Genomic DNA, 115,343 nt, shown 5'->3' on the forward strand with positions numbered 1-115,343 from the left:
TCTATCCGCTGCGCCCGCTCGAGCAGTGCCATCGCCTGCTCATAATCGCCGCTATTGGTGGCCTGATCCGCTTTCGCAAGTAGCGGCGTCCAGGCAGTGCTAGCGGAGGGTGTAGCGGAGCGAAACGGAACGTCCGGCACCCGAGCATCAGGAGTCACCACCGTATGCTGTGGCGCTTTTTTCACTGGCACAGACCCACTTTCCGGAAGCGTTGAGCAAGCGGGCACCACCGCAAAAAAACTCAGCGCTGCAATTCGAAACACTAATTGGAAAAACACGGCTAACCACCTCCTCCAAACAACGACTCGAACCAATTCTTAATGCCCGACCCGGGCTTCGGTCCGGATTGACGTGGCGAACAATTAGTACGCTGAGTCGGCTCAGAACCTATGATGAAAGGCAGCATACGAGAATTTGGACAACCGTCACCTGTCAGGTAACCGTTGCGGTTATCAATCCACTGGGGCTGAATGCCATCAGGCATACGATAGGCCAGCGGCTGTTTGCTGGCGCTAGCCATAAAATGAGCCCACACCTTTAACGCACCACTGCCACCGGTCAGCTTGGTAGCACCATTGTCATCGCGTCCTACCCAGCTGACAGCAAGTAGATCGCCAGAAAAACCCGCAAACCAGGAATCACGACCGTCATTGGTTGTGCCGGTCTTGCCAGCCACCGCAAAGTTCTCCGGCAAGTAGCGATAAACGCCGCGCCCGGTTCCCTCACGCACCACCGCCCGCAGCGCATAATGCAGCAAATGTACGGATTGGATGCTCGCAGTGCGGTCATATTCTAGCGCGTACCGTTTCAGAGATGTGCCATTAGCGTCAACGATATCCCGAATGCTACGCAGTGGCATGCGAAACCCGCCAGCCGCTATCGATTGGTACATCGCCGCCATGTCCATAGGCGAATATTCGCCCGCACCCAATAACAGTGCAGGTACTCGTGGAACACCTTGCTCAACTCCGAGCCGTGCCAGCATATCAATGACAGAATCTAGGCCCAACTCCATACCCAAACGTGCGCTGGCGAGGTTGTAGGATTTTGCCAGAGCCTGATAGAGCAGCACATCTCCATGGGGCTGAAGATCAAAGTTCTTCGGTTGCCACGACTTCGCTCCTCCGAGCTTAACGGTCAAAGGAGCATCTGACAGTCGTGTTGCCAACGAGTATTCGCTTGGACGTTCCAGTGCTACGAGGTAAGTCGCGGGCTTGAGTAGGGAGCCCGCTGGCCGTCGGACGTCCAGTGCGCGGTTAAAGCCAGCGAAACGTGGCTTACGACCCCCACTAAGAGCGGCCACTTCTCCCGTGTCAAAACGAGTAACAACCGTGGCGCTTTGCAATTCGTCGCGCGGATCAAGTTGATCCATCACCATCGTTGTGCTGCTTTCCAACTTGCGCTGCAGCAGTGGGTCAAAGCTGGTAAAGATACTGAGTCCCTGCGTGGTGAGATCTTCGTCTCTATAATCACGGCGCAGCTGCCGGCGCACCAAGTCCAGAAAAGCTGGAAACGAATCTCGAATCCGACGTTTTTTATTCAGCCCCAGTGGCATGGCGCGGGCCACTGTGGCCTGCTCCGGTGAAATCACGCCTTGAGCCGCCATGAGTTCCAGCACCAGATTCCGTCGCTCCAGAGCTCTCTTGGGGTTGCGCTGTGGATTATAAAGAGAGGGACCCTTAATCATTCCAATCATCAGGGCCTGCTCATGCAACCCCAGCCGTTCCAGTGGCTTGTCAAAATAATGTTGCGAGGCGAGTGCAAAGCCATGAACAGAGTGACGTCCTTCCTGACCCAGGTACACCTCGTTGATATAGCTTTCCAGTATCTGGTCTTTGTCGTAATGCAGTTCGAGGAGCACCGCCATCACAAGTTCTGTCAGCTTACGCACGATAGTGCGTTCGGACGTGAGGTAATAATTTTTCACCAGCTGCTGGGTGATGGTGCTCCCTCCAGCAACCACCTGACCCGAACGCAAGTTACTCAACGCTGCCCGCGAGATGCCCACAATTGAAAAACCCCAGTGCTGGTTGAAGTCGCGGTCTTCTACTGCCATCAGCCCCTGGCGCAGGCTCAGAGGAACATCATCCAAGCGTGCCAGAACCCGGTCTTCCCCATGCTGAGGATAAATCCCGCCGATTCTCACTGGCTCCAGCCGCATAAGGTCGATACCCCCGCCACTGGCTGACAAACTTTTAACCCGGTCGCCACTGAACTCAATCAGTACACGCCGGCCCGGTTCTCGCTCATCAGGAAAATCAAAGCCGCGCGTATAGATTTCAAAGCGATTCCGGAAACGTGACACCTCCCCACGATTGCGTGCTGACGTCACCGAGCGATACCCCAAAACGTCCAACTCGTAAGACAGATCGTCCGGCGACAGAGGAGCACCGGCAAACAATTCCAGCGGGCGGGCGTACACCTTAGCCGGCAGATCCCACATCTTGTCATTAAAGGTCGCCGTGATACGGGCGTCGAGATAAATCACAAATAGCCCCCCTACGACGAAGGAGACAAGAGCAAGTTTAAGCAATAGATGGCTGGTGCGAAGCATAGGGTTCGAGTTTACACCAGCTACTGGGGAAATCGGATTGTCTTTGCTATTGTTTTCATCGGCAACGCGCTAACGCTAATGAGCTGTATTGTGATCTAGCACTTTTATTCGACTGGCAAATCAGGATAATGGGACGATCTTTTAAACCTGACAGGCGAAGCGAATAATGAAGAAATATGTGGCATACGGCATCGGTGCAGCGCTGGTAGATACCGAGATCAAGGTGCAGGACGCCGAGCTAGCGCAGATGAATGTTGAGAAAGGTTTGATGACGCTGGTCGATGAAGATCGCCGACGCGAGCTACTCGACCATCTTAAGGGCCACCTCATTAAAGCCAACCACGCCAGCGGTGGCAGTGCCGGTAACTCGATGATTGCTACCGCACAATTCGGCGGACCCACTTTTATGTCCTGCAAAGTGGCCAATGACAGCGACGGTGATATCTACATTGCCGATCTGGAAGCTGCCGGTGTAGACCACTGCCTAAAAGGCGAGCGCACCGCCGGCACTACCGGTAAATGCTTGGTATTGATAACCCCCGATGCTGAACGCAGTATGAACACCTTCCTGGGCATCAGCGAAACTCTGTCGATCGAGCAGCTGGATGCCGGGGCAATTGCCGCCTCCGAATATGTGTATCTGGAAGGATATCTCGTGACATCTCCAACTGGCCGCGCAGCAGCAATCAAGGCGAGAGAAATCGCCGAGGCAGCCGGCGTGAAAACCGCTCTGAGCTTTTCCGATCCCGGTATGGTGGAATTTTTCCGTGATGGCATGACTGAAATAATTGGCGACCGCCTAAACCTGGTCTTCTGTAATGAAGACGAAGCCCTGGGCTGGGCCCAAAGCGATAGCCTGGATGTTGCGGTAGAGCGACTAAAAGCGATTGCCGATACCTTTGTCATCACACGGGGAAGTGACGGGGCGCTAACGTTTGATGGTACCGCACTGGTCGAAATCCCCGCACATAAAGTGCATGCCGTGGACACCAACGGTGCGGGCGACATGTTCGCAGGTGCATTCCTCTACGCGATAACCAAAGGGGAGGACTTTCCTACAGCAGGTCGCTTCGCCAGCTTGGCAGCGGGAAAGGTTGTCGCCAACTATGGCCCTCGACTGCCCGCAGAAGATTATCGGGCGCTGCGCAGCGAGTTTTTTGGCTAACACTGGAGTCCGGTCTGTTTTGATTACAATAGGCCGATTTATTTGTCCGTCAGGGCGCGAAAAGAACTCCCGACAAAGCCCAGAATACCATCCGCCACGGGCGCTAACTGTCTATCGACATAGTGTTGATAGTCCGGTCGTGCTGCGCGAGAAACCCTTCAAATGTCTGTGCCGTCACATTACACACTCAGTTTCAGTGTGATAGGGCTGGGCTTGCGCCTCGCGGTGGCTTAAGCTATCGACTGATAAAATAATATAGCCCATCGCTTGCGCGAGCAGGCATTCATCAACAAGGTAACCCCATGGACAAGCCCGTTATAAAAAAAGACCCGTTATACCAACTACTTCGGACTGAAGACATTAAGCGTTTCAATGAACAGCGCGACCAATTAGACACCAGCGAATTGAAAAACGGGGACTATCGCGGTCGCGACTTACGTAACATGGAGGCTCAGGGATTAGACTTCAGCAATTCCTACTTTCGTAATGCCGACATAAGCGGCATTGACTTTCGAAACACTAACTTAGAAGGTGCCAGTTTGCTCGATGCCAAGCTGTCTGGGACCTACTTTCCAGCGGCGCTAAGCGCGCAGGAGATCCGTCTGTCGCTGGACACCGGAACCCGTCTGCGCTACACCATGGACTGAGTGGTTAACCTTGAGACAGCAAGTCACGCAGGTCTACAATCGCTGCATTGGCACGGCTGAGATAGGATGCCATCACTAATGAGTGATTCGCCAATGGCCCAAACCCACTTCCGTTAAGTATCATTGGGCTCCACACGGTTCCCTGTGTGCCTTCGAGTTCGCGAATGATTTGCTGCAAACTCACCTGAGCATTCTTTTTGGCCAGTACGTCAGCGAAATCCACCTCCACCGCTTTTAGAAAAAGGATCAGTGCCCAGGCTGTCCCCCGAGCCTCGTAGAACACATCGTCAATCTCGCTCCAAGGTGTACGCACCTCTTGCTCTGCCGGAGTCTCAGTTGACTGAGCGGCCTCGGCATCACCCGCAAGATCGGTATTCAATCTCGACTTGCCCACACTGGCGCTAAGACGCTGAGAAAGACTGCCCAGCCGACTATCGACGGCGGACAAGTAATAGCGCAGGCTATCTGAGCGGGCATAAAACTGTGCGCCCGGCGCGCTTTTTTCAGACAAACGATCAAAATATTCACGCGCATATTCCAGTCCATCGCGATACTCGGACTCAGAAGAAGGCAGGATCCAGCTATCGGAATTAAAGTTAAAGCGCGGCTCCATCTCCACCAGATCTACGTCTTCTGTTGACTGCGATTGCGAGCGGCTGAACACCTCTCGCAGGGCACGGGACATATCGCGCACCTGAATCAGCACGCCGTACTCCCAGTTCGGCATATTGTCTAGCCAAACCCCCGGTGGAAACTTGTCATTGTGGGTATAGCCACCGGGCTTATCTAGCAGCGTCTGCACCACCCCGATCAGAGCGCCCGTGGTAACCGAGCCGGTGACCACAGTACCTCCGTCTTCAGCCGCCAACGCTTGCGCCTTAGCCCGCACGTCAAAAGGCTTGGGCTCAATACTCCAATACATACCCAGTAGGACCGCCCCCAACAAGTAAAGACAGATTACAATGACTATAGTTTTGCCTAGCCCTTCTTGCGGAAGATAATTATCGCGCCATCCGGCCAATTTTTCAGTGACTGTATTCATTAGATTACTCGATTAGTGGTGGTGTTGACTGTTTTGCGAATCCGACGCGTCACGACTTTTGCGCACGTCAGCCGAAGTACAGACCTCGCTCTGGGAGGACAGCTGCAAGCATAGCTGCACCGTGTCGCCCGTCACCGGCATTGTCTCCAACCCCAGCAGCATTAGGTGGGTGCCGCCGGGCGCCAGCGCCAAACGTTCTCCCGGTGCCACCTCTAGACTCTGTAACTGCTCCATGCGCATAAGCCCGTCAGCGCTGCGCGTGGTATGTATTTCTACCTTGTCTGCCACGTCTGCACTAGCACTTTCAACCACCACCACTACCTCGCCTCGGTTGACCAACGTAAGGTAGGCTGCTGTATTGGGCTGTCCAGAGGGCAGAGCCCTGACCCATGCATTCTCTATATCCAGCATGATATTTTGGTCTGCCTGTTCTTCCGCCACCGCTAACGACATAATACCGACCAGCAATACGGCTATTCCTATTTTAATCATCTTCAGACCCCCAGATTTGAAACTATCTCGCTGTCCCAGCGTCCAAGCATTGTATCACTGCTGATATGATTGATGCTCATACTCTGGGCTAACGTTATAAAGTCTTGGTACAATTCGTTTCTGATAAACACAGACAATGCCGCGGGTGGCACTGTTTCTATCCAGGAGTTGGTATGCGTGCCCTGCTCGCAAGTTTTCTAATACTCATCAGCGGTGCTTGTTACGCAGAAGACTTCGGTGCCGCGAATCAGGGCCTATCGGGCGCGAAGATGGCACCCGAATTCCTCCCGGTTGAGCAAGCGTATCAACTGGAAGTTGAGATAATCGATACGCAAAATATACGTGTTTACTGGCAAATCGCCCCCAATTACTACCTTTACCAGCACCGCTTCGACTTTAATCTGGAAAACGACCAAGGCGCTGTCGACCTTATCGCCGACATGCCAGCGGCCCTGAGCCGCAACGACGAGTACTTCGGCGAAGTACAGGTTTACTACCACAACGCCGATATCAACTTACAAGTACAGCAGGTCATCGAACGAGGCACCTTGTCGGTGACCTCACAGGGGTGTGCAGACGCCGGCCTGTGCTACCCACCCTACAACCAGAACTATGACCTGGACTTCAGCACCGGCACCGTAACGCCAGTGACGTTGCCCAACAAAGAGACGCAAACAGTGGGTGCCTCAACACTGGTCACCACAACGCAGGAATCCTCCACCGGCGACGGGCTGCTATACATGCTGCTGCTGGCCTTTGCGGGTGGTGCCATTCTCAATCTAATGCCCTGTGTGTTTCCTATACTGTCTCTAAAAGTATTGAGTTTCGCCCGCAGCACAGACCATGACCGGCACCTGCACAGCTGGATCTACACCGCAGGAGTGATTAGTAGCTTCGTTTTTGTAGCGGCATTGCTGCTTGCGCTGCAGCAGGCTGGAAGTGCAATCGGCTGGGGTTTCCAACTCCAATCACCGGCCTTTGTGATTGCTTTGGCATACCTATTCATCGCTATGGGCCTGTCCCTATCAGGTATGGTGGAAATGGGGAGCAACCTCATGAACACCGGCAGTGGGCTGGCGAATCGAGGCGGACTCAGCGGCAGCTTCTTTACCGGCGTGCTCGCTGTAATAGTAGCCAGCCCCTGCACCGCGCCGTTTATGGGGACAGCCCTGGGATTTGCCGTTAGTCAGCCGCCACAGATAGGCTTACTGGTCTTTGCCGCTCTAGGCGCCGGTATGGCGGCCCCTCTGCTACTTTTCAGCTACAGCGGAGCGGCACGTGCACTGATGCCGAAACCCGGAGCTTGGATGGATACACTCAAGCAGTTACTGGCTTTTCCACTCTACGCGACCGCTATTTGGTTGTTGTGGGTGGCGGGCAGACAAACCGGGGTAAACACCATGACAGCGGCGCTCAGTGGCGCACTCATGCTGGCCCTTGGACTTTGGCTGTGGCAGCACAGTTGGTGGCGCAAAGTGCTGGCGCTGGCCTGTCTGGCCGCCGCAGTCAGTCTGGGCTCAATGCGGGACCTGGATGTCCGCAGCAGTGATGCAGCGCAACTTTCGCAGGGAAAACTCGCCTGGTCAGAGCCGGCAGTGGCTGCGCAGCGTAATGCTGGGAATCCGGTATTCGTGGACGTTACAGCCGACTGGTGCATCACCTGCATTGCTAATGAGACGGCTGTCCTACTCACAGACGACATGGCGCAAGCCTTTGCTGACTACGGAGTGATCTATATGGTTGCCGACTGGACTAACCGGAACGCCGACATCGCCGCCCTGCTGAAAAAATATAAACGTAACGGCATTCCCTTGTACCTCATGTATGCCGCTGATATAACAGAAGCACCACTGATTCTGCCTCAAATATTGACCGAACAGACCGTACTGGACGCGTTACAAGCCGTATCAAAGAAGAACTCGGATATTAGCGTCGTTTTTTAAGATAATAGCGATATTTCTATTGCTTCAAACAGATAAACATTAGCACAGTAAATACCGCTCCAGTGCGAGGGACTGAAAGAGAAAAACCGTCTAACGTCTTCAATTCGGCAGCTAAAAGTAGACAAAAGTCGCATAAACAGGAAAACTCGTAGACAGTTTCGATAAATTACGCCAGACTTTAAACAAATCGAGCCCTCACTGGAGAGAGCCATCCAAATGGCGAGTATTCTAGTACTGCACGGCCCCAACCTGAACCTATTGGGAGGTCGTGAACCTGATATCTATGGGACCACCGCCCTGACCGACATCGATCTACGCCTCGAGCAACTCGCGCACGCGCGCGGCCATCGGCTATTGTCAATGCAAAGCAATGCCGAATACGAACTGGTCGAGCGGGTTCAGGCTGCACGTCAAGAGGGCGTCGACTTTATCCTAATCAACCCTGCCGCCTTCACCCACACTAGCGTTGCACTGCGGGACGCACTGGCAGCAGTGGATATCCCCTTTATTGAGATCCATCTATCCAACACCCACGCCAGGGAGACGTTTCGGCAGCATTCCTACTTTTCCGATATCGCACAAGGGGTGATCTGCGGATTAGGTGCTCAGGGCTATGAGCTCGGATTACAAGCCGCTTTAACACAGCTGGAACAACCCTAAATTTTATCGAAGAGATTGCACTATGGACATTCGCAAAGTCAAAAAACTGATCGAATTGCTGGAAGAGTCCAACATTGACGAGATCGAAATTAAAGAAGGCGAGGAGTCAGTGCGCATCAGCCGCAATGGCGCCAAAGCTCTGGCAATGGCAGCACAAGCGGCTCCAGCTTACGCTCCGCCAGTGTATGCTCCGCCAGTTTATGCTGCTCCAGCACCAGCCCAGCAGGCACCCGTTGCGCCACCAGCACCTGCACCTGCTGCCATCAGTGCCGGCCATATGCTCACATCACCGATGGTAGGCACCTTTTACCGCTCACCCTCACCCACCTCAGCGTCTTTTGTTGAAGTGGGTCAGACAGTCAAGGTCGGCGACATCGTTTGCATTGTCGAGGCAATGAAGATGATGAACCAGATCGAGGCGGACAAAGCGGGTACCGTCGAGGCTATTCTGGTTGAAAGCGGCGAACCGGTCGAGTTCGACCAGCCTCTGTTCTGCATCGTGTAAGTCCAGCTAGACCAGCGACAAGCAAAGGAACAAAGCATGCCCATATTGGAAAAAGTACTCATCGCAAACCGTGGTGAGATAGCGCTGCGCATCCTGCGAGCCTGTAAGGAACTGGAAATCCAGACAGTGGCCGTGCATTCCAAGGCGGACCGGGAGCTCAAGCACGTACTGCTGGCAGACGAAGCCGTCTGTATCGGGCCCGCATCGTCTGCCGAGAGCTACCTCAATGTCCCCGCGATTATTAGTGCTGCGGAGGTCACACGAGCAACCGCTATCCACCCTGGATACGGATTCCTGGCAGAAAATGCTGATTTTGCTGATCAAGTAGAGAAAAGTGGTTTCATATTTATTGGCCCTACGGCTGACACAATCAGACTCATGGGAGACAAAGTTTCCGCCATTCAGGCGATGAAACAGGCAGGAGTTCCCACCGTGCCTGGCTCTGATGGGCCACTGACAGAGGACACTGCACACAGTCTTGAGGTTGCGCAGCGCATAGGTTATCCGGTTATTATCAAAGCTGCCGCCGGCGGTGGCGGTCGCGGGATGCGTGTTGTGCACAGTGCAGAGGGGCTACTCAGCTCAATACAGCTCACTCAAGCCGAGGCGGCGGCGGCATTCGGCTCTGATGTCGTCTACCTAGAAAAATTTCTGCAAACACCGCGCCATGTTGAGATTCAAGTACTGGCCGATGGCCAGGGTAACGCCATCCATTTGGGTGACCGGGACTGCTCATTGCAGCGTCGGCACCAGAAAGTAATGGAGGAAGCGCCCGCGCCCGCAATCCCGCAGGACGCGCGCGATGCAGTGGCCCAGTCGTGCATTAAAGCCTGCATTGATATCGGCTACCGCGGTGCCGGCACCTTTGAATTTCTGTATGAAGGGGGGGACTTCTACTTTATTGAAATGAACACGCGGGTTCAGGTTGAGCACCCCGTTACGGAGATGATCACCGGCGTGGATATCGTTCAGGAACAACTGCGCATCGCCAGCGGCCTGCCGCTATCACTCAAGCAGAGCGAGGTTCAATTTCGTGGGCACGCCTTTGAGTGTCGCATCAATGCAGAAGACGCAAAGACCTTCATGCCATGCCCGGGTATGGTAACGACGTTTCATGCACCCGGCGGCCCCGGCGTGAGAGTGGACTCGCACCTTTACGATGGCTACACCGTGCCGCCTTATTATGACTCCCTGATTGCCAAGATAATTTCCTACGGTGAAAACCGAGACATTGCACTGGCTAGAATGCGCGTGGCACTAGACGAACTGGTGGTAGAGGGTATCCACACGAATACACCATTGCATAGAGACTTAGTGCGCGATGCAGCATTCAAGACAGGGGGAGTGAGCATTCACTACCTTGAAAGCAAGCTAGCACAGTAGATTATTTTATTTTTATCCTCTTCTTAGCCGCACAATGCTAGTGCTCACTCAGCCCCCCGCTATCGCTCGCGTCGGAGTGTCGTTTTGACGTGGCTGCAACTGCGGCTGGACATCGCGCGCGCGGATGTCGCTGAACTGGAAGACCTACTCCTGGAGGCGGGTGCTGTCGCGGTCACCTTGGAAGACAATGCCGATCAGCCACTGCTGGAACCCGGCGTGGGGGAAACCCCTCTATGGAACCAGACGCGCCTTACCGCACTCTATCCGGCGGACACAAAAATGGACCCTATATTGCAGGCACTCCCTGATAACTTGCTGCAAGGGGCCGGCCCACGGGTAGAAATCCTGGAAGACAAAGACTGGGAACGCGAGTGGATGCAACACTATCGACCTATACAGTTTGGACAACGTCTTTGGGTATGCCCTAGCTGGCTTGAACCCCCTAATCCGAACGCGGTGAACCTCCTACTGGATCCCGGCCTAGCCTTTGGCACAGGAACTCACCCCACTACTGCCATGTGTCTTGAGCAACTGGACAGCATGCCACTGACAGGACAAACCGTGGTGGATTACGGCTGCGGGTCTGGCATCCTTGCAGTGGCCGCGCTGAAATTAGGTGCCGCGCTGGCACTGGGAGTAGATAACGATCCACAGGCTCTGGCTGCCTGCCGAGATAACGCAGCACGCAATAGCATTGCCCCAGAAAACCTGCCGGTGGCATTTCCAAACGACGTAGACCACAAAGCCTGGAAGCAGCGAGCCGAGGTCGTCGTCGCCAACATTCTTGCCGGACCTCTCATCGACTTATCCGACACCTTGCTGGATTTTCTTCAACCCGCCGGCACGCTTCTGCTCTCCGGTCTATTGCAAAACCAAGCCGAGTCATTGTGCACACACTATGCAGACAGACTGCAATTGCGTATCGTCGGCGAAAAAGACGGCTGGGTCTGCCTGCAAGGAAAGCGCGCCGCTCACGAGTCGATCCGTTAAATCAAAACGTTAAAATCGCTGCTTTTTTGTGCATAATTTCTTTCCCGCGTCACACCTACCGAGTATCATGTCGAATCATTTTTGACACCCACTTTCAAACACCACTACATGATAGAAATCGGATCATACAGACTGCCTAATAACGTCGCGCTAGCACCCATGGCGGGCGTTACCGATTTGCCATTTCGACGTCTGTGTTCTCAGTTCGGTGCGGGTCTGGTTGTGTCGGAAATGATCAGCTCCAATCCCCGTTTGCGTCACTCGCCCAAGACCCAATGGCGCAGCCAACACGACCACGAGATCGCCCCCCGCTCAGTACAGATCGCCGGCAGCGAGCCCCTACAGATGGCGGCAGCTGCTCGCTATAACGTCGAACGTGGCGCGCAGATCATTGATATCAATATGGGCTGCCCGGCCAAAAAAGTGTGCCGTAAAGCGGCAGGGTCGGCTCTACTGGCCGATGAAGCACGGGTGAAATCTATTTTACTCGCGGTGATTGATGCCGTAGAGGTGCCCGTTACCCTCAAGATTCGCACGGGCTCCGCGCCCGGCGCTAGAAATGGCGTATCCATCGCTCACATTGCCGAAGATGCCGGCATTGCAGCCTTGGCAGTCCATGGTCGAACCCGTGCCTGTGCCTTCACCGGGCACGCAGAGTACGACACAATTGCTGCCATTGTCGCAGCGATAAATATCCCGGTGTTTGCCAATGGCGACATCAACTCCCCGCAGATGGCGGCCAAGGTCATTGCGCACACGGGTGCGGCCGGTGTCATGATTGGCAGAGCTGCCCAAGGTCGGCCATGGCTTTGCGGTCAGATAGCAACGTACCTCGACACAGGGGTGATGCACCCGCCCCCCTCGGCGACCCAGCAACTGTCGACTCTGCATCGCCACGTCACACAACTGCACCAGTTTTACGGTGACTTTATGGGCGTGCGTATCGCTCGCAAACACGTGGGCTGGTATTTGAACGCCGACCGCGACATGCGCGAACAACACAGACAATTTAATCGACTGACAGCTCCCGAGGAGCAGCTATATTACATACAGCAGCTGTCGGGATTCGCATTTAATAAGGAAATTGCAGCATGACAAGGGCTGAACATTTACCCGTTCCCGTAGCAAGCACATTGGGCGCCGCCAATGACAATGACCCGTTGGCAATAGAGGTCAGTAACCTGCGCGATTCAGTGACCGCATCGGTACGTAAATACCTGGCTGAACTGGATGGTCAACTCTCTACTGACGTTTATCAGATGGTATTGGCGGAAGTCGAAGCGCCGCTGCTGACAGAAATCATGGTGTATACCCGCAACAACCAGACCAAGGCCTCGCTGATGCTGGGCCTGAACCGAGGCACACTGCGCAAAAAACTCAAGCAGTACAACCTGATCAACGACAAAGACTAAGGAAGCGGTATACACATGAGTGATCTCGTCAAAGTCAGACGCGCCTTGATTAGCGTTTCCGACAAATCAGGTATTGGAGAATTTGCCAGCGCCCTGCGCGCACTTGGCGTAGAGCTGCTATCAACAGGTGGTACCTACCGCTTGCTCCGGGAACTGGGGCTGGATGTGACTGAAGTCGCAGACTACACGGGTTTCCCTGAAATGATGGATGGACGGGTCAAAACTCTACACCCCAAAGTACACGGTGGCATTTTGGGTCGTCGGGGGCAGGATGACGACGTGATGGCCGCGCATGGCATCGATCCTATTGACATGGTTGTGGTCAACCTCTACCCATTTTCTGCAACGGTTGCTAACCCTGACTGCACCGTCGAAGACGCCATCGAAAATATCGACATCGGTGGGCCCACCATGGTGCGCGCAGCGGCCAAGAACCACCCGTTTGTCAGCATCGTGGTGAATGCCTCCGATTACGGCGAAATCCTCAGCGAGATGCAGTCCAATGGCGGCAGCACCAGCCTGAAGAGTCGTTTTAATCTTGCGATCAAGGCCTATGAACACACCGCCGCTTACGATGGTGCGATTGCCAACCACTTTGGCACCCTGGTGCCAGACGGCTCGCCAAAATTCCCCCGCACCTTCAACGCCCAATTTCACAAAGTGCAGGAAATGCGCTACGGCGAAAACCCGCACCAGCGGGCGGCCTTCTATGTTGAGGCCAATCCCGCTGAAGCAGGCATTGCTACCGCGCGCCAAATCCAGGGCAAAGAACTGTCCTACAACAACGTGGCGGATACCGACGCCGCGCTGGAGTGCGTCAAAAACTTCCATCAGCCTGCCTGCGTGATCGTCAAACATGCCAACCCCTGTGGTGTCGCGATCGCTGGAAGTCTCAGTGAAGCCTATGACCTGGCCTTTGCGACAGACACCGAATCAGCCTTTGGCGGCATCATCGCCTTCAACCGTGAGCTGGACGCAAAGACAGCGGCAAGCATCGTGGAGCGGCAGTTTGTGGAAGTTATCATTGCACCCAGTGTCAGCGAAGAGGCGGCGGCACTGGTGGCGGACAAGAAAAACGTGCGCCTGCTTTCTTGTGGCGAATGGTCTGTACCCGGACCCGCTCTTGACTATAAGCGCGTCAATGGTGGCCTGCTGGTACAGGATCGCGACCTAGGAATGATTACCCGGGATGATCTGAGCGTCGTCAGTAAGTGTCAGCCGACTGAGCAACAGTTACAAGACTTAATGTTTGCTTGGATCGTTGCGAAGTTCGTCAAATCCAACGCCATTGTCTATGCCGCGAACGGCCAGACCATTGGCGTCGGCGCTGGGCAAATGAGCCGCATTAACTCTGCGCGCATCGCGGCCATCAAGGCCGAGCATGCGGGACTGTCTGTGCAAGGCTCAGTCATGGCGTCCGACGCATTCTTCCCCTTCCGTGATGGCATCGACAACGCCGGGCAGGCGGGTATTGCTGCCATCATTCAACCGGGTGGCTCCATTCGTGACGATGAGGTGATTGCCGCCGCCGATGAACACGGTATGGCAATGGTGTTTACCGGAATGCGTCACTTTAGACACTAGGGAACTGGCATGAATATTCTCGTCATAGGCAGCGGTGGTCGTGAGCACGCTCTCGCGTGGAAAGCTGCTCAGTCAGCGGGCGTAGAGACGGTCTATGTCGCTCCCGGCAATGCGGGTACCGGCAAGGAAGCGGGGCTTGAAAACGTCGCCATCGACACGATGGACTTTAGCGCCCTCGCCGATTTCGCCGAGAGCAACAATGTTGGTCTGACTATCGTAGGGCCCGAAACACCCTTAGTTGAAGGTATCGTAGACTACTTCCAGGCACTTAACCTGCGCTGCTTCGGTCCAAGCAAAGGCGCAGCCCAGCTGGAAGGCTCCAAGGCATTCACCAAAGATTTCCTAGCACGCCACAACATCCCTTCTGGCTCGTATGGCAACTTCACAGAACTGGAACCGGCTCTCGCCTACCTCCGAGAACAGGGCGCCCCAATTGTGGTAAAGGCAGATGGGCTAGCAGCAGGCAAGGGGGTCATTGTCGCGGAGACGCTGGCACAGGCAGAGGAAGCGGTCACAGACATGCTCTCTGGCAACGCGTTTGGTGAGGCTGGCTGCCGCGTGGTGATCGAGGAATTCCTACCCGGCGAAGAGGCCAGCTTTATTGTCATTGTTGACGGCCGCCATGTACTACCCATGGCCACCAGTCAGGACCATAAACGCATCGGCGAGGGCGACACAGGCCCCAATACTGGCGGCATGGGTGCCTACTCGCCCGCCCCGGTGGTGGATGCAGTGGTACACCAGCGGATCATGGATCGGGTGATTTTGCCCACGGTTGCAGGCATGGCTGCAGAAGGCAATGACTACACAGGATTCCTCTATGCGGGTCTAATGATTGACGCCGATGGTAACCCCCGGGTCATCGAATACAACTGCCGCTTTGGCGACCCTGAAACTCAGCCCATTATGATGCGCTTGCAATCGGACCTAGTGAAATTATGTGACGCCGCTCTGGACGGCACTCTGGAGAAAACCGACGCTCAGTGGGATGAACGGTGTGCCATAGGAGTCGTCCTCGCCGCCGGCGGCTACCCAGCGGACTATACTCAAGGAGCCCTGATCAATGGTCTCGATACCGTGCACAGTGATGATATTAAAGTGTTTCACGCAGGCACTGCACACAGTGAACAAGGGTTTGTTACCCGTGGCGGTCGCGTCCTATGCGTCACGGCACTGGGTGACGATATTGCCAGTGCACAACGCGCTTGCTATGCGGCGGCGGAAACTATTAGCTGGGACGGCATGACCCTGCGCACGGACATTGGTTGGCGCGCCATAGCGCGCTATAATAGCTAGCATAAACAGCCAGACAGAAATCTACCATGCAAGAACGACGCCTTTCCTTACTAGACAAACTCATCGGCGAAGCAGACTCGGTAATCAAAACCATCACCAGCCGTGGCAATCACGCCAGTCGGCCATCACCCTCGCAAGGTCACCTAGAATCAGAACTTTCAGAGCCAGCGCGCAAACACGTGGCGGGATTGATGCGGGTTAACCACACGGGAGAGGTCTGTGCTCAGGCACTGTATCAGGGGCAGGCACTAACCGCGAAATTGCCCACGGTACGCGATGAAATGCAGCAGGCTGCGCTAGAAGAAGTCGACCATCTAGTGTGGTGCGAAGAACGCTTGCGAGAACTGGATAGCCGCGCCAGTTATCTGAATCCAGCGTGGTACGGCATGTCCTTTGCGCTCGGCGCAATCGCGGGTGCAATCGGCGATAAGGTGAGCCTAGGATTTGTAGCTGCAACGGAAGAGCAAGTCTGTAGTCATCTGCGCGACCACCTCAAACAACTACCCGACGAGGATCGAAAATCCTCATTAATTCTGCAGCAGATGCTCGAGGATGAACAACGCCATGGTGATAATGCGCTGGAAGCCGGTGGTATGAATTTCCCCCGACCAATAAAACAAGCCATGAGTGCGTTATCGCTGCTGATGACCCGGACAAGCTACCGAATTTAACGGGCTTTTTTCGTGCCTCCAATATTCTATAAGGGTACTCGTTAACGACGTAGGCATTCTTTGAGGCTTGTTCTGAATATAGCCTATATTGCCGGAGCAAACTCCACGATCTCATAACTGTGGGTGATTTCCACGCCAGCAGCACCCAGCATGATAGAGGCAGAGCAATATTTCTCGGCAGAAAGCTCCACCGCCCGCTTTACGTGACTCTCTTTCAGCCCAACCCCGGTAACGACAAAATGCATATTGATCTGCGTAAAGACCGCGGGCACGGCATCAGCCCGCTGCGCGTCCAACTCCACGCGGCAGTCCAGCACCTGCTGACGCGATTTCTTCAGCATGGTCAACACATCATAGATCGAACAGCCCCCGGTCCCCAGAAGCAGCATTTCCATTGGACGAGCTGCAAGATTGCGACCGCCGAGGTCTTCCGGCCCATCCATCACAACGGTGTGTCCACTGCCGGACTCACCCACAAACATAGCACCGTCCGCCCACTTCACTGTCGCTTTCATTGAACACATCTTCCTATATTAAAAACGCGCAGGATCTTAGCATAACAAAGTGAATTTTACTGACCCGCGGTCATTGAAGCGGTGGGGCGTGTGTTCGAAACCCTAAAAATAAAGCGTCGATGCCTAGCCCGACACAAAACACAATTGCCGTAATTCCAAAGCGCTCAGAAAAACAACTCGCGCAATTTCTGACCAGGCTCTTCAGCCCGCATAAACGCCTCTCCCACCAGAAAAGACTGCACACCAGCATCGCGCATCAGAGCCACATCGACAGCCGTGTGAATGCCGCTCTCGGTAATCACCAATCGATCAGCAGGAATATACGGCAACAGGTCTAGGGTTGTTTCCAGACATGTTTCAAAGCTATGCAAATCGCGGTTATTAATGCCAATCAGTGGTGTTGCCAGCTCAAGGGCTCGCTCCAGCTCCGCGCGATCATGTACCTCTACCAACACATCCAGCCCCATCTCAGCGGCAACGTGCGCCAATTCGCGCATTTGCTCATCCGCGAGCGCAGCCACAATCAACAACACCGCATCTGCACCAAAGGCTCGGGCTTCTACCACCTGGTAGGGATCCACAGTGAAGTCCTTGCGCAATACCGGTAAATCGCAGGCAGATCGCGCCTGCTCGAGATACGTTTCGCTACCTTGGAAAAAGTCCCTGTCAGTCAGCACCGAAAGACAACAGGCGCCGCCCTCACGGTAGCTGTTGGCAATCTGTACGGGGTTAAAATCCTCGCGAATCACACCTTTACTGGGCGAGGCCTTCTTTACTTCGGCGATAACAGCGGGCCCACCCGCGGCTACCCGTTGCTGTAACGCGGCAGAAAATCCACGCAGCGCAGTCTGCTCTTGAATACGTCCTTCCAGACTAGCAAGGGAATGCTTGGATTTGCGTTCGGCCACCTCTTCCGCCTTACGCGCCAGAATCTTACGCAAAATAGTGGGCGCACTCTTCGCCACCACCTCAACCATGCCCGCGCATCAATTGCGTAAAATCAACAAACTGCTTGAGCTTTTCCGCCGCCAATCCACTGGCCAAGGCGTCTTCAGCCATCGCAACACCGTCCGCCAAGGTAGCGGCAATCCCGCTAACATAAATTGTCGCACCGGCGTTGAGGGCGAGCATAGCGCCAGCTTTTTTCGAGGCCTCGTCACTGGCACCCGATAAAGCGCTACGAATCAGGCTTGCAGAGGCCGCCGCACTATTGACAGACAAGCCGTCCAGACTCTGCAGTGGCAGTGAAAAATCCTGCGGGCTAATGTGGTAAGTCTCGATATTACCATCACACAATTCCGTTACCGATGTGCCCGCAGCAATTGAAATCTCGTCCAGACCATCATCCGAGTGCACAATCATTGCGTGTTCGGACCCAAGCAATTTGAGTACTTCTGCCATGGGCTGACATAAATCTGCAGCGAATACACCAATGAGCTGCCGCGTCACGCCGGCAGGGTTGGTCAAAGGCCCCAAAATATTAAAAACGGTGCGTATGCCCAACTCTTTACGCGGACCAATTGCATGACGCATGGCGGAGTGATGCGCCGGAGCAAACATGAATCCCACCCCAACATCTGTAATCACTCGCGCTACCTGATTGGGGTCAAGATCCAGAGGCATCCCCAATTTTTCCAACACATCAGAGCTACCACTGGTACTGGAGACTGAACGATTGCCATGCTTGGCAACTTTCGCTCCAGCCGCTGCGGCAACAAAACTTGCGCCCGTTGAAACGTTGAATAAATTAGCGCCGTCACCACCCGTCCCCACTAGGTCGACCAGATGGGGGTCGCTCACGATGACCGGTGTAGCGAGATCACGCATGACCTGCGCCGCGCCAGCAACCTCTTCGGTTGTCTCTCCTTTCATGCGCAAGGCAACGAGCAGTCCGCCGACCTGGGCATCAGTGGCGTCTCCAGACATTATCTGGCGCATCACAGCCTGCATTTCCTCGCGCTGAAGGTTATTGCCCTCCACTACTTTGGCCAAAGCCTGTTGAATATTCATTCTTAAATCCTCTACTGCTGCAGAAAATTGCGCAACAAATCGTGCCCGTGCGCTGTGAGTATCGATTCCGGATGAAACTGCACACCTTCAACAGCCAACTCCCGATGACGTAACCCCATGATTTCGTCGACCTCACCCGATTCAGTCTCGGTCCACGCGGTAATTTCCAGACAATCTGGCAGGCTTTCCCGCTGCACCACCAGACTGTGGTAGCGCGTCGCCTCAAACGGTTGACTGAGATCTCGAAATACGCCATCACCGCGATGGCATATCGGCGACGTTTTTCCGTGCATCACCCTGCGTGCACGCACCACTTTACCTCCGAAGACTTGCCCAATACTTTGATGACCTAGACAGATACCAAGCAAAGGCACCACCCCAGCATAGCGGCGAACAACTTCCATGGAGATACCCGCTTCGTTTGGCGTGCACGGCCCGGGAGAAATAACAATTTTCTCGGGTGCCAGTAAGGCGATATCATCCACCGTAATCTCATCGTTTCTGACCACTCGCACCTCAGCGCCAAGTTCGCCAAGATACTGCACCACGTTGTAGGTGAACGAATCATAGTTATCAATCATTAACAGCATGGTTACTCTCCCCTGCTAGCACCATGGACGCTGCACGAAACATAGCACGGGCCTTGTCATGGGTCTCCTTCCATTCCATTACCGGAATGGAGTCGGCAACAACACCGCCACCCGCCTGCACATACAATTTGCCATCCTTGATCACGGCTGTACGAATAGCGATTGCGGTATCCATATCTCCTGCCCAGGAAATATAACCCACCGCTCCGCCATAAACCCCACGCTTGACCGGCTCCAGTTCATCAATAATTTCCATGGCACGAATTTTAGGTGCCCCGCTCAGCGTCCCCGCAGGAAGCGTAGCGCGCAGCACATCAAAGGCCGACTTACCGGACTTCAGCGTAGCGCGAACGTTCGACACGATATGCATAACGTGAGAGTAGCGCTCCACCACCATTTTATCCGTCAACTCTACAGAACCGGTCTCCGCGATTCTTCCCACGTCGTTGCGCCCAAGATCGATCAGCATCAGATGCTCTGCGATCTCCTTCGGATCAGCCAACAACTCGGTTTCCATAGAATCGTCTTCATCCTCGGTAAGGCCGCGCCGCCGCGTCCCCGCAATAGGACGCACCGTCACCACGCCTTTTTCCAGCCGGGCCAAAATTTCCGGAGAGGAACCCACAATGTGGAAATCTTCCATGTCCAGATAATACATATACGGCGAAGGGTTGAGATTGCGCAGAGCCCGATAGAGGTTCAACGGCGGCGCGCTAAAAGGAATACTCATCCGCTGTGAGGGCACCACCTGCATGACGTCACCGGCCAACACGTATTCCTTGACCTTCTCAACACTGGCTTCGTAGGTCGCCTGGGTAAAGTCAGATTCGGCCTGCTGCTCTAGCGTCGAACTATCTGCTGCCTCTAACACCACCTCTGGCAAGGGCCGCATAGGCTCGCGCAAACGCGCCACCAAGGCTGACAAACGCTCCTGCGCCTTTTCCAGCGCATGATCAGCTGAGGGATCTGCATTGACTATCAGACGAATCGTGCCAGCGAGATTATCGAACACCAGCACCTCCTCAGACACCATCAGCAAAATGTCGGGCGTCCCCAAGCGGTCCGGTGGCATTCCGGCCTTCAGGCGCGGCTCAACATAGCGCACTGTATCGTAGCCAAAATATCCCACTAATCCGCCATGGAAAACAGGAAGGTCCATACGTGGAGCAGTGCGATAACGCTGCTGGAAGGCCTCCGCAAAAGCCAAGGGATCCGTCACTTCTTCTGTTTCGCTAAGGACGCCATCCACCCAGATCTCAACGCGATAGCCAAAGACCTTCAGTAGCGTTCGACACGGTAGCCCTATAATGGAATAACGGCCCCACTTTTCGCCGCCCTGCACAGACTCAAAGAAATAAGAGTAAGGCCCTTCCGCAAGTTTACGGTAGGCACTGAGTGGCGTTTCAAGATCGGCCAGCGCTTCACGGCTGACAGGGATTCGATTGTAATCTTGAGCTGCAAGCGCAGCAAAGTCTTGCTGTTTCATGGGGTGTCCTCGGAGAATAAAGGTGCGTAATCAGGTCGTCAAGAAACCTTGGCTACCATCGCCAGCAGGTGACCTCACGCATCGACAGCAAGCCGATACTTTTCCGCGTTGCCGTTTTCACAGCGCTCTCCAAGAAAGTACGAAGCCTATTGTACCTATAGGTTTGCGGTTGGCAAACGGGTTGACTGCGTCAATTCTGTGAAGAAAGTTTCATTTTAGCGAGCTTTGGCGGGCTTAGGTAGTGTAACGCACTGTGGCAGGGCACTGCCGGATGCGCTAGTGCCCTTGGGTCCTGCTCACTCAACAAGAGAACGCATTCACACAAGCCCCCAATGTGATGCGCAAACACCTGCAGACTAACCAGAGACCTTGCGCAACTCCGCCCGCATCTGCTCAATGACGCTTGCATAGTCAGGCTGACTAAAAATCGCAGAGCCAGCCACAAACGTATCAGCCCCTGCTGCCGCAATTTCAGCGATGTTCTTCGGTGTAACGCCACCGTCAACCTCCAGACGAATATCAAAGCCTGAAGCATCAATCATATCGCGCGCTTCACGCAGCTTGCACAGCGTCGAAGGGATAAACGATTGACCGCCAAAGCCTGGATTGACTGACATCAGCAGCACCATATCAACTTTGTCCAACACATAGCGCAGAACATCCAGACCCAGATGTGGGTTGAAGACCAGCCCTGACTTGCAGCCTGCATCACGGACAAGCTGCAGCGAACGATCAACATGCGTCGATGCATCCGGGTGAAAGGTGATATAGCTGGCGCCCGCCTCGGCAAAATCCCGAATCAACTGATCAACCGGGCTCACCATCAAATGCACATCGATATCGGCGGTGATGCCATACTTGCGTAGGGCGGTACAAACCATCGGCCCGATCGTGAGATTCGGCACATAGTGATTATCCATGACATCGAAGTGCACAATATCGGCTCCTGCATCGAGCACCGCGTCGACCTCTTCTCCTAGACGGGCGAAATCAGCAGAGAGAATAGAGGGGGCTATCTTGTAATCGGCCATTTTGGTCTCCAGTCTATATTCAGGCGCCCATTCTAACGACTAAATGATGACGATACGAAGGGATATCAGCAGCGTTATGCCAGGCAGATACAGCACTCGGCCTAGATGAGCCCTTTCACAATGTTATTCAGTTCCTGCAAACGATCAGGAGTACCCACATCCTGCCACTGTCCCCTATATCGCTCGCCACCCAATTGCCCCCTCCTTATTGCCGCATCCAGTAAAGGTCGAAGAGGCATTTTGCCCTCTGGCATTGCGGCAAAAAATGCCGTCGTATAAATGCCCAGCCCCGCATAGGTCCAACCATACGCGCCCGATTCTAGCGACCTGACCCAGCCCTCATCGTCTAGCTGGAAATCACCAAAGGTATGTTGCGGGGGGTTTTTTACCATAACCAGGTGAGCCACCTCATCGGCCCGCAGGCAATACGCCGCAAGCTTTTCAAACGGATAGTCGATCCATATATCACCGTTTACGACCAAGAAAGGCTTATCTCCCAGCAGCGGCAGCGCGTTGACAATACCGCCCGCTGTTTCCAATGGTGACCCCTCTGGCGAGTAGACAATAGTGACGCCCCACAGGCTGCCATCCATGCAGTAGTCCATTATTTGCTCGCCAAGGTGGGCAACATTGATCACGATCTCACTGAAACCCGCCGCCGCCAACCGCCGGATATGGTGCTCGATCAGGGGGGTATCAGCCACGCGCAACAGTGGCTTGGGGGTGTGCTCCGTCAACGGCCGCATCCGTTCGCCAACACCTGCTGCCAATATCATAGCCCTCACCGTATTTTACCCCAGTCCTGCGTCATAATCAGAGGTGCAAGGCGCTGCGAGAAAAAAGCGCTGAAGTCGGCGAAAACGGGCTCTTGCTCGGCATACTGATCCGCTATTTGGAGCACGTATTGAATCACCAGCGGCAGGTCATCAAGATAGACGGACTTTCCATCGCGAAGGTAAAGACGCGAAAAGGTGCCCAATACTTTGATATGTCGTTGTAGTCCCATCCAATCGAACCAGCGCAGGAATAGCGCTTCGTCCGCATCCGCTAATAGTCCCTGTGAACACAAACGATTACGATAGCTGCGTACCCAAGCCTGCACTCGCTCCACCGGCCATTGGATATAACAATCGCGCAACAGCGATACGAGATCATAAGTAACAGGCCCCACAACTGCATCCTGAAAATCGATCACTGCCAAACCCTCCGCACCAGCCAGCATCAGATTACGACTGTGAAAATCTCGGTGGACCAGCACGGTTGGTTGCTCTAACGCACTGCTGATCAACCGCTCAAACACTGTGTCCAAGAGGGCCTGCTCCGAGGGATTCGGGCTATATCCCAGTAGCCCCTGTACAAACCATTGCTGAAAACGGCCCAGCTCTTCACCTAGTAGAGAGCGGTCGTATGGATCGAGGCCAGTACCCCTAGTCTTTACTGCGGCCATTTTAGACAACACGTCGAAAGCTAGAGTGTAGTAGTTATCTACCGAAACGGTGTTCAGTGCAGGCCATAACAGCTGATCGCCAAGGTCTTCCAGCAACAGAAACCCACGGTCCAAGTCTGCGCCTAGAACAGCGGGAACTTTGACTCCGGCAATATCCAACAAAGCGTCCACGCGCAAAAATGCTTCGTTCTTCTCGGTGGAAGGGGGAGACTCCACCAGCACATAGGTCTGTGATGCGACTTCAAAACGAAAATAACGCCGATTACTGGCATCCCCGGCCACCACGGCCAGATGCGGCACTAGGTCGCCATCAGACAGTCCCAAAACAGACATGGCCCACGGTAAAAGTGCTTTAGGTACATGGCGCGATGACACAATTCTCTCCTGCTTAAAAATTTGACGGACAACGCGCAGGGGATGCTTTAGACTCTTACTTATCCCCAAAATATACTCTGACCTTGATGACGCCTGTCTGCACTAACCTCTATCGTTCTCTCGCTTTTGCAACTACGTGGTTGGCAGTTATGGCGCTAGGCCTTGGCCTATCACATGCGGCCCCGGCACAGGATAACAATATGGGGGACTGTGCCGCCAATGAAAATGCAAACTCAGAGCGCTGTTCTGTGACTGCAGAGTCCACCACCGAGACTCCGCCCTTTGCGCTGGACTGGGTACCTTTGGAAGCTGTGCCAGAATCTTTACAGGATCGCCAGTGTTTAAATTGCAAGGGGGCTTATGTAGACCCGCTGGCACAGGAAAACACCAGTGCGCCATTAGAAAAAGAAAATATCCGCGCCCTTGCCAATAGCACACAGATGCAGGGCAATGAGATCATAATGACCGGTGAAGCGAACGCAGTGCAAGGCTATCGTCATATGCGCAGCGATGAGGTGTTAATTAATCGCACAGATGAGTCCTCTATCCTCACAGGCAACATCACCCTTCGCGAACCCAATCTATTGCTGTTAGGTGATAGTGCCGAAGTCTATTCCAAAACAGGTGAAGCTGTCGTGCATAACAGCCAATTCGTGTTCCATCGTGAGCATATGCGCGGCACCGCTGATATCCTTGAGCGCGACTTTGACGGGTTGATCCACGTCCATAACGGCACTCTGACGTATTGCCCACCAGGCGAAAATGACTGGGTCGTGCTTGCAAAAGACATGGAGTTTAATCTTGAGGAGGGTTTGGCCACGCTCCACCACGCCAAGGTCGAGGTGGAGGGGGTGCCCGTTTTTTACAGCCCCTGGCTGCGACTACCCCTTGATGATCGACGCCGCACAGGCGTTTTGTGGCCGGATTTTGGCAATGACAGCAGCGGGGGACTGGATATCAGTGCGCCCCTCTATATTAACCTAGCTCCCAACTACGATGCACTTTACGCACCCCGCTATATCGAAGAGCGTGGCTTGAATAACGAGCTACAGTTACGCTACCTGAACCCCCTCTTCGGTCAATGGTTGGTCGCAGGAGCCTATATAGAGAAAGATAAAAAATACAGTGACCAGACATCGGCGCAGGGCAGCAGTGACCGCTGGCTCGGCGTGGTAAAGCAAAACGGTCTGTTTCAGCAACGCTGGCGGTCGAGGGTGGATTACAGCAAAGCCAGCGATGTCGATTATATGAAAGACCTAGAAACGAGCAGCATCGACGCCCAACGCAGAACCAGCCTGCTGCAGATGGCCTCTCTGGATTATCTGGGCGACAGCTGGTTGACGAGCCTGCGGACCCAACAGTTCCAGTCACTGGCAGACGATATCAATAAGGGCTATGAAGAGATGCCGCAGCTCACCAGCGTCTACCGCGGCCGCGGCACACCTTTTACGGTGGAACCCATACTCCTCGCGCAGTACTCGAATTTCGACGCCCAGCGCGATGTTGTGACGGGTCAACGTTTCTATGGCGAGGCAGGACTTAGCTATCCCATGTTGTGGTCCTTTGGACATCTCAAGCCAACACTAAAATACCGGCAAGTGAACTACGAGTTGAGCGACGCGACGTTATTTAAAGACAACAGCCCATCGGCCGGCGCACCGTTGGCCAACCTAGATGCCGGCTTGATTTTCGACCGCCAGACCCGTTTTGCTGGTAGAAGTCTTTTGCAGACACTAGAACCCCGTATTTACTACCTCTACAGCGAGTACGAGGACCAGACAGACCAGCCAATTTTCGACACGGCTGAGTTGACCTTCACCTACTACCAACTATTTCGAGAAACACGCTTTGCCGGACATGACCGGCTGGATGATGCCAACCAAGTCTCCGTGGGCCTGACCAGCCGGTTGATTGACGATGAGTCCGGTCGCAATTTACTCACAGCCAGCGTCGGTCAGATTTATTATTTCGACGACCGAGAGGTGCGACGAGGCTTAAATGCCGTCCCCCGGGAGGAATCGATGTCGGAAATTGCCGGGGAACTGGTGGCCAGGCCTACGGAACAGCTAGGCCTGCGCACAAGCCTAGTCTGGGACCCCGAGGAAGATAATTTGAACTCAGGGTTTTTTGAAGGGAGCTACAAACCGGATAACGGCAGTATTTTCAATATTGGCTATTCTTATCGCCGTCTTAGCCCTGCATTTATTAACCAGCAGCTAACGAATGAGGTCAGCGTCTCCAGTTACCTGCCTTTGGATAACAACTGGAGCGTATTCGCGTCCATGAGCTACTCCTTGGAAGACGATATCAGCGTGGAAGATATGTTCGGTGTCGAATATGATAGCTGCTGCTGGACGGTGCGCCTGCTGCAATTGCGCTACTACAACAATGACTCGGGAGCCCAAACTGACTTTAGCAATCCCAACTTGGAACGCGAAAGTACGGTACAGTTTCAATTCCTGCTGAAGGGCATGGGTGGCTTCGGGAATAGAATAACCAATATTATGCAAACCATGATTAGAGGTTTTGACGAACGTGAATACTAAGACACTACTGTTATTTGTAGGCATAACCTACGCTGTCCTCACTGGGGCCATGGTGCAGGCTGCCACTGAAGTCATAGATCAGGTGGTAGCGATCGTCGATGACGACATTATCATGGCCAGTGAGTTGCGTGAGAGACTCGCCGCTGTGACCAATAATCTCGAGGCCAGAGGTATCGAACCACCACCGGAAAATGAACTGATTCAGGAAACCCTGGATCGCCTGATTCTCGAAAGCATCCAGTTACAAAAAGGCAGTCGTGCCGGCGTCCGTATCCCCGACGAGCAGCTTAATCAGGCTGTAAGCCGTATTGCGGCCCAAAATAATATGACTCTCGAGCAGTTCCAACAGGCCCTCGAGCAGCGCAACCAGTCTTACAACGCCATGCGGGAGCAGATTCGACGAGAAATGATCATTCAACGTGTGCAGGGTGGAAACGTCAATCAACGCATCCAGATCACAGATCAGGAAGTGGGCAACTTCATGGGGACGAAGGAAGGTCAATCCCTGACGCAGCCACAGTACCACGTGCTCCATGCACTACTCGCATTAAAGCCTGACCCCAGTGAGCGTGAAATTGCAGCAGCCCGCACACAGGTGGACCAAGCGATGCAGCGCATTCGCGGTGGTGAGCCCTTTAAGCAGGCCATTAGCGCCAGCAATCTGCCTTACCCCCTCACCGGCGGGGATCTCGGATGGCGCAAACTGGATGACCTGCCATCCATTTTCAGTACTATCGTTCCGCAATTGACGCCCGGTGAAACAGCCGACCCGATTCTCTCAGACAGTGGATTCCATTTGGTCTACTTAGAGGCGGTGCGCGGTGGAGAGCAGGTCGTGACCCAGACCAAGGCCCGACATATCCTGATAAAGCCTTCAGAGATACTGACAGATGAACAAGCGGGTGAGTTAGTGGCCCAACTCAGAGCACGCGCCCTCGCAGGAGAAGACTTCTCAGAGCTGGCCAGAGAGTACTCCGATGATATTGGCTCCGCCCAAGAAGGCGGCGAATTGGGCTGGACTAACCCCGGTCAAACGGTACCAGAATTCGAGGCCGCCATGGCCGGTGCGGCCCCAGGGCAGATATCCAAACCGGTGCGCACACAATTCGGCTGGCATATCGTGGCGGTAGAAGCACGCAGGCAGCAGGACGTTACCGATCAGGCCTCTCGCGCCAAAGCCATGGACTACGTACACCAGCGTAAATATGAAGAAGAGCTCGACGCGTGGCTGCAACAAATTCGCGATGAAGCTTTTGTCGACGTAAAGTAGGTCTCCAACATGTCGCTTCCCAGGATTGCCATCACTACGGGTGAGCCCGCAGGCATTGGGCCCGATATCGTGTTGATGGCTGCACAGTGCGCTTGGCCAGCGGAATTGGTTGTCATTGCCGACCCAAACATGCTGCAGCAACGGGCACAGGCACTGAAGCTGCCCATTGAGCTACAGACTTACAGGCCAGACTTGCCGCCTCAGGCACAGCAGCCAGGCACGCTGAAGATTCAGCCCATTGCGCTAGCCGTCCCCGCTATCGCTGGGACACTCAATACAGCGAATGCGGCTTATGTTTTAGAGACCCTCCGACACGCGATACAAGGCTGCGTCAGCCGCCACTATCAGGCGATGGTAACTGGACCCGTGCAGAAATCTGTCATCAACGACGCCGGCATTCCCTTCACAGGACATACGGAGTTTCTGGCACAGGAGACGGGCACCGACAAGGTCGTCATGATGCTAGCAACAAAGGAGCTGCGCGTTGCACTGGCCACTACTCACCTGGCACTAAGAGACGTACCTGGCGCCATCACGCCCGAACTTCTGCACCAGACTTTGAACATTTTATATCACGATCTACGCGATAAATTCGGCATAGACGCACCGCGCATTGCGGTACTGGGTTTGAACCCTCATGCCGGGGAAGACGGCCACATGGGGCGGGAAGAAGTCGAAATACTCGCTCCGGCACTAGAGAACTTGCGGGCGGGCGGCATGGATCTGCTTGGACCCCTGCCCGCCGATACGGCCTTCAACCCAAAAGTGCTAACCAATTGTGATGCCGTTTTTGCCATGTATCACGATCAAGGTCTGCCAGTACTGAAATACTCAGGTTTTGGCCGTGCGATTAATATCACGCTGGGCCTACCGATTATTCGAACATCGGTAGATCACGGTACGGCATTGGATCAGGCGGAAACGGGCGGGGCGGACTGGCACAGTCTAGAGCAGGCCATCACCATTGCCTGTCAACTGTGTGAGAATAACCGGCAAGCGGGAGATCACTAAGCCTGATGCTCTATGGCAGGCTTGCTCGCCACTGCAACACTTTCCGTGTAGGCACTCGTGACCTCCTTTGCGTCACCCTCGGCCACAATCTTGCCATTTTCCAGCCAAATTACGCGATCACACATTTTCTCAACCTGTTCAGCCATATGAGACACAAAAACGACCGTCTGGTCGCCGGTAATACGGCCCTGCATAGCGGCCAGCGCCTTCCCTCGAAAATGGGCATCGCCTACGCTTAGAATCTCATCAATCAACAACACATCCACATGGGTCATCAACGCTGTGGTAAAGGCAAGACGTGAGCGCATACCCGCCGAATAATTTTTCACCGGCTCATTAAAGGAATCACCCAACTCAGAAAAATCTTTAATGTCATCCAGGAATGATATGGCCTGTTTTTGTGTGGAGCCCTGCAACATGGCTGCAAGAAGCGCATTGTCCCGACCAGAAAGATCGGGTTTGAAGCCAAGACCTAGTGTCAGCAATGAAGCAGACTTTCCAGACTCCATCCTCACTCGGCCCTTGGTAGGCGCCAAAATGCCTGCCATCACTCGCAGCAGTGTGGTTTTGCCAACGCCGTTTCTACCAATTATACCGAGGGTTTCTTTCTCATAGAGCTTCATCGAGACGTCTTGCAACACGTGATGCCTGCCGTGATCGAAAGCCTTTCCTCCAGCATGATAGCTGAGGGACACCTCGTTCAACTCCAATACAATAGGCTTATGTTCACTCACGCGGTAAGCGCTCGCAGCGCTAGATATTGGCTGCGATGACGCATGAACAACACCATCACGCTCAGCAGTGCACCAAAACCAGCACCTATAGTCAGCAGATGAAACATATCCGGAGACGTGTTGTGCATCATTATTTGACGGTAGGCGTCCAACAAAAAAGCCATTGGATTCGCATCCAGAACCATTTTCATTTTCTCGGGGTCTAGCGTGCGAACGTCCCAAAAAATACCCGATGTGAACAGCAGAAAAAGCATTCCCAAGGAAATTAACTGCGCAAAGTCGCGTGCCAAACAGACCAGACAGGCAGCGAGAAAAGCACAGGCTACTATGACCACGTAATTCACGATCATCAGGGGCACCAAATACCACCAAGTCGCGGTCATACTATAGCCGTTACTGAGCAAAATAATGCTCAGCATGACGAACACTGCTGCCTGCCTGTAAATGCCCTCCTGCACAACAGCCATCGGAAATAGCGTCTTGGGGACATTGATTTTGCCAACCAAACCCTTGCCGCTGACGATACTGTTTGAAGCCTGTACAACAGATTTTGAAAACCACACAAACATCAATTTACCCGTCGCCAAAAACATCAGAAAGTCGGGTTCGCGCGTACCCATTATGGTAACGAAAACAACATAGAGGACGCCCACCCACAGAAGCGGCTCCAGAATCCACCAGACGTAACCGAGAAAAAATCGACTAGCATCAGCCCGCAATCCCATTCGCGCCATGATATCGATCAGGCGTATGTATTGTAATATTGGCATGAAGTGGTATTGGCCTACGATAGCTCGCTAAAAGAAATGATACTGTAGCAAAAACCGCAATGAATCAACTAACCTACGGTATAAATACCCAAGACACACGTTACAATGCCAACCATGAAACACCAGCCTCAACAACACCGCCCTCGAAAGCGCTTCGGACAAAACTTCCTGCAGGACGCCTCCGTCATCGATCGTATAACAGCATCGGTTTACCCAAAGCCTGGAGAGCATCTCGTAGAAATAGGTCCCGGACAAGGCGCGCTTACGGCATCTCTCATCGACAGCGGTTGTACCCTGGATGTAGTGGAGTTGGATCGAGATCTAATACCCGGATTATTAGCGTCGTTCAGCCTCAAGCCCGGCTTCACGTTACACAGCGCAGATGCACTCAACTTTGATTTTTCTAGCTTGATCAGCGGCACACCAGCAGAGCCAGGCGTTCAGGGTCAGCAACTGCGCGTGGTAGGCAACCTGCCTTACAACATCTCCACACCCCTTATTTTTAAGTTGCTGGACAATAGTGCCATCATTCAGGACATGCACTTTATGCTCCAACTGGAAGTGGTAGAACGCCTTGCTGCATCCCCGGGGAGCAAGAACTGGGGCCGTTTGGGGATCATGGCACAGTACCAGTGCCAGGTGGAGCATCTGTTTGATGTGCCTCCCCATGCTTTTAATCCGCAGCCCAAAGTACAGTCCGCGATCGTGAGGCTAACCCCCTGGACCCATTCGCCATGGCCCAATTGCAGCGAACCTCTATTGCGAAAACTGGTGAAGGCCGCCTTTGCTCATCGCCGTAAAACCTTGCGTAACAACCTGAAAGAGATTATAGATAGCACGCAATTAGAAGCGCTGGGAGTCGATCCCAGCGCCCGTGCTGAAACATTGGAACTTAACCAGTTTATTGAGATTACCAACGCCATCCATGTCTAGAACTGAGTTTAATCCGTCTCTGGTGAGGGTCACTGTGGCCGCTGTGTATTTACCCAGTCACTCCAGCCCAGACCGGAATCAATACACCTTCGCCTATACTATTACCATCAATAATGGGGCAACCCTGCCAGTGCAATTATTGTCGCGACACTGGATCATCACCGACGCCAACGATGACGCACAGGAAGTCCGGGGTGAAGGCGTAGTGGGAGAACAACCCGTCATACAACCGCAGGCTTCTTTTCGCTACACCAGCGGTGCTACGTTAACCACACCGATAGGGTATATGGAAGGAAGCTATTTCATGGTTGTGCGTGAAGCCATGGAGATAGACCCCGCCGATTTGCCGACCTTTGAGGTGCCCGTCGGGGCCTTTTCTCTGCACACTCCCACCGCGCTAAACTAGGGCGTTATTATGAGTACCTATGTTGTAGGCGATATTCAGGGTTGTCTGCAGCCACTCACGTGCCTGCTGGAAAATGTGCACTTCAACCCCGACAAGGATGTGCTGTGGTCAGTGGGTGACATCGTCAACCGCGGCCCTGAATCGTTAGAGTCCCTTCGCTTTCTCTACCGTATGCGAGACAACCTGATCGTGGTATTGGGCAATCACGATCTGCATCTACTGGCAATCGCGGCTGGCGTGCGCCGACCCAGCCGCTCAGATACCTTCGACGAGATTCTCAATGCGCCGGACCGACAGGAATTACTCGAATGGCTAGCGCAACAGCCGTTGATACACCACCAATATAACCATACTCTGGTGCATGCTGGCATCCCGCCCCAGTGGACCCTAACCCAGGCCATTGGTTACGCCAGTGAGGTTGAGGCGGCACTGCGTGGCGTCCACTCTGCAGAGTTTTTAGGCGCGATGTACGGCAACGAGCCGGCCGTATGGACGGAGGATCTTTCCGGCACGACACGCCTACGCGTCATTACTAACTACCTCACACGGATGCGCTACTGCACCAGCGCAGGCGGACTCGATCTACAGAGTAAGGGCTCCAGCCCTGCATTCGACACCGTCAACTCGGACAATCAGAAAGTGGACGCCTGGTTCAACCACCGTGAACGCAAGACCGCCACAGACCGCATCCTGTTTGGCCACTGGGCCAGCATTGCTGGACAGACCAACAACCCGAACGCCATCGGGCTTGATACAGGATGTGTCTGGAACGGGACTATGTCGCTCTACCATCTGGAAAGCGGCGAGGTCACATGCTGCGCGTGCCAAGACGGGATGTGCCAGGATCAGCCCGTTACCGCAGAGTCATGACGCGGCATCGTCGGCCCTGTACACTCAATTAATGGACATCTATTTAGTTGGCGGCGCGGTCCGCGATACACTGTTGAACTACCCCGTGGTGGAGCGCGACTGGGTGGTCGTTGGTGCGCAGCCCGACGAGCTGTTACGGCAAGGTTATCTGCAGGTGGGTAAAGACTTTCCCGTTTTCCTGCACCCGCAAACTAAAGACGAGTACGCCCTGGCGCGCACCGAGCGTAAGCAGGGGCATGGCTATACCGGCTTTGCCGTAGATTGCGATCCATCAATCACTCTCGAAGAAGACCTACTGCGCCGGGATCTCACTATCAATGCTATGGCTATGCACACGGATGGCAACATCATCGATCCGTATGGCGGTCAGGACGATCTGAAACATCGGGTATTACGCCATGTCTCTGATGCCTATGCAGAGGATCCTCTAAGAGTGCTGCGTACCGCTCGATTTGCCGCCCGTTATGCACATCTGCAATTTACTGTCGCGCCAGAGACCATCAATCTGATGGCCGACATCGTCAAGCAGGGTGAACTCGCCCACTTGCCCGCTGAACGCGTGTGGGTAGAACTGGAAAAAGCGCTAGGAGAACGCAATCCCGAGGTGTTTATCAAGGTACTGCGCGACTGTGGTGCACTGGAAAAACTACTTCCTGAAGTGGAGGCCCTGTTCGGTGTACCCCAGTCCGCAGAACATCACCCAGAGGTTGATACTGGCCTACACATTCTCATGGCAATACAACAGGCAGTCGCACTGTCCGCCGACACCGATGTCCGCTTTGCCGTGCTCCTGCACGATCTGGGCAAGGGCACCACACCGCAGACTGAGTGGCCCCGACATATCGCCCATGAGGAACGCGGTGGTAAGTTGGTCGAGCAGGTCTGCAACCGGCTGCGAGCTCCGCGCCGTCACACTGAACTGGCGCGCACAACATGCCAATACCACACCCTCTGTCACAGGGCGCTGGAACTGCGCGGCAAAACAGTGCTGACATTACTCAATGCCACTGATGCCCTGCGCCGCCCGGATCGATTCGAGGCCTTTTTGCTAGCGTGTGAAGCCGATGCTCGCGGCAGACTTGGGCTGGAAGACCGCGACTACCCCCAAGCGAACTACTTGCGCCAAGCGCTAGCGGCGGCCCAGGATGTCAGCGCAAAACAGTTCAAAGAGTCGGGGCTGACCGGCAAGCCCATGGGAGATGCCATCGCCGCAGAACGCATCAGGGTGCTGGAGCAGTTGCGCCCGAGCTAAGATTGAGGGGCGAGCGTTTATTCTGCGCGGGAAATCACCTGACCACGCCACCTAAAATCCACTTTTGACAATGCTTGGCTGGATTGATCATAGGCCTGCCACAGAGACAGGTAACTGCGTTTCGTTACCGGGTGCAGTGTGTCAGGAGAGAGCTCTGCCAATGGACAAAGCACAAAAGCATTCTCCAAAATTTCATCCCGCGGTAGTTGCACACCCTGCAAGATCCCCACTTCATTGTCGAAGGTCAGGATGTCGATATCGAGATGCCTGGCACTGAAGCGTGTGGCATTAGCGGGGCGCCCATGTTCCACCTCAATGTGGCGTAGTATTGCCGCCAGCTCTGCCACCGACAGTTCAGTGCTTACCGCTGCCACCAGATTTAAAAAAGGCTGCCCCTCAAAACCAACGGCGTCACTGTCGTAAACTGAAGACAGAGCTAACTCATCAAAGAGTCCACAGAGTGCATCCAGCCCAGCCGTAATGCAGCGCTCACGCTCTATATTGCTACCCATCCCCAGAAAAACCTGCGCCATTGTCAGGGCCGCTCGCCAACTTCGATAATAACACCCACGTCCTCAGCCGCAGCCACTGCGCCCGGCTTACTCAACCGCAGCCGCAGCCAGGACACACCAAAATCCTTCAAAACCATTTGGGCCACCTCTTCGGCCAATGATTCGATTAACTGGTACTCACTACCCTCGACCAAACTAATCACCTGACTGGAAATAGCCGCGTAATCCAGTGCGTCGGCAATCTGGTCGCTGGCGGCGGCGCGCGCGGTGTCGCTGGCCATCTCCAGATCCAGCACCAATGTCTGGCGAATTTCCCGCTCCCACGCATAAACACCGATGACCGATTGCGCCTGGAGACCCTTGATATACACAATATTCACTCAGACAACCTCCACGCCGGGTAAGGGCGGCAGTTCTTCCATAGGCCAACGCGGGCGCACGGGGGTATTCGCATCGTCCACCAGTCCGGCCTGCATGCGCTGCGCGCCCGCATAGGCAATCATCGCCCCATTGTCAGTGCAAAACATGGGCGCCGGGTAAAAGACTCGAGCGCCCTCCTTCGCCAAGGCTTGTTCAAGTGCAGACCTCAGGCGGGTATTGGCGCTCACTCCCCCAGCGATCACTAGGGTTTTAAGCGCCTCCTGACGCAGGGCCCTACGACATTTAATCACCAGCGTAGCCACCACCGCCTCCTCAAAAGCACAGGCTATATCACAACGGTCCTGCTCGCTGAGCTCTGCGCTGAGGCGGCAGTCGGCGATAGTATTGAGGGTATAGGTTTTGAGGCCGCTGAAACTGAAATCTAACCCTGGTCGATTCACCATCGGACGGGGGAAATCAAAACGCTGAGCATTGCCATTTTGCGCCATACGCGCAATATGGGGTCCTCCGGGGTAGGGTAACCCGAGCATTTTCGCTACTTTGTCGAATGCCTCGCCCGCCGCATCATCAAGAGACTCACCCAGCAGCCGATAGCGGCCAATGCCATCCACACGCACCAGCTGGGTATGACCACCGGACACTAAAAGTGCCACAAAGGGGAACTGCGGGACATCTGCCTCCAGCATGGGCGCCAGCAGATGACCTTCCATGTGATGAATACCCAGCGCCGGCACACCCCAACCCCAGGCCAGTGATCGGGCCAGCGTAGCGCCGACCATCAGCGCGCCGGCCAGTCCCGGGCCTGCCGTATAGGCCACACCGTCGATGTCTTGGGCAACAATACCCGCCTCTTCCAGCACCTGGTCTACCAATGGCAAAGTCTTTCGCACATGATCTCGGGAAGCCAGTTCCGGCACCACACCACCGTATTCCACGTGGATATCGACTTGGCTAAACAGAGCATGCGATAGCAGGCCAAGCTCGGTGTCGTAAAGCGCGACACCCGTCTCGTCGCACGAGGTTTCAAGACCCAAAATTAACATAGCAAGTACTCTATCGAAGCAGTGCCGCATAATACGGGCTGAATGTGCGCCAAACCAGCGCATGGCCCCAAATTACCACTTTGAGAAGCTTTGCAAAACACCCAGGTTCGGGATAGAATGCGCGCCCTTTAGTGATGCTGGAGGTCGTTCACGAGCCTGGCACCCAAATACAGCCCTAATGAGGTCAGAAATTAATGCCCCATATCAAAATCAAAGAAAACGAACCTTTTGACGTGGCTCTGCGTCGCTTCAAGCGTTCCTGCGAAAAAGCCGGTGTCCTTGCTGAAGTTCGCAAACGTGAACATTACGAGAAGCCCACTACCGTGCGCAAGCGCGCCGGAGCTGCTGCTGTTAAGCGCCACCTAAAGAAGCTTTCTCGCGAAAACCGCAAACACGTCCGTCTGTACTAAGACCCCCTCAGAATGAGCGAAGAAACTCTCGCGCAATCTATCAGGGCGGCCATGAAGGTCGCCATGAGAGCAAAAGACAAAAACCGTCTCTCCACCATTCGCCTTATCCTAGCAGAATTCAAACGCATAGAAGTCGATGAGCGCATAGAGGTCGATGACGATCGCGCCCTCGTCGTATTAGACAAAATGGTCAAACAACGCCGCGATTCCGCCGAGCAGTACACCAATGCAAGTCGTCAGGAACTCGCCGATCAAGAAAACGCCGAAATCAAGGTTATTCAAGCGTTTTTGCCCGCACAGCTTGGCGCAGAAGAGCTCAGCGCTATGGTTGATGCTGCAATTGCCGCAAGCGACGCTACGGGGATGTCTGCCATGGGCGCGGTAATGGGGCAGCTCAAACCCCAGCTGCAGGGCCGGGCAGATATAGGTGCGGTCAGTAGCATGGTCAAGCAACGCCTGACGGCCTAAGCCCTATCGGGTGATTCACTGCGTTAACACACTAAACTTTTTCCCGCTGGCGTGGTTCAATAGCTAGCTGTTTTATTGGCTCGACACCCCACATGGCTGGACGGATACCCCAAGCTTTCCTCGATGACTTGCTGGACCGCGTCGACATCGTCGAGGTGATAGACCGGCGTGTCAAACTCAAAAAGTCGGGCAAGAATTACTCGGCCCGCTGCCCGTTCCACGAGGAAAGAAGCCCTTCTTTCAGCGTCAATCCCGACAAACAATTCTATTATTGCTTTGGTTGCGGGGCCGGCGGCAACGCCCTCACCTTCCTCATGGAATATGAAAACCTGGAATTTCCCCAAGCGGTAGAAAATCTGGCCAGCAATGCCGGCATGACTATTCCGCGTGAACCGAGCCGCGGCGGCCACGACGCCGCACAGCAGGAAGTGAGTAATAAACCGCTCTATGCCCTAATGGAGCGGGTATCCACTTTTTACCAACAACAATTGCGTAACCATCCACAGGCCCATCGGGCAGTGGACTACCTCAAGGCGCGCGGACTCTCGGGTGAAATCGCCAAGCAATTCGGCCTAGGGTTCGCTCCGCCCGGCTGGGATAGCTTGCACAGCGGCTTGGGCGGCGGCGATGAATTGCGCGAATTGCTGATAAAGACCGGCATGCTGGTTAAAAACGAAAGCGGCAGGGTCTACGATCGCTTCAGAGATCGGGTGGTATTTCCCATTCACGACCGGCGCGGCCGGGTCATTGCCTTTGGTGGGCGTGTGCTTGGAGACGACAAGCCCAAGTATCTCAACTCACCGGAAACGGAGATTTTTCATAAGGGTCGTGAGCTATATGGCCTCTATCAGGCGCGGCAAAATACGCGCAAGCTGGATCGCATACTGGTGGTGGAAGGCTATATGGACGTGATTGCCCTGGCGCAGCACGGCATCTCCTATGCCACGGCGACACTGGGCACTGCTACCAGCAACACGCATCTAGACCGCGTCTATCGCCTGTGCCCGGAAGTTGTATTTTGCTTTGACGGTGATGAGGCCGGACGCAAAGCGGCCTTTCGGGCACTGGAGGCCGCACTACCGTGCATGGAAGACGGTCGTCAAGCCAAATTTTTGTTCCTACCCGAAGGGCAGGATCCCGATGATGCGGTACGCGGTGGTGGTCAGGCGCATTTCGAAGCACTGCTGGGCAAAGCGGTGCCACTGGAAACATTCTTATTTGATGCTGTAGCGCAGGGGCTTGACCTTGCTAGCCTGGATGGCCGTGCGCGCATGAGCAAACTGGCCCTGCCCTATGTCCGCCAGCTACCGGAAGGGGTCTACCGCCAGTTGATGTTCCAGGCACTGGCGCAGCGCACCGGGCTAGAACTAAGCAGCCTGATGCTGCTGGAGGCGCCATCGCCCGCACCCACAGACGCGCTGCCAGATTATGGCCCCGAATCCGACTATGAACCGCCAGCCGATTACGATGGGCCTCCTGGGCCAGATCAGGCGCAGCACGAGCCCCCGCAACCCGCGCGCTTCACACATCAGGCCCCAGCAAAGGGCTACTCCAACCTAGCGCAGGCCGCCATTGCCCTAGTGTTGCACCAGCCGGATATCGCCCAACTGGTTAGCCCCGATCTACAAGACGGGACAGACGAGGTGGGCGGAAACGATGGGCAGTTACTACGGGAATTACTGCAGTTACTGCACCGCCGGCCTGAGTCCAGCACCGCGATGCTACTGGGTCACTGGTATGGAACTGACGAGGGCAAACTGCTAAGCCGGCTGGCCGGGCAGGAGCGGCTAATACCGGCCACCGCCATCGAGCAGCAATTCGTGGACACCATGACTGCGCTGGCACACCTGCCGCACAAATCAAAATTGGCAGCGCAAGTCGACAAATTGAAGCTCACCAACTACGCTGAAATGAGTGAATTGGAAAAACAGCGACTTAAAGACTTACTGCAGGAGAAGCTGCAGCGGGACGCGCTGCGCAATAAGCCCAAGGGGTGAGCTGCAATTATTATCGTCTAGCAGCCAAGAACCTCTGTTTATTGATGCTCGGCCCGGTTGAAAACCGCGGAAATGCCCCCAATTCTATGCCGGGGAGCCTTTTGAGTTCATTGTAGGCCAAGCAGAGGCCACAATCGGCAAGTTTCCTGACTTTACTATAGGTAAGCTGCTATTTTCTGGTTATAATGCTCGGCTAATTTTTTGTCTACTTTTTAGGGTCTCCGATCAATGACAGACGTCGTAAAACAGCAGTCTCGCCTCAAAGACCTCATCGCCAAGGGTAAGGAGCAGGGCTACCTAACCTATGCCGAGGTCAATGATCATCTGCCGCAGGATATCTCCGACCCGGATCAGGTGGAAGATATCATCCAGATGATTAATGACATGGGGATTCAGGTATTTGAATCCGCACCGGATGCCGATGACCTAATAATGACCGAAGGAGATTCGGCGGCGGACGATATCGCCTCGGCAGAAGCCGCTGCTGCATTGGCGGCGGTAGAGACCGAGGTAGGACGCACCACAGACCCGGTGCGCATGTATATGCGCGAGATGGGGACCGTCGAGTTGCTTACTCGCGAAGGTGAAATCGTCATTGCCAAGCGCATTGAGGAAGGTATCCGTGAGATGCTGGCTGCCGTAGCCCTGTTTCCAGGATCAGTAAAGCATGTCTTAGATGAATACGATCTGGTGGCGAAAGAGGAAAAGCGGCTCTCCGATATCATGGTCGGTTACCTGGACCCGGCAGAGAATGTCCCTTCTGCTGCAGAAGTGGCCGAGCTTGCCGCCGCAGCCCCCCCGTCAGATAGTGACGATGACGAAGAAGTAGACACCGGACCAGATCCGGTAGAAGCCAAAAAACGTTTTAGCGCCCTCAAGCGCCAACATAATAAAACTGAAAAAATCTTGGCCGATAAGGGGCGTTTAGATAAGGCCTCCATCAAGGAAATGGAAAAACTGGGTGAGTTGTTCAAGTTCTTCAAGTTCACGCCGCGAATTTCCGATCCAATAACCGAGTCCCCGCGAATTGTTCTTCTAGCCATACGCGACCATGAGCGTCAGATCATGCGTTTAGTGGTCAAGGTCTGCGCCATGCCGCGCAAAGACTTTATCGTGTCATTCCAGGGTTTCGAGACAGACGCCAAATGGGTTTCTCGCTACAGCCGCAAAAAAGATTACGGCCCAAAGCTGGCAGCCAATAAAGATGAGATCCAACGCCTCCAGCGCCGCATCGCAATTTTAGAGAATAGAACCGGGCTGACCGTCACCGAGATCAAGGAAATCAACCGCAACATGTCTATGGGCGAAGCCCGTGCACGCCGTGCCAAGAAGGAAATGGTAGAGGCTAACTTGCGCCTTGTTATTTCCATCGCCAAAAAATATACCAACCGCGGCCTGCAATTCCTCGATCTCATACAGGAAGGTAACATCGGCCTGATGAAGGCTGTCGACAAGTTCGAATACCGCCGCGGATACAAGTTCTCCACCTACGCCACATGGTGGATTCGCCAGGCCATCACTCGATCCATCGCTGACCAGGCCCGCACCATTCGTATCCCTGTCCACATGATTGAAACCATTAACAAGCTCAACCGTATCTCCCGACAGATGTTGCAGGAGATGGGCCGCGAACCCACCCCCGAAGAGTTGGGTGAGCGCATGGAAATGCCAGAAGACAAAGTACGAAAAGTGTTGAAAATCGCTAAAGAGCCAATCTCCATGGAAACCCCCATTGGGGACGATGAAGATTCTCATCTGGGCGATTTCATCGAGGACCACACTATCCACTCCCCCGTGGACTCGGCCACCGGCCAAGGGTTGCAAGAAGCCACCAAGGATGTATTGGCGGGTCTCACCGCCAGGGAAGCCAAGGTACTGCGTATGCGCTTCGGTATCGACATGAACACAGACCACACCCTCGAGGAAGTGGGCAAGCAGTTCGATGTTACTCGAGAACGTATTCGCCAAATCGAGGCCAAAGCACTACGTAAACTACGCCACCCAACCCGCTCAGACTATCTGCGTAGCTTCCTGGACGAAAACTAATCCGGCAGCACGTCAAGCGGGGCCAGTTTGCGCGGAACCGCCCCAGAAGGCAGGGAGTTAGCTGGACGTGCAAAAACCCAAAGTAGTCATTATTGGCGGCGGTTTCGGCGGCATGTTTACTGCCAAAAAACTGCATAAGCTATCTCAGGGTGACCTGGATATCGAACTCATCAGTAAGATCAATTATTTCGTCTACCAACCACTGTTACCTGAAGTCGCCGCAGGGACCCTCAACCCGCAGGATGCAGTCACTCCGCTGCGCAATTTGCTCAAAGGTGTGCAGGTTCGCCTTGCCGAGGTGACCGACGTCGACTTCGACGCAAAGCAGGTTGTTCTGCTGCAAGGCCAAAGGAAAATTCTGCAGCGGGTCGACTACGATCACCTGGTGATTACCACAGGGCAAGTTGCCAACCTGTCGCTGTTCCCGGGCTTTGAGCATCACAGCCTGACCATGAAGGACTTATCCGACGCCTATCGGCTACGCAACCGTGTTATCGAATGCATGGAAATGGCCGATGTCACACGATTTCCTGACATCAAGCAGCGCGCTCTAACGTTCGTAGTGGGTGGGGCCGGATTTTCTGGCGTGGAAACCATGGGCGAACTGGCAGAAATGGTTGACCGTATTTTGCCCGAGTATCCCAATATCCAGCGCCATGAAATACGTCTGGTAATCATTCAAATCGGCCATCGTGTATTACCCGAACTACCCGAACACCTCAGCGAGTACGCGCTCAATCAGCTAGAGAAACGTGGCGTTGAAGTCTGGCTGAACACGGGCATTCACTCAGCGACGCAACATGCCGTCTACACCAACGATGGCCGATCTCTCCCTACTCGCACAATCGTCACCACAATCGGCAATGGCCCCTCGGAATTTGTGAAATCTCTACCCATAGCGTTGCAGCGCGGACGCATTGCCGTAAGCGCAGAATTGGAGGTGATCGGGCTTTCAAATGTATGGTCCATTGGCGATGCAGCACTGGTGCCCCTCAACACCGATCAGGAAAGCCCGCTCTACGCCCCCCCCACCGCCCAATTTGCCGTGGCACAGGCCGAAGTACTGGCTCACAATATTCTGCATCGCACACGTGGCCAGAATCTGGTCACCTTCACGCACAAGGCGGCAGGTATCATGGCGTCGCTCGGCGGAGGGCGCGGAGTGGCAGAAATTTACGGCCGACGTGTAACCGGCATTCCCGCCTGGCTTATTTGGCGAGCCGCCTATATAGGGATGCTCCCAGGGCTGGCCACGAAAATCAGAGTGGCACTCGATTGGTTCTTTGACCTTTTTATGCCACGCACCATTGTCTACATGGCAGAGAGTGATAGCCCCGCAACCCGCTACCTCGATTACTCCAAGGGTGAAGTCGTACAGCACGCGAATGAGGTGCCCGCCGGTTTCTATATCGTATTAAGCGGCAGTGCCACACAAGAGCTCGAAAGACCTGACGGCGAACCCGAGTATCATGAGTTACGTGTTGGCGATAGCTGGGGGTCACGAGCACTCAAGGAACACCGGCTGACACACGGAAAAATCACCGCACGAGAAGACACCAAACTGCTATTGGTCAACAGTGGGGACTTTCAGCGCTTACGCAATTCCTACGAGCCGTTCAACGAATTGCTGTCGGCGGGAGATAAATAAAGGTCGTGCATTTACGGAAATCGAAAGCACAAACTTCTGGTTAGCAGGTGAGAACCCGCACGGGGAATTTATGTTTCTCGACCCGCTTTCTATCGAATAATAAAAATTGGGCTGGGGTCTGTGCCACAGAGCCTTTCTTATCTATAATAGCGATCTCCTTATTCGGGCCCATAGCTCAGTTGGTTAGAGCATCCGACTCATAATCGGCAGGTCGAAAGTTCAAATCTTTCTGGGCCCACCATTTTTTATAGACATCATAGCGTTATGCATAGAGTGAGCATCCGACTCTGCCGGGCATAGGGGCGACTCTCCATGACCCGAGTCGGCAGGTCAGGGGTGACAGCATCATGAGTGCCAGCAACCGCTTTTATCGCTACTGCCTCAATCCGGTAATGCGCAGCCTGCTCCGCTCGCCTTTGCATGGCATTACCAGCCACAATATCGGTATCGTCCATTTCTCTGGACGCAAAAGCGGCCGTAAGCTCAGCACGCCACTGAGCTACACCCAGGAGGGCAATATTGTGCGCCTGCTGTCCAGCCGAAATACCCAGTGGTGGCTGAACTTCCGGGGGGAGGGAGTCGCGGTTGACATGGAAATTGCCCGGCAGCGTTATCCAGGCACCGCAGTATTACTGGAGGGTGATAGCGAGGCATTGCGGGAGGGGGTGCGCCGTTTCATCCACGCTCTACCCAGAGACGCGAAGGTCTACGGCCTGGCATTGGATGCTAATAAAGAGGTCGTCGAGACAAGCCTGGCAACCATCGCTGAACAGTTGATATTGGTGGAGATCCGCTTGGAGGCGTAAGTGGACTGCCCCGTGTTCACCCGGGACAATATCTAGCGTCGGACATCGGTATTCTCCACTGACTTGATCGTCGCAACATCCGTGTAATCAATGCCCGCGTCCCCGGTTTATAATGAAGAGCCGTCAATCATCCCAACTCACTGGAGACACCATGGTCATCATCCGCCTGATCCTCGGCAAACTGATATTGTTCTTCAACTGGGCCTTTCCCCCTAAGGGCATCAAGCGCGATCCCGAGCAGCAATCTCTGGTTGATCAACAGACGAACAGCCTGACGCTGTATCAGTACAAGGCCTGCCCTTTCTGTGTAAAGGTACGGCGGCAGATGAAGCGGCAATCGTTGAGCATTGAGACGCGGGACGTGAAACGGTCAGAGACTGCCCGGGGAGAATTATTGGCGGGCGGCGGGGATTTGAAGGTGCCCTGTCTGCGGGTTGAGGGTGGCGACGGGCAGGTTGAGTGGCTATATGAGTCGGGGCATATTATTGGGTATCTGGAGGACAGGTTTGTTGCGGGCTCGAATGTGATCGGTGCCTAGCGGGCCATGAACTACTCCGTGAAGATTTGGACAAAATTCGAGTTACGGAGTACGAGTGGGAATCGGGATTAGATTACCGTGCATTTCGCGAATTTCTCCAGCTCAGTCAGTAGTAACAGTGAGGCAACCTACTCTCAACAGGCCGTTTATTTGTCCTATACTTTGAACTTATTCCCCATATGTCAGTTCAGATGCAACACCATTTAAAGTGGCGAAAACACGAACTGCTTTTACATCGTCAAGCATTTCCTGTGGGAGAGTGATGCTAAAGCTAGACTGGCTTAATCGATTGTTATGCTTTCCTTTCCCCGAATCAGCTCTGTCTATCGTTGGTTTCCCAGCGTACACACTCTTCTCATCCAAGAAAATAATAACTTCATCTACAAGTTTTTCTCGCGTTACATCAACTGCCCAGCCTTCCGCTGAGGCTGTTTCGTTTCTTTCATTTATTTGAAAACCAGTCATGTGCCCACTGATTAACTGCGGCTGAATAAGTACGCTCTCCTCACTGGTCACGTTAAAGAGCTGCTCACCATCCAATCGATATACATTTTTCTTCTGGTTGGATTGAAGTAGTTGAATGTCTCCACTTTCTTCTATCGATAGCAGAAAGACTTCGATGCTATTCTTCCCGCCCTTAAGTGCAGATTTTGGAAGCATCGTAGCGAAATCGCCACTATCAGAAACCTCTGCCGTTGCTTCAATCTGTTGGTTCACTGCAACGGCGACGCCATCAGAAATAGCTGCATGGTCGCTTGCAATAATTTTTCCTGATAGAAAGGCCGGGTAGGAGTCGGCCTCGTTATCAACGGCCTGAAAGAAGACCTCTTGATCAAGTTTTACATGGAAAGGGAATGGTTGTGGAGAAAGGGTTTGACCAACCCTTTGGCCAATAAGTTTTCGCTTGGGGCCAATTTCCCATAGCCCATTGACGCGTGACGCCCCAGAACCGAACCAGGAAAGCATACGTTGTAACGACTGTACCTTTGAGGACTCAAGATCTGAATACTCAAACGAAAGGTTCTTTTTTTGAGACCAGTTGTTATTAACCAGAACTTTAGAGCGTTCTGGTGCGTCGGAGTCAAAGACCGAGTATCCATCTATCTGCCAGGGCAGGGTTATGCCCGTAACCTCCGCAATGGTGGGCAGTATGTCTATCGTACTAACCCTACGCTTGTTGATGACCCCCTTTTTTTGATGCGGTAGTTTTATGAAAAGGGGAACAGGCATCATGCCCCCCATAGTGTGCTCGTCAACGCTTCGGTGAGGATGACCTGGCCTGAAGCTCACGCCATGATCTGCGGTGATAATGATAAGAGACTTATCATAGAGACCCTCGATTCTGAGTTTTTCGACTAAATCTCCAATCAGCGTATCTGTATAGCCCAGTTGCAGTAAGTGGCGCTGAAATCCAATTTTGGCATGCCGCCCATCAGTATCCCATGCTCCATTCTTTAGTTTTGTCAGGTCAATTCTGTGATATCGCTGGCCGGAAGGAAGGTACTCATACGGAGTATGTGGAAATACCAAGTGAATGAAGTTCAAGGAAGGTTTTTCAGTATGATGGATTGAGGCGAGGAATTCTGTGAATGGGTTTATACGAAAACCCATTTTCTTGTCTTTTTCCCTGGCTTTTCCCGCTTCTTTTAGAAATGTTTTCACATCAACTTTTTCTGTCGATGGCTTATCTGCTAGAAAGTCTCTCCAATTCTGTGTCACATCTGGAAGATTTTTAGCTAGGTAGTCAGGCGATACAATATGGGAATAGACAATCGATGCATCACGTATTATGGACACGTTCTTCTGAAACCAACCTGTCTTATTACTACGTATCTGCTTCGGCAATAATTTGGTTATCGGTTCTCGAACGTTTAGCGTATATGCTCGATCGTACAAAGTGAACATGTTCAGAGGGTAATCTACTAGAGCAGGAATTTTTCCTCTTCCCTCGTCATCACGGTAGTATGTTCCTGTCAGAATGCTAGGCACTGATTTATGTGTGGCGTCGGCTACCATCGTCGCGTTAGGAAACCAATGTGAATCTTCGGCTAAAGCAGAAAAATTTGGGTAGCGAACTGCGTCGATATTTTCATTCTCATCCAACAAATGCGTGCCGGAAAACTCGTCGAAAACTACCATTACTATGGATATAGGGTCTTCGATGGTAATGTCTTGGTGTATCGCCTCTGTTCGAGGGTAAATGAGACTACTAATCGGGCTATAAAACAAAAAGAGTGACGGGAAAATAAAAATCGCTATCGAACAGATTGTACTAATTTCCCTCAACGTTTGCGAACGGGCATATCCGAACATACCAAAGCTGCCTAAAAACAGCGCGACAGTAATTAGTGTAGTACCAGATAATTGAGGTACTTCTTTAAGGGCAGGCAATATTATCAAAATAATTAGGATTAATATTAAGAAATAATGTAAGCCTCTGTATATAACTTGATTGAGAAATCCAACACATACGATCAGCAAAGCCAATATCGTTGGAAGGACAATGCTGCACAGTAGGGTAAAACCCAATATTTCCCTAACCCCGGCATCGTGTGCAATAAAGAAAGTTGGATATTGAGCTAATAAATCATATAAAGGTTGCGCGACAGCAAAACTCCACAAAGTTAATATGTGCAGCGCGTTAATCGACTTGTCTCCATGCGAGGCAGAACTGATCATTAGTTACATTTCTCGAGGGGTTCTGAATAGAATCGCTTGCTGTTGATGCGTGACAGGCAGTATACCTTTCAGGCAAGGCTATACCAACTTCCTCACGCCACCCTCCCGGGCACCACCGGGCCATTACCTCTTTTCGCAGGAAGCGAATCCGAACCACAACGCTCAACAAGAAACCACGCTACTGAAAAACGCCTAGTACGGACGGTTGCATGCTATCGTTCAGAAGTGGACGGATATGAATTGCGCGATCATTCGCATCGACAGACATTCAGTGAGGCAGACCGACTAGCCCTGCTATTTTTAGACGCGGTAACTCGTATTGGTGAGGTTATTTTTTCACGATAGCCCCTCCCATGGTACTGACAAGTTAACTTGAGGTGGTGGGTTGGGATTACACAAAATGGCCCCTGGCGCGATAGAATAGGTTGGCCAGCCCCACTCTGGCTCGATTGCGGGGCATAGAGCTGCTTTCAATTACCGCTTTTTCCGCGAAAATAAGTTAACTTGTCAGTACCTTCTGTATCGCAGTCGAACCTGTCTTGTGCGTGCCAGCGTGTATGATCAGCTTCTTGATAGAAAATTCTCGATTTGTGCTGGAGAAATCAAAGTGTACCCGCAAGGAAGCGGGCAGCGATTCTGGGCCCATATTGTTCGCTATCGACAAACTTAGGCACTTCCGCAGAAAGCCACTGCATCAATGACGGGTCTTTCCCTGCAAGAAATACAGCGATCGACGTAGCCTCTTCTGGTGACAGGACATTGTCTTGCCATGTGGTGCCAGGGTTAGGGGGCGGCTCAAGAAAGAGCTTTCCATCTGTACGGCCCAGATATGTCCTGGCGATGGCATTGTTTTGCTGCTCGTATCCGGCCAGTATCTCCAGCCGGATGGCGGCCGGCAACAGCGATTGCTTGTCGGCTGAGGTAGCCTCACGCACTTCGCAATATCCGGTTAACAGACGCTGTAGGCGCAGCAATTTTTCGCCATCGCTCACGATGTTGTTGAGCAGTCGCTTGTACTCCAGGATCGATGTATCAAGGCGCGGGTTGGCGTTGCCGCCGCCCAGTTGCAACTCGTCGTCGATTTCAACACCAAAGGCGTGATACAAAAAATCGAGCCGAATATCGTTGCCGTAGAACTGCTCGCGTTCGTAGGGACGAACGACAATATTTTCAGTTCCAATAGCGTCTACCCAGGGTTTGAGCGTTGCCTCAAAGTCGAACCTGCGAACCATGTTCTGATAGATCTCCGAGAGCTTGCGCCGCTGCTTGCCGGTTTTCACATGTTGGTTGTAGCTCGCCATGATGAGGTGGTCCTGGCGCCTGAGGTAAACCACTATCCTCAGCTTGAACCTCTCGCACACTGCAGTGCAGAACTCGGTAATGACATCGCTCTGGCCGGAGGAGATGAGCTCAGAAGAAAGAAGCGTTTGCGCGGCGCGCGACCGCGCTAGTTTCGGCGCCCATTCTTCAGCGGGCTTGAAGTTCCATGCATTCTTGAGGTAGGGCGGGATATGCGGCGAGAGCAGGTGGTGGGCACCTGCGACCACGCCGTAATCAGGGTAGGTAATTCCGTTTTTTTCCAGCAGCTTCCGGTTTTCCCAGAAAAACTCTTGTAAGACGGTTGTTCCTGTCTTACCCAGACCGATATGCAGTGTAAGTGCAGGCTTTGGCCGCCTAAAGATCAAGTCTCCAGTCCCAGGCTATACTCATTCAACACATTGACAGGACCGCCTCGGTCTATTTCTATCAAAGCAGCCATTTGCTCATCACGTGGACTAATTGCCATTTTCTTGTTCCTATTCAGTCGTTAAAGCCAGGTCTAGAGATAGCAGATATCGCTAGCTAAAACCCATGGTATTCCACAAAACGATATTGGCAAGTTAACTCTTCTGGATCTGGAAATCCGCGTTTCCAGATTCATGCCACTGCCCTGCTCCATTCTGGGAACGCACTTTCCCTGAGATTCCGATAATGTTCGGCTCTAACCAGATGCCTACCCAAGTTGAAGCGATTTGAAACCGCTGCATGTGCAGGCAGGAGAAGGTGATAGCGAGGCATTGCGGGAGGGGGTGCGCCGTGTCATCCACGCTCTATCCAGAGACGCGAAGGTCTACGGCCTGGCATTGGATGCTAATAAAGAGGTCGTCGAGACAAGCCTGGCAACCATCGCTGAACAGTTGATATTGGTGGAGATCCGCTTGGATACGTAAGTGGACTACCCCGTGTTCAGCCGGGATAATATCCGGCGTCGGACATCGGTATCCTCCACTCAGTTGATCGTCGCAACATCCGTGTAATCAATGCCCGCGTCCCCCGTTCATAATGAAGAGCCGTCAATCATCCCAACTCACTGGAGACACCATGGTCATCATCCGCCTGATCCTCGGCAAACTGATATTGTTCTTCAACTGGGCTTTTCCGCCTAAGGGCATCCAGCGACGTCCAAAGCAGCAGGCCCAGATTGATCTCCAGACTGCCAGCCTGACGTTGTATCAGTACAAGGCCTGCCCGTTCTACGTGAAAGTGCGTCGTGCGATGAAGCGGCAATCGTTGAGCATTGAGACGCGGGACGTGAAACGGTCAGAGACTGCCCGGGGAGAATTATTGGCGGGCGGCGGGGATTTGAAAGTGCCCTGTCTGCGGGTTGAGGGTGGCGACGGGCAGGTTGAGTGGCTATATGAGTCGGGGCATATTATTGGGTATCTGGAGGACAGGTTTGTTGCGGGCTCGAATGTGATCGGTGCCTAGCGGGCCATGAACTACTCAGTGAAGATTTAGACAAAATTCGAGTTACGGAGTACGAGTGAGAATCGGGATTAGATTACCGTGCATTTCGCGAGTTTCTACAGTTCAGTCGGCAGTATCAGTGAGGAAATCTCCTGAACAGCCCGTTTATTTTTCCTGTACTTCGCGACGATTAAAAATCTCTCTGTCCATTTTCTGAGTGCGCCTGAATGCGAAATTGTTCACGCAGCAGCTGCAACAACGTTTCTGTATCCTCTTTGCTCAGAAATTCACCTAGGCTCACTTGTTCTCCACAGTTACAGAAGCTGATCTGCAGTGCATCCCACGGATGTGGTTGGGTCATTACCTGTATCGTCGTGCTATCGCGATCAAAGCGCCACTGCTGGCGCGGATGATAATGCCCTTTTTGAATCAGCACGCTGTCAGCTTTCAATGTCACAACATGCCGATATCTCAGTTTCCAGCACACGTAGTAAAGTGCAGAACCCAGAGCGAGCATTTCCAGACCGGCAAATGGCAGGATAGGCCAAGCGCCAAGTAATGCAAAGCCTCCGGCGATCACGCCCGACAAACAGCACATGGCGAGTAATACCATCTTGTTTACCTCCCAACTGGCGGATCGGTTGGGTTCGGCGACGATAACTTCATCGCTATCATGAGAATGCTGATAGACCACGGGCTGTCCTATGAAACGCTTGGTTTATGCTGTACGGAAAATAGCAGCCGCCGCCGATGCGCACAAGCTATCTCAGACATCTATAATATGATCTATGTCGTTGACTTACTGATACCGTGTCTCTCTGTGGCAAGTCCTCAAGTTTTGCACGGTTGGCTACCAATGGTCGGATAGGCACAGTCTGAGCCTTCCCAAGCACACCCGGTGCGGATTTTTTGTTGGCGAGAGAGGCCAGCAGACACAAGGCCCAGTGGGATTAAGCCTCAATCGTAGGGTTTTCCCTAACGCACTATCCTACACAGTCCAATGTAGGTGTTGTAGTCTCCGGGCGTATAGGGCACCAAACTTGATACACCAGAGACGAATCGCTTCTCGGCTGACAGTGATGCCTCGTTCGGCAAGTAGATCTTCGATGTCTCTGTGGCTGAGATTGAAGCGATAGTAGAGCCAGACGGCGTAAGAAATGATGTCAGGTGGGAATCGGCGACGTTTATATGCATTCATTGGCCGTTTCTACCAATTTCAGCGAGTTAAGTTGTCAGTACCGTTTATGGCAATCAAGTTGTTATCGGTTTGGATAATGTAGACGACGAACTCGGCGTCTACGTTCCAACCGATGGACAGTTATCTACGACTTTTTGTTGAGCAAAATCAGGGGGTATTAATCCTTCCTATACTCCAAAGGACCCGTCGCGGTCAACTGAGCTGTCTAACGCCTTATTGCGACGCTATATCCAGACTGCGCTTAACCGACCGCTCCCACACCTGAATATACCCTTCCGCAGAGCGGAACAGTGCTTCGATATCCTCGTCTAACACGCCGTCAAGTCTTGTATCCTCGATATACTCAGCCACCAGGCCCAGAGTGGCCATGCCCTCCGTGTTAAAGTCGATGGTGCGAGTACCCACCATCGGCTGCTGAAACACGACGTCACCCGCATAGGAGGTGAACGGGTAAGTCACACCCTTATCGGTCTGCGGCGCGCTGCAGTTGGCGCGCTCACCAAAACGCGCCCGCGGAGCGCCGGCGAAGCCGTTGAGATCAAAACCAAATCCCAAACCAGGGTAGGCGCCCTTCTCACGCATCAAATCGAGGCGTGACTGAAAGCGGTCGTCCATTGTCGAGGTCTTTTCCGGGTCACGGCAGCGACCAAAGCTGGAAGTAGAAACACCGCCTAATTCATAGAGTCTACCGTTATAATCGCGGCCGTGGGTACCAACAGCAGGATAATCATTTTCCCCTAGTATTTCATAGGCGCGCTGGTAACTCTGGCGAGAAAAATGATCAACCTCAATTACCATACCGCGCTTCATCATCTCCTTGATCAGAAATTCGCCGAGGGATGTCAGACCGGCATTCTGGCAGTATTCGCCCTCCAGAGCACCGCCGCCCAAAAACTGCGCCACATACGTCAGGAAAAAGCTCAGCGGGTTGGCATCATAATCTTCAGGGTTAACCGGCGGCATGAGTGGGTCGTAAACATCCCTTGGCTGGTTCAGGTCGGCAAAGTTCACGCCACCGCGATCAAAACCACCGGGGAAGGTCAGCAGCTCCTCCGGACAGGGAATGAAATTAGAGTAATGGCCTGAATGGGCAAAGTTGCCAATATCACTGACCCGTCGGTCGCCGTCGCCGGCAGAGAAGCCATTATCCATTTTGTGCACCGGGAACAGAACTCGCACGCCCCGGGCGTAGTAGTCATCCAGCTTGGCCACAACATCGGCCTCAGTACAACGCTTGGCATCGCCACGCGCCGTGAGAAAACAGTCAAACAGATCAGAGGTTTCGATACCGAGCACCACCGCCATGTTGCCGGCACGAATCTGTTCTCGTGCCTCTTCGGGCGTCAGTACAATGCGGAACCAGCCCTCCCCGGGCCCTCCGGATTGCGCGTCGATGTAGCGCTCCATCTTATAGGTCTCCCCAATAATGCGATCCACCGCGACCATGTCATTACACGAATAACGCAAAGGCTGCGCGCCGATCTCGGGCGAGGTCAGCAATTGGCACACCGTCTCCTGAGTGGTGGCATGCTGCACCATGAGCCGCAGACCAGACAGGTACGCCCGCTCAATCCACTTGTAATACTGCATCTGGTGTGTCGAACTTTCAGGCGCGTCAGGCCAATCGGTAAATAGTGGGTACCCATCCGTACTGTGCGTATCCGCTGGCAACTCACCGGCAATCAACGCGGGCGCCAGATCAACGATGGAGTCACCGGAGAAGCCGGAACCGAAGAAATCCTTGCGTCCGCCCTCACCGTGCACCAATTTGCAACTAGGCAACGCATGCGGCACGCCAAGCGGATGAAACGGTGCACCATGAAACAGGCCGCTGCCGCCAAACCCGTAATTGGTGAATAAATGGGAGTGGGCATCGACGAAGCCAAACAGGTCGCCATTTTCGAACTCTGTGACGGTTACCGTGCCCGTCGCATCCAAAGTCAGTTCGGGGAATTCTGCGCAGTCTTCTCGCGGCAGCAATGCAATATCGGCTGGCGTCTGCCCCAGTGTCGCATCAGCCGTCAGGAAAGTCCCACTGGCCAAGTGCTTGAAATTAAAACGTCCGTCGACAGCCGCACTGAGCTCCCACTCCCCTTCGGACTGCAGCCGGTCGGTGATTACCACCTTGCCATCGACCATATTGGTATCGGATGCAAGTTGCGCTTGCCGCGCAAGGCCGCCGTCAGAGCCGACTAGGTAGTTTCCACTCTCATCGTACAACAGGAAGCGGCGCAGGTCTGATGGCTGCAGACGGAAATGGCTGTCCTCTCCAAGGCCAATATCAACCAACTGATAGCCATCATCCGCGGTGGCAAGCACGGCATTATCGGCCGGTGACACGGCAAAGCAGCCATGGGCAAGGTCGTACACAGAGCCCTCATCGGGCGCTACTGGCGCACCCACAAAGTCGTCGCCATCGCTGCTATCACTGCAGGCACCCAGCACCATTGTAAGAGCCAGTAAACTTGTGCCGAGAAAATATTTAGCTACTACCATGGTTGCGCTTTCCTTATCGTTATTGTGTTGAGACACGTTATAGCGCGGGTAGCGCAAGAATAATAAAGTCTCATCTTTTTGAAAGGTTTACGTGAGCATAATTCAGCCCAAGCTATCAACTTAGACGCCACGCATCAGCTTCTAGGTTACCACGCGCCGGCCGCGCTCCATGCACCTTTAAATGGCCATAACCGGTTATTGACAACGGTGCCGTGTAATAGTTCAGACCTGCGCTGCAGTTATTGCTAGAGACGTCGTTGCAGACTAGCGCCTTTTCTTGGGTACTGACAAGTTGACTTGAGGTCATTGGCTGAGCCGACACAATTCGGCCCTTGGCGCTGGCAATCGAGTCGCCACTTTACCTTTTTTATTGGGTGCATTGAATGCTAAAACTCGCCTTTTCGAGGAAAAACAAGTTAACTTGTCAGTACCCATTTGAGGGATCAAAGACGTAGTGATTTAGGGGTTTCGACCCCTTAAATTCAAAGTTTTACCCGTTAAATTCTACCTTTCAAATGGCCCGATGAACGTAGCCATTCGATAGAATCACGCAGTGTTTCTGCCGTATCTAGGTACTCTAGGTTCAGCGTTTTCTTGATCAGGCTGTCGTCTGCAATAGCCCATTCCGTGGCATAGGTAACCGATTCCTCACTGAGTGGAAGTTCCATGGTTACAAAACGGCTCAACACGTCGCCAATCGCACCGGCCACCTTGAGAATCCGAGGCCGGATTCTGACGCGGCGGAATTTTTGGTTGGTGACCTCTTCCATGACGCCTGCGTAATCTGCCCAGCTGTAGTAGTTACCGCCCATCAGGTACCGCGCAGGGGGGCCGCCGCGCTCAAGCAGACCTAGGTGTGCTTTGGCTAGGTCTCGAACATCAATGATTTGAATCCCGCTGGTAGTGTCTAGCAGCAAGCGCGTCTTTAGAAACGTGCGCAGGCCTATCATGGCTTCGCTCATACCAGGATCGTTAGGGCCCATGATGCTGCCGGGATAGGTAGTATAAATCGGTGCACCCTCGTCCTGTAGATCACGGACAAATTTCTCACACTCGATTTTGGATCGTCCATAGCCTGAAAGCGCTGTGCCCAGGGGCGAAACCTCATTGAGGCCTGAAACGCCACTGCGGAACAACGCGGTGGTACTCGACACCTGAATCATGCGCCGAATGCCGCGCTGCCATGCACCCCCCAACACCAACCGAGTCCCCAGTAAATTATTGTTTAATACCTTTTCGGAGTCACTGGCATGAACGCTAACCAACGCTGCGGAATGGAACACCGCATTACAGCCATTCAGCGCAGTGTTAACCGAGGCCTCATCGGTGATATCACCCTTAACGTAGGGTAGATTTTCAAGTCCAAACGGTGCAAACACACGCTGCATTTTCTGTGGACTGCGAACCAACAGCCTAACCGAATGACCCGCATTCACGAGAGCCATCACAGTATGGAAGCCGACAAAGCCAGTTCCACCGGTGACCATGACGTTGAGCTTTTCTTTTGCCATTACAGGTAACCCTCGCATTGCATTTGGATGAACATTCACCGCAAAGGCACTTTTTGCGTCAAGCTGATTTAAAGGGCGCATTTTAAGGGGTCAGAGGGTATTGGCAAGGTAACTCTTCTGGATCTGAAAATCCGCGGCTCCAGATTCACGCCACTGCCCTACTCCACTCTCCAAACGCACTCATCCTGAGATCCCGATAATGCATAGTTGAGGGCCTAATAGCAATCTGTCGATTGCCAGCAGTCGGGACCTTGTAGTAGATTGAGAAAAATCAGGGAGTATTAATCCTTCCTATACGCATCAGCCCCTTTTTAAACCCTAACCTGTTTTGATATAGCAGGCTTTTTGTGTCCGGCCCGAAACGGTGAGAAAGCTGAATATGATTCCCCAAAAGATTATGCCTTGAAGTATCTTGAAGCGTCTTAAAGTGGCGACTGTTTCCAAAGCGTTACCCAATAATGATGCTTAGGTGACTAAGAAGACCAGGCTCAGCCCCGAGTGACCTTTTCTGCTTGTGCCTGCTGTCAGCAAATTAGATCAGCCACTGAGAGTTTATGAAAATTCCTTCAATTAGCTAAACTTAACGAGCTTTAAACTATGAATTTTGCCACCGACCCCCGCTTTAATTTTTCTCGCAAGCAAGTTGATGCCATCAACGTTGAACATTACACATCAGTGCTGGATCCGTTTGAACGGGCCTGCGCTGAATTTGCACACAAAATAGCCTTTAGCTGCTTGGGCCAAGACATCACTTTTCGGCAAATAGATGAGATGTCAGGGAAGTTTGCCGCCTATCTGCGCGGCGCTGCAGGTTTACAGCATGGCGATCGAGTAGCCATTCAACTGCCCAATCTCATTCAGTACCCGGTAGCGGCCTGAGGCATTCTGCGCGCTGGGTTGGTATTGGTGAATACCAACCCGCTTTATACAGAAAGAGAATTGCGCCACCAATTTCAAGATAGCGGAGCCAAGGCAGTGGTAATGCTCAGTGATTTTGTCGCGGCGGCGGAACAGGTTATTCCTGATACCGATATCAAGCTGGTAATCACCACCAATGCGCTCGATATGATGGAGCCACAGCCTACTCCCGCACATAATCTGGATCAATCGGTTATACTGCTTTCACTACCCACAGCAATTTCTCTCGGTGGGAGCAAGGACTCAGGCGGGGGTCTATCACAGATTCGTCCCACATTAAACGATCTGGCTGTTCTTCAATATACCGGCGGTACAACGGGCGTTGCTAAGGGTGCCATGCTGAGCCATGGCAATATTATTTCTTGCATAGCTCAGGGTCGCAATCACTTTGCACAGTATACTAGGGAAAGCGAGACCCGGCTGCTGATCGCACCATTACCCATCTATCATATCTTCGGGTTTACCCTGTATCTTTGCGGCAATTTTTCTTCTGGCGGCCGCTCGATGCTTATTCCCAACCCACGAGATCTCGATGGACTGCTTGATGTGATGGGATCAGTTCCATTCACTGAATTTGCCGCTGTTAACACCATGCTAGTTGGCCTGATGGCAAACGGAAAATTTGATGCCGTGGACTGGTCAAATCTCAAGTGGACTATTGCTGGCGGCGCTGCACTGGTGCCAGATGTGGCTAAAGAGTGGGAGCGGCGAACGGATTCCAAACTTATTGAGGGCTATGGTCTGTCTGAAACTACCGCCAACCTCACCCTAAATTCCCCCGCAACCCGCCGCATTGGCAGTGCCGGTCAAGCAGTGGGTTTTCAGGAAATAAAAGCAATGGATAGCTCTGGTGTGCCGGTAGCAGACGGCGAAGAGGGTGAACTTTGGGTGCGCGGGCCTCAGGTGATGATGGGTTACTGGCAATGTCCGGAGGCGACTGACGAGGCAATCGATGCCGAAGGTTTTTTCAAAACCGGTGACGTCGTTGTAAGACTTGATAATGGCTTCTATAAAATTGTTGACCGAATCAAGGATATGGTTTTGGTGTCTGGTTTTAATGTTTATCCCAATGAAATAGAGCATGTGATAACCAGCCATCGCGATGTACTTGAATGCGCTGTCGTGGGCGTAGTGGATGATCGTACAGGGGAAGCGGTAAAAGCTTTTGTGGTACGCAGAACTAGTGATTTAACAGAGACTGCGCTGAGAGAATTTTGCCGCACCGACCTCACTGCTTATAAGGTGCCCAAGCATATCGAGTTTCGCGACGAGTTGCCTAAATCCAATGTGGGTAAAATTTTACGGCGCGAATTGCGCTAAGCTAATGCGTGAAATTATCCCAGGGGAAATAACATCAAAAAAGTGAAATGCTACGGGTTTATCGGTTTTATCGCACTGACGATATCGGGTTGTTCTCCTGATCCTGCTCCACCAAGAACTGACCTCGACGATCAACCCGCACGAATGGTCAGTGCGTTCTTTGGTTTAGATAATGCTATGCAGGCGTTGAGATATATGGGTGCCGACGGTATGCCTGTAACGTTCTCTAAACGAGTGGCTGATCCCGATTCCCTTGAGCCTGAGATGTTTACTGTGATCAGTCGCTCAGGAAAACGGGTGCATCCTTTACGGGTCACCACTCGCCCAGCCGACGAGACAAGTAAGCGACATAGTGTCTTGCTTATTGCTGAGTTTGGCAATGAGCCCGATGATCCTCCGGCAAAAGTAAAGGTGACCGGCCAATTGATTCTTGCTGGAGGAGATAATGCACAGGGGCTGTCAGAGGACGTGACGCCGCTGACAGAGGGACCTTCACTGGTGCTAGCCTATGCGGTTAGCCCCGAAGATCTACCAGACGATGATGTTCCACCAGAGACCAAACAAGTTGTTGTTGCCATATGGAACGGCGGTGTAACACCAATGGAAGGTGTTATCGCCGAAAACCATCGCCTGGGATATTCTGTTGAAACCGAAGATGGGGCTACCGTACAACCCATTGGTGTTGGCGATATAGGCGGTGATAACTACGAGTATCTCTATTTGGACACTGAATCGACAGCGCTGCGTGTGAGCATGAAAAGTAATCTGCTGATGGACCCTCGCTTAGATGGGAATCCGGCCACGAGTATTGAGGTTGCAGGTCCGAGTGTTTTGAATGGTCAATGAGGTACTGACAAGTTAACTTGAGGTGGTGGGCTGGGATTACACAAAATGGCCCCTGGCCCGATAGACTAGGTTGGCCAGCGCCACTTTGGCTCGATTGCGGGGCATATAGCTGCTTTCAATTATCACTTTTTCAGCGAAAATAAGTTAACTTGTCAGTACCCTCATAGAGTTACAGTTTAACGCTATTGAATGTCTAGCAAACCCAGGGAAGTCCAGTTCAGGAAACTTCCTCACTAATCCTGCTAACTTAACTGTAGACATGCGCGAAATACCCGCCTACTGGTCGACATCCGCATCCGAAAAAGTCATTAGAATACGTATACGATCCAGATCCCACCGCGTAATTCATCATAATCACCGGTCGACGCGCTGGAATCTCCCTGTTCATAACCCAGTGAGTAGACTACTGAAAATTGACGTGTCAGTGTCTGATTGACCTCAAAGCCAACATTAACAATAGTGTAGTCATCTCGAGCATTGTTATTTTTGAAACTGAAATCACGGTAGCCAAGCAGCACCCCCCCAGTCAGCAAGCTATTTATCTGGTAAGTGAGAGAAGTCCCGAAGGCATATTCATCGGAGTCATTATCTAACTCTTCATAATCTTCTGACTGCACTAAAACCGCAGCACTGAACAAACACGCCCCACATAAGGCTGAATTACTATATTCCAGCTCTAGGTAGGTTAGCTCAAAAACATCGACTTCCAGAGCGCTGTTGTAAAAATCACCTATATCGACAAAATCTCCGACTTCACCTCCTCTAGAGGTGTCTGTTAACTCGTGTAATCCGGCCAGCCGCCAACTAGAAGAACGGCTCAAATAGATTGTTTCCGCCTGAAAATAACCCCCATTGGCATCACCCGACTCGCGCTGCGATGTATTATAGCCAACATCAATGTTGTAACTTAGCTTCGAAAGCGATGCACTGTAACCAATGGTGGCGCGGTAGTATTGATTGTCCCCAAGGCCGGCATCAAACTTGACGTCCTGATAGTTTATATTGACGGAGGCAACATCAACTTCAGATAAACTGCGTTGCCAGCTAATACTAGCACCGGTACTGTTTGAGTTTTGCTGGTCGCTGTCATCGTAACTTGTGTCGGAATACGATAGGCCGGTATATATTGCATCGGACGCCGATGGCCGCAGTATTAATTCAGGACCAATAGTCGTAATTGCGCGGACTTCGCGATTAGACTGAATATTTGCCAAGGCTCTATCCCTGACGAGGTTGCGACGGTTGTTTTCCAACGTCCAGTATAATTGGTCATCCATTTGTTCATAGGTTATCGATGCGTCACCGGTGATTTCGGCCTGATCGCTTTGAGTATTTTCATCGTAGACGGTAAATCTAGTGATGTAATCGAGTTCGGCGATAACTGAGCTACTTTCATAATTTAAACCTAACGCTGCAATGGCCTGCTGTTCGAGTTCAGAGCGCTCTCCTGTTGACGTTTTCAGTGCATTGCTGGAATGCTCTAAACCAGCGCCGAGCTCAACCGTTGTCTCCAGTGGCGACGCCTGCAGAGACTGCAGCGATAGTGCTAATAACGTTACCGTTAGCGGCGTGAAGCCGAGCGCTTTTTGACTTTTTCGATTCATTATAGCAAGCGATCTGCGGCCTGAACTTCGCCGACAGTCGATTTAAGCTCCTCTATCTGTAATCGAAGCTGACTTTTTCGAGCACTGACGGCGTTCTCATTGGCATCTAAATTATTTGACTTGAATGCTTTTAACTTATGTTCAGCGGCTAATAACGCGTTCTTGTACCAGACAACGTGCTGTTCAACGAATTCATAGGTACTTAGACTGTCGTCGAAGCGCCGCTCCGCGTTGTCCAGGATAAACGCGTCGACTACCGAATTGACAAATTCAAAAGAACGGTCCTGACTGGTATTTTCGAAACTGACGCGAAAATAGTTCTTCCCTTCATTCTGAATTTCAGTCACCTCCGCCCTCCCTCGTAATAGCCTCTCAATGACACTAGTCATGTCAGCATAGAGCATAGTGTTTGTTTCATAACGTTCAGGCCAATACACTTCCATCACCACAAAGCCCAAGGAGGTAAAAATAAAAACATCAACTACTCAAGAGCGGCACGCGATAATCTCACACGATATAGCCTTGAGCAAATCGACTAAAAATGTTGCTCACATCCACCTGTAACGGCCTCGTTGCTAACAAACTGGCTAGAATGAGCGCTCGGGAACGGTGACGATATCAGACGGAACCAGCATATAATTGGATTCCAGCTTGCCCTCTGTCAAAATATCGTCTAAGTAAATAGGATATACTTTTATCTGGCCTTCAGATTTTCGATAGAGCTTCGAATTATTAGATACTGCGAATTCGTTGGGGCCGCCAGCGAGTAAGACCAAATCTAACACCGTCATACCTTTGCGATAGGGTACCGACTGCGGGCTATTAACCGCGCCTGTCACTCGTATACGCTGTTGGAAGTTAGAGCTAATGGGGTCGGTTACAATCACTGACACCTGGGGGTTCTTAAGGTATTCTGACAGCCTGATGGTAATAGATTCGCTCAAAGACTCGGCGCTGAAACCCGCGGCCATTACATCGCCGATCAGTGACATCGATATTTTACCGTCGGGCCTAACAGGAACAGCGAGGCTTAACCGATCATCGCCCCATACTTCTACACGTATCTCATCGCCTACGCCGATCTTATACTCTTCCGAACTGTACCCCTGAACATTAATCGGCATATCCGACATATCTGACATAGTGCGCGATGAACTGCCGCAACCGTTTAATACCAGGGCCATTGCTGCAACGATCAGCAGTAAAAGGGGTTTGTTGCGCTTTAGCAAATTGCGCGATGAAAAAAACCGTGAAATGTCCATCATTAACTGACTCCTGTTCCAAGCAGTATAACTTCAACGATCTGCAAGGCGGTTAATATATCCAACAGTAAACTGTGATTTTTGGTGTAATACAAATCTTAACGAACAGTCTTCATAAATAAACGATCGTCCCTTCCCAGCTTTAAACCGATTGCAAGCGAGTCGAGGTTTGCATCGAGATGATTCGTAAATTTGCCAGCTGACGATGAGTATAGACTTCTGGAGGAGCACTTCAATCCTCGTATACCTCTTAAAACACAGACACTTTAATCACACAAACTTCAAACGCAAACACTTTTTTAAGGGGGCAATGAATGCCGCTCGCCACGGTTTAAGCATACCTTGTCTGTCAGCGGAGGATCTAAATGAAGTCAGTGTAGACAAACCTTTTTGCACAATTATTACGCTCTTGAGTCCGCAAGTGCTATGTCGTGCTCTCAGCATATTCATCCAACAGTCTACTGATGCACTGTGTGCGATTCCCATGAAAAATAATATGCTGATCAGTGAGATCAGCGCTTTCTGAGAGTGTTGCGGGAAAACGCTGCTAGGTGTCGGGGTTTTTACACCCGACAGAAAAAAACGCAGAAAAGTGTCAGAATTTTTTACACTGTCCTTTTTTATAAATATAATTTTGAAAAAAAGTCTATATTTTTCATGTCTTTACATTAGCTGGCATGAATATTGCTGTGTTTATCCTTTCCCAGAGTTTGGCGCCAATCGCTAAACTGGAACTGTGTAAAGGAACCAAGGAATGGCGGATCAATTACAAACATCAGAGACTCTGCTGTCGCAACAGAGCCCTCAGTTTACCAACGTTTTACCCAATGCTGTGAGTCGACTTACGGTTCCCGGCGCTAGATTTGCTATCTTTTTTACAGTCGTGGCTTGGCTGGCATATGTTGTGGAACAATGTATCAGATTAGGTGGGCTAGACCTCACTGCAGCTGCGGTTGTCGAAGCGCTCGCTTATGTTACAACCGTTACGCTACTGACGATGTCATGCCTGGCTTTTATGATTACTCGGCTAGGACATTATGAGCGCATTAAGGTTCATCAGCGTGTCCAGCGCAATGAAATTGATGACTGCTTAGAGACCGACGCTCCAACTATCACAGTTCTGGTCCCGTCTTATCGTGAAGAAGAAAGAACGATTCGACAAACCGTTTTATCTGCAGCTTTACAAGAATATCCGGACCTCAAAGTTGTACTGCTTGTTGATGATCCACCCTATCCAACAGACCCAGAAGATCAGGCTACATTAGATGCGTCTAGGGCAGTTTCTGCGCAACTTTCGCGCGAGCTAAGCAAGCCGTTCGCTGAGTTCAAAAGCGCTCTAGCTGCATTTGATCTAAAAGCCTCAGGTGACCTTGAGGCACGCATGTGTCCTGAAATTTTACTGAGCTTGAGCAAACATTACGAATCTGCCGTTAGCTGGTTTGAAGTAGAACGTCAAAAAATGCCGATAAATGATCATGTTGATCGCTTTTTTGCGGTAGACGTTCTAGAGCGTATTGCGACAGATTTGCGGATGACCGCTAGCGCTTTAAGGTCGGCAGCTGTCGAGCCTGATGTACTTCTGACAGTGTCGAGAGTGCGCCAGCTACACATCCGTTTGGTCAACATTTTCCAGGCCGACATTTCCTATTTCGAGCGTAAGCGTTTCGCATCGTTATCCCATGAACCCAACAAAGCGATGAACCTAAACAGCTACATTGGTTTAATGGGGGGGCGGTTTTCCAGAATACCCTCGGCTCGTGGGCCTGTTCTGAAACCTACTTCGGGTCACGCTGCCGATTTCGCAATACCCGATACCGATTACCTTTTGACGTTGGATGCCGACAGTATTTTGTTGCCAGAGTACTGTTTACGACTGGTATATCACATGGAGCAAGAGGGTAATAAGCGGGTAGCGGTTGCCCAAACGCCATACATAAGTTTTCCAGGGCCGCCCGCGGCGATTGAACGCATTGCCGGTGCCACGACTGATATCCAGCATATTGTCCATCAAGGCATGCAGCGGCACGAGGCTGCATTCTGGGTCGGCGCTAACGCAGTGATTCGTAAATCAGCGCTGATGGAGCTAGAGGAGCGCGAAAATGAGAACGGCTTCGAAATTAAGCGATACATCAGTGATCGGACGGTAATTGAAGACACCGAATCGAGTGTGGGCTTAAGACGACTCGGCTGGAAAATATATAACTACCCCGAGCGTCTGAGTTATAGCGCCACTCCGCCTGACTTCGGTACGCTGGTCGTTCAACGGCAACGTTGGGCCAATGGCGGACTGATTATCTTGCCGAAATTATTAAGCGTTTTCTGGAAAAAGGACCGCAACCAGCAACGGCGGGAAAAAGACAGAAACCAGCAACGGCCGGAACAAGACAAAAACCAGCAGCATCGGCAAGAAGATAAAAATCTGCAGCGCAGGCAAGAAGATAAAAAAAAGCACAAGATTGGCGTGCTGGAGCTATTTTTACGTGTCTCCTATCTAGCCTCCATAGCTTGGACAAGCCTTTGCTTGTGTATTTTATTCTTCTACCCGTTTGCAGACGGATTGTTGAGCAGAACGGCTGTTGTCATTGCGCTGCCGTATTTTATCGCCATGACGCTTGATCTGAGTTGGCTAGGTTATCGCAAGCGGGATATTCTAGCGATCTACGGCTTCAACTTGCTGTTGCTGCCGGTCAATATAGTAGGGACTGTTGAGTCGATTGTTCAAATGATCGGTGGCCATAAACTCGCGTTCGCACGGACCCCTAAAGTCGCCGATAGAACGCCGGCCCCACTCTCTTTATTATGGGTTGTCACCACTTTTTTTGTGTGGTCTGTATGGACCCTGCGAAATGATGTCATTGATCAGGATTATCTCCATATGATTTTTACTGTGACCAATCTGGCCATGCTTTCGTTGGGCTGTGTTTGGTTTATCGGTATGACCAACTTCTTTTCTGATATTTTTCATAACCTGAAAAACTTTGTCTATGTCCCCTTGCGTGCCGCAGTTCCAGTTGCGCAAGAGGATCTCCCGGACTGGGCATCGGTTTTGTATGTCGGCAGTTCGCTTCCTCTGAACCACGTCGCTAATGCTGAAGTCGCGGCAAGTTCGCCATCTGAGGTTGCTTCTGAAAGCTCTCCTTCGCCATTAATGCATCAGGCATAGGGAAAGTCGTCGTGGAAAAAAAGAATATAAAACGGCACCGCTTGTCGATTGCCCGCCTCTTGCTTGCGATCCTGCTGGTTGGAGGATTCGGGGGTTTCGCAGTCGCGACCGTATGGAGAGCGGGCGTTGATATGTATGTTTACGCGCAGGGTACAGGTCCAACCTGGGTTGCCCCTTATGTTGATATCACCTCTAAACCCGAGGTCTATTTCGAAAGTGCAGAGGATTCGTTACTAAAAAATGTAGTTATCGGTTCGATCGTCTCTAGCCGGCTTGATCCAAAGCAGCCAACATGGGGTTCTTATTATGACTTGGACGCAGCCGCACGTGCACTGGACCTGGATCGCAGATTGGTTCGGTTCCGAGAGGAAGGTGGGGTCGCGATAATATCATTTGGAGGAGATGCTACAAGCGAGATGGCATCGGTGAATAGCAACGCGGAAGATTTAGCGGCGGCTTACCAAGCGGTGATCAGTCGTTATGAATTAGAGACGTTGGACTTCGACTTGAATAACGCTGTGCTTGCAGACGTAGTCGCCACAGAACGGCGAGTTGCCGCTCTTCAGAGTCTTCAGCGCGACAATCCAAATATTCAAGTTTGGTTGTCTCTGCCCGTATCGATGGAGGGCCTAACAGCGGGCGGGATCACGATGATCGAAAGCGCATTACTCGCTGGGGTCGAGCTAGCCGGCGTTAACGTCAGGACTATGGATTATGGGCTGTCAAGATCCGGCGACTTGTCCTTGTGGGATCTGACTCGACTTTCGTTGATGGCGACGAAGCAGCAACTAGCGGAGATTTTTTCGGCCTCAGGTCAGCCGAAAGACGATGTTGAGCTCTGGGGGATGATAGGTGTGACCCCTATGATCGGTAAAAATCAAACGGCAAGGGAGACGTTTACGCTTAAGACCGCCAATGCGCTAATAGATTTTCTACGCGAACACCAAGTCGGGCGGGTATCTTTTCTAACGGTTAATCGAGACCGGCCTTGTGGTGTTGGAGATGGTGTTAAAAAGGCGTCTGGTACCTGCAGCGGAATCGACCAAATAAAATATGAGTTTGCTAAGTTGTTCATCGATCGCTTTCCGGCCTCGCTCTCAAACACAGCTGCAGGTGGTCAACAAGACTTTTTGCCTCCAGTGGGTGTCGCAATGAACCACGCAGAATTATACCCGTACCCGCTTTGGCGCCAGCAAACGGACTACGACGAAACTGAAAAAGTGGTCTGGCAGGGACGGGTTTATAAAGCGAAATGGCACACCCGAGGCAAGCAACCGGATGCCCCGGTCCTTGAATCTTGGGATAGCCCGTGGCTTTATCTGGGGCCGGTTCTGGAAAGCGATCGAAAGGCTGTCCAATTGGCAAACGCCAATTCCAGTGACAGGATAAAGTGGACGCCTGAACGGGTATTTCTAACTGACGATGAAGCGGTACACAACGACATGATGTTTCGCGCTCGGTGGTGGACTCAAGGAGAGCCTCCAGCCTATAACACCGAGCGTTCTTACGATCACCCTTGGGAGTTTTTGGGGGCTGTGAATTGCGAGGGCGGCACCTGCAATAAGAGCGGAAGGGCCGCGTCTCTTCTAGTCAACTATGGTGGCCTAAGCGGTGTTAGTCTGGAAATCCGTGAAGAGGATGATGGTATCTCAGGTTCTGGGACTCTTGTTCAATCGCATGCTGTACAAACTGGTCAGAAGACCTATAAGTTATGGAAGGGATCCTACGACCTTATCTTCAAAGTTGGCTCGAGTGAGTTGATTCTCGACAGTGTCGACTGTGAAAGTAGGTCATGCACTGCCGGCAACATCACCTCGACCTTAGCGGTAAATTACGAAGGGTTGACCAATATCACTATGGCGCTGCATCAACCAGACGCAGTTCAGAAGACGACGGGCCAAATCATCGATGTCCGAACGGCTCAGAGTGGCCAAAAAACCTATAAGGTCCTGCGCGGTCATTATGACCTGGTGTTCGAGATGGGACCATCCAGGTTCATTGTTGACTCGTTGGATTGTACTAATCGCAACTGCAGTCCTGGTGATATTGCTGCGACGATGTCCGTAGATTTTCAAAATCTTGAGGATATATCGATGGAGATACGGGTTGCAGATGGACGCGCTGGTAGTTCAGGCCCAATGGTGCAACTGCTCACGGCGCAAAGCGGCCACAAAACTTATCACGTGTTCTTCAACCAGTACGATCTTATCTTTAAACAAGGCGCCTCAGAGTTGATCAAGGATGCTGTTGACTGCCGTTCTGACAATTGCGATGCGGGTAGAATTGCGGCGGACCTTACGGTTGATCTAGGTGAGGCAGCCGCTTCGGTGGAGATTCGTATCGATGATGGTCAGCAGGGGAGCACCGGTGGTTTAGTTAAAATTCATCCCAGCCAAAGTGGTGTGCAGCGGTATTCAGTGCTCAGAGGCATCTATGATGTCTCCATGAAGGATCAAGACTGGACACTCGTTGAAGATGCTATCGATTGTTCTGACAAAGCATGTAAATTGCGCAGAAACTCGCGGCTACCTGACGTTCAAATAGTAAAACTTGAAAAAGAACTGGCAGCGCTGGGGGAACAGTATATGCCCAGCCACCCCGATTATATTTCATTGCTTACGCGTATTGAGCAGTTGCAGGATAATAGGTAACTCAATGGGCCATTAACGTTTTGGCGAATAGAAAACCGTTGGCCCGATCAAAGTTAACATTCCAATTGAACACCCCACCAATAGGTTGCGATAGGGCAACTCGCGGGGCAATGTGCTTGCAGTGAGTACTGCGATTAAGGCAGCTGACCGCTTCGATGATGGCGTTTAAGTCGCCACTGGGTAAACCGTCTGATCTTTGTCCATTACTCGCGGGGTACCCAAGAACGACCTGCTGCGGTTCGAGTAGGGCCTGAGTATTATTGATGAAGGAATGCGGCGCTCCTTGAGCCCACAGTTCGAGTAAGTTGAGGGCCATGGCGACGGAGGCATTGGCCTGATTGTCGGCGCTGATCGGCTGTATTTCGCCATCAGGGCCATACATGCCGCCGGAATTATAAACTTGCACGCCAACCCACGTTAGGTGATTTCGGATGTTGGCAATAAGCGCTGAATAGTTCAGAGTTTGTCCCTGTATTAGCCGATTTGCAGCAATATTCAGGGTCTGTGGCGCCAGCGTTATAATCATTTTGGGGTGCCGATCGACCAGCTGATTAACGACTTCCGTCATCGCGCAGACGCTGCCGGTTTGTGCCGTGAGGCCGGTTGTTGCGCTAAAGAGTTTTTTACAGGCCTCTACACTGCCGGCTGTTATCAAATCCGTGCTTGCCGGCGCTGACAAACCCGCTTCAATGTCTATATCAATGCCGTCAAAGTTAAAACGCTCGATCAAATGAGAGATAGAATCCGTATAAGCGCGCGCAGTGCTGGTAAAGGAGCCCTGGCTTTTTTGGATGATGTTGAAGCTGCGTTCAAAGTCAACCGTACCGAAACTTGATGAGGCACCACCTAAAGACAGTAAAACCTTAATGCCTTGCTGCTGTAACTGCATTACATACGTTTTAAGGTCGATTTTTTGCGCCCCATCACCGGAGCTGATCTGAATATCACCGTACTTATCAGGTGACATTACAATACACTCTTTTTCGATGGCGCAATTTGCGTCAATGCTGAACACGCCAAATGCGATTAGGATATGCGTATAGTTTGCGTCGGACAGCTCGTGAGGGGACGCTATAGAGTTCAGGTGACTGCCCGAATTGTTCCAGTTTAGGGGTAGATAGCCAATCATGCGTTGAATTTTTGGGCGCCCGACCGGCTGCTCAGCCGTCCTGGCGGATGACATTACCGAAGGTTTCCGCGGCAAATAACTTGTAGGATCTTTTGATGCGAATGGCGTCTTCCTGTCACTGCGGTTGTAATAAACCGCTACGGATTCTGAGGCATAGGCTATACGTGGAACGCCGTAATTTAGTGCTATAGTTTTTTGGGGCTTCAGTGTCGAGCGAACGTATGGCTCCGATTCAAAAACCAGCTCTAATCGGTGGATGTCAGTTTGTGACGACCACTTGATCTCAGGGTAAGAAGTATTGTCATTGTCACTGAACCAGATATTTTCAATCGGCTGGTTGTCCTTAAATTCAACCAAGACGTTGTTTAGATCAATGTTGTAATTACACTCATTGGCCAAAGTCAGTGTAACGATTCGCCAATTTTCATTGCCTTGTTGTGCAAATTCTGGCGCCATGCAACTGATCTTTACGGGGGCCTCGTCCTTAATAGAGTTTGCTCGGAGTCCATCACAGGAAGTCAGCAAAAGGAGTGAAAGAAAGAAGCGAAGATTCCGGGTCACTGTGAATGTCCTTACGACCTTATGTAAGCAATAACTCTATCCGGTTTGATAGAGCATCGTGTCGAGTATTAACATAAAAAAATTTGATCTGAATCTTGCTAGTAGTTCCGCTAGTATAATCGATTGTGCAGGGCTAGAGGTATTAATCCTTCTTATACTCAGACGAACCTTTATGCTGAGCGGTATTTTTTTCCAATACTTTTCTGAGTACTGGCAAGTTAACTTATTTTTCCTCGAAAAGTAGAGATTTAGAATTCATTGCACCCAATAAAAAACCTAAAGTGGGAGTTGGCGACTCGATTGCCGGCGCCAAGGGCCGAATTATGTCGGCTCAGCCCATGACCTCAAGTTGACTTGTCAGTACCCATACAAACGGCCTGTTGAGAGAAGGTTTCCTTACTGGTGCGGATAACTGTACTGAATACATTCACGAAATGCCCACCTGATGACCTGAGATGCGCCTTGCAGTGGTGGTCATGCAATTCCTATCCGGTCAATGATGTCCTGGTCCGCGACACAGGCGACGACTCTGGCAGAACCACCGCAGCGACTGCATACCTCGATGTCGATGGTGAACACACATTTTTATGCATCCGTTGTCGCACCTGCGTAAGTTGTTTGTCCGGTAGCCACGAACCAAAAAACCAGAGACTTGTGAAGGGTTGGCGATAAGCAGTTTCAAACGCGTTAACCGGTTTGACACGGCGACTCACAAAATCTTAACATCCACCCTATCAGTGACAGTCGGGAAAAGAATGAATATCCCAAGCTACAAGAGTCACGGAGCTTTAACGTTAGTCAGTCTGCTTCTGATCATGCTCGGTGGATGTCAGTCGCCACCCACTGCACCGAGTGTCATAAATGATCTCGACCATGCAGTAGCCAGGGGTCACCCTACCGACTACGTTATCTCTCTAGGACCAAGACCCTTCTACCTGTTGGATCAGCTCCGCGAGGGCCCGCTTCGCACCCAGCTTGAGGCTTGCCGTATAGGGCCTTTCCGGCCGTCGCGCTTCTCGATTGGCCATCGTGGTGCACCGCTGCAGTTTCCAGAACACACGCGAGCGTCCTATTACGCCGGCGCGCGCATGGGTGCGGGCACGCTCGAATGCGACGTGACCTTCACCCGCGATCTAGAACTGGTCTGCCGACATGCCCAATGTGATCTCGCAACAACCACGAATATCCTCGAGACACCACTGGCCTCCGGCTGCACCCAGCCCTTTGAAGCGGCGCGCATTGACCCGTCATCCGGCGTGCTTGAGGCACCCGCCCAAGCCCGTTGTTGCACCAGCGACTTCACCTGGGTCGAACTGCAAACGCTAGACGCCAAGATGGACGCGTTTGATCCGCGCGCGACAACCCCTGCAGGCTACCTTCGCGGCACCCCATCTTGGCGAACTGATCTCTATTCGAGCGGAGGTCGGATTGTCTCTCATGACGAGAGCATTAGTCTTTTTCGCTCACTCGGCGTGGCGATGACACCGGAACTAAAAGCTCCATCGGTCTCGATGCCGTTTGAACAGAGCTATACCCACATCGACTATGCCCGAGCCGTCGTCGACGGCTACCGAAACGCTGGGATTCCACCGTCTGACGTTTTCCTGCAGTCGTTCGACATGGATGTTCATCGCGAATGGGTGGCCTACGCACCCGATTACGCACGGACCGCGATTCTCGGGGTGGTAACGTCGCCACATGGCAAGACGCAGACGCTTGCTTATGTCGATTCCCTCCGCCAGGCCGGCATTGAGACTGTGGCAGCGCCGGTCTCGATACTCCTTACGCTCAATGAAGATGGTCAGCTTACTGCGACGGCTTTCGCAAAAGCGCTGCGTAAAGCTGGAATTGCGATTGTCGCCTGGACTCTCGAACGATCTGGGCGGATTCAGGACGGACGGGTCGAGGACAGCGCATCTGATTTTTATCTGGGGTCAATGCTACCGAGTTTCGACAATGACGGAGATATCTATCGAGTAATTCACGCGCTGAATGTTCAAGTCGGCGTGCGTGCGATCTTCTCTGACTGGCCGGCAACCGTTACGTACTACGCGAACTGTCTTGGCATGGAGTAGGTAAGTATAGGATAAAGAGAAGGGCTGTCGTGAGGACACCTCCTCATCAATACGAGTTACCGCGCCTAAAAATATCAAGGCTAGTCGGTCTGCGTCTCTGAATGTCTGCCGATGTGAGTGATCGCACAATTCATAGCCGTTCATTCCTGAACGATAGCATGCAACAGTCCGTGCCACGCATTTTTCAGTAGAGTGGTCACCGAATATCTTTTCGGTACTCTGGTCGGCCTGCGACAATCTCGGCTCGCGGGAGGAAGCTACATGCTGCGGTGCGATCTCTTGCTTGCGGACGCTTTCTTACGATACGGCGCACCGGGCCACCAGGCTTTACTCGACCCGCCCTCTCAGTCATCGAGAACGCCGTGCCCACGCTCTGTTGGAGACATAGCTCATGACTATCTGTTTGCGCGGTTTGGCGGTTGCGGGACTCTGCCTGATTTTCTCATCTGCAGGTCTAATGCAAGACGAGACGCAAGCGAAGTACTTTCCCATCTGGGTTTTGGGCTCCGCAACAGGCGAAGCCCTTAGCGGCGGCCGGGGTCTAGCGATTGTATAAAATCTTAGCAGAAACAGATAGATAGAAACCCGACGAACACGTCGCCATGCCGTTGCGAGTCCGGTTGTTCAGTTCCGGCTCTTGGGCCTGTCACTCCCCATTTTACTTGCACTTTCAGGGGCACCAATCGAATTCACCGCCTTTCCATCAGTCCTTCTAGGGTCTGCTAGATTACAGTAGTAGTTAAAATTTTCACGAGCGACGTAAATACCCTTTGGACTGCGCTGAGGTGAACATGATGTAAAATGGCTACGATGCTGTTTTAGCTCCCTGCTTCCATCACATCGGCTGATATCAGCTCTCTAGACTCTGTCGATTCCGGACAAATCACCAAGACCGTATATTGGGAGGGAGACCCTACCACGTATGCCCACAACGGCCTCCTAAACGTCATAGGTATAAGCTTTGAAGGACTCGGGCCGATGGGGACGATTAACCTTTTATATACTGCAGGCTACCTCATATTCGACTCGTCCCTCCTGGCATCTCCGATCCAGGACGCCTGGTTACAGTTCGACGTGACAGGTGTTGCACACGCGGGACGCGGTATGCTCTTGCAAATACAGAAGGTGCAGGGCCTTACCGCTGGCGAGCTGTCGGCGTTGCCCACCGGTCCGGTGACCCATTCTGACTGGCAAGCAGTGGGCGGTGTCATCATAGGCGGACAAGAGCTTAGTCAGCTACAACCTATCACCACACGCGGCATCGTAAGCGTCCCTTTGAATGCCGAGGCGATAGCGCTCATAAATAACTCAGGTGGTCTATTCTCAATGGGTTTGGCTCTGGCGCCGCCTAATCTGGGGGACGTTCCGCTGCCGGCGATTTCTATGAGTAGCTTGCCGCGTCTGTTCGTGAGCAGCCATATCGCGGATCCAGAAAACCCCGTATTACCTCCCCCAGCCCCTCCAGGTGGCGGCTGGCAGTTTGATTCTTCGGCTGAATTTGACTATTACGACCCAGAAGTTTCAGTTGGCTACAGCTAAGAAACCAATAGCGATGATTTGGTATTTGCGGGTGTCAAGATACCCTACGATTACGGCGATGGCAGTTTCGACCTGTTTTTGTATGACGAATTACTGCTGACCTACATTGATTCGGGAATTGATATAGCAACGACTTCCTATTTTGACTTTGCAATCAATTTGGAGGCTGGATTGAGGAGATTTGAGCTTCGAGGCATTGAACTGGAAGCGGAGGTCGATCCTGCTGACCCCCAGGGGTTTGTCACCGGCCTGGACTTTTCTGGCGCTATAGGAGCTGGGTTTTGTATGATGCCAATCGTACACGGACAAATTACCACGGCTCAACCCGATACTGATCTCGATGGTATATTGGATGCATGCGACAACTGCCCGGAAGTTGCCAATCCGGATCAAGAGGACAGTGATGGCGATGGCCAAGGTAATATGTGCCAGCTTCCGCCTGGCTGTATTTGAGTATTCCCGGCCACCAAGCGCTTCCGGTAAGAGCAGTGAGGCTATTTTTCAGCAGAGCCCCTTTATTTGTACTAAACTTCGAGGCAGGGAGGCGAAGGTTAGCCCTTAGTGTGCCCAAAAGGTTACTAAGTAGTAGCTACGCTATATTTGATGAAAGGGCAGCAGTTGCAGTTTTACAGGGTATCTCCAGACCGAACAAGGGGTGGAATTCAGTGCTGATATCTCAACTGTGGAAAGTGTTAGTAGTCGTCGTTCTGGTGAGCCTGGCTGCTGGCTGCAAGCTGGCAGTTATTGCTGTGGAGGGCGGCGCGGTTAACCCATCATCTGGCGAGGTGTGCCAGCCTGTCTCGCCTTCAGTCGCGGGAGCGGTGTGCATTCACGAAATAGATACGACCAACTATTCCAATACGTTTTACGCTACCCCCGATGCTGGCTGGTATTTCGCCAAGTGGAATTCCGGCGGCGGCTTTCTGTGTAAAAACTCAATTAGTGTGGCTTGTGTTGTATCCAATGTCGGTTTTGCAGGGAATGCACTTATTGAGGCGATCGTAGGTTCAGACCAAATGTACTACATCATGCCGATATTCAAAGAGACACCAGACACCGTGACGGTTGATGGCAACGAGTGGTATCAGCCGTCTCTTTTTCGCGGTCTCTCCTGGAACGAGATTAATGGTGTTTGTCCGGGAGGCGAATGTTTTGGTGAGCTAAATGGACGTGACTTGACGGGTTGGACCTGGGCACCGGTTAGTAACGTTAACGCGCTGTTCAATAGCTATATCGGCTCGCCCGAGTTGGGGCCCGGTCCTGATTCATTCGCTGGTTCGGCTGGTGTGCCAACATGGGCAACGCAATTCTTCAGAAGTGGTTGGCAGGTCACCTTTGTAGACCCTGGGTACAGTGCCGGAACCTTGGGATGGACGGCGACCTCAGAGAGCCCTGAGGCGGCGTACCAGGCAGGCATTATTGCAAGCGAAGGGGGGGGCGCTAGTGGGCACAATGCAGGCACATCTTTCGCGCCATCCAAAGGACTACAGGAAGCAACTCGTGGAGGGTGGTTTTATCGTTGATGTCCTGCATCTTAAGAGGGCAGCCTGACCGAAATCACCGTGGTCTGCCAAGTATAGGGAAAATAAACGGCCTGTTGAGAGTAGGTTTCCTGGTACTGACAAATTAACTTCTGTGAAACTAGAAATGTCGGCATCTTCATTTAGGCAACTGCCCCGCTCCATTCTGCGAACGCACTTTCCCTGAGATTCCGATAATATTCGGCTCTAACCAGATGCCTACTCAGATTGAAGAGATTTAAAACTGCTGCATCTGCACCTAGAAACTGCTGTGGCTGCCTGGTCGACTTGAACTTCCTCATCCCTCGCTCCCTGAACCTCGTCGCCTCGTGGGATTGCTCTGCCCGATTATTCTCATACTGTTGCGTACTGTGGATCGTGTCAGGAATCAGTTCCCTGTGAGCGACACCGTAACTTCGCAATTTATCGGTCACCATTTTCCTGGGTTCGCCGCCATTGTTTCGTATAAGGCGCCTGAAGAATCGCTTCGCTGCTGCGCCATTCCGCTTTGCCTGCAGGTAGACATCAACCACCTCGCCATCCTGGTCAACAGCACGCCACAGCTAATGCTGCTTACCGTTGATCTTAATGAAGACTTCATCGATGTAGAACGTGTCGCCGTAGGCTCTGTGTTTTTGTTTCCGTCGACGGGAGTATATGACACCAAACTTGATACACCAGAGACGAATCGCTTCTCGGCTGACAGTGATTCCTCGTTCGGCACGTAGATCTTCGATGTCTCTGTGGCTGAGATTGAAGCCATAGTAGAGCCAGACGGCGTAAGAAATGATGTCAGGTGGGAAACGGTGACGTTTACATGTATTCATTGTCTGATTCTAGCAATTACCGCGAGTTCAGTTGTCAGTACCAAAATAACACTATTCCAGCGCACTTCCGGCTATCCCCCAAATTTAGGTGTCGGAAACAGCACAAATTTCATAATTAAAAAACTAACTACAGCCTCGGCAATAGAAGCGGCCACGATAATGAACATATAATTTAAACCAAAAATATCAACTCCAATGTAAACAACAGCATTGATCGCCGCGAGCAAGGATAGACGCATAATCACAAAACCAGAACCCTGCTTTAAGTGGGATCCGGCATGATCCCTAAAGACAAAGTATTTATTAATCAGATATGAATATAAATATATTATCGCAATAGCACCATTCATGCTGACCAAATAATGGAAGTCTCCATACTCGACAAAGCAGTACACCAATGACCAGTTAATAGCCGCCGTTGAAGCGCCTCCAACGAGATAACGAACTACTTGGTGAGTTTCGTGCATGGAATCCTTACTTTTCTATTGGTGACAATAATGTAAAAAAAACATGCGTCCATCTAATAATATCTGTTCATTACAGCAAAAGGTATGACTAAAAATGTCGCTACAGCAAAGGTGGATAAAATCCCTCTTTGCAACTTTACACCTAAATTCGGTTTATCAGTGAAGCCAGCAATTAAAGATAAAAAGAAAGCCACAGGAATAAAATATCGTCCCTGCACACCATGAATCGTCAAACTCCCAACGGGAGTCCAAGATATATTTAAAACCAGAAACAACCCGACTATGGTAAAAAGCAACACCAACACAATAAGCAGCATCCTCCACCGCACTAACTTCCCACTCTCCTCCCTATAAGACGATTTCATAGGGCCAATCGCAAAAATTATTGATAGAGCTGCAAACCAGTAGTACCACTTCGGCATATTTACATCCAGGTAGCCTAGTTTTCCAATAAACGAAAGAAAGTAAAAGTCATAATTTGTCATCCAACTATTTATGAACAGACCCGCGAACTGTAATGGGCCGTTTAACATCTCTTTCGCCTGCAGAGCATAGGAAACCCCCTCTGGCCCGAACGGGACGGATACATTTACGGTTAGATATATCGACCAAAGTGCGACAAGGATAAAACTGCTGAAAAATGAAACAATAAGTTTCAACCTAATTTCCCTGCTACGCCAATGAAGCAGAGAAAATACCAAAAATAATAAAGATAGCGCAACGTATGGCGGCCTCGCCATCGAGATCAAAATAAGTAAAGAACAAGCGGAAAACAACGTAATATTATTATTCGCACTTTCCTGAGACTCAAGTTTTGAAAAATATGCTGCACATAACGCTGCCAGTGAAAAACCAATAGAATCTTGGCTGACCGATGCCATCTGAGCAATAGTCATCGGCAATACTAATATGCAAAAAAGGACTGATGATCCACGCTTAGTTATATAAATTGCGGTAAACGCCAACAGTACTGCCATCAATCCACTTAACAGCCTTGAGAGAATTAGTGTGTCCGAAACACTAATATCCACTGCTTTTCCCAGCGTTATTCCCAAACTAGAAGGAAAATAAAATATAGGTGGGTAGATGCTCACATTGCGTGTGTCCGCCCACCTAGTCTCGTCCCATTTTATTTTTTTCGCGGCACGTGAAACTGCCGGATCAATCTTCACATCAGGCTTAAACGCAATATGCAGATATAACCCTTCAACTTGATATATATTCGAGCTAGAAGAACCCCCAACACTAAATTCTTCAGGCTCACTTAGATTAACGCTCTTTTGCGGGAAGAATTCACCTTCTGCGACTTGGTATGCTCTTTGATAATGCCCTCCCTCATCTGGAACTTGAAAAGAAGGTATGTTAAACGCAAGAAATATCGTGAGCGGAACCGCATATAACAAATATATGCGGCTATAAAACTGGTTATCTGTTAACTTCTCAAACATTAAGACTACCTTTTAGGCGATGTTTAATCATCAAAATTAAGCTCACTTGCCACAATCAAGCGCCGACTAGTGCATCTTTCATGCCTATCTTTCGGAGATATTCCTTTTCAATAAGGCTTTAACGGATATCATTTCCACGAACAGAAAATTTAGCTATCGGCATCACCCTAGTATGAATTTCCGCCAAAGGGATACGCGATAAAAAACTGGCACATCAATTAAAAATCTGCGAACCACGAGTGCCGTTCCAATTAAATACTGAAATATTCAATAATACTCGTCCGCTAATCGCACTCTTGCAACGGCTCCAACGGCGAGTTAGTAATATCATAATGCAAAGAATTTAATAATAACTGAAAGCCCATGATCAAAGGTAGTACCGAGATCATCACAGTCCCTGTGGGCGTTTGAACACCAGCAGAAGACGATTCACTCCAACTAAACACACCAAACACCAAACCAAAAGCCATCATCAATAAACCCAAAATTAATTCAATACTAGCCACATTAAAGTCACGTAAAAAGTAGGTGTAAAATATACGCTTTAAGCACGCCTTGACATAGAGAGGCGTAAACTCAATTATTACTTTCCTAATATCTAAACTACTTTCTTCGTCCTCATACTTTGCATCCATAGGTATATCCCTAACCACTGCTCGTACTGTGCCTAAACGAAACAACATGTCACTTTCAAAAAAATATCTTTGGCTGATTTTCTCTAGTGGCAAGCACAGAAGAGCAGCTCGATGGATTGCAGTATAACCATTAGTTGGATCCATGATTTTCCAATAACCACTGGAAAATTTATTGACGAAAGATAAGATAGCATTTCCAACTTTTCTAACTGCTGGCATTAGAACTAATGACTCGATTTGATGAAATCGATTGCCCTTTGTATAGTCGGCCTGCCCTAGCAATATTGGCTTAATCAATTTTGGTATTAAAGCTGGATCCATTTGGCCATCACCATCAATTTTTATAATTATATCCATGCCATCTTGCAAGGCTTCCACATAGCCTTTCATCACGGCTCCGCCGACTCCAGTATTTTCTGGATTAAAAAGAACTTTAATGCGCTGATCCCTATTACAGTCTAAAACCAACTGGCCACTGTGTTGCGGGCAGCAGTCATCAATAACATAAATACTTTCAACTTCACTACCAATGGACTCAAGAAGGGAAAGAACTTGCTTTCTCACTTTATAACAGGGAATAACTACTGCAATGTTCATTGTTTACCACCCTCTTAAAATATTAGTCTAAAGGTTCTCAACCATTTCACCTACGAAAATCTCGCTGCAAAAGTCGGTTACGCAGCGACTAAATATTTTCATGCCATCCAACATAACAACTACATAGGAAATAAAAATACGACCTACTAGGCTTAATTAGATCAATTGTATTGAACACTAGATACTCCTGGCGGACACCTATCTTTTGTATGTGCATGGCTGGCGTAACTCTCTGGATAAAAAGCGGTCATGTCTATCAAACCCGGGTAGTTTATTAATTAGGGGATGCCATAGCCCAAATGACGGTACTGACAAGTTAACCGCTTGAGTCCAAGATAAACCCCTTCCACTATTCTTCACGAAGACTTCATCAATGTAGGAGGTATCGCCGTAACCACCGTAGTTTCGCTCTAATCTTCGAGGGTAGATTGCTCGAAACGTCGACCGATCTAGGTCAAGGTCCCGATGAATAAATCACGTGCGCTTTTTTCGTTGGCGGCACCAGCGTAACGATTCTCGTGTACACTCTACGCTTGCTGATTCAGGAAGGACATACGTGACTGCAGAACCACTTAAGGAAATATTCTGGTCGCAAGTCAGCGACCGACCAGATTTGACGGCAGTCACACGACTCGCAGAGGATGCCAAGAAGGGAGGCTTCACCGCCGACGCGGAACTTCGTATACGCGTCGCGGCCGTGTTGGCGCATGTCGGATTTCTTGCGCCGGATCGCGCCGCAGAAGTGTTCGACGCATTTGCCGCCAGCTGGCTGGAGAAACCAGTGGGCGCGGCACCGATCGCCGCCCTCGATCTGTCGACTGGAACCGTGCCGGATGAGTTCTTGGATACCTACTGGTCGATTGTCGAAGACGGCGTGGCGGGAAGTCTCGACGCAGCTTCAATCACAGAGCGAACTGCCGGATTGGGAGGACTGCAAAACGAGGCCTTTCAAGACCGGCTTGTGCGATCCTCGATGCAGTATCCGGGAGTTAAGGAGATTGCAGGACGTTCGACGCCTCCCGGTGTCAGACTGCCGACCTTGGCTGCGTGTCAACTCGGCTCGATCGGAAGACAATATCATGACCTGATCGTCGACAACGGATTCGATCTCGAGGTGCTCGACAGTCATGCACTCGGTTTGTCAAAACTCCCACCCCCTCTCGACTATCTCAACGCGCGCAATCTGCAGACCCATGATCTGTGGCATCTCGTCGCGGGATACGAGACGACAATTCTGCATGAATTCGCGATCGCTGCATTTCAGCTCGCGCAGTTCGGTCACAGCTACTCGGGCAATTTGATGGCGGTGATGACGGGGGTTGCCGCGTTGAGTCCGGCGATCGGTTTTCCAATCTTGATGGATGCCGTGCTCACCGCATGGGTGCATGGGCGCGAAACCTCACCTATGATCGGCATACGCTGGGAAGACTCATGGAACCTCAGCGTGAAAGAAATCCGCGAAAGCTACGCAATCTTGCCCTACGTGAGTCCACACCCCGCGAATCTTATCGAACTCGGAGCCGCGGCAGCCTGAAGACGACTTGAACCTCGAACAAAGTTGTGTATGCCGTCGACTGGTCACAGCACTCGGCTTTGACAAGTTAAAAAATCTGGCGGCAATAAATCCGAGCCTGTGCATCGCGAATTAGTCATTCACTCATGAAATCAATGATGTAGCCTTTCGGCCCTAGTTCGAAAGTTCAGTCCAGAAAATCGCTTAGGATTGTTCCACTGACTCCAACCGAACTCCCAAACCGACCCGCCCTAGATTCGGCATACCTTCGGTCTCGGCCACACCGCCCTACTCCACTCCTCAAGCGCACTCACCCTCAGATCACGATAGTGCTATGCCTTGATTAAGTGCCTTGCAAGATTAAATACATTGCTCTGCACAGCATGCGGGAAAATTGAAGCTTCTCAGATATTAGTTTGCCTCATTATTGTCAGCGCACAACTTTGGTGGCGAAGCTGCGAATCTCGTCTACAAATTCCGCGGGGCGTTCCATGGCCGCAAAATGTCCACCTTTGTCGAACGTGTTCCACTGCACAATATCGCTGTACACGTTCTCGCACCAAAGCCGCGGGAACAACATTAACTCTTTGGGAAAGCGCGCCACTCCGGTGGGCACCGCAACTGGTGCTTCAAGAAATTTCAGTCTGGGGTTCTGCGTTACCTCGTAGTACAAGCGCGTTGAAGAACAAATACTTTGCGTGAACCAATACACGGAAATATTGGTGAGCAGATCATCCTTATCAAGAACCGACTCGATGTCACCATCGCAATCCGTCCAGCTATGAAATTTTTCTGTAATCCAGGCGCAGAGTCCGGCCGGTGAATCATTGAGACCTACGCCCAAGGTTTGTGGCTTGGTCCCCTGAATTTTCTGGTAGCCGGTTTCCATCTGCTCGAAGTGTGCCATGGTTGCCAGATCAGCAATCTCCGAAGCGGACAAACCCTCGTTGGGATCAGCGGTCATGGGGAAGCCAAAAGGCATATTAAGATGAATGCCGTAAAGGTGCTCCGCATCGATACAACCAATATTGGAAGTGATAAGCGCACCCCAGTCGCCACCCTGTGCTATGTACTTTGAGTATCCTAGGCGCGCCATAAGTTCGGCAAACGCTTCGCCCATTGCCAGCGTATCTACCTGTTCTGTCGTTGTAGTGCCGGAAAAGCCGTAGCCAGGTAGTGACGGGCATACAACGTGGAAGGCATTATCGGAGGTTCCACCATGCGCCTCGGGGTTCACGAGCGGGTCAATAACGTGCAGAAATTCTACAAAGCTACCTGGCCAACCGTGACTAATGAGCAGTGGCGTCGCGTCTGCATGTTTCGACTGAACATGCACGAAATGAATATCCATTCCGGCAATTTCCGTCTTAAATTGAGGGAAACGATTGAGCCGTGCTTCGTGTTTCCGCCAGTCGTATTGGTTGCGCCAATAGTCACAAAGAGACCGGATGTATTCTGTCTTTGCACCGTAGCGCCACTCAGTCCCCGGTATTTGATCGGGCCAGCGAGTGAGATCCAGGCGGCGCTTTAGATCCTCGATGTCGGCCTCGGGGATGTCGATGGTGAATTCTGCTATTTGCGCATTGAGTGCCTGCATTTCTTTTCCTGAGTGCTGATAGATGTGCATCTGATAGTACAGGGGATGCTGCATCATCTTCCAGTGTAACGAAAAATTACTTATTTACGGTCAGAGGAATCCAACCTCAGGTCTCAAGGAACTGCCATTCTCCATCCTGATCCAAAGCTCGCCAAAGGTAATACTGCTTGCGGTTGATCTTCACGAAGACTTCATCGATGAAAAAGGTCTCGCCGTAGCCACGGTGTTTTCGCTTTAATCTTCGAGTGTATATAGCGCCGAACTTGATGCACCACAGTCTGATACTTTCGTAGCTGGACGTGATACCTCGTTCAGCAAGCAGGATATCTCGGTGGCTGAGATTGAATCGATAGCAGAGCCAAACTGCATAGCGAATGCTATCGGGTGGGAGCCTATAACGCTTATCAGTCTTCATCGCCTGACTCTAGCAGTTTACTTGTCAGCACCCGCTAGAGGCTTTCTAGGTCAGTTTTGATGTCAGATCTTTCTGCAACGTTTTGCAAGTGATGAGATAAAGCAGGCCCCCTACTGCGTAAAGTGTCACGGTATACATTATCGACTGGCCAAGCCCCTGCGCTCGGGCAGACTGACAGGCCTCTGTCTGGGCCGCGCCCAGTGTTTCCAGCAGTTCTGCCTGAGTGCCGTCACAGGCCTGGGCGCTGATCACCGCACCGCCTTGTACCGACTCCAGTTGCCCGCTCATCAGCATGTCGCTGAGAAAACCGACGAAGATTGGCCCCAGGCCGTAACCGATCAGGTTTACAACAAACAACATAACTGCGACAGCGGTGGCCCGGGAGCGTGCACTGGCAACGCCCTGGCAGATCGTATACTGGGCGCCAAGATAGGTGTAGTGCAGCACATTCGCGACCAGCAAACATGCCAGTGCGAAAGAGACACTGTCAGTGGAAAAACCTACCCAGTAAAAGGGAACACAAAGTATCAGGCTGACCCCCGGGATCACTGCCACCGCATTGGGGTACCTGCCACTGGCGCGTTCGGTCAGGTAGCCTGCCGCCAGTGCCCCGACGGTGGCAGCGAGCCCCAGCGGAACGGAGATCTGGGTGGCTACTTCCGCCACATTCAAGCCGTGTGTGCGCTGGAAAAATGGCGCCGAAAAATTGCCAACACCGTAGCCAACGAAGGCGACTACAGTTGCGGCGGTGATGTTCATCCAGAAGGTGGTTTTCCGGGATAACTCCCGTAACGTATCGCGCAGGCCTTTCCTCTCCTCGTGCTTGGTGCCTGGCAGGTCTGAGTAGCCACGCGGAGGTTCCTCGAGGCTGAACAGCACGACAAACCCTATGACAACGCCAGGTATTCCCAGCGCGAGGAAGGCTTCACGCCAGGAAAACATCTGGGCAATAGGGCCACCGAAGGCATTGGCGAGAACGCCGCCCAGGGTGACGCCCATGGCGTAAGTGGCCAGTGCCCTGGCGCGACTGCGCGCCGGAAAATAATCCGCAATGATGGAGTTGGCCGGGGGGGTGCAGCCGGCCTCACCGATGCCGACCCCTATGCGAAAAACCAGCAGGGCGACGAAACTGCTGGCAATTCCGCACAAGGCGGTCATCAGCGACCACAAGATCACGCTACCGGCAATGATCCTGACCCGGTTGTAGCGTTCTGCCCAGCGGGCGATGGGTATACCCATGACCGTGTACATCAGTGCGAAGCCAAATCCTGACAGCAATCCAAACTGCCAGTCCTGAAGCTTGAATTCCTCTATGATTGGCTGGGCCACCACCCCTATCAGTACTCGGTCAACGAAGTTGAGGGTATAGACCAGGGTCAGTGAAATCAGCACGAAATTGCGATATGAACTTGTGCCGTAGGCCTGCCCTGTACTGGTCAATGGTGCTGCCGCGCCCATCGGTGTCCCTTACTGTTATTTTTGTTCAACACACAGTGCAACTTTTTAGCGATTTCAGCCAGCTATTTTTGTGATGTCCCCGTTAAGGTGGCCAGTACCGCGTTTGTAGACCCTGGGTATCACGCCGCAACCTTGAGGTGGACGGCGACCTCAGAGAGCCCTGGGGCTGCGTACCAGGCCGCCATTATTGAAAGCGAAACGGGGGGCGCTAACGAGCACAATGCAGGCACATCCTTCGCGCCATCCAAAGGACTACAGCAAGCAACTCGTGGAGGGTGGTTTTGTCGTTGATATCCTGCTTCTTAAGGAGGCAGCCTGACCGAAATAAACGTGGTCTGCCCCTATTTTCGCTATTTTCACGCTCGCTGAAAGTGGCACCAGTGCTCTTTCTTCGGACATAACTTGCCAGTATCATAAATAGCCAGACTCCATTTGGCTTCGGAGTATTGCCAGATACGTGCTGAGAGGCGATTATTCCTAGCCTATACGCAATTTAATCCAAACAGGTGAGAAGTAATGTCTGAATGTCCCTTTGCCAATATCATGGAGCCCACTTACCTGGGTGATGGCTACGCCGGAGACGATGTCGCGAATATCCGAGCCGCCGGTCCTGCAGTCAAGATCGATGATCCCTCAACCGGTGTTCCCTACTGGGCTATCACGCAGCACTCAGCGATCGATTTTGTGTCCAAGAACAACGATTTGTTCTCGTCTAGGCTGCGCACCGCGCTCCCCATGGAGTTCGATCAGGCAATGGTCGATGACATCCAGAGTCAAATGTTCATCAATCTGGATCCGCCGGACAATATCGACTATCGAAAACTGATTCGCGATCACTTTACACCCGCCGCTGTGGCAACCTATGAGCCCAGGGCGAGGGAATACGCCAGGAAGGTTGTCGACAGAATGACCGGTAAAACATCTTGCGAGTTTGTCACCGATGTAGCAGCAGAATTGCCGCTGCTGATGATTCTCGATTTCTTCGATATTCCAGGGGAAGACCGGCACAAGATATTTGAATGGACCAACGTCATGATGTTCGGCGATGATCCCGATGTGTCAGGCGGTAGAGAAGCCGCGGATACCGCCTCGCTCGAATTGATGCTCTATGCTCACCAGCTGGCAGGCAGGTATCGCAACTCCGATGTGAAGAACGTCAGTAGCCAGTTGTTGAACGGCGTGATCAATGGCGAGCCGGTATCCGATGATACCTTTGGCTGGATTTTCCTGATGATTATTGTCGCTGGGAATGAGAGCACGCGCACGACGATCACCCACGCGGTTCGCAACTTGATTGAGCACCCTGAACAGTATCGTTACCTGCAGGAAAATCCGGACAAGATCGAGGGCGCTATCTTCGAAATGCTGCGCTATAACCCACCGTTCATCTGTATGCGTCGGACGGCAACACAGGACATTACAGTGCCTGAGCTGGACAATGCGCCCATCAAGAAGGGTGACAAGATTATTATGTATTACCCCGGCGCCAACCGTGATCCCGAGGTGTTTACTGATCCAGAAGCCTTTGACGTTCACCGAGCTGACCAACAGGATCTCCCTCGCGATATACGCTCGTTCGGTATAGGCCGTCACAATTGTTTTGGCATGAACTTGGCGAAAATGGAGATGCGAGTAATGCTGGAGGAGATTCTCAGCCGCATGGACAACATGCAGTTCAATGGTCCAGTTGTCTATATGAAGTCAAATTTCGTGCAGGGTATCAAGGAGATGCCGATTACTTTCGAAATGCGCGACGCATAGCCCGGAGCCTTTGCAACAGTACTCGCAGGAAGCGAATCCACAGCGCCAAATCAGCAAGGACCCTACTGAAAAACGCGTGGCATGGACTGTTGCATGCCATCGTTCAGAAATGAACGGATATGCATCTTGAAAAGTTCCGGTGTGGCTCATAGCGAGCTTATTCCTGAAATGATCCACGACATATGCCCACAACCAATGTGGGCTATCACGCGAGCCTAGACGAGTGAGACAGCGGGGTATGCGTAAGTTTAAATCGATGGGGCAGGCACAGCGATTGCTAGGTGCACATGCCGCTGATGGTGGCAAAAGCATCCGGGGGTACCGACAAATTACCTATTTAAGGTCAGAGGAGTCCAGCCCCAGAACTCAAGCAACTGCCTTACCCCATTCTTCAAAGTCTCTCACCCTCAGATCACGATAGCGACGATTGAATCAATAGTGCTTTGCCCTGCTAAAGTATCGGCCACGACTGGGCAAGGTGGTCTCTATAGCCCGCTCATTCAAGCACCGTCGAGCCTGCGTGGCTGCTTTGGATCGTCGCCTCACTCGCTCTCTTACTCCCTGTTTTCTCAATGCTCGCGCACAACTCGACACCGATGTAGGCACTCAGTTCTTACAATGTTCCGGGATAGAATATTCCCCTTCAACTACGCACCATAACACTCCTCCAGAGGGTTTATATTCTGTCGTTTTTCCAGACTTATTATACTCGGAGCATATGGTTAATATAAAAGGGGGTGCATATTCCAGAACGTCAGGGACACACAACATACTACTAATAACTGGAGTTTCACCCCTATCGTTAAAATCACCGAGCTCTTGTTCTGCTCCGACTGCCAATTCTGAAATTTCTGAGGGAGGCATATTTGCAAAATCTTCGACCTGTTGAAGCATCATTTGCATAAAGGCATTACTCATATATGGATTGTCTTGATAGCCCCTTATAGCTTCTTTTAGCGCAGGAAGGTTTTCATTTACTTCATTTACTTCATTTACTTCATTTACTTCATTTACTTCATTTACTTCATTTACTTCATTTACTATTTCTAACATTTGTTTTTCGTTGGCTTCAACTTTATCGACATCAGCAGAATATGATTCAACGCTAATCATTAAGATGCTTAGTCGCAGTATTGATGTAAATATATTCATCACTATCTCCTAAGAACTTAAGTGCTCATTTTTTTAACCCGCTAACCCCAGTGTAGACTAAACTAGCCACACTTAAATAGGATCGGTCACAGGCCCTATTTCACTCGTTTCATCTATTCAATATTTATCGCTATAAATCAGTAGGTTATATCTGAATGGCTAAGGCATAGAATACACTTTTAAACACGTCCCGTGAGAGCTCCAAATTCTCCCTTCGAGGTATCACTGAGTCTGGTGTTTAAATGTTTGAAATCAGGATGCGGCGACGTCCAGTTTCCGAGACACCTCTGAATCCCCTGCCCTAGCTTACAGTGAGTCTCGGCACGCGCCCGAGTACGTCACCTGCGCGCCCACCACCATCCCGGGTACCCCGGGGACATTGCATCCCCGCTTACGCGAGTACAGTGTCGGCACAATAGGCTAGAATATTCAGGGCGTCTGCTTTCCACCCAAAGCGGACTCATTGTTATGCTTCTAGTGAGAAAATTATGAATTCTGAAAGACTGGCGGCCATTGAAGCCATTAAGGTATTGAAAGCACGTTACTTTCGATACATGGATACCAAGCAATGGGACAAGTTGAGCACGGTGTTCACATCAGATCTGGTGGCGGATTTTCAAGAAGGGCCGGGAGAGATCTCTCACGGTCGCGATGTCTATATGGAGATGTTAATCGGCGCAATTGGAGACGCTATAACCGTGCACCACGGACATACCCCAGAGATAACGCTGCTAAGTGATAGCACGGCAGAGGGTATTTGGGCGATGTACGATATAGTTGACCACCCACAGTTTTTGCTCGAGGGTTGGGGGCATTACCACGAAAAATATCGAGCGGACAGCGACGGCAACTGGCGTATCACCGAACTCAAGTTAACTCGATTGAAGCTCAATTTCAGTGACAAAAAGGCCTTGCTCTGACAACACGCACTCTGCGTGCATAGTGCTGTGTATACATTTTCTCCGTCTTACCTAACGAGATTTACAGAATGCTCTATTTTGAAGATATTCAGCTGAACGTGCGACAAGAATCAACGTCCACTACCTTGACGAAAGAGGAAATAATTAGCTTTGCAAAAGAGTATGACCCTCAACCCTTCCACATCGATGAAGAAGCCGCCAAAGACTACCCGTTTGGGCTCATAGCTTCAGGTGCCCATACTTACGCGATAAGTTTGAAACTGTGGAATACTATTTCTACAGAAGCAGTTGCCTCTATTGGCGGACTGGGTATCGATGAGATGCGCTTATCTCATCCTGTTAAACCTGGAGATCAATTAAGGGTGCAGACATACAATGAGAGCAAGAGGCAATCAAAAAGTCGGCCTGAATACGGGATACTGGTCAGCAAAGTTAATGTCATTAATCAGAATAATGAGATTGTCCTGAGTTACAAAACGGCAGCCCTTATTGCGAAAAGACCGTTACCATAAACATCAGCCGCCGGTATGATCGCCTCTATAAAGCCTATAGCGCTTTTTAGGCCCCTCAAATCTGCTAAGCTGGGCGAAATAACGCTACTGCACAGGAGTTCGTCATGAGCCAATGCCCCTATATCAATTTACTGGGACTGGATACCTACGTTAACGGTATGCCCTATGCCGAGCTGGCGAAAATTCGCGCAGCAGGCTCCATGGTGAAAATGGATGACCCCGAGAACGGCGTGCCTTACTGGGCTGTCGTAAAGCGCGACGCACTAGACTATGTCTCCCAAAACCCAACATTATTCTCGTCTAATGAGCAGGGGCCTTTCCCCACCGAGGTACCTCCCGGGCAGGAAGAGATCAACCAGATTATGCTCGACAACTTCATTATTGCTATGGATCCGCCCAAACACATGAAGTATCGCAAGGTCGTGCGGGACGCATTTACACCCAAAGCGGTGGGAGAAATGGAGCCGTGGTTACGTCAACACGCTAAAGACATCATTGACCGGGTTGCTGCGCGCGGCGAATGCGAGTTTGTCGAGGAAGTTGCCGCCGAGTTGCCGTTAATGGCCATACTTGAAATTCTTGGCGTACCGCAGAAAGACCGCAAGCAATTTTTCAGCTGGACCAACATCATGGCTTTTGCGGACGACCCTGACATCGCTACGTCTCTAGAAGAAGCCCAGGCGGCTAGCTTCGAAGTTATTGCCTACGCAATGGCGCTGGCGGCTGAGCAGCGCAAAAACCCTACCAGCACTGCGGTACAGGCGCTGCTCAATGGCGAGGTCGAAGGCGAAAAGATGAGCGAAGAGCTGTTCGCTTAGATGTTCATCCTCATTATGGTCGGCGGCAACGAAAGTACTCGCACCGCAATAGCACACGGCATGCGCCTGCTAATGGAGAATCCCGAACAGTTACAGTACCTAGTTGATCACCCCGAGGACATCTCACAGGCGGTAGAGGAAATGCTGCGCTACAACACGGCCTTTATTGCGATGCGGCGCACCGCCACACAGGACGTCGAATGGAACGGTCACAATATCAAAAAGGGCGACAAGGTGATCTTGCACTATCACGCGGTGAATCACGACGAGGATGCATTCGGAGACGATGCGATGGTATTCGATATTCACCGTCATAAGCGCATTCCAAATTTACGCGGTGAGATACGTTCCTTTGGGGTGGGCGAACACTTCTGCCTGGGCATGAGCCTAGCGCGTCTGGAGATGAACATTATGTTCGAGGAGATAATCCCGCGCCTGCGCAATGCAAAACTTGCTGGCGATACGACCTATATGCGTTCTTACTTTATCAATACCATCAAGGCCATGCCGATTACATTCGATCCCCAGTGAAGTACCCGCCGCAGCGTGCTATTTCTTGCCCATAAAATGGAGTCTAAAAAAACACATCAAGAAACCCGGGAACACGTTTCGCGAACGTTTCAACAGCGTTGGCCGCCAATTCCTGTGGGTTAACGTAGCCGCTATCGTTCGACCGACAATTTTTCTTGTTGCCATCTATCCAGAAACCGCCAAAGGGTTGCGCAGACCAGCGCATGCTCGATAGTAGCATCCAACAAAAGCGGCCTGAGGCGATCGATCGGGACAAGCTCTACTTCAGTCTTTTCTGTTTCACTATGGTTCGTTATCGGCCTGTACTCGGTGACATGACCGTAAAAGGTATGCAGACTGTTATTAAACAGAGCGGGGTTGGGGTTCAACTCACCCAAGCTATACGGTTTCTTCACCACGTACCCTGTCTCCTCATGACACTCCCGAGCAGCAGCTTTGCGTGGTTCCTCTCCAGCATCCACCATGCCACCCGGTATCTCCAGCGTGACACGTTGACTCCCGTGACGGTATTGACGAATCATCACAACCTCATTGTGCTCTGTGATAGGCACCAGATTGACCCAATTCAAGCTATCGATGAAGACAAATCGATGCTCTTTTTCAGTATAGGGAGAAACATCAGTGGCTTCGCAAAAATCAAATATTCGTGTCTTTTGCAAAACCTGACTTTCTTTACGCGTCCAATTTTTTATCCTGGTCACTACAGTATCCGTGCTCCAAAGTGCAGTTCGCTACAGAGTGTGCTCTTGCTAGACACCCCACGCCGTTAGTGCTCTGCGCGCTGCGGCTTCTTCACTCTCGGGGATAGGTGCGCGACTAAATAGCCTGACAATTAAATGGCAGAACCTTCCCTTTGGATAGCAATCCATGCTTCGATCGTTCCTCCGACTTTAATCGGCAGCACTCTCCAGTACATGATAAAGGGGGTGCCATCTTTTTTATAATTGATTGCTTTCCCCTCGAATTTCCCGCCCGACCGGAGCGCCTCCGTCAGGCGATTGATGACTTTTTTGTCAGTACCCGGGCCCTGAAGGATCCGCGGGGTTTTTCCTATAACCGCAGACGGATCATGTCCGGTGAGCTTTTTAAATGCTTTATTGGCGTAGGTGATCTTGCCACTGGATGTGGCGTCCGTTATCAATATGGAGTCGAAGCTATTCGCCGCAAGCACCTTCAGCAGGGTCAGGCTAGTTTCAGTGTTACCAAGCGTTGTCTCAATTGCAGAAGCCATTTTACACTCTCGTTGTTGGTGGGGTAACCGATATATACGGACCGAGGGCACACTGGGATCACTCCCTACTGAAAAATTAATACTCGTGGAGCTGAAAAACTGCCTAAACACTTGACGCACAAGCATTGTCACTTGTCTGCACCTTTTGAAGAGGGCAAGGGCAAAGGTGCTATGACGTCTGACTGCCCCTAACCTGGTTGCGGTCTGGCAGCCCCCAGCGGCGCCACATCAGCGGCAGCAGCAGCAGGCGATCAAGCCGCGAATCGCCGCTCTTGCGGAGGTATTCAAGGCCCACGGCCATCACTGCAGTATCCTCAAAAGGGACCTTGCGTGCTGTGCCAAACAAATAGTCAAACCAAGGGACGACGGTGCCATAGTTGCTATTGGTAAACTGTGGGTCAGGGCTATGGTGCAGGCGGTGAAAGTCTGGCGTGACAATGATGTTACGCAATACTCGATCTACTGCAGCGGGCAGATAAATATTACTGTGGTTGAACAGTACTAGGAGCACTCGGACCAGCTGGTAAAAAACCAGTATTAGTGTGGGCGCACCAAAAAGGAGAAAAATCGGCAACAGTATGATGGTGTCTATCGCCACCTCCGCGGTGTGGTGCCTTTGGGAAGTGGTCACATCAAAGGTGGTATCTGTATGGTGCACGGCATGCAGGCGCCAAAGGCCGCTAACTCGATGAAAAAGCCGGTGAATCCAGTAGCTTGCGAACTCAACCAGTACGACTATAAGCGCGATCGCCACGAGCGGCTGCAGCCGCTCATAAAGTCCGGGGTCGGGGAAATATGAACGCAACAGCGCCCAATTTCCAAGTTGCAGAGTGAGCCAAAACAATACGAAGAAGTTAATGCTGGCGAGAAACCAGTTGGTGAGCCAATGTCCCACAGGAACACTCATGCTATGTCGTCTAGGCCACAGTTGCTCAAGCACCAGCAGAACCAGCATGCCGCCAAAGATCACCACTAGCAGGAAGAGACTTTGCTGGTCAATGAGATAGGCGAGCCTCGGATCGTCGTGTGACGGCGCGAGAGTGATGCTATTCGACATGGTTGCTATGGGGCCTCAAGAATGACCGCTATGGCACCACTCTGCAGTCTATTTCACAGTGATCTGTGTCCGCCAGCTCGGCTCCAACGTCACAGGCATCGGGTAAATTGAACCAAACGGAATTGCAATCCTGCTCGCGGGTGAAAACCGGGGACCCTATGGTCATGGGGACGCCGGATGCGTTGGTGTAAATATTTTGGGTATCACCCGAAATATTTATCCTCTCGCCCGTCGGATCGGATATCGTCTTGCTGCCCTGAGCATAAGCTTCGTGGAAAAGGCTGGCGCCACCGCCTGCACTGGCCAGCGCTGCCAGAACAAGCGCGCCTGCGATAACGGAGGCAGTACCGTTTTGCCGCTTTCTGAACGCTACAAACGCGATAAAGACCAGCAGCAGAGAAAGTAATATCAATAGAGTACTGCCCAGCATCGGAACGGCCGTGGCCGACACGGCCGCCGGCGAAAACGTGATAGAGCCGGCACTACCCCCGGCTGACACTGTGGAGGCGCCAAACAATAGTGCGCTGCCCGTTAGAATGGATAGTGGCTGCCGGATATTTTTCATAGCATTATCTCTGTTTATTTTTTTCTGCGGAATTGGACGGACATTTAAGCCCAAAAGGCTGAGTTCTGTCTAGCGGTAATAGGACTGTCTAAACAAAGAGTACTCATTGTATTTCTGTACCGTTTGGTACAGAATAGGGGTTCTGTTTTCATCGAGACCGCAAATGGCTAGGCCCACCGAATTCGATCGCACTAAAGCCTTAGAAGCTGCCATGAAACTTTTCTGGGTCCGGGGTTTTATCGCAACCTCGCTGCCAGACCTGCTTGAAGCCATGGGTATAGCGCGCTCCAGCTTTTACGCCAGCTTCCACACCAAACGAGATTTGTTCATAGAGTGTCTGGAGCTGTTTGGAGATCGTACCCTCGCGATGATTAACGAAGGCGCCAAATCACTGCATCCCAGCGCCCTGCCCCACGCGTTTTTCGAATCTACCGTGATGAATGTGTCTAGCCGCAAGGCAAAGCAGGGTTGCATGATGGTAAATACCGTACTGGAACTAGCCGATGCAGATCCAGAGCTCAATCAACTGGCGACACAAAAACTCAATTCGATTGAGCAAGCCTTTGCAACAGCCTTTTCACTGGCGCAGAAAAACGGCGAACTGGATACTACACACAGCCCTAAAGAATTGGCCAGCCTAGTGATGACAATTAACCTAGGACTGCGGGTACTAAGCCGTCAAAATAAATCTCGAGAAGAACTCGAATCTATTATCGAAAACAGCTTGTCCCTACTCGGACTCGCTGCTTGAATCCTAATGCAGCTATAAGGAAGCCTTGCCATGTTGTCTGAAACCATGTCCTATGAGAAAAAATTTGCCTCGGTCAAGGGCAAGCAAATTGCCTATGTCGAGGAAGGCAGCGGCGATCCTATTGTATTGCTACACGGCAACCCAACGTCCTCTTTTTTGTGGCGCAATGTGATTCCCGAGCTTGTCGAGTCTGGCCGGGTCATTGTCCCTGACCTGATTGGACAGGGTGATTCGGAAAAACTTCCCGCGAGCGATGGGCCAGAGCGTTACAGCCTGGAAGTCGCTTACAGTTATGTTGATGGTCTGCTGGAAAGCATTGGCGCCAACGAAAATGTTACGCTGGTTATTCATGATTGGGGGACCGGCGTTGGTTTTCTCTGGGCAATGCGTCATCCAGCTGCAGTAAAGGGTGTCGCCTACATGGAAGGCATTGTTAAGCCCGTCAGCTGGCGTGATTGGCCTGAAAGCGCAGTGGGAATCTTTAAAGGCTTCCGCTCGGACAAAGGCGAGGATCTGATCCTCAACCGCAATATGTTTATCGAGGGCGTACTACCATCATCTGTCATCCGACCATTAAGCAATACAGAGATGGATGCCTATCGTGCACCTCATCTTGAGACAGACGATCGACAGCCGCTACTGAACTGGCCACGGCAGATCCCCATCGAAGGTGAACCCAAGGATGTAGTGGCCCTGGTGAACGAATACGGCGCGTTCATGGCCGCCAGCGATATACCAAAGTTATTCATCAATGCAGACCCCGGTTCCATTCTTGTGGGGGCACAGCGCGAATTTTGTCGCAGCTGGCCGAATCAGCAGGAAGTGACCGTGAAGGGCCTCCATTTTATACAGGAAGACTCACCCGTTGAGATTGGCCAAGCAGTGGCCAATTGGTTAAAAGCTCTCTAGCCAACCCAGTCCCACAAAGAAACCAAAAGGATCAAAATAATGTCAGATACAGCCGTATATATCATTGCCAACCTCGTAACGCACGACAAGGCGGAGTACTTAAAGTATGAGAAGGGGTTTTTCCCACTGTTAAAAAAACACGGTGGCTCCTTCATCACCTATGACGATAATATCAAACATATGGAAGGTACCGAGCCCAGGCCGGGTCGCATCGTAATATTTCAGTTCCCTTCAGAGTCCGCCGCAGAGACCTGGTACAACGACCCAGACTATCAGGCCCTCTCTGAATACCGCAGGGCGGGGGCAGAACTGAAGTCACTGACGATGGTGCACGGACTTCCACCGAGGAAGTAGCTGCAGCTATCGCCTGAAGTCTTCGCCCACCAAGGTGGGCGAATTTCCGATCCAAAAGAAAACTAGTGTGCGCATTCCAGCGGGGGTATTTTTAGGGTGCCAGATACAAACTTCTTGGTGGGATGTTTCATGCGATTGCGTCTCTAATCAATTGGACTCCATTGGCGCATTGACTGAAATAAAAGTGCCCCTAAAATAAGCAAGGCTAGCGATAGTGCGCTGGGGACGTTAGAGTAACTGCTTCATTGATGAGAGGATTCTCGCATGACCAGTCTCATACGCCAGATCATACAGGCGTTTTCAATACTCTCGCCTGTGAGGCATATATTGCATACAGTAATTGAGGTCTAAGGTGTGAATATTGGTATCGACGCGACCTGCTGGTGGAATAATCGTGGGTTCGGCCGATTTACCCGGGGGCTCTTAACCGCGCTATTCGAGCTGGACACACATCATCACTACACCCTGTTTACCGACCAACCGATGGCTGACGTCTCACGCTTTAGCCATGTCACAGTTATTGAAGTTCACTCCTCGCGTCCCACAACGGAAGCGGCTGTTGCTGACAGTAATAGATCGCCCTTTGATATGCTAAGACTGTATCGCGCCGTGGCGGGAGCACCCCTTGATATTATGTACTTTCCTGCGGTGTATTCCTGGTTTCCGGCACCGCTAAAATTACCCACCGTAGTCACGGTCCATGATGCTATTGCTGAGCACTATCCCAAGCTTATCTTCTCATCTTGGCGGAGCCGTTTTTTTTGGACCCTGAAAATCAAGCTCGCGATTTGGAATAGCGATCGCATACTTACCATGTCGGAAGCCGCAAAAGAGGAAATAGTCGAGTATATCGGTGCGCGTGCTGAGTCGATTGATATCGCGAGTGAAGCTCCCAATCCATTGTTTCGCAGAACCACGGATCAAGTACTTATTGCAGCCGCGCGCGCGCGCGCAGGCCTACCCGAAGCGGCACCCATTATTGTCTACGTTGGAGGGCTCGCGCCGCATAAAAATTTGCACGGTCTTTTAGATGGCTTTGAACGCGCTAATTCGCGCGGTCATGCACAGGAGGTCCATGTGGCTCTGGTCGGTGATTTTGAAGGAGCCGGTTTCTTGTCCAATTATGGCAGTCTGTGGAGGCGAGTGGAGCAAAATCCCGAATTACGTAATCGGGTACATTTTACGGGCTACGTCTCAGACGAGGACCTAGTCGCGCTCTACAGCTCCGCTATCGCCGTGGCAATGCCATCGTACTCGGAGGGGTTCGGACTGCCGGCTATCGAGGCGATGGCATGTGCTACGCCAGTGTTATCCAGTAATCTAGGGTCATTGCCGGAAGTGGTGGGCGACGCAGGGATATATTTTGACCCCTTTGATGTTGATGCCATCGCACAATCGATAATAGAAATAGTCGAGAATACCGGCTTGCGGGAAGAGCTTTCCGCCAAGGCGTTAGCAAGGGCGCCACAATTTACTTGGAGGCGGTCGGCAGAACTCACGCTGGCGCACCTCGAAAGACTTTACGAGAGCTAAGCGACGTAAGAAGATCCGCGAGAAAGGCCTCCATGCGATGATTTGTCTCCAATAGCAGGCTTTTCACAATCAGGCTAAAATCGCTTTTTCTAACCATCCAGAAAACGCTAACGCCGCGTGCTTTAACATGGCCCAGCTTTCTGACCAAGAGTGAGGATATTCTGTTTACAGCCTCTTCTTATGTCCGCGATACAGTATGACCATAATCTGACTGTCCAAATATTGCGATTTTACCCGTGGATCTCCTTCGTATAGATTACGAAAAAATCCCACGTTCAACCTCAATTATTCGGTGGAGAGGGTTACTCGTTCTCCTCGCTTTACGCCTTCAACGGAGTTCAATTCATTTATCGCGTGTAACAAACAGCGTGGATTTTATCGGGCGATGACGCAGGAAAATGACGAGCGCCAGAACAAAGGTAAAACCTTCTGCTACCGGTAGCGCTGCTACAAAACGATGGTCGGATACCAAATAGTAAAACAATAACAAGAAAACCGCAGGAAAAATCAGACTGTGGGATGCCGCGACCACGCCCGACTGAAAAGGCAGGTGTATGGCCGTGAGATAACCCGATATCAGCATATTGAAACCAGCAAACAGGAACAGGGGCCAGACGTAGCTAACCAATTCTGTGGCCAATTCCACCATTTCTGTACTGTTCTTTTCATCGACAAAAAGGTGGACGAGCGGCTCGCTTGCCGTCGTAAGTAACGCGATAAAGGCAACACTGAACATTCCGATTACACAGCACGCAATTTGCAGGAATCCGCGGATACGATCATTTTTCGCCGCCCCAAAATTTTGAGAAATCATCACCTGAATGGTATCGGAGATGGCAAAAAACATCATAAACCCCAGAACCAAAAGATAGTTGACCACCGTAATGGCTGCCACACCGTTTACCCCCGCCCGCTGAATTAGCATCCAGTTCAGGATAAACGCAACGATGGCCCCAGATACTGCGTTGATAAACTCTGAGACTCCGTTATAGGCCGCCTGAAAAACCTCTCTCCAGTTATCCTGGCGAAAGCTGAATCGAAGGCTTCGCTCAGGCCTGAAAAAATAGATGAGCATTACCAACACAGGCAGTACCTCTGAAAGGCCAGTCGCAAAAGCGGCGCCCGCTAGGCCCCAGCCAAATACAGCAATAAATAGGTAATCCAACGCAATGTTGGCCACGGCCCCTATGGCAAGCGCCGTAGCGGCCAGGCTTGGCATGCCATCCAAACGTATGAAAAAGTACAACACCAGTGTCAGCAGCTGGGCGAATAAAAACGGCACGATAACCCGATAGTATTCACTCATTGGAGAGAAAAGTTCTGGTGTTGCGCCTAGCCCGGCAAATATCTGCTCTTCTAGGGCGAGTCCCAGCATGATCACAGCGACGCCATAAACCGCTACGGACAGCAGTGTTTTACTGAAAATTGCAGAGGCTGCGGCTGTCTTCCCCTCCCCTAGATACTTGCCAGCGCGCACAGAACCGCCAATAGAGAGCATCATGCCGATACCGAACAGCAGTGTCGTAATTGGAATGATGAGATTAACCGCCGCTAGAGCACTGACTCCCTCATAGTTACCGATGAAGATGCCATCCACGAGCGAGGCGGATGTCATGGCAAAAAGCCCTAACAAGGAAGGAATCAGATACTTGAAGAACGTGGGAACAATGGCGCCGTAAAGGGCGGCGTTGTCACCAGAAGGCTCACTGGTCATCCGGGGTCTCGTCTTTAAAGTCTGGCGAATGGCATTGGGTGCTCATTTAGCCTCACCTATTCTCAAAGAATAGCAGCGCGTTGTCCACTAGGTCGCGAAAGCGCCAGCTTCAGAGACCTGGATGCATTCGACAATGAAATGACCGACAATGAGGCTGCTGAACAGTTAAATACAGAACAAGCAGAATCTGAAAATGACAAACAATGATATTTTACGTCGCCTGCGCTACGTCTTCGACTTCAACGATGCGAAGATGATCGAGATTTTCGCATTAGCAGATGTCGACGTCAGGCGAGGTCATATTGTAGCCTGGCTCGTAAAGGATGATGATTCCACCTTTGAAGCGTGCAAGGATCACATGCTGGCTGCATTTCTAAATGGGTTAATCAACGACAAGCGCGGAAAAAAAGAGGGCGCCACGCCAAAACCTGAACGTCAAATTACAAACAATATTATTTTGATGAAATTAAAGATCGCATTGAATCTACAGTCGGAAGACATTATAGCGATTGCGAAGTTGGCCGGGTTTGTACTGTCTGCGCACGAGCTTAGTTCATTTATGCGTCGCCAGGGACACCGAAATTACCGCGAGTGTAAAGACCAGGTGCTGCGGAATTTTCTCAAGGGCTTGCAAATAGAGCTTCGGGGTGAAAAGACAGACATGCCCGCCAGTCATTCGCCCTATGGCAAGTGGATGCGCCCTGAACACTAAAATCCAATCGTGTCGTCCTGCTATCAGCACCGCTTTCAGTTAGAATCAACAGCGGTCGAGATCAATAAAATTGATCTGTATTTGTTCCCATAACACTTTTTATGAATTCCGAGAGTCCTATGAGCACAACCTCCTTCAAAGATAAGACAGTCATTATCACCGGTGCGTCTGCGGGCGTGGGTGCCGCTTGCGCACGTCTATTTGCTCGGCATGGCGCAAAACTGGTTCTCGTTGCCCGCGGGGAGAAGGCACTGAATAATTTTGCCGATACCTTGCGTGGACAGACCAAAGTGATGACGGTGGCCATGGATGTCGCCAACGAAACAGCCTGCATCAAGTTGATCGAGGCGGCGGCCTCCAAATTCGGAGCGATACATGTACTGATTAACAATGCTGGCCTGCACCACCGAGGAGACTTTGTGAGTCAAACTCCGGAAAATATGGCCCAGATGGTAGACGTCAATTTGCGCGCTCCTCTCTTTTTGACCGGATTGGCGCTGCCACATATCAAGAAGTCCGGCGGCGGAGCGGTAGTGATGGTGGGTTCCTTGGCGGGCCGTGCCCCGCTGCAGGGAGCATCTACCTATGCTTCTACCAAGGCTGGCATCCGGGCGTTCGCTTACTCTCTGGCTGATGAACTCATGGACACTGGCATCCATGTCGGAGTGGTCTCCCCCGGCCCTATCGATACTGCCTTTATTATGGATAGTATCGATGAGGTAGAAGATATTGTTTATTCACAGCGGATGAGCAGCGCTGAAGAGGTTGCAAGTGCGGTGCTGGCAATCGCAGAGGGCGAGCAGGTCGAAATATCCCTTCCCGCCTCAGCCGGCTGGTTGACCACCTTAGGTTATCTGCTACCGGGGTTGCGCCGAAGGCTCCGTCCCGCACTCTATGCAAAAGGACGAAAGAATAAAGACAAGTATCGCAACAGAACCAAAACACACTAGCTGAGCGCAGGGCTTTGGCAAGTTTGAGCATTCAGCTTTGAGAAATCTAAGCTCCTGTCTCCTGTCTCACGCCACTGCCCTACCCTAATCCGCGAAGGCACTCACCCTCAGGTCACGATAATATGCCATCCTGCTCAGGTGTCTTCCTAGGGCATAGAGATTACTTACCGTAACCTGTGGCGTCAGGAATCTCTGAGTCTTTCTCACCCGCTGATTCTGCCCCGGCTATAAATGAATGCTGCATTCTGCCGAAAGTGATATGCCCTCAATTATTCTAAATCAGAAAACCAGCATACAGCGTATTTTTGCGATGAAAAACGGTCTACACTTCTTCTTCCTGATCACAACTATTTGGTAAAGCAGATGACCGAATCGATCTTGAGTATTGGTTTAAGCAATCCCAAAAGTCCGACGAACGTCGGCCTGATCATGCGCGCGGCAGGCTGCTTTCAAGTGGGTTCTGTCTTCTATACGGGGGAACGCTATGATCGGGCTGCGCCTTTTAATACCGATACTCAAAATGCCAGTCTGAGAATTCCGCTAACGTGGGTGCCAAGCTTGCCCGGCAACGTTGACGACAATACGCAGGTGGTCTGTGTAGAACTGGTAGAGGGCGCCACTCCGTTGCCCATGTTCCAGCACCCAGGCAAAGCACTGTATATTTTTGGTCCTGAGGACGGCACCATAGACCAGAAGGTCATAGACCAAGCAGATTCAGTGGTGTTCATTCCCACCATTGGGAGCCTGAACCTGGCGGCGGCGGTAAACGTGATGCTGTATGACAGGCTGGCCAAAATGCCAGCGAGCGATTGCTATAATTCGCTGATTCGTGAAAGTCGAGATGCCAATAACAGCGCAAAAGTGAAATATAATTAACATCCCCTGTCTCACAATAAGCGGGGGGGGCCATTCCCTCTTGTGTGGATCAAGGGTCTACCGGGACTGGCAGAACCCATGATGACAAACACAGGCGGCCATTGTGGCGGCGGTAGCCCACCTGGGGACCACATTATTGCGTTTGCCTTACCCTCATGTGTATCTGATAACATGTCCCCAAAAGATTCTGACTCACTACTCGACGAGGAAAAGAAACAACAATGAACCTCATTCGGTTAATAGCAGTACTCTGCCTAACGATTCCGGCCTTTGCCTTGGCCGGCTATGAGCCACCTCGCACTGCCGATGGCAAGCCCGACTTTACCGGGGTGTGGCAGGTGCTCAACACTGCCAATGACTCTCTAGAAGCGCATACGGGCCGAGCGGCTCAGGTGATGCGAGAAGGCCCCGTAGTGCCCGTGCCCGTAAAAGCGCTTGTCGCTTTGGGTGCGGTTGGGGCTGTTCCTCCCAGCCTCGGTGTTGTTGAGGGCGAGGCGATTCCTTACAAGCCGCAGGCGCTGGCGAAGCGCGAAGAAAATAGGAAAAACTGGATTACCGCGGATCCTGAAGTGCGCTGCTATCTTCCAGGAATACCGCGCGCCACCTATATGCCACACCCGTTCCAAATTGCACACAATAAAGATGCTCTGATGTTTTCTTATTCCTACGCAGGAGCGGTCCGTAATGTCGCTCTTAGTGATCCCGGCCCCGCGCCGATTGACTCATGGATGGGCCTGTCGTGGGCTCGCTGGGAGGGCGATACGTTGGTTATCGAGACGACGGGAATGCATGACCAGACGTGGTTGGATCGGTCCGGTAATTACCACAGCGATAAATTGAAGGTCACCGAACGCTACACCCGCACCAGTGAGCACACTATTGATTACAGCGCGACGCTGGAAGATGACGAAGTGTTTACCCGACCGTGGACGATCAGCATGCCGCTGTACCAGCGTATTGAGACTGACGCGCAAATGCTGCGCTTCAGCTGTGTCGAATATGTAGAGGAAATGATGTACGGCCACCTTCGCAAAGAACCACTGGATTAGCGAGGGCGAGGGCATGCGCATGCGACAATTGTTACTGATCAGTCTTGTTCTGGTTGCATCTTCTGCAGCAATGGGACAGCAATGGGAGGTGTCACGTATGCCTTGGGGTGATCCCGACATACAGGGCATCTGGACCAGTGCTACCCTGACCACTTTAGACCGTCCGGATGAGTTAGAGGACTTAGTTCTTACCGAAGAGCAGGCCCGTTTCCTTGAGCAGTATGGTGAAGATATGCTCAAAAGTATCGACGATCTTCCTGAGGGCGATTTGACCGCGGGCGAAGATGTTGGCGGATACAATGCGGCCTGGCTGGACCCGGGCACACGAGTTCTGCGTGTTAACGGTGAGCCGCGCAGCTCCATTATAGTGGAGCCAGAGGATGGCCACGTGCCCTATACGCTTTGGGGTAGGGGCCGTTTTTACTGGCAGGGTTACACCTTTATAGCGCGCCACGATAACCCGGAAGAGCGTCCTTTGGGCGAGCGTTGTACTGTCGGTTTTGGTTCCACAGGTGGGCCACCGATGCTGCCGGTGCTGTACAACAATAACTACCAGTTTGTGCAGACTAAGGATGTGATCCTGATTCTGGTAGAGATGAATCACGACGTCCGCACTGTGCGCATGGGCGGTAAGCCGCTGCCGAAAGCCGTACGGCCCTGGCTGGGAGATTCTCTGGGCCATTGGGAAGGTGATACGCTGGTAGTGCGCACCACGGGCTTTCATCTACAGCAAAACCTTAGGGCTGCCATTAAGCACCAGTTCTATATGACCGAAGACAGCGTTGTTGAAGAACGCTTTACGCGAACGTCCAAAGGTGAATTGCTGTATCAATTCAGTGTCACCGATGAGAGTATTTACACACAAACCTGGCGCGGCGAGATGACGCTGCGGTCCGGTGAAGGGCCGATCTACGAATATGCCTGCCACGAAGGAAACTACGCCATCAAAAATATTCTGGCCGGTGCCCGGCAGGAAGAGAAGGAATAAGCTATGCATACAATACGACTATTGGCCTTGATGCTATTGCCATTGGCCGTCCTGTACTCGTGGCAGGCGCGAGGGCACCACGCTTTCTCAGCGGAATTTGATAAAGAGGCACCGGTGAGTCTTGAGGGTGTTGTGACCAAAGTGGAGTGGATCAACCCTCACGCTTGGATACACTTGGATGTTATAGGGAACGATGGGGATACCGTTGCGTGGATGGTGGAAGGCGGTACCCCCAATACGCTGCTACGGGGTGGCGTTAACAAAAACTCGGTGCCGATTGGCGCAAGCATTAAGGTGCGAGGCTATCAGGCCAAGGACAAGCGTTGTGCGCCCGCCTGCAAAGCCAACGGCCGCGACCTCACGTTTTCAGATGGTCGCAAGGTCTTTATGGGTTCTTCCGGTACCGGGGCGCCCAAGGACGGCTCTGACCCCCGCGATCGCCGCTAAGGCGACAGCGGTAATATCGGAGGGGAGATGACGGCGTTTGGAAGTCTTTAATCAACTCATCTACGATTTCGCGGCATGGGTTGATACTCATCAGTGGAGCACCGCGCTGCACGAATCTTTCTACGTGTACAACTGGGTTGAATCCACTCACGTGGTCGCCTTGACGCTCAGCATCGGCATGCTGTTCCTTATCGATTTGCGCATGCTCGGCTTGGCCATGGTGGACATTCCCGCCTCAACCCTCGCACGGCGCCTGAGCCTGCCGATGTTCCTGGGGTTCACCGTGATGATTATCACCGGCCTGCTGTTGTTCTATGCCATTCCGGTACGCAGCGCCCAAAGCCTATGGCTTCGTATCAAGCTGGTCCTGTTGTTTGCTGCGGCGATAAACGCTTGGCTATTTCATCGTCGTATGAGCACAGCGGGGCGGAGCTGGGATACCGCAGTGAAGGCTCCTATGCGTTTGCAGGTAGGCGCCAGCCTTTCGATTACCTTCTGGGTGCTGATTGTTATCTGTGGCCGGCTCATCGCCTACGATTGGTTCGATTGCCGCGCTGAACCCTCCTCCTTTATTGCCGCTGTGGCAGGCTGCGTTGCCGGCCAAGAGGCATTTTGATGGGTGGCTTGGAAACACATTTGGCAGAGCAGCAGTGAGCAGAGCATTGATGGGGCCCTACACGCGCACAATCTCCGTCGGCGCTGTAATCGTGTTCGGTCTGGTTTTTGCCCTGACGGGCGCACGGCACACCACATGGGAAGCCCTGCTGCCACTATTCGAATGGATGGAGACCACACCCCCTGGCGTAATCAGTCAGTCCTACGGCGCGGCTTTTGCGCTGGTGGAGGCAGCGCATCTTATTGCAATGGCTGTGCTCGGGGGTGCTGTGCTGGTTGCTGACGGCCGCCTGCTTGGCCTGATACTCCGCGACTTTCCTTTGCGTCGAGTGCTGGACCAATCACACCGGCTATTCGTGTGGAGCCTTGCGGCGATGATTCTCACTGGCGTCTTCATGGCCTGCGGCGTCGCGCTCAAGGTGTATTACCTCAATGTGTTCTGGTACAAGATGCTGGCGCTGGTAACCGGTGTGCTTTTCGTCTTCTTTGTGCGCAGGCCTCTATTGCGCGGAGATGTCGAAAACATAAACCCGCAACTATTGCGTTTGGTCGGCATTGCGTCACTGATGATATGGTTTTCGGTGGCCGCGACTGGCCGCTGGATCGGATTTTCAGGATAGGCTAGAAATGAAAGAAAAAAATCTTGCTGATGGCAATAAAGACACTGCGCTTGCAGCACTGCTGGCGGCAACCGCGGTCATCGTTGGCTTTATCATCTACTGGGCCGATGAAATTCAAGCGGTGCGCGAAATGTTGGAACTCGCTTACGGTTAAACCCGCTCCATTGCCTACTCTGCAAACTGGCGAGTGTTACTGCGCCCATTGCCCATTTCTAATGACTCGGTAAAGAAACCCTGCGTCTCCAGGGTCACGATCACATCTTCCTGCGTGCGATTTTGCCAATACCAGCCGTGAATGCCGTCGAAAGCTGCTCGATAACTCCCCTTACCGTGAGTCGTGCGTGTTTTGTTAAAGGTCTGCGCATAACCAGGTGCGGCACCATCGGGCTCGGCGTGCATATCGACCAGAACCTCTTCACTTGCTCTCCATTCAAATATAATCGTGTCTCCTGCCTCGAGGCGATATTTGTATTCGACAGATTCATAGGGCGCTAACGCAAACGTGATGCTGTCGCTGTAAGGTCCCGCAGTTTGAAGTCTCAGTGGTGTTGCATCTTTACCTGCCAGTTCCATTAGGCCGAGCGCTGCTCCTGTTTCCAGCGGATCCCAGCCATACTCGGAAGGGAGAATGACGGTAGTCAGTAGAATGGCAGCGACCAGCGCGGCGCCGCTACTGGCAAGAATAATTCGGCGTGCTTCGGGGATTTGACTCATGCGAAAAGATACCCTGCAAATTGATTGCCCGCCAAAATAAAGCCGGCACACATCAGAACAATATTTATCGCAAAGGCTCGAGACTGAAATGCAGCGTAGCGACGTAACTGCACAAGAATGATAAGGATCAGGCTCAATGCCAGCAACTGTCCAAGCTCCACACCAAGATTAAAACTCAAAAGATTTATCATCAGTGAATCACCGCTAGCAATATAACCCTGCAATTTAGTTGCAAGGCCTAGGCCGTGACAGAGGCCGAATACAAATACCGCGACACGAGTGTCGGGATTGAAGCCCCAAAGTAATTTGAAGCCACCTATATTTTCGAACGCTTTATACACGATCGACAAACCAATAATAGCATCGACTAAATGCCCACTGACTTGCCAATGCCCCCATACACCCAGAAAAAGAGTGATGCTATGGCCTAGGGTAAAGAGTGTCACATACAAGATAATATGTTTTGGACGATACAAAAAGAAGATGACCCCAAGCAAAAATAGCAGGTGGTCATAGCCAGTGAACATGTGTTTTGCACCCAAATAGAGAAAGGGGATTACGGCTGTACCCTCCAGCCCTTGAACATAGGCGGCGTTATCGGCGGAGAGGTCGTGACCTAAACTTTTGGCAGCCAGGAGTATGGCAAAGATTGACAATAGCGATGTGTAAAACTTTACCAGCGTCATCGTGTTGAGTGGCCCTGATCGTTTTCATTTTCATCGTGATCATCATCCCCTTGATCGCCGCCCTCGTCTTTAATCCAGTACTGATCGTGGCAGGCGCGACACACCTGATAGAGACGTCCACCGGCTTCAAACAACGCTTCATCGTCCTGATCCTGCGCTGCCTTAATCGCCAGTTGCCCCGCTGCCGTCAGCCCCTGTGCGTACTCAATCCAGTCGTCTCCCGCTGCGCGTCCGGGCATCATGAGTAGATTTCCGGCTTCGGTCAGTATGGCCGCAGCATGCAACACCTCAGTCCAGCCCTCATCCGTGGTAGGTGCCAGCTCCTGGTGCCCTTGGGCGGTGATAATGGTACCGGCAGAGTCCCAAATCACCTCGGCGGCAGGATCAAGAATCCACGCCATCGTTTGGTGAATATTAATAATGCTTTGATAGGGAGGTTCGGCCGAAGTAGCTGCGCTCGGTCCGGTCTCTCCGCAGGCTGCCAGTAGCGCGCAGAGTGCTACTGCGAGACAATAGTTGGATGGCATAAATATTTTTTCAGTACTGTTCAAAGTCTGCCTCGTCACGATTCAGTGTAGTCCTTATTCCGCTGGAGCGAGATAGCCATCACGGGAATGCCAGCAGCAGTTTCTCTAGGCACGCCTTAATATGCTGTCTAAACACTCATACGACAGTCTACTCTCGAATAAAAATGTCTCAATTCGCAAACAGCTTCTCTATCAGGAAATGCTTCATATTTTTACTCATCACAACACGAATTGCATTCTGCTGAAGGCGTCACTCAGGGGCTGGCATCTTAACGCGTTGCTTCGTTTATATAGGTCGCAAGCGCCTCTACTTCATCTGCACTTAGTTGCTCGCCAAAGGCTGGCATTACCCCGACTCCATTCGTAATGGCTACCTTCAACTGGGAAATACTAGGTTCGATTACGTCTAGGTTCGGCCCAACCGCACCTGTACTGCCAGCGTCTTTCAGGGTATGGCATACACCACAGCCGGGCTGCGTGCCGTTTGTGTAAAGTGATTTACCCAGACGTGCAGCCGCAGAGAGCTCTAATGCTTCAGTTGCCGATGCAACCAACGGCTCTGGTGGCGCAGCTTCTACCGCCACCCTAACTGACTCCTTTTGCTCTGGCAGTTGCTTGACCACAGTCATTTCCAAGGCGGCATCTAGCCAGCCGTTGTGACTATACCCGCGATCATTCTCACTGCGGTCTCTGGGTTGTCTGTCCCCATCGGCATCTGTTGCACGAGATACAAATCGTTGTTGCCCTGCCACTAAGTCAACCTGCAGAATAAAGGCTCGCCAAGCGTTTTTGCCCAGGTCCGGCCCAATGAAACTCGCATCTTTCCAAGTACTGCCTTCGTCACCGGACACCTCGACCTTGGTGATGCCACGCTCTCCCGAGAACGCGACTCCGTACAATACCACAGAGCCATGCAACACCGGCTCACCGTCGGCGCCAGGGCCATTGAGCCATGACTTGACCGGCATACGCCACATCGAGGGGTGCTCTGTGCTAACTGCTTCGCCGATTGGGCGCACACGATAGCCAGACTGCTGAATACGCGTGCCAGATTGTTCTAGCGTAAGTGATAGACGCTTTAGCCATTTCACATTATTGACGCCAAAGTAGCCGGGGACGATCAGTCTTAAAGGTCCACCGTGCACGAGCGATAAAGGCTGGCCATTCATTTCCCACGCCAGCAAGCAGTCTTGCAGACCTTTTTGTAATGGTACCGAGCGCTCAACAGCAACGTCATTCGGGTTGACGCCTGGCGGTAATTGCTCGCCCCCGAGCGCGGTGAGAAAGCTTGCTTCGGCATTTTTTGGCCCCCCTAGATGTTCTATCACCGCAGACACAGGCACGCCTGTCCATAATACGCACCCCGCTGCCCCCAACTCCCAAGGTGACCCGGAGGGCTTATGAGCGAAAAATGCGCGCCCATTCCCTGAACACTGTAATACCGTGGCGACCGAGGCGATGTCCAGAGACTTCAGTTCTCGAACGCTTAATGTTTCAGTCCTAGCTGCCCCGACCACCTCGAGCTCCCAATTATCGGGAACATCATTGATAGACTTCGGGGGCATGGGGAGATTATTACGAACGAATAGCTTGGATATAGAAGTCAGTGGCCCGAAGCCAGCTCTGGAGCGACGTATTTCAAGCGCCAAAGGAAGTTCATTGTGAACAAGGAAGTCTCCATAAAATTTTCCGCCCGGAAGCTGTGGCAATACAGTATTGGAGGTCGCCCAAGCAGCAAAGGGCCGCAGAGCGCCAAAAGCGCCTAACATAGCCATGGATTTTAGCAATTTACGCCGTTGAAAAGATTGCATGAGGAGCATCCTTGTTGAATCAAGTGCCATACTTGGCAACACAGTAACACAGAGAAATTAACAGAAGGTGCTAGGACGCGAAGGCTCTGTCACGGACGTCCTAGGTTCCTCGCTATAGGGTCTGACGAAGGACATGAGAAAACGCTTCGTTGCAGAACCATCCCGCTTAGCCTGCAAGAACATATCAACCACTTCACCGCTCTGATCGACAGCTTGCGATAGTACTGTTATTTGTCACTGAACTTCACACAAACTCCATCGATATGAAATATATAGCTTCTTCCTCGGCGGCTTAGGCTTAGGCTGAACCGGCAGTAGAGCCAGGCAGCGCCACTCGCAATGTCAGGAGGGAACCAGTGAGGATTGTATATTGATGCTGAGATTGTCTCCCAGACGAAGTTGATTTGGTAGTATCTGTGAGGCACCTAACCTTATTTCAGACACGTAAAAATCTTGAAGTCCGCCACGGATTGTGAGCTCAGCGTAGGTTAAATAACGTGTTACTTTAAAAATGTTTTGTCTATACTTGAAAACTGTAAAAACGCTAGAGTTTACGACTTTATTCATAACGAGGTGGCTAGATGCAGTTCACTGATCAGCACAATGAAATCCGCCGTACTGTCCGCCAGTTTGTCGAAAAGGAGGTGAATCCCTACGTTAACGAGTGGGAGGAAGCCGGCATCTTCCCTGCCCATGAGCTCTTCAAAAAAGCCGGTGATCTGGGACTACTGGGCATTCACAAACCGGAAGAATACGGTGGCCTGGGTCTAGATTACAGCTACGCCATGGTGGCCCATGAAGAGTGGGGATCTGCCAGTCACGGTTCAGTGCCAATGGCTGTGTCCGTGCAAACCGATATGGCGACGCCAGCCCTGGCTCGTTTTGGGTCCGATGCACTGAGGCAACAGTTCCTGACACCTGCTATCGCCGGCGACATGGTCGCCGCTATCGGCGTCAGTGAACCCCACGCCGGTTCAGATGTGTCGGCCATCAAAACCACGGCAAAAAAACGCGGCGACGACTATGTTATCAACGGCACCAAAATGTGGATCACCAACTCTACTCAGGCTGACTATATTTGCCTGTTAGCCAATACGTCCGATGACCAGAAGCACCGGAACAAATCTTTGATTGTGGTGCCCACTGACACGCTGGGGTTTTCCACGTCAAAAAGGCTGAATAAACTCGGTATGCGTGCCTCGGATACTGCGCAGTTGTTTTTTGACGATGTGGTAGTCCCCCAACGCTACCTAATCGGCGAAGAGGGTAAAGGCTTCACCTACCAGATGATGCAATTTCAAGAAGAGCGACTGGCAGCCACCGCCATTTGCATCAAGGGCCTGGAGAACTGTATTCGCGATACCGTTGAATACACCAGCCAACGTCAAGCATTCGGTAAACCCCTGCTGGACAACCAGATCATCAATATGAAACTGGCAGACATGCAGATGGAAGTAGAGGCCCTGCGCGCCCTCACCTATCGCACATGTGAACTGTATATCAACGGCGAAGACCCAACCCTACTGGCATCCTACTCCAAGCTCAAAGCCGGAAAACTCAGCAATAGCATTCCCACTGAGTGCCTACAATTCTGGGGCGGTATGGGGTACATGTGGGACAATCCCGTTGGCCGCGCTATGCGCGATATGCGACTGACATCCATCGGCGGTGGAGCCGATGAGGTCATGCTTGGAATTATTGGTAAGCGGATGGGAATGATGGCGAAATAGCGTACCAACAGGATATAGAGCGCGGCGGTGGAGTACACTGCTGTGACAAATTACGTCTCAGAGTTAGAGTTCCATCTACCCCACCCCCAGGTCCCGCAGAATCTCCTGCGATCCCCCGCAAGTCGAGAACACGTTGACCTTCAAAAAATCTTGGACGAAGCCGGTAACGTTACAGTGTGACCTGACGCCATCCACTCATGGCGTCATTGCAGCCGTGTCTGCCGCCTTCATATGAAGCGTCATTTCCTGCAATAGCTTTGGCAACACATCATCGGGAATGTTGTGTCCCATTGAATCGTACACCACAAGTTCTGAGCCTGCGATCAACTGCGCGGTGTGTGCTCCGTGTGGTGGCGGCAGTAATGTGTCCTTAGCGCCGTGGACAACCAGGGTAGGTGCGGTAATGGTTGCCACCGCGTCAGAGCGGTCACCCGTCTTGAAAACTGCCATCATCTGTCGGCCCATGGACTGAGGATAAAAACCCCTCGCTACCATCGCCTCCCTGCGTTCGGCAGCAGCCCCGTCATCCGTAGTAACGCCCAAAAGTGACTCAGAGGCCTCAGCGCTAGGCGGTGGCAGTTGCGGTGAGCCCGTCGTAGACATAATAGAAACCAGACTTCGGGTCCGCTGTGGGTACTGCGCGGCAACCACTTGAGCAATCATTCCCCCCATTGATGCACCGACAATATGAGCGTTGTTAATGTCCAGCACATCCATCACGGCAACAGTATCCGCGGCCATATCGTTCAAGGTATAGGGAGCATCTACTTCAAATCCCATCTGACGTTTCAGTAATTGCCACCATACGGTAGGTTGTCCCCAGTCATCAAAACGGGTACTGCCTCCTGTGTCGCGGTTGTCCAGCAAAACAACACGATAACCACTCGCCTCAAGGCCCTGCACTAGCGCATCTCCCCACACGACATGCGAAGCACCCAAGCCCATAATCATCACTACAGCTGGCTGCTCTGGGTTTCCCAGGCTGCGATAGGCGACTGAAATTCCGTTAGCTGGCGCAACCTCGAGAGGTTGCTGGTCCAAATACTCACGACTGAATTCCGCCCACGCCGAGACCGAAGTAACCATAAGAAAGAGCAATAACAGCCGGGACATAGGCAGGTTCTCCAAAGTGATCGACGGCCAGAGTTAGCCCCCGCGTGCGTCAGATCAATAAGATACCGCAAGGGGGTGCTTGAGGCGAATCCGAATTCAAACTAGAACAATCACCCACAAACATCTATGCTTTAGTCCAAACTGACTGACGGCGGATGTGTTATGCAATATAGAAAACTGGGGGATTCGGGGCTTAAGCTGTCCGAATTATCGTTTGGCTCCTGGGTCACTTTTAACAAGCAGGTAGACACCCGTCTCGCGGAGAGAATGTTTGGTCTTTGCTTTGATGCCGGTATTAACTTTTTTGACAATGCCGAGGGCTATGAAGCGGGCGAATCCGAGAAGGTCATGGGCAAGGCACTGAAGGCACTCGCTCGACCCAGAGATAGCTATTGTGTCTCCTCCAAGGTTTTTTTTGGCGCGACAGCGAATCCAAAACCAACGCAGTTGGGCCTCAGTAGGAAACATGTTACTGAGGCCTGTCATCAAGCGATGCAGCGTCTAGAGGTTGATTACCTGGATTTATATTTCTGTCACCGAGCCGATCCTGACACCCCGATTGGAGAAACGGTCTGGGCCATGCACAATCTGGTAACGCAGGGAAAAGTTCTGTATTGGGGCACTTCCGAGTGGGCGGCAAATGAGATTGCCGAAGCCTATGAGTTTGCAGAGAAAAACCATTTAACCCCACCCACGATGGAGCAGCCACAATATAATCTACTGGATAGGGAGCGGTTTGAGGTAGAGTACGCTCCGCTTTTTGATCAGTACGGCATGGGGTCCACGATTTGGTCACCTCTGGCATCAGGCGCACTCACAGGTAAATACTTAAACGGCATTCCGGATGGATCAAGGGCCTCGCTGAAAGGCTATGAGTGGCTTAAGAAGCACATGGTGGAATCGGATCGAGGTCAGGAACGAATGAAAACCGTCGCCAGACTGGTTCCGATAGCCGAAGAGCTAGGCACGAGTTTATCCAGGTTAGCGATAGCCTGGTGCCTGTTGAATCCGAATGTATCCACTGCCATATTGGGTGCTTCTAGCATCGAGCAACTTGCAGATAACCTGAAAGCGGTTGACGTGGTGCCGTTGCTGACAGAAGAAGTGCGGGTTAAACTAATGGCGGGATAATGGCAGAGTGTTCGGTGTTAGGTAGCCCTATGCTGTCCTACTCCCCAAGAAGAATGATAAGGAGAGTGGGTGATGCGGTACGTGCTGGGTGTGTTAGCGATAGCAGTTTTAGCAGTCGGGATCAGCCTATACTGGGTAAGTCGTCCCACGCCAGTGCCTGCCACACCACCGCCCCCGATACCAACCTCCGTTCTGGACCAACTGCCCAAAGAACGTAAAGGACAGGTACTCATATATGGTGCCTACGGATTCACCGGCAAAGGCATATCCGAGCTGGCATCCGAGTACGGCATTACCCCAGTCCTGGCGGGGCGCAATGCGTCCAAGCTCAAGCCGCTGGCAGATTCCCTAGGATACGACTACGTTGTGCTGCCGCTGGAGAACAATCACGACAACCTCGTCAAGGTGCTCAAGCACTTCGAGATTGTGCTGCATATTGCCGGGCCCTACACGTATACCGCCAAGCCCATGCTCGATGCAGTCGTGGAGGCGGGCACGCACTACGTTGACCTGACTGGCGAAAACCATGTCATTCAGGCCGAGCTAGATCGCGACGAGGAATTTAAACGCGCCAACATCATGGTCATGCCGGCTGTTGGCTACGACGTGGTTCCGACTGATTGCCTGAATGTGTACGTCGCTGACAAGATTAGCCAGCCCACGCAATTGACGGTTGTTCTGAATGGCAGCTATACAGCCGCAGAGGGAGCACAGGCGAGTCGAGGCACGATGAAATCTGGGCTGGAGATGCTGGGCAGACCGCTGCTAAAACGGGAAAATGGCGAAATGGTAGCGATGGCTACGCCCGAGCTTATCCATCGCGAAGAAAACGGCCGCAAGCAAACGCTGCTGCAGATTCCCTGGGCGGACATGATAACCAGTTACATAAGCACCGGCATCCCCAATATCGAAGTGTTTCAAGTGCAGGAAGGAGAACTGCCGCCATGGTTACTGGGCGTGGCACAATCCGACGCCGGTCGACGTCTGCTTGGATGGCTGATCGACAACTTCGCCCCAGAAGGTCCGCCACCTGGCGCACAGGAAAATCGCCAAACGCGAATCGTGTCTACCGTCAGTAATGAGGCCGGTGCTACTGCGTCTGCCGCTCTGATTACGCCCGAGGCCTATCTACTCACCTTCCATAGCACTTTGATTATCGCTCGCCGCGTCATCGACGGCGAGTGGGAGCCAGGCTTCCAGACTGTCGGCAAGGTTTACGGCCCCGATTTGGTGCTGGAGGTCCCCGGTGTGAGTCGCACTGATTTGTAAAATACGCGCCGGGCACGATGCGGACTTCCTATAGGATGGACCGCTCGACGTTTACTTTCTTGATCGGAACAGACGGCCGTTATCCAGCCCATTTTCCAACAGACATGCCGCCGGACCAGATGAACGCGAGAACCACCAATTTTTTGCCGCCGCGGTCAGCGACGCGCTGAACCAAACGGGGCACAGACAAATCAACATCGCCGCCCTAACCGACTCTTCGAGCGCTACCTCTCAACGAACACCCGTCATAGTAATGAGTTGTATCCTGATTTTTCAAGGGCTATTTTGCATGTCTCCATACACACCCCCTATGCCAGATATTGCCAATCACTTTAGTGCTTCTAATACCACGGTAAAACTCTCTTTACGTTTATTCTTATTTTTTATGGCGTTTCTCAATTAATTATACGGACCACTCTCTGAGCAATATGGACGAAAGCCCGTCGTTATTATGAGCATAGGCAATATCATTTCAATTCTGTCCTGGAACATCTATCTTTTTATACTTAGTCATAGCATAGGAGCTGGAGCCAGAAGTAGGCTTTTGCCTACAGACCATAGCGGTCGCACTAATGTATAGTCCGCTAAAAATAGAGCATTGTCTTATTACACGATGGAGCGAGCTTGACAATACCGCAAATTGATCCTGGAACGCGAGCTTTACGAGATGTGAGCTCGGGCTCGATCACTCCGATAGCCTGGGGGTTTACGGCCCTCTATGGCCTACTCACTATCATCCATCCGTTTGCTCTTTCCGGTGACGAGCGTATGTCCGTGGTTGCGGCTGTTTCGTCGATAATGTCTGCCGCCGTTGCTCTAACGTGGAAAAAGAACCCACGACCGGATCTGGCTTCCCTGATGCTTACCCTGCTGGCCTGTATCGCGCTAGTCAATACAGTACTGCACCTCGCCTTGTTCCAAGAGGCCGTCGACACAACCAACTTTGTCGTCCTGATTTTCGGCTTAGGCCTGACAATGCTGTCGAGAATAGCGTTCTATTCTATCTTAGCTCTCGCCGTTGGGTCATGGGCCACAATCGTCGTCACTTTCGATATCCCTGAATCTTCCGAATGGGGCTGGTTTCTTTTTTTCGCTTGCTTCACCAGCGGTGTCCTCCAAGAGCAGCGAATTCGTTCAATACGCGCCGCCGGAGTGCGGGAGCAACTGCTGCTCGCTTTGGAAGGAGAGGCGCTAAAAGAGGAGCACTTAAAGAGTCTCGGCGTGCTCGCGGGAGGTGTCGCACATGACTTCAACAACCTTTTGATGGTTATACTCGGCAATATCGAGTTACTGCAAGAATCGCAAGCCGCTTCCAATGAGACCCAAACGCGCCTCAAGTCCATGATGCAGGCCGGCCTCCGGGCGAAAGACTTGGCACAGCAGATGCTTGCCTATGCGGGGAGAACGCACCGCAAAACTCAAACGGTGGACCTCGCCTTCTTTGGATCTGAAATCGATGGCGACTGGGCCCACGATCTGCTCGAGGGCATCGAAGTTACCTTCGATATTGAACAGGGCCGCGTTTTTGCTGTAGAGGTTGATCCAACTCAAATCCGTCAGGTTGTCCTCAATCTGCTGACCAATGCACGTGATGCAGGTGCGACTAGAATCACTATTGCATTAGGATCAGCAGAACACCTCAAACCTTCATGGTCGGTCGTGCCGGAAGACTGGAAGATAAACTCAACACTCGAGAATTCTGGTTGCCACTGGCTCGAGGTTAGAGACAATGGCTCCGGCATGCCTGCAAGCGAGATAGTCCGAATTTTTGAACCGTTCTATACAACACGGGAAATGGGCACAGGGCTGGGGCTCGCCGCGTCAAGGGGCATCATGAATGCGCATCTAGGCGACTTGACGGTCGAGTCGCAGTTAAGCCACGGCAGTCAATTTCGCCTGCTGCTGCCTCGATCGGAGAATCAGCCGGAGCCGATTTTGAGCGAAGCACTTGGCCGGCTGAAAACTGTTCCAGAGGAAACAAAAGTATTGTTAATTGAAGATGAAGCGCTCGTTGCAGAACTGACCATCGCAATGCTCGAACGGAGTGGACGTGAGGTACAGTGGCTCGACAGCTTGGCTGCTTTTCAGCGCGACCTTCCTTCAATTGATCTTGAACAGTTCGAACTCGCTTTGATCGATGTCACCCTGGGCGACGGCAGCGGGTTCGACGCTGCGACGTTGTTGCGCAGCCGACGTCCCAACCTGCCCATCGTTCTTGTCAGTGGCTACGACGCTCGGAACGTACTGGACGGCCAGCGCCTTGATGATTCTGTGGAGTTCTTGTCAAAACCATTCTCGCGCAGCACGCTTCAAACTTCGATCGAGAACGCCATCGAGCAGGCAGGAAGTTTAAAGACTGAGAGAACGTCGTCGACATCAACTTGAAGGGGGGTTCACGCAGGTAGCCTCCCTTCGCAACGGCTATAGTTGGCAATGTGTTGGTGACCCTGCCGTCACTTGTGCTTGTGCCCGTCGCATTTTTACTGATGGCCAGATCCAAGCCTTTTGATGTTCCGCCACTGGCGTAAACCGAACGACGCTTTATCCATCGCTATTGATGTCGACGGCAATCTCCGAATCTTGATTGATGAGCAGGAAGCTGTTCCGTTGTACCTGAAACTCCTGCGCCTGCTTTTGTCCGAACCATTGAACCCTCAGTCCGAAAATACCATCTACATCACCTAATCCAAAGTGCAAAATGTGAGTATCCTGACTGCGACCGTATGCCGGACCCACTTCACGGTACCCCATTAACTGACCGTCGCTATCGTATAGTTCTACCTGCGCACCAATGGCGTCTCTGTTGGTAGTGCTTCCCTGCAGTTCCAACATCAAGTAGCCATTGGTCTTTGTCGAAGTATTCAGCCAGTACTGGTATGGCCCTCGATGGGAAGGCAGGAGGCCTCGCCCGTTGGTTGAGAATAGGTCTGGCAGACCGTCATTGTTGAAGAAGCCCTGTACGATCAGGTCAGCCCTAAATATATCGTCTTCAGAATTCACCAAAATGTCATGCCGAGTGAACTCCAGGCCACCGTGGTTCAGCACGATAAATGGCGTGCCGTTTTCCTTGCCATAATCGCGTGACCTGACCCCCACAATGTCAACCCACCCGTCATTGTTAAAGTCCCCCGACGTCACATCGTTTACCCAGTAGTAGTGCTCCGGGAGATCAGTGCGAAGAATTTTCCAGTCACTACCGGCCTCGTTTATAACGATATAGTCCTCTACCATCCTTGGCGAGTTTTTTTCTAGCGCTTCTTTGCCCCTCATTTCGATCCCTTCAGAAGAAATGATCCCTTTCGCGTCAGTCGCGACATCTGCGGCATGTGTCCAGCGGACATTCCACAACTGACTCTGCGTGTCGAACCAGATATAGCTGCCCGGTTGGTCAAATCGATCGGGACGACCGACAGCTTCGGCTCTGGTTATTTTACCGGTGCGGCTCGGTGGGTTAGCCTTAGCTGCTCCAAGATAGATATCTGAAGCGTCGGTACGAGCTTTCGATAGGCCAGACAGATGCTCGACAAAATTAATCGTCAATGTATCTGATTTTGTGGAAAAAACAATCTGGTCATAGTCGTCGCCATCCTGTCCCAGAATAACAAAATGAATTTCCTTTTCGTTGTTTTCTACATTGTCTGAATCGGTATGCCCGCTAATGCCGCCAAGATAGAGGTCCAGGTAGCCGTCGTTATTCAGATCTGCTGCGGTAGCCGACTGCACCTGCTTGATCATGTCGAGAGCAGAAGGACGGTGTATGTACAGTCCCTCCTGATTTTCATAGAGCTTTACCCGTGTTTGGCCGAGCCTAAGAAAGTCTGAGTCTCCGTCTCTATCAAAATCAAAAAACATGTCCATGCCATTAGATTCGAATGGTTGGTGCAAGGACGAACCTTCATTCGGCTCCAGCGAAAAACTATCGGTGCTACTGGCGTTGGTGAAGTAAAGATTAGTAGAGCCCTCCCTGCGCTTATGCAAGGCTGTAAGGTATAGATCCACTCTCTCGCTACCTTGCTCTGGAACCGGCAAAAACTGGCGTGAGCGCCAGCCGGGATACCCAATCACATTACTAGACGGGTCTCGGGAGAAATGAAAAACACCTGTTTCTTCCAGTTGATTTTTGTAGGCTTCATTACTCGTGCCTTTACCAACGCCGTCCCTGCCACCACCGGCATAGACAAAGTCACGATCACCGTCATTATCTATATCCAAAAAAGTATAGCCGTGTCGGTCCCCGCGATTATTAATGGGCACAAGGCTACTTGCATCACTGAATCCATTTTTACTATTGACGTACAGTGACGGAGGGTAGCCGTGGTTGCCGACAAAAATATCATCTCGGTTGTCATTATTAATATCTACAGCGGCTGCCGAAAAGCTAGGCGAGTACTTGAGAAATCCAGCCCTCTGCGTGTGATTCTCAAACGTCACGGTTGCATGTACTCGAGCAGCAGGTTGTTTCTTAGATGCAACAAGAAAGCTATAAGTGCCGAACGATATACCTGCTACGACAACGGAAAGAAAAAAGACTGCGCTTTTATTCATCGCTCGGGACCTGACCAATTGAACACACTAAATAATCTACGAATCGTATGATAGTAGACCGGAGCTGTCTATCCAACAATGTCAGACCAGTGACATCCAGTTGGAGAGCACCATCAGACCTAGCAATATTGCAACAATCAATATCACCATACCAATT

General features: G+C 51.8%; 106 protein-coding genes, 1 tRNA gene and 3 pseudogenes (2 of these 110 cut by a window edge). 62 read left to right on the forward strand and 48 right to left on the reverse strand.

Features of this window, described 5'->3' with window-relative positions; genetic code table 11:
• Together ABXT62_RS14605 and mrcB are read right to left on the reverse strand one after the other, a co-directional pair.
• Positions 1-278 carry the 5' portion of a tetratricopeptide repeat protein gene (locus ABXT62_RS14605; protein WP_415356011.1) on the reverse strand. The gene continues 148 nt to the left of window position 1, outside the view, so the window shows 278 of its 426 coding nt (coding positions 1-278); it begins with the start codon at positions 276-278; its stop codon lies beyond the left edge, outside the window.
• 2 nt (positions 279-280) lie between these two features.
• Entirely contained in the window at positions 281-2,554 is a 2,274-nt protein-coding gene (gene mrcB, locus ABXT62_RS14610; protein ID WP_415356012.1) for a penicillin-binding protein 1B, read from the reverse strand.
• Positions 2,555-2,720: 166 nt separating this feature from the next.
• On the opposite strand from mrcB, the gene ABXT62_RS14615 reads away from it, so the two are divergent.
• Both ABXT62_RS14615 and ABXT62_RS14620 read left to right on the forward strand, forming a co-directional pair.
• Positions 2,721-3,719, forward strand: a complete 999-nt coding sequence (locus tag ABXT62_RS14615) for an adenosine kinase (protein ID WP_415356013.1) — start codon at positions 2,721-2,723, stop codon at positions 3,717-3,719.
• A 302-nt stretch (positions 3,720-4,021) separates the two neighbouring features.
• Positions 4,022-4,366 (forward strand): pentapeptide repeat-containing protein, encoded by a 345-nt coding sequence (locus ABXT62_RS14620; RefSeq protein WP_415356014.1) that lies wholly within the window; start codon positions 4,022-4,024, stop codon positions 4,364-4,366.
• Positions 4,367-4,370: 4 nt separating this feature from the next.
• On the opposite strand, the gene ABXT62_RS14625 is transcribed toward ABXT62_RS14620, so the two are convergent.
• Both ABXT62_RS14625 and ABXT62_RS14630 read right to left on the reverse strand, forming a co-directional pair.
• Positions 4,371-5,408, reverse strand: a complete 1,038-nt coding sequence (locus ABXT62_RS14625; RefSeq protein ID WP_415356015.1) for a DUF2333 family protein — start codon at positions 5,406-5,408, stop codon at positions 4,371-4,373.
• 12 nt (positions 5,409-5,420) lie between these two features.
• Complete coding sequence (locus ABXT62_RS14630; protein ID WP_415356016.1) at positions 5,421-5,900, reverse strand: copper chaperone PCu(A)C; 480 nt, start codon at positions 5,898-5,900, stop codon at positions 5,421-5,423.
• Between the two features lie 173 nt (positions 5,901-6,073).
• Here ABXT62_RS14630 and ABXT62_RS14635 point away from each other — a divergent pair, with 173 nt between their 5' ends.
• From ABXT62_RS14635 to coq7, 10 genes are all read left to right on the forward strand, one after another.
• Positions 6,074-7,843, forward strand: a complete 1,770-nt coding sequence (locus ABXT62_RS14635) for a protein-disulfide reductase DsbD family protein (protein ID WP_415356017.1) — start codon at positions 6,074-6,076, stop codon at positions 7,841-7,843.
• A gap of 216 nt (positions 7,844-8,059) precedes the next feature.
• Positions 8,060-8,503 (forward strand): type II 3-dehydroquinate dehydratase, encoded by a 444-nt coding sequence (gene aroQ / locus ABXT62_RS14640; RefSeq protein WP_415356018.1) that lies wholly within the window; start codon positions 8,060-8,062, stop codon positions 8,501-8,503.
• 22 nt (positions 8,504-8,525) lie between these two features.
• Positions 8,526-9,008, forward strand: coding sequence for an acetyl-CoA carboxylase biotin carboxyl carrier protein (accB, locus tag ABXT62_RS14645; RefSeq protein WP_415356019.1), 483 nt, complete (start codon positions 8,526-8,528; stop codon positions 9,006-9,008).
• Between the two features lie 42 nt (positions 9,009-9,050).
• On the forward strand, positions 9,051-10,391 hold the full coding sequence (gene accC, locus ABXT62_RS14650; RefSeq protein WP_415358224.1) for an acetyl-CoA carboxylase biotin carboxylase subunit: 1,341 nt from the start codon (positions 9,051-9,053) through the stop codon (positions 10,389-10,391).
• A gap of 84 nt (positions 10,392-10,475) precedes the next feature.
• Positions 10,476-11,381 (forward strand): 50S ribosomal protein L11 methyltransferase, encoded by a 906-nt coding sequence (prmA, locus tag ABXT62_RS14655; RefSeq protein ID WP_415356020.1) that lies wholly within the window; start codon positions 10,476-10,478, stop codon positions 11,379-11,381.
• Between the two features lie 108 nt (positions 11,382-11,489).
• On the forward strand, positions 11,490-12,476 hold the full coding sequence (gene dusB / locus ABXT62_RS14660; RefSeq protein WP_415358225.1) for a tRNA dihydrouridine synthase DusB: 987 nt from the start codon (positions 11,490-11,492) through the stop codon (positions 12,474-12,476).
• On the forward strand, positions 12,473-12,793 hold the full coding sequence (gene fis, locus ABXT62_RS14665) for a DNA-binding transcriptional regulator Fis (protein ID WP_415356021.1): 321 nt from the start codon (positions 12,473-12,475) through the stop codon (positions 12,791-12,793). Before dusB ends, fis begins: the two co-directional genes overlap by 4 nt.
• 15 nt (positions 12,794-12,808) lie before the next feature.
• Complete coding sequence (gene purH, locus ABXT62_RS14670; protein ID WP_415356022.1) at positions 12,809-14,377, forward strand: bifunctional phosphoribosylaminoimidazolecarboxamide formyltransferase/IMP cyclohydrolase; 1,569 nt, start codon at positions 12,809-12,811, stop codon at positions 14,375-14,377.
• 9 nt (positions 14,378-14,386) lie between these two features.
• Positions 14,387-15,673 (forward strand): phosphoribosylamine--glycine ligase, encoded by a 1,287-nt coding sequence (purD, locus tag ABXT62_RS14675; protein ID WP_415356023.1) that lies wholly within the window; start codon positions 14,387-14,389, stop codon positions 15,671-15,673.
• 26 nt (positions 15,674-15,699) lie between these two features.
• A complete protein-coding gene (coq7, locus tag ABXT62_RS14680; protein ID WP_415356024.1) occupies positions 15,700-16,344 on the forward strand; it encodes a 2-polyprenyl-3-methyl-6-methoxy-1,4-benzoquinone monooxygenase in 645 nt (214 codons plus the stop codon).
• 83 nt (positions 16,345-16,427) lie between these two features.
• Here coq7 and ABXT62_RS14685 read toward each other — a convergent pair whose 3' ends face one another.
• From ABXT62_RS14685 to ABXT62_RS14720, 8 genes are all read right to left on the reverse strand, one after another.
• Positions 16,428-16,859 (reverse strand): OsmC family protein, encoded by a 432-nt coding sequence (locus ABXT62_RS14685; protein WP_415356025.1) that lies wholly within the window; start codon positions 16,857-16,859, stop codon positions 16,428-16,430.
• Positions 16,860-17,023: 164 nt separating this feature from the next.
• A complete protein-coding gene (gene trpC, locus ABXT62_RS14690; protein ID WP_415356026.1) occupies positions 17,024-17,824 on the reverse strand; it encodes an indole-3-glycerol phosphate synthase TrpC in 801 nt (266 codons plus the stop codon).
• 4 nt (positions 17,825-17,828) lie between these two features.
• Positions 17,829-18,869: an anthranilate phosphoribosyltransferase gene (trpD, locus tag ABXT62_RS14695; RefSeq protein WP_415356027.1), complete on the reverse strand. Its 1,041-nt coding sequence runs from the start codon at positions 18,867-18,869 to the stop codon at positions 17,829-17,831.
• 11 nt (positions 18,870-18,880) lie between these two features.
• Positions 18,881-19,459 (reverse strand): anthranilate synthase component II, encoded by a 579-nt coding sequence (locus ABXT62_RS14700; protein ID WP_415356028.1) that lies wholly within the window; start codon positions 19,457-19,459, stop codon positions 18,881-18,883.
• Positions 19,443-20,945, reverse strand: coding sequence for an anthranilate synthase component I (trpE, locus tag ABXT62_RS14705; RefSeq protein ID WP_415356029.1), 1,503 nt, complete (start codon positions 20,943-20,945; stop codon positions 19,443-19,445). The genes ABXT62_RS14700 and trpE overlap by 17 nt, the downstream gene beginning before the upstream one ends.
• Positions 20,946-21,301: 356 nt before the next feature.
• Positions 21,302-21,976 (reverse strand): ribulose-phosphate 3-epimerase, encoded by a 675-nt coding sequence (gene rpe, locus ABXT62_RS14710; RefSeq protein ID WP_415356030.1) that lies wholly within the window; start codon positions 21,974-21,976, stop codon positions 21,302-21,304.
• A 101-nt stretch (positions 21,977-22,077) separates the two neighbouring features.
• Positions 22,078-22,752, reverse strand: a complete 675-nt coding sequence (murU, locus tag ABXT62_RS14715; protein WP_415356031.1) for an N-acetylmuramate alpha-1-phosphate uridylyltransferase MurU — start codon at positions 22,750-22,752, stop codon at positions 22,078-22,080.
• Between the two features lie 5 nt (positions 22,753-22,757).
• Positions 22,758-23,798 carry an aminoglycoside phosphotransferase family protein gene (locus ABXT62_RS14720; RefSeq protein ID WP_415356032.1) on the reverse strand — a complete coding sequence of 347 codons (1,041 nt, stop codon included), beginning with the start codon at positions 23,796-23,798 and terminating at the stop codon, positions 22,758-22,760.
• A 149-nt stretch (positions 23,799-23,947) separates the two neighbouring features.
• Between ABXT62_RS14720 and ABXT62_RS14725 the strand changes: the two genes are divergently transcribed.
• From ABXT62_RS14725 to pdxA, 3 genes are read left to right on the forward strand one after another with little or no spacing between them, the layout of a single operon-like run.
• Positions 23,948-26,344, forward strand: coding sequence for an LPS-assembly protein LptD (locus ABXT62_RS14725; RefSeq protein ID WP_415356033.1), 2,397 nt, complete (start codon positions 23,948-23,950; stop codon positions 26,342-26,344).
• Positions 26,334-27,614, forward strand: coding sequence for a peptidylprolyl isomerase (locus tag ABXT62_RS14730; RefSeq protein ID WP_415356034.1), 1,281 nt, complete (start codon positions 26,334-26,336; stop codon positions 27,612-27,614). The genes ABXT62_RS14725 and ABXT62_RS14730 overlap by 11 nt, the downstream gene beginning before the upstream one ends.
• Positions 27,615-27,623: 9 nt before the next feature.
• Positions 27,624-28,625: a 4-hydroxythreonine-4-phosphate dehydrogenase PdxA gene (pdxA, locus tag ABXT62_RS14735; RefSeq protein WP_415356035.1), complete on the forward strand. Its 1,002-nt coding sequence runs from the start codon at positions 27,624-27,626 to the stop codon at positions 28,623-28,625.
• On the opposite strand, the gene ABXT62_RS14740 is transcribed toward pdxA, so the two are convergent.
• A complete protein-coding gene (locus ABXT62_RS14740; RefSeq protein ID WP_415356036.1) occupies positions 28,622-29,359 on the reverse strand; it encodes an ABC transporter ATP-binding protein in 738 nt (245 codons plus the stop codon). The genes pdxA and ABXT62_RS14740 overlap by 4 nt on opposite strands.
• Positions 29,356-30,129 (reverse strand): ABC transporter permease, encoded by a 774-nt coding sequence (locus tag ABXT62_RS14745; protein WP_415356037.1) that lies wholly within the window; start codon positions 30,127-30,129, stop codon positions 29,356-29,358. The genes ABXT62_RS14740 and ABXT62_RS14745 overlap by 4 nt, the downstream gene beginning before the upstream one ends.
• Before the next feature lie 114 nt (positions 30,130-30,243).
• Here ABXT62_RS14745 and rsmA point away from each other — a divergent pair, with 114 nt between their 5' ends.
• From rsmA to ABXT62_RS14765, 4 genes are read left to right on the forward strand one after another with little or no spacing between them, the layout of a single operon-like run.
• The gene (rsmA, locus tag ABXT62_RS14750) at positions 30,244-31,062 is read left to right on the forward strand and encodes a 16S rRNA (adenine(1518)-N(6)/adenine(1519)-N(6))-dimethyltransferase RsmA (protein ID WP_415358226.1); all 819 of its coding nucleotides are present in this window, start codon (positions 30,244-30,246) and stop codon (positions 31,060-31,062) included.
• Positions 31,055-31,468: a Co2+/Mg2+ efflux protein ApaG gene (gene apaG / locus ABXT62_RS14755; protein ID WP_415356038.1), complete on the forward strand. Its 414-nt coding sequence runs from the start codon at positions 31,055-31,057 to the stop codon at positions 31,466-31,468. Before rsmA ends, apaG begins: the two co-directional genes overlap by 8 nt.
• Before the next feature lie 9 nt (positions 31,469-31,477).
• The gene (locus ABXT62_RS14760) at positions 31,478-32,338 is read left to right on the forward strand and encodes a symmetrical bis(5'-nucleosyl)-tetraphosphatase (protein ID WP_415356039.1); all 861 of its coding nucleotides are present in this window, start codon (positions 31,478-31,480) and stop codon (positions 32,336-32,338) included.
• 31 nt (positions 32,339-32,369) lie between these two features.
• On the forward strand, positions 32,370-33,590 hold the full coding sequence (locus ABXT62_RS14765; protein ID WP_415356040.1) for a multifunctional CCA addition/repair protein: 1,221 nt from the start codon (positions 32,370-32,372) through the stop codon (positions 33,588-33,590).
• A 17-nt stretch (positions 33,591-33,607) separates the two neighbouring features.
• Here the strand turns inward: ABXT62_RS14765 and folK are convergent, their stop codons facing one another.
• The 3 genes from folK to tsaD are packed head-to-tail and all read right to left on the reverse strand — an operon-like array spanning position 33,608 to position 35,526.
• Positions 33,608-34,123 carry a 2-amino-4-hydroxy-6-hydroxymethyldihydropteridine diphosphokinase gene (folK, locus tag ABXT62_RS14770; RefSeq protein WP_415356041.1) on the reverse strand — a complete coding sequence of 172 codons (516 nt, stop codon included), beginning with the start codon at positions 34,121-34,123 and terminating at the stop codon, positions 33,608-33,610.
• A gap of 2 nt (positions 34,124-34,125) precedes the next feature.
• Positions 34,126-34,482 (reverse strand): dihydroneopterin aldolase, encoded by a 357-nt coding sequence (gene folB / locus ABXT62_RS14775; RefSeq protein ID WP_415356042.1) that lies wholly within the window; start codon positions 34,480-34,482, stop codon positions 34,126-34,128.
• The gene (tsaD, locus tag ABXT62_RS14780; protein ID WP_415356043.1) at positions 34,483-35,526 is read right to left on the reverse strand and encodes a tRNA (adenosine(37)-N6)-threonylcarbamoyltransferase complex transferase subunit TsaD; all 1,044 of its coding nucleotides are present in this window, start codon (positions 35,524-35,526) and stop codon (positions 34,483-34,485) included.
• Between the two features lie 194 nt (positions 35,527-35,720).
• On the opposite strand from tsaD, the gene rpsU reads away from it, so the two are divergent.
• The 8 genes from rpsU (at position 35,721) to ABXT62_RS14820 (ending at position 43,439) form a co-directional block, all read left to right on the forward strand.
• Positions 35,721-35,936: a 30S ribosomal protein S21 gene (gene rpsU / locus ABXT62_RS14785; protein ID WP_415356044.1), complete on the forward strand. Its 216-nt coding sequence runs from the start codon at positions 35,721-35,723 to the stop codon at positions 35,934-35,936.
• Between the two features lie 12 nt (positions 35,937-35,948).
• A complete protein-coding gene (locus ABXT62_RS14790; RefSeq protein WP_415356045.1) occupies positions 35,949-36,404 on the forward strand; it encodes a GatB/YqeY domain-containing protein in 456 nt (151 codons plus the stop codon).
• Between the two features lie 92 nt (positions 36,405-36,496).
• Positions 36,497-38,401, forward strand: a complete 1,905-nt coding sequence (gene dnaG, locus ABXT62_RS14795) for a DNA primase (RefSeq protein WP_415356046.1) — start codon at positions 36,497-36,499, stop codon at positions 38,399-38,401.
• 228 nt (positions 38,402-38,629) lie between these two features.
• Positions 38,630-40,447, forward strand: a complete 1,818-nt coding sequence (rpoD, locus tag ABXT62_RS14800) for an RNA polymerase sigma factor RpoD (RefSeq protein ID WP_415356047.1) — start codon at positions 38,630-38,632, stop codon at positions 40,445-40,447.
• Positions 40,448-40,514: 67 nt separating this feature from the next.
• A complete protein-coding gene (locus tag ABXT62_RS14805; protein ID WP_415356048.1) occupies positions 40,515-42,095 on the forward strand; it encodes an FAD-dependent oxidoreductase in 1,581 nt (526 codons plus the stop codon).
• Between the two features lie 164 nt (positions 42,096-42,259).
• Positions 42,260-42,336, forward strand: a tRNA-Ile gene (locus ABXT62_RS14810).
• A 106-nt stretch (positions 42,337-42,442) separates the two neighbouring features.
• Positions 42,443-42,901, forward strand: coding sequence for a nitroreductase/quinone reductase family protein (locus ABXT62_RS14815; protein WP_415356049.1), 459 nt, complete (start codon positions 42,443-42,445; stop codon positions 42,899-42,901).
• Positions 42,902-43,052: 151 nt separating this feature from the next.
• Positions 43,053-43,439 (forward strand): glutaredoxin family protein, encoded by a 387-nt coding sequence (locus tag ABXT62_RS14820; RefSeq protein WP_415356050.1) that lies wholly within the window; start codon positions 43,053-43,055, stop codon positions 43,437-43,439.
• Positions 43,440-43,607: 168 nt separating this feature from the next.
• Here ABXT62_RS14820 and ABXT62_RS14825 read toward each other — a convergent pair whose 3' ends face one another.
• Entirely contained in the window at positions 43,608-46,118 is a 2,511-nt protein-coding gene (locus ABXT62_RS14825; RefSeq protein WP_415356051.1) for a sulfatase-like hydrolase/transferase, read from the reverse strand.
• Positions 46,119-46,720: 602 nt separating this feature from the next.
• Positions 46,721-47,803 (reverse strand): hypothetical protein, encoded by a 1,083-nt coding sequence (locus tag ABXT62_RS14830; RefSeq protein WP_415356052.1) that lies wholly within the window; start codon positions 47,801-47,803, stop codon positions 46,721-46,723.
• 327 nt (positions 47,804-48,130) lie between these two features.
• On the opposite strand from ABXT62_RS14830, the gene ABXT62_RS14835 reads away from it, so the two are divergent.
• Positions 48,131-48,328, forward strand: a complete 198-nt coding sequence (locus ABXT62_RS14835; protein WP_415356053.1) for a hypothetical protein — start codon at positions 48,131-48,133, stop codon at positions 48,326-48,328.
• 151 nt (positions 48,329-48,479) lie between these two features.
• The gene (locus ABXT62_RS14840) at positions 48,480-48,866 is read left to right on the forward strand and encodes a glutaredoxin family protein (RefSeq protein ID WP_415356054.1); all 387 of its coding nucleotides are present in this window, start codon (positions 48,480-48,482) and stop codon (positions 48,864-48,866) included.
• Between the two features lie 169 nt (positions 48,867-49,035).
• Here the strand turns inward: ABXT62_RS14840 and ABXT62_RS14845 are convergent, their stop codons facing one another.
• From ABXT62_RS14845 to ABXT62_RS14860, 4 genes and pseudogenes are all read right to left on the reverse strand, one after another.
• Positions 49,036-49,539, reverse strand: coding sequence for a DUF2244 domain-containing protein (locus ABXT62_RS14845; protein WP_415356055.1), 504 nt, complete (start codon positions 49,537-49,539; stop codon positions 49,036-49,038).
• A 315-nt stretch (positions 49,540-49,854) separates the two neighbouring features.
• Positions 49,855-50,043: pseudogene (locus ABXT62_RS14850) on the reverse strand (IS6 family transposase); the annotation flags it as partial.
• A gap of 213 nt (positions 50,044-50,256) precedes the next feature.
• Positions 50,257-52,539 (reverse strand): hypothetical protein, encoded by a 2,283-nt coding sequence (locus tag ABXT62_RS14855; protein WP_415356056.1) that lies wholly within the window; start codon positions 52,537-52,539, stop codon positions 50,257-50,259.
• Positions 52,540-53,036: 497 nt separating this feature from the next.
• A complete protein-coding gene (locus ABXT62_RS14860) occupies positions 53,037-54,050 on the reverse strand; it encodes an SDR family NAD(P)-dependent oxidoreductase (RefSeq protein WP_415356057.1) in 1,014 nt (337 codons plus the stop codon).
• Between the two features lie 597 nt (positions 54,051-54,647).
• Here ABXT62_RS14860 and ABXT62_RS14865 point away from each other — a divergent pair.
• From ABXT62_RS14865 to ABXT62_RS14875, 3 genes and pseudogenes are all read left to right on the forward strand, one after another.
• Positions 54,648-55,877, forward strand: a pseudogene (locus tag ABXT62_RS14865) (AMP-binding protein); the annotation flags it as partial.
• A gap of 126 nt (positions 55,878-56,003) precedes the next feature.
• A complete protein-coding gene (locus ABXT62_RS14870; protein ID WP_415358227.1) occupies positions 56,004-56,288 on the forward strand; it encodes an AMP-binding enzyme in 285 nt (94 codons plus the stop codon).
• A 42-nt stretch (positions 56,289-56,330) separates the two neighbouring features.
• Positions 56,331-57,134 carry a hypothetical protein gene (locus ABXT62_RS14875; RefSeq protein WP_415356058.1) on the forward strand — a complete coding sequence of 268 codons (804 nt, stop codon included), beginning with the start codon at positions 56,331-56,333 and terminating at the stop codon, positions 57,132-57,134.
• A 308-nt stretch (positions 57,135-57,442) separates the two neighbouring features.
• Here ABXT62_RS14875 and ABXT62_RS14880 read toward each other — a convergent pair whose 3' ends face one another.
• The 3 genes from ABXT62_RS14880 to ABXT62_RS14890 form a co-directional block, all read right to left on the reverse strand.
• Positions 57,443-58,738, reverse strand: coding sequence for a hypothetical protein (locus ABXT62_RS14880; protein WP_415356059.1), 1,296 nt, complete (start codon positions 58,736-58,738; stop codon positions 57,443-57,445).
• The gene (locus tag ABXT62_RS14885; protein WP_415356060.1) at positions 58,738-59,085 is read right to left on the reverse strand and encodes a hypothetical protein; all 348 of its coding nucleotides are present in this window, start codon (positions 59,083-59,085) and stop codon (positions 58,738-58,740) included. The genes ABXT62_RS14880 and ABXT62_RS14885 overlap by 1 nt, the downstream gene beginning before the upstream one ends.
• A gap of 240 nt (positions 59,086-59,325) precedes the next feature.
• Positions 59,326-60,003, reverse strand: a complete 678-nt coding sequence (locus ABXT62_RS14890; RefSeq protein WP_415356061.1) for an XrtA/PEP-CTERM system exopolysaccharide export protein — start codon at positions 60,001-60,003, stop codon at positions 59,326-59,328.
• A 751-nt stretch (positions 60,004-60,754) separates the two neighbouring features.
• Here ABXT62_RS14890 and ABXT62_RS14895 point away from each other — a divergent pair.
• Positions 60,755-63,163 carry a glycosyltransferase family 2 protein gene (locus ABXT62_RS14895; protein WP_415356062.1) on the forward strand — a complete coding sequence of 803 codons (2,409 nt, stop codon included), beginning with the start codon at positions 60,755-60,757 and terminating at the stop codon, positions 63,161-63,163.
• 11 nt (positions 63,164-63,174) lie between these two features.
• On the forward strand, positions 63,175-65,814 hold the full coding sequence (locus ABXT62_RS14900; RefSeq protein ID WP_415356064.1) for a hypothetical protein: 2,640 nt from the start codon (positions 63,175-63,177) through the stop codon (positions 65,812-65,814).
• Position 65,815: 1 nt separating this feature from the next.
• Here the strand turns inward: ABXT62_RS14900 and ABXT62_RS14905 are convergent, their stop codons facing one another.
• Entirely contained in the window at positions 65,816-67,399 is a 1,584-nt protein-coding gene (locus ABXT62_RS14905; RefSeq protein WP_415356065.1) for a glycosyl hydrolase family 18 protein, read from the reverse strand.
• A gap of 860 nt (positions 67,400-68,259) precedes the next feature.
• Here ABXT62_RS14905 and ABXT62_RS14910 point away from each other — a divergent pair.
• From ABXT62_RS14910 to ABXT62_RS14925, 4 genes and pseudogenes are all read left to right on the forward strand, one after another.
• Positions 68,260-69,579 (forward strand): glycerophosphodiester phosphodiesterase family protein, encoded by a 1,320-nt coding sequence (locus tag ABXT62_RS14910; RefSeq protein ID WP_415356067.1) that lies wholly within the window; start codon positions 68,260-68,262, stop codon positions 69,577-69,579.
• 978 nt (positions 69,580-70,557) lie between these two features.
• Entirely contained in the window at positions 70,558-71,118 is a 561-nt protein-coding gene (locus ABXT62_RS14915; RefSeq protein ID WP_415356068.1) for a hypothetical protein, read from the forward strand.
• Positions 71,119-71,445: 327 nt separating this feature from the next.
• A pseudogene (locus tag ABXT62_RS14920) lies at positions 71,446-71,571 on the forward strand (thrombospondin type 3 repeat-containing protein); the annotation flags it as partial.
• A gap of 212 nt (positions 71,572-71,783) precedes the next feature.
• Positions 71,784-72,641 (forward strand): hypothetical protein, encoded by an 858-nt coding sequence (locus ABXT62_RS14925; protein ID WP_415356069.1) that lies wholly within the window; start codon positions 71,784-71,786, stop codon positions 72,639-72,641.
• A 140-nt stretch (positions 72,642-72,781) separates the two neighbouring features.
• Here ABXT62_RS14925 and ABXT62_RS14930 read toward each other — a convergent pair whose 3' ends face one another.
• The gene (locus ABXT62_RS14930; RefSeq protein ID WP_415358228.1) at positions 72,782-73,156 is read right to left on the reverse strand and encodes a DDE-type integrase/transposase/recombinase; all 375 of its coding nucleotides are present in this window, start codon (positions 73,154-73,156) and stop codon (positions 72,782-72,784) included.
• Here ABXT62_RS14930 and ABXT62_RS14935 point away from each other — a divergent pair.
• Complete coding sequence (locus ABXT62_RS14935) at positions 73,037-73,366, forward strand: hypothetical protein (RefSeq protein WP_415358265.1); 330 nt, start codon at positions 73,037-73,039, stop codon at positions 73,364-73,366. The two genes, ABXT62_RS14930 and ABXT62_RS14935, sit on opposite strands and share 120 nt — an antisense overlap.
• Before the next feature lie 170 nt (positions 73,367-73,536).
• Here the strand turns inward: ABXT62_RS14935 and ABXT62_RS14940 are convergent, their stop codons facing one another.
• The 3 genes from ABXT62_RS14940 to ABXT62_RS14950 form a co-directional block, all read right to left on the reverse strand.
• Positions 73,537-73,932: a GtrA family protein gene (locus ABXT62_RS14940; RefSeq protein WP_415356070.1), complete on the reverse strand. Its 396-nt coding sequence runs from the start codon at positions 73,930-73,932 to the stop codon at positions 73,537-73,539.
• A 53-nt stretch (positions 73,933-73,985) separates the two neighbouring features.
• Positions 73,986-75,380, reverse strand: coding sequence for a DUF2142 domain-containing protein (locus ABXT62_RS14945; protein WP_415356071.1), 1,395 nt, complete (start codon positions 75,378-75,380; stop codon positions 73,986-73,988).
• Positions 75,381-75,664: 284 nt separating this feature from the next.
• Complete coding sequence (locus ABXT62_RS14950; protein WP_415356072.1) at positions 75,665-76,612, reverse strand: glycosyltransferase family 2 protein; 948 nt, start codon at positions 76,610-76,612, stop codon at positions 75,665-75,667.
• 556 nt (positions 76,613-77,168) lie between these two features.
• Here ABXT62_RS14950 and ABXT62_RS14955 point away from each other — a divergent pair.
• A complete protein-coding gene (locus ABXT62_RS14955; RefSeq protein WP_415356073.1) occupies positions 77,169-78,146 on the forward strand; it encodes a Coq4 family protein in 978 nt (325 codons plus the stop codon).
• A 409-nt stretch (positions 78,147-78,555) separates the two neighbouring features.
• Here the strand turns inward: ABXT62_RS14955 and ABXT62_RS14960 are convergent, their stop codons facing one another.
• The 3 genes from ABXT62_RS14960 to ABXT62_RS14970 form a co-directional block, all read right to left on the reverse strand.
• Positions 78,556-79,722, reverse strand: coding sequence for an epoxide hydrolase family protein (locus ABXT62_RS14960; RefSeq protein ID WP_415356074.1), 1,167 nt, complete (start codon positions 79,720-79,722; stop codon positions 78,556-78,558).
• A gap of 106 nt (positions 79,723-79,828) precedes the next feature.
• Positions 79,829-80,137 carry a DDE-type integrase/transposase/recombinase gene (locus tag ABXT62_RS14965; RefSeq protein ID WP_415356075.1) on the reverse strand — a complete coding sequence of 103 codons (309 nt, stop codon included), beginning with the start codon at positions 80,135-80,137 and terminating at the stop codon, positions 79,829-79,831.
• Between the two features lie 45 nt (positions 80,138-80,182).
• Complete coding sequence (locus ABXT62_RS14970; RefSeq protein ID WP_415356076.1) at positions 80,183-81,595, reverse strand: spinster family MFS transporter; 1,413 nt, start codon at positions 81,593-81,595, stop codon at positions 80,183-80,185.
• A gap of 516 nt (positions 81,596-82,111) precedes the next feature.
• On the opposite strand from ABXT62_RS14970, the gene ABXT62_RS14975 reads away from it, so the two are divergent.
• Positions 82,112-83,356 carry a cytochrome P450 gene (locus tag ABXT62_RS14975; RefSeq protein WP_415356077.1) on the forward strand — a complete coding sequence of 415 codons (1,245 nt, stop codon included), beginning with the start codon at positions 82,112-82,114 and terminating at the stop codon, positions 83,354-83,356.
• Positions 83,357-83,962: 606 nt separating this feature from the next.
• On the opposite strand, the gene ABXT62_RS14980 is transcribed toward ABXT62_RS14975, so the two are convergent.
• The gene (locus ABXT62_RS14980; protein ID WP_415356078.1) at positions 83,963-84,508 is read right to left on the reverse strand and encodes a hypothetical protein; all 546 of its coding nucleotides are present in this window, start codon (positions 84,506-84,508) and stop codon (positions 83,963-83,965) included.
• A gap of 488 nt (positions 84,509-84,996) precedes the next feature.
• On the opposite strand from ABXT62_RS14980, the gene ABXT62_RS14985 reads away from it, so the two are divergent.
• The 4 genes from ABXT62_RS14985 (at position 84,997) to ABXT62_RS15000 (ending at position 87,289) form a co-directional block, all read left to right on the forward strand.
• Positions 84,997-85,428, forward strand: a complete 432-nt coding sequence (locus ABXT62_RS14985; RefSeq protein ID WP_415356079.1) for a nuclear transport factor 2 family protein — start codon at positions 84,997-84,999, stop codon at positions 85,426-85,428.
• A 68-nt stretch (positions 85,429-85,496) separates the two neighbouring features.
• Positions 85,497-85,940, forward strand: a complete 444-nt coding sequence (locus ABXT62_RS14990) for a MaoC/PaaZ C-terminal domain-containing protein (RefSeq protein ID WP_415356080.1) — start codon at positions 85,497-85,499, stop codon at positions 85,938-85,940.
• Between the two features lie 104 nt (positions 85,941-86,044).
• Positions 86,045-86,758, forward strand: coding sequence for a hypothetical protein (locus ABXT62_RS14995; RefSeq protein ID WP_415356081.1), 714 nt, complete (start codon positions 86,045-86,047; stop codon positions 86,756-86,758).
• Positions 86,759-87,289, forward strand: a complete 531-nt coding sequence (locus ABXT62_RS15000; RefSeq protein WP_415356082.1) for a cytochrome P450 — start codon at positions 86,759-86,761, stop codon at positions 87,287-87,289. It abuts the gene before it with no gap.
• Positions 87,290-87,420: 131 nt separating this feature from the next.
• On the opposite strand, the gene ABXT62_RS15005 is transcribed toward ABXT62_RS15000, so the two are convergent.
• The 4 genes from ABXT62_RS15005 to ABXT62_RS15020 form a co-directional block, all read right to left on the reverse strand.
• Positions 87,421-87,990 carry an NUDIX hydrolase gene (locus tag ABXT62_RS15005; protein WP_415356083.1) on the reverse strand — a complete coding sequence of 190 codons (570 nt, stop codon included), beginning with the start codon at positions 87,988-87,990 and terminating at the stop codon, positions 87,421-87,423.
• Positions 87,991-88,121: 131 nt separating this feature from the next.
• Positions 88,122-88,520 carry a PAS domain-containing protein gene (locus ABXT62_RS15010; protein ID WP_415356084.1) on the reverse strand — a complete coding sequence of 133 codons (399 nt, stop codon included), beginning with the start codon at positions 88,518-88,520 and terminating at the stop codon, positions 88,122-88,124.
• Between the two features lie 169 nt (positions 88,521-88,689).
• Entirely contained in the window at positions 88,690-89,577 is an 888-nt protein-coding gene (locus tag ABXT62_RS15015) for a sterol desaturase family protein (RefSeq protein ID WP_415356085.1), read from the reverse strand.
• A 28-nt stretch (positions 89,578-89,605) separates the two neighbouring features.
• Positions 89,606-90,142 (reverse strand): midcut-by-XrtH protein, encoded by a 537-nt coding sequence (locus ABXT62_RS15020; RefSeq protein WP_415356086.1) that lies wholly within the window; start codon positions 90,140-90,142, stop codon positions 89,606-89,608.
• Between the two features lie 163 nt (positions 90,143-90,305).
• Here ABXT62_RS15020 and ABXT62_RS15025 point away from each other — a divergent pair, with 163 nt between their 5' ends.
• The 4 genes from ABXT62_RS15025 (at position 90,306) to ABXT62_RS15040 (ending at position 93,689) form a co-directional block, all read left to right on the forward strand.
• Entirely contained in the window at positions 90,306-90,893 is a 588-nt protein-coding gene (locus tag ABXT62_RS15025) for a TetR/AcrR family transcriptional regulator (RefSeq protein WP_415356087.1), read from the forward strand.
• Positions 90,894-90,923: 30 nt separating this feature from the next.
• Positions 90,924-91,802 (forward strand): haloalkane dehalogenase, encoded by an 879-nt coding sequence (locus ABXT62_RS15030; RefSeq protein WP_415356088.1) that lies wholly within the window; start codon positions 90,924-90,926, stop codon positions 91,800-91,802.
• Between the two features lie 39 nt (positions 91,803-91,841).
• Positions 91,842-92,156, forward strand: a complete 315-nt coding sequence (locus ABXT62_RS15035; RefSeq protein ID WP_415356089.1) for a DUF1330 domain-containing protein — start codon at positions 91,842-91,844, stop codon at positions 92,154-92,156.
• Positions 92,157-92,510: 354 nt separating this feature from the next.
• Positions 92,511-93,689, forward strand: a complete 1,179-nt coding sequence (locus ABXT62_RS15040) for a glycosyltransferase family 4 protein (RefSeq protein WP_415356090.1) — start codon at positions 92,511-92,513, stop codon at positions 93,687-93,689.
• A 343-nt stretch (positions 93,690-94,032) separates the two neighbouring features.
• Here ABXT62_RS15040 and ABXT62_RS15045 read toward each other — a convergent pair whose 3' ends face one another.
• A complete protein-coding gene (locus tag ABXT62_RS15045; protein ID WP_415356091.1) occupies positions 94,033-95,403 on the reverse strand; it encodes an MATE family efflux transporter in 1,371 nt (456 codons plus the stop codon).
• A 193-nt stretch (positions 95,404-95,596) separates the two neighbouring features.
• On the opposite strand from ABXT62_RS15045, the gene ABXT62_RS15050 reads away from it, so the two are divergent.
• From ABXT62_RS15050 to ABXT62_RS15090, 9 genes are all read left to right on the forward strand, one after another.
• Positions 95,597-96,115: a DUF1456 family protein gene (locus tag ABXT62_RS15050; RefSeq protein ID WP_415356092.1), complete on the forward strand. Its 519-nt coding sequence runs from the start codon at positions 95,597-95,599 to the stop codon at positions 96,113-96,115.
• 119 nt (positions 96,116-96,234) lie between these two features.
• Positions 96,235-97,065, forward strand: coding sequence for an SDR family NAD(P)-dependent oxidoreductase (locus ABXT62_RS15055; protein WP_415356093.1), 831 nt, complete (start codon positions 96,235-96,237; stop codon positions 97,063-97,065).
• Positions 97,066-97,428: 363 nt separating this feature from the next.
• Positions 97,429-97,941, forward strand: coding sequence for an RNA methyltransferase (locus ABXT62_RS15060; RefSeq protein WP_415356094.1), 513 nt, complete (start codon positions 97,429-97,431; stop codon positions 97,939-97,941).
• A 221-nt stretch (positions 97,942-98,162) separates the two neighbouring features.
• Positions 98,163-98,990: a hypothetical protein gene (locus ABXT62_RS15065; RefSeq protein ID WP_415356095.1), complete on the forward strand. Its 828-nt coding sequence runs from the start codon at positions 98,163-98,165 to the stop codon at positions 98,988-98,990.
• A gap of 13 nt (positions 98,991-99,003) precedes the next feature.
• Positions 99,004-99,978 (forward strand): hypothetical protein, encoded by a 975-nt coding sequence (locus ABXT62_RS15070; RefSeq protein ID WP_415356096.1) that lies wholly within the window; start codon positions 99,004-99,006, stop codon positions 99,976-99,978.
• 3 nt (positions 99,979-99,981) lie between these two features.
• Positions 99,982-100,425 (forward strand): DUF6152 family protein, encoded by a 444-nt coding sequence (locus tag ABXT62_RS15075; protein ID WP_415356097.1) that lies wholly within the window; start codon positions 99,982-99,984, stop codon positions 100,423-100,425.
• Positions 100,426-100,462: 37 nt separating this feature from the next.
• Positions 100,463-101,041, forward strand: coding sequence for a hypothetical protein (locus tag ABXT62_RS15080; RefSeq protein WP_415356098.1), 579 nt, complete (start codon positions 100,463-100,465; stop codon positions 101,039-101,041).
• Between the two features lie 34 nt (positions 101,042-101,075).
• Entirely contained in the window at positions 101,076-101,660 is a 585-nt protein-coding gene (locus tag ABXT62_RS15085) for a DUF6644 family protein (protein WP_415356099.1), read from the forward strand.
• 7 nt (positions 101,661-101,667) lie between these two features.
• Positions 101,668-101,814, forward strand: a complete 147-nt coding sequence (locus ABXT62_RS15090; protein ID WP_415356100.1) for a hypothetical protein — start codon at positions 101,668-101,670, stop codon at positions 101,812-101,814.
• A gap of 14 nt (positions 101,815-101,828) precedes the next feature.
• Here ABXT62_RS15090 and ABXT62_RS15095 read toward each other — a convergent pair whose 3' ends face one another.
• The 5 genes from ABXT62_RS15095 to ABXT62_RS15115 form a co-directional block, all read right to left on the reverse strand.
• A complete protein-coding gene (locus ABXT62_RS15095; protein WP_415356101.1) occupies positions 101,829-102,374 on the reverse strand; it encodes a hypothetical protein in 546 nt (181 codons plus the stop codon).
• Positions 102,371-103,060 (reverse strand): HupE/UreJ family protein, encoded by a 690-nt coding sequence (locus tag ABXT62_RS15100; RefSeq protein ID WP_415356102.1) that lies wholly within the window; start codon positions 103,058-103,060, stop codon positions 102,371-102,373. The genes ABXT62_RS15095 and ABXT62_RS15100 overlap by 4 nt, the downstream gene beginning before the upstream one ends.
• Positions 103,057-103,626, reverse strand: a complete 570-nt coding sequence (locus ABXT62_RS15105; RefSeq protein ID WP_415356103.1) for a hypothetical protein — start codon at positions 103,624-103,626, stop codon at positions 103,057-103,059. Before ABXT62_RS15105 ends, ABXT62_RS15100 begins: the two co-directional genes overlap by 4 nt.
• A 230-nt stretch (positions 103,627-103,856) precedes the next feature.
• Entirely contained in the window at positions 103,857-105,398 is a 1,542-nt protein-coding gene (locus ABXT62_RS15110; RefSeq protein WP_415356104.1) for a molybdopterin-dependent oxidoreductase, read from the reverse strand.
• A 57-nt stretch (positions 105,399-105,455) separates the two neighbouring features.
• Entirely contained in the window at positions 105,456-105,629 is a 174-nt protein-coding gene (locus ABXT62_RS15115; protein ID WP_415358229.1) for a DDE-type integrase/transposase/recombinase, read from the reverse strand.
• 350 nt (positions 105,630-105,979) lie between these two features.
• Here ABXT62_RS15115 and ABXT62_RS15120 point away from each other — a divergent pair, with 350 nt between their 5' ends.
• Positions 105,980-107,128 carry an acyl-CoA dehydrogenase family protein gene (locus ABXT62_RS15120; protein ID WP_415356105.1) on the forward strand — a complete coding sequence of 383 codons (1,149 nt, stop codon included), beginning with the start codon at positions 105,980-105,982 and terminating at the stop codon, positions 107,126-107,128.
• A gap of 195 nt (positions 107,129-107,323) precedes the next feature.
• Here the strand turns inward: ABXT62_RS15120 and ABXT62_RS15125 are convergent, their stop codons facing one another.
• Entirely contained in the window at positions 107,324-108,241 is a 918-nt protein-coding gene (locus ABXT62_RS15125; protein ID WP_415356106.1) for an alpha/beta fold hydrolase, read from the reverse strand.
• A gap of 162 nt (positions 108,242-108,403) precedes the next feature.
• Between ABXT62_RS15125 and ABXT62_RS15130 the strand changes: the two genes are divergently transcribed.
• The 3 genes from ABXT62_RS15130 to ABXT62_RS15140 all read left to right on the forward strand — a co-directional run bounded on the left by ABXT62_RS15130 (position 108,404) and on the right by ABXT62_RS15140 (position 113,026).
• Positions 108,404-109,372: an aldo/keto reductase gene (locus ABXT62_RS15130; protein ID WP_415356107.1), complete on the forward strand. Its 969-nt coding sequence runs from the start codon at positions 108,404-108,406 to the stop codon at positions 109,370-109,372.
• Positions 109,373-109,444: 72 nt separating this feature from the next.
• On the forward strand, positions 109,445-110,641 hold the full coding sequence (locus ABXT62_RS15135) for a saccharopine dehydrogenase family protein (protein WP_415356108.1): 1,197 nt from the start codon (positions 109,445-109,447) through the stop codon (positions 110,639-110,641).
• A 624-nt stretch (positions 110,642-111,265) separates the two neighbouring features.
• A complete protein-coding gene (locus ABXT62_RS15140; protein WP_415356109.1) occupies positions 111,266-113,026 on the forward strand; it encodes an ATP-binding protein in 1,761 nt (586 codons plus the stop codon).
• A 156-nt stretch (positions 113,027-113,182) separates the two neighbouring features.
• Here ABXT62_RS15140 and ABXT62_RS15145 read toward each other — a convergent pair whose 3' ends face one another.
• Entirely contained in the window at positions 113,183-115,186 is a 2,004-nt protein-coding gene (locus ABXT62_RS15145) for a CRTAC1 family protein (RefSeq protein ID WP_415356110.1), read from the reverse strand.
• Positions 115,187-115,267: 81 nt separating this feature from the next.
• A protein-coding gene (locus ABXT62_RS15150) for a hypothetical protein (RefSeq protein ID WP_415356111.1) crosses the window boundary here: on the reverse strand, positions 115,268-115,343 show its 3' portion. Its footprint extends 161 nt past the window's final position; 76 of the gene's 237 nt are visible here — the last part of the coding sequence; its start codon lies beyond the right edge, outside the window; the stop codon is at positions 115,268-115,270.

The organism is Halioglobus sp. Uisw_031, assembly GCF_047729875.1.
In the GTDB taxonomy this organism is placed as follows: domain Bacteria; phylum Pseudomonadota; class Gammaproteobacteria; order Pseudomonadales; family Halieaceae; genus Marimicrobium.

Excerpts from the sequence above, each read along its gene's own strand:
- ABXT62_RS14615 (WP_415356013.1), top strand. The coding sequence starts at position 2,721 with ATGAAGAAATATGTGGCATACGGCATCGGTGCAGCGCTGGTAGATACC.
- ABXT62_RS15055 (WP_415356093.1), top strand. The coding sequence starts at position 96,235 with ATGAGCACAACCTCCTTCAAAGATAAGACAGTCATTATCACCGGTGCG.
- accB (WP_415356019.1), top strand. The coding sequence starts at position 8,526 with ATGGACATTCGCAAAGTCAAAAAACTGATCGAATTGCTGGAAGAGTCC.
- ABXT62_RS15135 (WP_415356108.1), top strand. The coding sequence starts at position 109,445 with ATGCGGTACGTGCTGGGTGTGTTAGCGATAGCAGTTTTAGCAGTCGGG.
- ABXT62_RS15095 (WP_415356101.1), bottom strand. The coding sequence starts at position 102,374 with ATGAGTCAAATCCCCGAAGCACGCCGAATTATTCTTGCCAGTAGCGGC.
- ABXT62_RS15035 (WP_415356089.1), top strand. The coding sequence starts at position 91,842 with ATGTCAGATACAGCCGTATATATCATTGCCAACCTCGTAACGCACGAC.
- ABXT62_RS15045 (WP_415356091.1), bottom strand. The coding sequence starts at position 95,403 with ATGACCAGTGAGCCTTCTGGTGACAACGCCGCCCTTTACGGCGCCATT.
- ABXT62_RS15020 (WP_415356086.1), bottom strand. The coding sequence starts at position 90,142 with ATGAAAAATATCCGGCAGCCACTATCCATTCTAACGGGCAGCGCACTA.
- purD (WP_415356023.1), top strand. The coding sequence starts at position 14,387 with ATGAATATTCTCGTCATAGGCAGCGGTGGTCGTGAGCACGCTCTCGCG.
- ABXT62_RS14910 (WP_415356067.1), top strand. The coding sequence starts at position 68,260 with ATGAATATCCCAAGCTACAAGAGTCACGGAGCTTTAACGTTAGTCAGT.
- ABXT62_RS14760 (WP_415356039.1), top strand. The coding sequence starts at position 31,478 with ATGAGTACCTATGTTGTAGGCGATATTCAGGGTTGTCTGCAGCCACTC.
- tsaD (WP_415356043.1), bottom strand. The coding sequence starts at position 35,526 with ATGTTAATTTTGGGTCTTGAAACCTCGTGCGACGAGACGGGTGTCGCG.
- ABXT62_RS14685 (WP_415356025.1), bottom strand. The coding sequence starts at position 16,859 with ATGAAAGCGACAGTGAAGTGGGCGGACGGTGCTATGTTTGTGGGTGAG.
- ABXT62_RS14950 (WP_415356072.1), bottom strand. The coding sequence starts at position 76,612 with ATGAACATTGCAGTAGTTATTCCCTGTTATAAAGTGAGAAAGCAAGTT.
- ABXT62_RS15130 (WP_415356107.1), top strand. The coding sequence starts at position 108,404 with ATGCAATATAGAAAACTGGGGGATTCGGGGCTTAAGCTGTCCGAATTA.
- folK (WP_415356041.1), bottom strand. The coding sequence starts at position 34,123 with ATGGCGCAGGTTTTTCTGGGGATGGGTAGCAATATAGAGCGTGAGCGC.
- ABXT62_RS15145 (WP_415356110.1), bottom strand. The coding sequence starts at position 115,186 with ATGAATAAAAGCGCAGTCTTTTTTCTTTCCGTTGTCGTAGCAGGTATA.
- murU (WP_415356031.1), bottom strand. The coding sequence starts at position 22,752 with ATGATATTGGCAGCAGGTGTTGGCGAACGGATGCGGCCGTTGACGGAG.
- pdxA (WP_415356035.1), top strand. The coding sequence starts at position 27,624 with ATGTCGCTTCCCAGGATTGCCATCACTACGGGTGAGCCCGCAGGCATT.
- rpe (WP_415356030.1), bottom strand. The coding sequence starts at position 21,976 with ATGGCCGATTACAAGATAGCCCCCTCTATTCTCTCTGCTGATTTCGCC.
- ABXT62_RS14890 (WP_415356061.1), bottom strand. The coding sequence starts at position 60,003 with ATGATGGACATTTCACGGTTTTTTTCATCGCGCAATTTGCTAAAGCGC.
- dnaG (WP_415356046.1), top strand. The coding sequence starts at position 36,497 with ATGGCTGGACGGATACCCCAAGCTTTCCTCGATGACTTGCTGGACCGC.
- ABXT62_RS15000 (WP_415356082.1), top strand. The coding sequence starts at position 86,759 with ATGTTCATCCTCATTATGGTCGGCGGCAACGAAAGTACTCGCACCGCA.
- ABXT62_RS14725 (WP_415356033.1), top strand. The coding sequence starts at position 23,948 with ATGGCGCTAGGCCTTGGCCTATCACATGCGGCCCCGGCACAGGATAAC.
- trpE (WP_415356029.1), bottom strand. The coding sequence starts at position 20,945 with ATGAAACAGCAAGACTTTGCTGCGCTTGCAGCTCAAGATTACAATCGA.
- ABXT62_RS14985 (WP_415356079.1), top strand. The coding sequence starts at position 84,997 with ATGAATTCTGAAAGACTGGCGGCCATTGAAGCCATTAAGGTATTGAAA.
- ABXT62_RS14625 (WP_415356015.1), bottom strand. The coding sequence starts at position 5,408 with ATGAATACAGTCACTGAAAAATTGGCCGGATGGCGCGATAATTATCTT.
- ABXT62_RS15125 (WP_415356106.1), bottom strand. The coding sequence starts at position 108,241 with ATGTCCCGGCTGTTATTGCTCTTTCTTATGGTTACTTCGGTCTCGGCG.
- ABXT62_RS14790 (WP_415356045.1), top strand. The coding sequence starts at position 35,949 with ATGAGCGAAGAAACTCTCGCGCAATCTATCAGGGCGGCCATGAAGGTC.
- ABXT62_RS15060 (WP_415356094.1), top strand. The coding sequence starts at position 97,429 with ATGACCGAATCGATCTTGAGTATTGGTTTAAGCAATCCCAAAAGTCCG.
- mrcB (WP_415356012.1), bottom strand. The coding sequence starts at position 2,554 with ATGCTTCGCACCAGCCATCTATTGCTTAAACTTGCTCTTGTCTCCTTC.
- ABXT62_RS15075 (WP_415356097.1), top strand. The coding sequence starts at position 99,982 with ATGCATACAATACGACTATTGGCCTTGATGCTATTGCCATTGGCCGTC.
- ABXT62_RS15015 (WP_415356085.1), bottom strand. The coding sequence starts at position 89,577 with ATGTCGAATAGCATCACTCTCGCGCCGTCACACGACGATCCGAGGCTC.
- ABXT62_RS14980 (WP_415356078.1), bottom strand. The coding sequence starts at position 84,508 with ATGAATATATTTACATCAATACTGCGACTAAGCATCTTAATGATTAGC.
- rpoD (WP_415356047.1), top strand. The coding sequence starts at position 38,630 with ATGACAGACGTCGTAAAACAGCAGTCTCGCCTCAAAGACCTCATCGCC.
- ABXT62_RS14840 (WP_415356054.1), top strand. The coding sequence starts at position 48,480 with ATGGTCATCATCCGCCTGATCCTCGGCAAACTGATATTGTTCTTCAAC.
- ABXT62_RS15050 (WP_415356092.1), top strand. The coding sequence starts at position 95,597 with ATGACAAACAATGATATTTTACGTCGCCTGCGCTACGTCTTCGACTTC.
- fis (WP_415356021.1), top strand. The coding sequence starts at position 12,473 with ATGACAAGGGCTGAACATTTACCCGTTCCCGTAGCAAGCACATTGGGC.
- dusB (WP_415358225.1), top strand. The coding sequence starts at position 11,490 with ATGATAGAAATCGGATCATACAGACTGCCTAATAACGTCGCGCTAGCA.
- ABXT62_RS14905 (WP_415356065.1), bottom strand. The coding sequence starts at position 67,399 with ATGGCGCCAGAATTTGCACAACAAGGCAATGAAAATTGGCGAATCGTT.
- ABXT62_RS14765 (WP_415356040.1), top strand. The coding sequence starts at position 32,370 with ATGGACATCTATTTAGTTGGCGGCGCGGTCCGCGATACACTGTTGAAC.
- ABXT62_RS14895 (WP_415356062.1), top strand. The coding sequence starts at position 60,755 with ATGGCGGATCAATTACAAACATCAGAGACTCTGCTGTCGCAACAGAGC.
- ABXT62_RS15120 (WP_415356105.1), top strand. The coding sequence starts at position 105,980 with ATGCAGTTCACTGATCAGCACAATGAAATCCGCCGTACTGTCCGCCAG.
- ABXT62_RS15090 (WP_415356100.1), top strand. The coding sequence starts at position 101,668 with ATGAAAGAAAAAAATCTTGCTGATGGCAATAAAGACACTGCGCTTGCA.
- ABXT62_RS15010 (WP_415356084.1), bottom strand. The coding sequence starts at position 88,520 with ATGGCTTCTGCAATTGAGACAACGCTTGGTAACACTGAAACTAGCCTG.
- ABXT62_RS14855 (WP_415356056.1), bottom strand. The coding sequence starts at position 52,539 with ATGGTAGTAGCTAAATATTTTCTCGGCACAAGTTTACTGGCTCTTACA.
- ABXT62_RS14945 (WP_415356071.1), bottom strand. The coding sequence starts at position 75,380 with ATGTTTGAGAAGTTAACAGATAACCAGTTTTATAGCCGCATATATTTG.
- ABXT62_RS14940 (WP_415356070.1), bottom strand. The coding sequence starts at position 73,932 with ATGCACGAAACTCACCAAGTAGTTCGTTATCTCGTTGGAGGCGCTTCA.
- coq7 (WP_415356024.1), top strand. The coding sequence starts at position 15,700 with ATGCAAGAACGACGCCTTTCCTTACTAGACAAACTCATCGGCGAAGCA.
- ABXT62_RS14620 (WP_415356014.1), top strand. The coding sequence starts at position 4,022 with ATGGACAAGCCCGTTATAAAAAAAGACCCGTTATACCAACTACTTCGG.
- aroQ (WP_415356018.1), top strand. The coding sequence starts at position 8,060 with ATGGCGAGTATTCTAGTACTGCACGGCCCCAACCTGAACCTATTGGGA.
- ABXT62_RS14975 (WP_415356077.1), top strand. The coding sequence starts at position 82,112 with ATGTCTGAATGTCCCTTTGCCAATATCATGGAGCCCACTTACCTGGGT.
- ABXT62_RS14995 (WP_415356081.1), top strand. The coding sequence starts at position 86,045 with ATGAGCCAATGCCCCTATATCAATTTACTGGGACTGGATACCTACGTT.
- ABXT62_RS15065 (WP_415356095.1), top strand. The coding sequence starts at position 98,163 with ATGAACCTCATTCGGTTAATAGCAGTACTCTGCCTAACGATTCCGGCC.
- ABXT62_RS14630 (WP_415356016.1), bottom strand. The coding sequence starts at position 5,900 with ATGATTAAAATAGGAATAGCCGTATTGCTGGTCGGTATTATGTCGTTA.
- rsmA (WP_415358226.1), top strand. The coding sequence starts at position 30,244 with ATGAAACACCAGCCTCAACAACACCGCCCTCGAAAGCGCTTCGGACAA.
- purH (WP_415356022.1), top strand. The coding sequence starts at position 12,809 with ATGAGTGATCTCGTCAAAGTCAGACGCGCCTTGATTAGCGTTTCCGAC.
- ABXT62_RS14635 (WP_415356017.1), top strand. The coding sequence starts at position 6,074 with ATGCGTGCCCTGCTCGCAAGTTTTCTAATACTCATCAGCGGTGCTTGT.
- ABXT62_RS14700 (WP_415356028.1), bottom strand. The coding sequence starts at position 19,459 with ATGCTGTTAATGATTGATAACTATGATTCGTTCACCTACAACGTGGTG.
- ABXT62_RS14825 (WP_415356051.1), bottom strand. The coding sequence starts at position 46,118 with ATGATCAGTTCTGCCTCGCATGGAGACAAGTCGATTAACGCGCTGCAC.
- ABXT62_RS15070 (WP_415356096.1), top strand. The coding sequence starts at position 99,004 with ATGCGCATGCGACAATTGTTACTGATCAGTCTTGTTCTGGTTGCATCT.
- apaG (WP_415356038.1), top strand. The coding sequence starts at position 31,055 with ATGTCTAGAACTGAGTTTAATCCGTCTCTGGTGAGGGTCACTGTGGCC.
- ABXT62_RS15110 (WP_415356104.1), bottom strand. The coding sequence starts at position 105,398 with ATGCAATCTTTTCAACGGCGTAAATTGCTAAAATCCATGGCTATGTTA.
- ABXT62_RS14965 (WP_415356075.1), bottom strand. The coding sequence starts at position 80,137 with ATGAAGACTGATAAGCGTTATAGGCTCCCACCCGATAGCATTCGCTAT.
- ABXT62_RS15030 (WP_415356088.1), top strand. The coding sequence starts at position 90,924 with ATGTTGTCTGAAACCATGTCCTATGAGAAAAAATTTGCCTCGGTCAAG.
- ABXT62_RS14960 (WP_415356074.1), bottom strand. The coding sequence starts at position 79,722 with ATGCAGGCACTCAATGCGCAAATAGCAGAATTCACCATCGACATCCCC.
- ABXT62_RS14870 (WP_415358227.1), top strand. The coding sequence starts at position 56,004 with ATGGTTTTGGTGTCTGGTTTTAATGTTTATCCCAATGAAATAGAGCAT.
- ABXT62_RS14860 (WP_415356057.1), bottom strand. The coding sequence starts at position 54,050 with ATGGCAAAAGAAAAGCTCAACGTCATGGTCACCGGTGGAACTGGCTTT.
- ABXT62_RS14815 (WP_415356049.1), top strand. The coding sequence starts at position 42,443 with ATGAGTGCCAGCAACCGCTTTTATCGCTACTGCCTCAATCCGGTAATG.
- ABXT62_RS14745 (WP_415356037.1), bottom strand. The coding sequence starts at position 30,129 with ATGCCAATATTACAATACATACGCCTGATCGATATCATGGCGCGAATG.
- ABXT62_RS15025 (WP_415356087.1), top strand. The coding sequence starts at position 90,306 with ATGGCTAGGCCCACCGAATTCGATCGCACTAAAGCCTTAGAAGCTGCC.
- ABXT62_RS14990 (WP_415356080.1), top strand. The coding sequence starts at position 85,497 with ATGCTCTATTTTGAAGATATTCAGCTGAACGTGCGACAAGAATCAACG.
- ABXT62_RS15100 (WP_415356102.1), bottom strand. The coding sequence starts at position 103,060 with ATGACGCTGGTAAAGTTTTACACATCGCTATTGTCAATCTTTGCCATA.
- ABXT62_RS14820 (WP_415356050.1), top strand. The coding sequence starts at position 43,053 with ATGGTCATCATCCGCCTGATCCTCGGCAAACTGATATTGTTCTTCAAC.
- ABXT62_RS14880 (WP_415356059.1), bottom strand. The coding sequence starts at position 58,738 with ATGAATCGAAAAAGTCAAAAAGCGCTCGGCTTCACGCCGCTAACGGTA.
- ABXT62_RS14970 (WP_415356076.1), bottom strand. The coding sequence starts at position 81,595 with ATGGGCGCGGCAGCACCATTGACCAGTACAGGGCAGGCCTACGGCACA.
- trpD (WP_415356027.1), bottom strand. The coding sequence starts at position 18,869 with ATGAATATTCAACAGGCTTTGGCCAAAGTAGTGGAGGGCAATAACCTT.
- rpsU (WP_415356044.1), top strand. The coding sequence starts at position 35,721 with ATGCCCCATATCAAAATCAAAGAAAACGAACCTTTTGACGTGGCTCTG.
- ABXT62_RS14915 (WP_415356068.1), top strand. The coding sequence starts at position 70,558 with ATGGGGACGATTAACCTTTTATATACTGCAGGCTACCTCATATTCGAC.